Annotated in this window: 112 protein-coding genes, 1 tRNA gene, 1 pseudogene and 1 riboswitch (2 of these 115 running past the window's edge); of the genes and pseudogenes, 48 read left to right on the forward strand and 66 right to left on the reverse strand. The window is 62.1% G+C overall.

The window, feature by feature from the left end; translation table 11 throughout:
• Both NMB38_RS18950 and NMB38_RS18955 read left to right on the forward strand, forming a co-directional pair.
• Positions 1-136, forward strand: partial view of an A24 family peptidase gene (locus tag NMB38_RS18950; RefSeq protein ID WP_023535174.1) — the 3' end only. Its footprint begins 335 nt before the window's first position; 136 of the gene's 471 nt are visible here — the last part of the coding sequence; its start codon lies beyond the left edge, outside the window; its stop codon occupies positions 134-136.
• Positions 137-276: 140 nt separating this feature from the next.
• The gene (locus tag NMB38_RS18955; RefSeq protein ID WP_428834878.1) at positions 277-1,032 is read left to right on the forward strand and encodes a response regulator; all 756 of its coding nucleotides are present in this window, start codon (positions 277-279) and stop codon (positions 1,030-1,032) included.
• A gap of 36 nt (positions 1,033-1,068) precedes the next feature.
• On the opposite strand, the gene pbpC is transcribed toward NMB38_RS18955, so the two are convergent.
• Positions 1,069-3,426, reverse strand: coding sequence for a peptidoglycan glycosyltransferase PbpC (pbpC, locus tag NMB38_RS18960; protein WP_401340551.1), 2,358 nt, complete (start codon positions 3,424-3,426; stop codon positions 1,069-1,071).
• A 77-nt stretch (positions 3,427-3,503) separates the two neighbouring features.
• On the opposite strand from pbpC, the gene NMB38_RS18965 reads away from it, so the two are divergent.
• Complete coding sequence (locus tag NMB38_RS18965; RefSeq protein WP_023535173.1) at positions 3,504-3,797, forward strand: hypothetical protein; 294 nt, start codon at positions 3,504-3,506, stop codon at positions 3,795-3,797.
• Positions 3,798-3,849: 52 nt separating this feature from the next.
• Here NMB38_RS18965 and NMB38_RS18970 read toward each other — a convergent pair whose 3' ends face one another.
• Complete coding sequence (locus NMB38_RS18970; RefSeq protein ID WP_059183619.1) at positions 3,850-8,745, reverse strand: alpha-2-macroglobulin family protein; 4,896 nt, start codon at positions 8,743-8,745, stop codon at positions 3,850-3,852.
• 203 nt (positions 8,746-8,948) lie between these two features.
• On the opposite strand from NMB38_RS18970, the gene NMB38_RS18975 reads away from it, so the two are divergent.
• Positions 8,949-10,286, forward strand: a complete 1,338-nt coding sequence (locus tag NMB38_RS18975) for an MATE family efflux transporter (RefSeq protein ID WP_490806177.1) — start codon at positions 8,949-8,951, stop codon at positions 10,284-10,286.
• Positions 10,287-10,383: 97 nt separating this feature from the next.
• Here the strand turns inward: NMB38_RS18975 and speA are convergent, their stop codons facing one another.
• The 4 genes from speA to NMB38_RS18995 all read right to left on the reverse strand — a co-directional run bounded on the left by speA (position 10,384) and on the right by NMB38_RS18995 (position 14,628).
• Entirely contained in the window at positions 10,384-12,297 is a 1,914-nt protein-coding gene (gene speA / locus NMB38_RS18980; RefSeq protein WP_023535169.1) for an arginine decarboxylase, read from the reverse strand.
• A gap of 150 nt (positions 12,298-12,447) precedes the next feature.
• Positions 12,448-12,819 (reverse strand): translation initiation factor Sui1, encoded by a 372-nt coding sequence (locus NMB38_RS18985; protein ID WP_281211925.1) that lies wholly within the window; start codon positions 12,817-12,819, stop codon positions 12,448-12,450.
• A 203-nt stretch (positions 12,820-13,022) separates the two neighbouring features.
• Positions 13,023-13,559, reverse strand: a complete 537-nt coding sequence (locus NMB38_RS18990) for an NUDIX hydrolase (RefSeq protein WP_028687887.1) — start codon at positions 13,557-13,559, stop codon at positions 13,023-13,025.
• 1 nt (position 13,560) lies between these two features.
• Complete coding sequence (locus NMB38_RS18995) at positions 13,561-14,628, reverse strand: DUF2333 family protein (protein WP_490806176.1); 1,068 nt, start codon at positions 14,626-14,628, stop codon at positions 13,561-13,563.
• Between the two features lie 248 nt (positions 14,629-14,876).
• Between NMB38_RS18995 and NMB38_RS19000 the strand changes: the two genes are divergently transcribed.
• From NMB38_RS19000 to NMB38_RS19035, 8 genes are all read left to right on the forward strand, one after another.
• The gene (locus NMB38_RS19000) at positions 14,877-16,235 is read left to right on the forward strand and encodes a diguanylate cyclase (protein ID WP_027915165.1); all 1,359 of its coding nucleotides are present in this window, start codon (positions 14,877-14,879) and stop codon (positions 16,233-16,235) included.
• A 390-nt stretch (positions 16,236-16,625) separates the two neighbouring features.
• On the forward strand, positions 16,626-18,320 hold the full coding sequence (locus NMB38_RS19005; RefSeq protein WP_404691587.1) for a methyl-accepting chemotaxis protein: 1,695 nt from the start codon (positions 16,626-16,628) through the stop codon (positions 18,318-18,320).
• Positions 18,321-18,445: 125 nt separating this feature from the next.
• Positions 18,446-20,209 (forward strand): protein-disulfide reductase DsbD, encoded by a 1,764-nt coding sequence (locus NMB38_RS19010; RefSeq protein ID WP_494354855.1) that lies wholly within the window; start codon positions 18,446-18,448, stop codon positions 20,207-20,209.
• A 179-nt stretch (positions 20,210-20,388) separates the two neighbouring features.
• Positions 20,389-20,844, forward strand: coding sequence for a type II 3-dehydroquinate dehydratase (aroQ, locus tag NMB38_RS19015; protein ID WP_003255330.1), 456 nt, complete (start codon positions 20,389-20,391; stop codon positions 20,842-20,844).
• Positions 20,845-20,940: 96 nt separating this feature from the next.
• A complete protein-coding gene (gene accB, locus NMB38_RS19020; RefSeq protein WP_023535179.1) occupies positions 20,941-21,399 on the forward strand; it encodes an acetyl-CoA carboxylase biotin carboxyl carrier protein in 459 nt (152 codons plus the stop codon).
• A 17-nt stretch (positions 21,400-21,416) separates the two neighbouring features.
• Positions 21,417-22,772: an acetyl-CoA carboxylase biotin carboxylase subunit gene (gene accC, locus NMB38_RS19025; protein WP_027915162.1), complete on the forward strand. Its 1,356-nt coding sequence runs from the start codon at positions 21,417-21,419 to the stop codon at positions 22,770-22,772.
• A gap of 523 nt (positions 22,773-23,295) precedes the next feature.
• A complete protein-coding gene (locus tag NMB38_RS19030; RefSeq protein WP_404691584.1) occupies positions 23,296-25,902 on the forward strand; it encodes a T6SS effector BTH_I2691 family protein in 2,607 nt (868 codons plus the stop codon).
• Complete coding sequence (locus NMB38_RS19035; RefSeq protein WP_088523661.1) at positions 25,902-27,101, forward strand: DUF6708 domain-containing protein; 1,200 nt, start codon at positions 25,902-25,904, stop codon at positions 27,099-27,101. Before NMB38_RS19030 ends, NMB38_RS19035 begins: the two co-directional genes overlap by 1 nt.
• A 211-nt stretch (positions 27,102-27,312) precedes the next feature.
• Here NMB38_RS19035 and NMB38_RS19040 read toward each other — a convergent pair whose 3' ends face one another.
• Positions 27,313-29,166, reverse strand: coding sequence for a sigma-54-dependent Fis family transcriptional regulator (locus tag NMB38_RS19040; protein WP_088523662.1), 1,854 nt, complete (start codon positions 29,164-29,166; stop codon positions 27,313-27,315).
• Between the two features lie 282 nt (positions 29,167-29,448).
• Between NMB38_RS19040 and NMB38_RS19045 the strand changes: the two genes are divergently transcribed.
• The 7 genes from NMB38_RS19045 (at position 29,449) to NMB38_RS19075 (ending at position 37,369) form a co-directional block, all read left to right on the forward strand.
• On the forward strand, positions 29,449-30,501 hold the full coding sequence (locus NMB38_RS19045) for an NAD(+)/NADH kinase (RefSeq protein ID WP_140174990.1): 1,053 nt from the start codon (positions 29,449-29,451) through the stop codon (positions 30,499-30,501).
• 22 nt (positions 30,502-30,523) lie between these two features.
• Entirely contained in the window at positions 30,524-31,501 is a 978-nt protein-coding gene (locus tag NMB38_RS19050) for a thiamine pyrophosphate-dependent dehydrogenase E1 component subunit alpha (protein ID WP_023534974.1), read from the forward strand.
• A gap of 33 nt (positions 31,502-31,534) precedes the next feature.
• Positions 31,535-32,557 (forward strand): alpha-ketoacid dehydrogenase subunit beta, encoded by a 1,023-nt coding sequence (locus tag NMB38_RS19055; protein ID WP_059183610.1) that lies wholly within the window; start codon positions 31,535-31,537, stop codon positions 32,555-32,557.
• On the forward strand, positions 32,554-33,660 hold the full coding sequence (locus NMB38_RS19060) for an acetoin dehydrogenase dihydrolipoyllysine-residue acetyltransferase subunit (RefSeq protein ID WP_028687650.1): 1,107 nt from the start codon (positions 32,554-32,556) through the stop codon (positions 33,658-33,660). Before NMB38_RS19055 ends, NMB38_RS19060 begins: the two co-directional genes overlap by 4 nt.
• Positions 33,661-33,709: 49 nt before the next feature.
• Positions 33,710-34,777: a 2,3-butanediol dehydrogenase gene (locus NMB38_RS19065; protein WP_023534966.1), complete on the forward strand. Its 1,068-nt coding sequence runs from the start codon at positions 33,710-33,712 to the stop codon at positions 34,775-34,777.
• Positions 34,778-34,963: 186 nt separating this feature from the next.
• Positions 34,964-36,697, forward strand: a complete 1,734-nt coding sequence (locus NMB38_RS19070; RefSeq protein WP_059183609.1) for a C13 family peptidase — start codon at positions 34,964-34,966, stop codon at positions 36,695-36,697.
• Between the two features lie 27 nt (positions 36,698-36,724).
• The gene (locus tag NMB38_RS19075) at positions 36,725-37,369 is read left to right on the forward strand and encodes an oxidoreductase (RefSeq protein WP_023534952.1); all 645 of its coding nucleotides are present in this window, start codon (positions 36,725-36,727) and stop codon (positions 37,367-37,369) included.
• Between the two features lie 35 nt (positions 37,370-37,404).
• Here the strand turns inward: NMB38_RS19075 and NMB38_RS19080 are convergent, their stop codons facing one another.
• The 4 genes from NMB38_RS19080 to NMB38_RS19095 form a co-directional block, all read right to left on the reverse strand.
• Positions 37,405-37,692, reverse strand: a complete 288-nt coding sequence (locus tag NMB38_RS19080) for a YceK/YidQ family lipoprotein (RefSeq protein ID WP_027915153.1) — start codon at positions 37,690-37,692, stop codon at positions 37,405-37,407.
• Entirely contained in the window at positions 37,689-38,318 is a 630-nt protein-coding gene (gene ubiX, locus NMB38_RS19085; protein ID WP_027915152.1) for a flavin prenyltransferase UbiX, read from the reverse strand. Before ubiX ends, NMB38_RS19080 begins: the two co-directional genes overlap by 4 nt.
• Complete coding sequence (mpl, locus tag NMB38_RS19090; protein ID WP_059183607.1) at positions 38,315-39,664, reverse strand: UDP-N-acetylmuramate:L-alanyl-gamma-D-glutamyl-meso-diaminopimelate ligase; 1,350 nt, start codon at positions 39,662-39,664, stop codon at positions 38,315-38,317. Before mpl ends, ubiX begins: the two co-directional genes overlap by 4 nt.
• Before the next feature lie 65 nt (positions 39,665-39,729).
• Positions 39,730-41,676: a sigma-54-dependent Fis family transcriptional regulator gene (locus NMB38_RS19095; RefSeq protein WP_049695379.1), complete on the reverse strand. Its 1,947-nt coding sequence runs from the start codon at positions 41,674-41,676 to the stop codon at positions 39,730-39,732.
• A 254-nt stretch (positions 41,677-41,930) separates the two neighbouring features.
• Between NMB38_RS19095 and exaC the strand changes: the two genes are divergently transcribed.
• From exaC to NMB38_RS19135, 8 genes are all read left to right on the forward strand, one after another.
• Positions 41,931-43,451: an acetaldehyde dehydrogenase ExaC gene (exaC, locus tag NMB38_RS19100; RefSeq protein ID WP_140174986.1), complete on the forward strand. Its 1,521-nt coding sequence runs from the start codon at positions 41,931-41,933 to the stop codon at positions 43,449-43,451.
• A gap of 165 nt (positions 43,452-43,616) precedes the next feature.
• A complete protein-coding gene (gene eat / locus NMB38_RS19105) occupies positions 43,617-45,065 on the forward strand; it encodes an ethanolamine permease (RefSeq protein WP_027915148.1) in 1,449 nt (482 codons plus the stop codon).
• 46 nt (positions 45,066-45,111) lie between these two features.
• On the forward strand, positions 45,112-46,506 hold the full coding sequence (locus NMB38_RS19110; RefSeq protein ID WP_027915147.1) for an ethanolamine ammonia-lyase subunit EutB: 1,395 nt from the start codon (positions 45,112-45,114) through the stop codon (positions 46,504-46,506).
• 12 nt (positions 46,507-46,518) lie between these two features.
• Positions 46,519-47,337 (forward strand): ethanolamine ammonia-lyase subunit EutC, encoded by an 819-nt coding sequence (gene eutC, locus NMB38_RS19115; protein ID WP_027915146.1) that lies wholly within the window; start codon positions 46,519-46,521, stop codon positions 47,335-47,337.
• A 295-nt stretch (positions 47,338-47,632) separates the two neighbouring features.
• Positions 47,633-48,280, forward strand: a complete 648-nt coding sequence (locus tag NMB38_RS19120; RefSeq protein ID WP_023535016.1) for a DedA family protein — start codon at positions 47,633-47,635, stop codon at positions 48,278-48,280.
• A 15-nt stretch (positions 48,281-48,295) separates the two neighbouring features.
• Positions 48,296-49,111, forward strand: a complete 816-nt coding sequence (locus tag NMB38_RS19125; RefSeq protein ID WP_049695376.1) for a M90 family metallopeptidase — start codon at positions 48,296-48,298, stop codon at positions 49,109-49,111.
• Between the two features lie 92 nt (positions 49,112-49,203).
• Complete coding sequence (ppa, locus tag NMB38_RS19130; RefSeq protein ID WP_023534987.1) at positions 49,204-49,731, forward strand: inorganic diphosphatase; 528 nt, start codon at positions 49,204-49,206, stop codon at positions 49,729-49,731.
• Between the two features lie 182 nt (positions 49,732-49,913).
• Complete coding sequence (locus tag NMB38_RS19135; RefSeq protein ID WP_027915144.1) at positions 49,914-50,615, forward strand: LexA family transcriptional regulator; 702 nt, start codon at positions 49,914-49,916, stop codon at positions 50,613-50,615.
• A 298-nt stretch (positions 50,616-50,913) separates the two neighbouring features.
• Here the strand turns inward: NMB38_RS19135 and NMB38_RS19140 are convergent, their stop codons facing one another.
• Complete coding sequence (locus NMB38_RS19140; RefSeq protein ID WP_049695398.1) at positions 50,914-53,088, reverse strand: TonB-dependent siderophore receptor; 2,175 nt, start codon at positions 53,086-53,088, stop codon at positions 50,914-50,916.
• 183 nt (positions 53,089-53,271) lie between these two features.
• On the opposite strand from NMB38_RS19140, the gene NMB38_RS19145 reads away from it, so the two are divergent.
• The 8 genes from NMB38_RS19145 to NMB38_RS19180 all read left to right on the forward strand — a co-directional run bounded on the left by NMB38_RS19145 (position 53,272) and on the right by NMB38_RS19180 (position 62,557).
• Complete coding sequence (locus tag NMB38_RS19145; RefSeq protein WP_027915140.1) at positions 53,272-53,964, forward strand: response regulator transcription factor; 693 nt, start codon at positions 53,272-53,274, stop codon at positions 53,962-53,964.
• On the forward strand, positions 53,964-55,310 hold the full coding sequence (locus NMB38_RS19150; RefSeq protein ID WP_028687659.1) for a HAMP domain-containing sensor histidine kinase: 1,347 nt from the start codon (positions 53,964-53,966) through the stop codon (positions 55,308-55,310). The genes NMB38_RS19145 and NMB38_RS19150 overlap by 1 nt, the downstream gene beginning before the upstream one ends.
• Positions 55,311-55,390: 80 nt before the next feature.
• Positions 55,391-56,311, forward strand: a complete 921-nt coding sequence (locus NMB38_RS19155) for an alpha/beta hydrolase (RefSeq protein WP_049695374.1) — start codon at positions 55,391-55,393, stop codon at positions 56,309-56,311.
• Between the two features lie 58 nt (positions 56,312-56,369).
• A riboswitch (FMN riboswitch) is annotated at positions 56,370-56,511 on the forward strand.
• 80 nt (positions 56,512-56,591) lie between these two features.
• Positions 56,592-57,242 (forward strand): 3,4-dihydroxy-2-butanone-4-phosphate synthase, encoded by a 651-nt coding sequence (gene ribB / locus NMB38_RS19160; RefSeq protein ID WP_023534985.1) that lies wholly within the window; start codon positions 56,592-56,594, stop codon positions 57,240-57,242.
• Positions 57,243-57,368: 126 nt separating this feature from the next.
• Entirely contained in the window at positions 57,369-57,611 is a 243-nt protein-coding gene (locus NMB38_RS19165; RefSeq protein WP_023534977.1) for an exodeoxyribonuclease VII small subunit, read from the forward strand.
• Positions 57,608-58,495, forward strand: coding sequence for a (2E,6E)-farnesyl diphosphate synthase (ispA, locus tag NMB38_RS19170; RefSeq protein WP_049695372.1), 888 nt, complete (start codon positions 57,608-57,610; stop codon positions 58,493-58,495). Before NMB38_RS19165 ends, ispA begins: the two co-directional genes overlap by 4 nt.
• Before the next feature lie 118 nt (positions 58,496-58,613).
• Positions 58,614-60,509 carry a 1-deoxy-D-xylulose-5-phosphate synthase gene (gene dxs / locus NMB38_RS19175; protein ID WP_059183600.1) on the forward strand — a complete coding sequence of 632 codons (1,896 nt, stop codon included), beginning with the start codon at positions 58,614-58,616 and terminating at the stop codon, positions 60,507-60,509.
• A gap of 176 nt (positions 60,510-60,685) precedes the next feature.
• Positions 60,686-62,557, forward strand: coding sequence for a TonB-dependent receptor domain-containing protein (locus NMB38_RS19180; RefSeq protein ID WP_088523670.1), 1,872 nt, complete (start codon positions 60,686-60,688; stop codon positions 62,555-62,557).
• Here NMB38_RS19180 and NMB38_RS19185 read toward each other — a convergent pair.
• From NMB38_RS19185 to nrdR, 12 genes are all read right to left on the reverse strand, one after another.
• Positions 62,529-63,347, reverse strand: coding sequence for a cobalamin-binding protein (locus NMB38_RS19185; RefSeq protein WP_027915134.1), 819 nt, complete (start codon positions 63,345-63,347; stop codon positions 62,529-62,531). The genes NMB38_RS19180 and NMB38_RS19185 overlap by 29 nt on opposite strands.
• A complete protein-coding gene (locus NMB38_RS19190) occupies positions 63,347-63,766 on the reverse strand; it encodes a hypothetical protein (RefSeq protein ID WP_027915133.1) in 420 nt (139 codons plus the stop codon). The genes NMB38_RS19185 and NMB38_RS19190 overlap by 1 nt, the downstream gene beginning before the upstream one ends.
• Positions 63,763-64,380: a GTP cyclohydrolase II gene (ribA, locus tag NMB38_RS19195; RefSeq protein ID WP_023534989.1), complete on the reverse strand. Its 618-nt coding sequence runs from the start codon at positions 64,378-64,380 to the stop codon at positions 63,763-63,765. Before ribA ends, NMB38_RS19190 begins: the two co-directional genes overlap by 4 nt.
• 133 nt (positions 64,381-64,513) lie before the next feature.
• On the reverse strand, positions 64,514-65,254 hold the full coding sequence (locus NMB38_RS19200) for a substrate-binding periplasmic protein (protein WP_027915132.1): 741 nt from the start codon (positions 65,252-65,254) through the stop codon (positions 64,514-64,516).
• 13 nt (positions 65,255-65,267) lie between these two features.
• The gene (locus NMB38_RS19205; protein ID WP_023535011.1) at positions 65,268-65,771 is read right to left on the reverse strand and encodes a phosphatidylglycerophosphatase A family protein; all 504 of its coding nucleotides are present in this window, start codon (positions 65,769-65,771) and stop codon (positions 65,268-65,270) included.
• A complete protein-coding gene (gene thiL / locus NMB38_RS19210; RefSeq protein ID WP_110607349.1) occupies positions 65,768-66,742 on the reverse strand; it encodes a thiamine-phosphate kinase in 975 nt (324 codons plus the stop codon). Before thiL ends, NMB38_RS19205 begins: the two co-directional genes overlap by 4 nt.
• 18 nt (positions 66,743-66,760) lie before the next feature.
• Positions 66,761-67,261: a transcription antitermination factor NusB gene (nusB, locus tag NMB38_RS19215; RefSeq protein ID WP_027915130.1), complete on the reverse strand. Its 501-nt coding sequence runs from the start codon at positions 67,259-67,261 to the stop codon at positions 66,761-66,763.
• Positions 67,258-67,734: a 6,7-dimethyl-8-ribityllumazine synthase gene (gene ribH, locus NMB38_RS19220; RefSeq protein ID WP_023534949.1), complete on the reverse strand. Its 477-nt coding sequence runs from the start codon at positions 67,732-67,734 to the stop codon at positions 67,258-67,260. Before ribH ends, nusB begins: the two co-directional genes overlap by 4 nt.
• A gap of 92 nt (positions 67,735-67,826) precedes the next feature.
• The gene (gene ribBA / locus NMB38_RS19225; protein WP_027915129.1) at positions 67,827-68,918 is read right to left on the reverse strand and encodes a bifunctional 3,4-dihydroxy-2-butanone-4-phosphate synthase/GTP cyclohydrolase II; all 1,092 of its coding nucleotides are present in this window, start codon (positions 68,916-68,918) and stop codon (positions 67,827-67,829) included.
• An 18-nt stretch (positions 68,919-68,936) separates the two neighbouring features.
• Positions 68,937-69,602 (reverse strand): riboflavin synthase, encoded by a 666-nt coding sequence (locus NMB38_RS19230; RefSeq protein WP_023534964.1) that lies wholly within the window; start codon positions 69,600-69,602, stop codon positions 68,937-68,939.
• Positions 69,603-69,642: 40 nt separating this feature from the next.
• On the reverse strand, positions 69,643-70,773 hold the full coding sequence (ribD, locus tag NMB38_RS19235; RefSeq protein WP_023535003.1) for a bifunctional diaminohydroxyphosphoribosylaminopyrimidine deaminase/5-amino-6-(5-phosphoribosylamino)uracil reductase RibD: 1,131 nt from the start codon (positions 70,771-70,773) through the stop codon (positions 69,643-69,645).
• Between the two features lie 2 nt (positions 70,774-70,775).
• A complete protein-coding gene (nrdR, locus tag NMB38_RS19240) occupies positions 70,776-71,240 on the reverse strand; it encodes a transcriptional regulator NrdR (RefSeq protein WP_027915127.1) in 465 nt (154 codons plus the stop codon).
• 105 nt (positions 71,241-71,345) lie between these two features.
• On the opposite strand from nrdR, the gene NMB38_RS19245 reads away from it, so the two are divergent.
• From NMB38_RS19245 to NMB38_RS19260, 4 genes are read left to right on the forward strand one after another with little or no spacing between them, the layout of a single operon-like run.
• Positions 71,346-71,798 carry a YbaY family lipoprotein gene (locus NMB38_RS19245; protein WP_404691585.1) on the forward strand — a complete coding sequence of 151 codons (453 nt, stop codon included), beginning with the start codon at positions 71,346-71,348 and terminating at the stop codon, positions 71,796-71,798.
• Entirely contained in the window at positions 71,799-72,458 is a 660-nt protein-coding gene (locus NMB38_RS19250; RefSeq protein WP_027915125.1) for a class I SAM-dependent methyltransferase, read from the forward strand.
• A 31-nt stretch (positions 72,459-72,489) separates the two neighbouring features.
• Complete coding sequence (gene trxA / locus NMB38_RS19255) at positions 72,490-73,362, forward strand: thioredoxin (RefSeq protein WP_027915124.1); 873 nt, start codon at positions 72,490-72,492, stop codon at positions 73,360-73,362.
• A 21-nt stretch (positions 73,363-73,383) separates the two neighbouring features.
• Complete coding sequence (locus NMB38_RS19260; protein ID WP_157852844.1) at positions 73,384-73,557, forward strand: hypothetical protein; 174 nt, start codon at positions 73,384-73,386, stop codon at positions 73,555-73,557.
• Between the two features lie 7 nt (positions 73,558-73,564).
• On the opposite strand, the gene NMB38_RS19265 is transcribed toward NMB38_RS19260, so the two are convergent.
• Positions 73,565-73,924, reverse strand: a complete 360-nt coding sequence (locus tag NMB38_RS19265) for a hypothetical protein (protein ID WP_104926564.1) — start codon at positions 73,922-73,924, stop codon at positions 73,565-73,567.
• 127 nt (positions 73,925-74,051) lie between these two features.
• On the opposite strand from NMB38_RS19265, the gene NMB38_RS19270 reads away from it, so the two are divergent.
• The 5 genes from NMB38_RS19270 to NMB38_RS19290 all read left to right on the forward strand — a co-directional run bounded on the left by NMB38_RS19270 (position 74,052) and on the right by NMB38_RS19290 (position 78,019).
• Positions 74,052-74,630: a DUF2796 domain-containing protein gene (locus NMB38_RS19270; RefSeq protein ID WP_494354856.1), complete on the forward strand. Its 579-nt coding sequence runs from the start codon at positions 74,052-74,054 to the stop codon at positions 74,628-74,630.
• Entirely contained in the window at positions 74,631-75,341 is a 711-nt protein-coding gene (locus NMB38_RS19275; RefSeq protein ID WP_028687669.1) for an ABC transporter ATP-binding protein, read from the forward strand. It begins immediately after the preceding gene.
• Positions 75,341-76,606, forward strand: a complete 1,266-nt coding sequence (locus NMB38_RS19280; protein WP_027915120.1) for an ABC transporter permease — start codon at positions 75,341-75,343, stop codon at positions 76,604-76,606. The genes NMB38_RS19275 and NMB38_RS19280 overlap by 1 nt, the downstream gene beginning before the upstream one ends.
• A gap of 135 nt (positions 76,607-76,741) precedes the next feature.
• Positions 76,742-77,227, forward strand: coding sequence for a DUF3299 domain-containing protein (locus NMB38_RS19285; protein WP_033695077.1), 486 nt, complete (start codon positions 76,742-76,744; stop codon positions 77,225-77,227).
• Positions 77,228-77,335: 108 nt separating this feature from the next.
• On the forward strand, positions 77,336-78,019 hold the full coding sequence (locus NMB38_RS19290) for an OmpW/AlkL family protein (protein WP_049695367.1): 684 nt from the start codon (positions 77,336-77,338) through the stop codon (positions 78,017-78,019).
• Between the two features lie 88 nt (positions 78,020-78,107).
• Here NMB38_RS19290 and NMB38_RS19295 read toward each other — a convergent pair whose 3' ends face one another.
• The 3 genes from NMB38_RS19295 to NMB38_RS19305 all read right to left on the reverse strand — a co-directional run bounded on the left by NMB38_RS19295 (position 78,108) and on the right by NMB38_RS19305 (position 80,879).
• Positions 78,108-79,043 carry an NAD-dependent epimerase/dehydratase family protein gene (locus NMB38_RS19295; protein ID WP_049695366.1) on the reverse strand — a complete coding sequence of 312 codons (936 nt, stop codon included), beginning with the start codon at positions 79,041-79,043 and terminating at the stop codon, positions 78,108-78,110.
• Complete coding sequence (locus NMB38_RS19300) at positions 79,036-79,920, reverse strand: sugar nucleotide-binding protein (RefSeq protein ID WP_033695074.1); 885 nt, start codon at positions 79,918-79,920, stop codon at positions 79,036-79,038. The genes NMB38_RS19295 and NMB38_RS19300 overlap by 8 nt, the downstream gene beginning before the upstream one ends.
• A 149-nt stretch (positions 79,921-80,069) precedes the next feature.
• The gene (locus tag NMB38_RS19305) at positions 80,070-80,879 is read right to left on the reverse strand and encodes a helix-turn-helix domain-containing protein (RefSeq protein ID WP_028687672.1); all 810 of its coding nucleotides are present in this window, start codon (positions 80,877-80,879) and stop codon (positions 80,070-80,072) included.
• 178 nt (positions 80,880-81,057) lie between these two features.
• Between NMB38_RS19305 and NMB38_RS19310 the strand changes: the two genes are divergently transcribed.
• Both NMB38_RS19310 and NMB38_RS19315 read left to right on the forward strand, forming a co-directional pair.
• On the forward strand, positions 81,058-82,500 hold the full coding sequence (locus tag NMB38_RS19310; RefSeq protein WP_027915115.1) for an alanine/glycine:cation symporter family protein: 1,443 nt from the start codon (positions 81,058-81,060) through the stop codon (positions 82,498-82,500).
• A 134-nt stretch (positions 82,501-82,634) separates the two neighbouring features.
• On the forward strand, positions 82,635-83,621 hold the full coding sequence (locus tag NMB38_RS19315) for an asparaginase (RefSeq protein WP_049695364.1): 987 nt from the start codon (positions 82,635-82,637) through the stop codon (positions 83,619-83,621).
• A 3-nt stretch (positions 83,622-83,624) separates the two neighbouring features.
• Here the strand turns inward: NMB38_RS19315 and NMB38_RS19320 are convergent.
• The 7 genes from NMB38_RS19320 to fdnG form a co-directional block, all read right to left on the reverse strand.
• Positions 83,625-83,720, reverse strand: a tRNA-Sec gene (locus tag NMB38_RS19320).
• Between the two features lie 21 nt (positions 83,721-83,741).
• On the reverse strand, positions 83,742-85,649 hold the full coding sequence (selB, locus tag NMB38_RS19325; RefSeq protein WP_027915113.1) for a selenocysteine-specific translation elongation factor: 1,908 nt from the start codon (positions 85,647-85,649) through the stop codon (positions 83,742-83,744).
• On the reverse strand, positions 85,646-87,073 hold the full coding sequence (gene selA, locus NMB38_RS19330) for an L-seryl-tRNA(Sec) selenium transferase (RefSeq protein ID WP_027915112.1): 1,428 nt from the start codon (positions 87,071-87,073) through the stop codon (positions 85,646-85,648). Before selA ends, selB begins: the two co-directional genes overlap by 4 nt.
• A gap of 155 nt (positions 87,074-87,228) precedes the next feature.
• Positions 87,229-88,149: a formate dehydrogenase accessory protein FdhE gene (gene fdhE, locus NMB38_RS19335; RefSeq protein ID WP_027915111.1), complete on the reverse strand. Its 921-nt coding sequence runs from the start codon at positions 88,147-88,149 to the stop codon at positions 87,229-87,231.
• Positions 88,150-88,153: 4 nt separating this feature from the next.
• The gene (locus NMB38_RS19340; protein WP_027915110.1) at positions 88,154-88,810 is read right to left on the reverse strand and encodes a formate dehydrogenase subunit gamma; all 657 of its coding nucleotides are present in this window, start codon (positions 88,808-88,810) and stop codon (positions 88,154-88,156) included.
• On the reverse strand, positions 88,807-89,757 hold the full coding sequence (fdxH, locus tag NMB38_RS19345) for a formate dehydrogenase subunit beta (protein ID WP_028687677.1): 951 nt from the start codon (positions 89,755-89,757) through the stop codon (positions 88,807-88,809). Before fdxH ends, NMB38_RS19340 begins: the two co-directional genes overlap by 4 nt.
• Positions 89,757-92,825, reverse strand: coding sequence for a formate dehydrogenase-N subunit alpha (fdnG, locus tag NMB38_RS19350; protein WP_140174981.1), 3,069 nt, complete (start codon positions 92,823-92,825; stop codon positions 89,757-89,759). The genes fdxH and fdnG overlap by 1 nt, the downstream gene beginning before the upstream one ends.
• A gap of 165 nt (positions 92,826-92,990) precedes the next feature.
• On the opposite strand from fdnG, the pseudogene NMB38_RS19355 reads away from it, so the two are divergent.
• Positions 92,991-93,290 (forward strand): annotated as a pseudogene (locus tag NMB38_RS19355) (transposase); the annotation flags it as partial.
• A gap of 58 nt (positions 93,291-93,348) precedes the next feature.
• Here NMB38_RS19355 and NMB38_RS19360 read toward each other — a convergent pair.
• From NMB38_RS19360 to NMB38_RS19370, 3 genes are all read right to left on the reverse strand, one after another.
• Positions 93,349-93,795, reverse strand: coding sequence for a hypothetical protein (locus NMB38_RS19360; RefSeq protein ID WP_050587330.1), 447 nt, complete (start codon positions 93,793-93,795; stop codon positions 93,349-93,351).
• A 217-nt stretch (positions 93,796-94,012) separates the two neighbouring features.
• Entirely contained in the window at positions 94,013-94,564 is a 552-nt protein-coding gene (locus NMB38_RS19365; RefSeq protein ID WP_023534972.1) for a single-stranded DNA-binding protein, read from the reverse strand.
• 9 nt (positions 94,565-94,573) lie between these two features.
• On the reverse strand, positions 94,574-95,968 hold the full coding sequence (locus tag NMB38_RS19370) for an MFS transporter (protein ID WP_282478465.1): 1,395 nt from the start codon (positions 95,966-95,968) through the stop codon (positions 94,574-94,576).
• A gap of 129 nt (positions 95,969-96,097) precedes the next feature.
• Here NMB38_RS19370 and uvrA point away from each other — a divergent pair, with 129 nt between their 5' ends.
• Positions 96,098-98,932, forward strand: a complete 2,835-nt coding sequence (gene uvrA, locus NMB38_RS19375; RefSeq protein ID WP_028687678.1) for an excinuclease ABC subunit UvrA — start codon at positions 96,098-96,100, stop codon at positions 98,930-98,932.
• Between the two features lie 95 nt (positions 98,933-99,027).
• Here uvrA and bfr read toward each other — a convergent pair whose 3' ends face one another.
• The 28 genes from bfr to rplD form a co-directional block, all read right to left on the reverse strand.
• Complete coding sequence (bfr, locus tag NMB38_RS19380) at positions 99,028-99,492, reverse strand: bacterioferritin (RefSeq protein ID WP_023534970.1); 465 nt, start codon at positions 99,490-99,492, stop codon at positions 99,028-99,030.
• A 163-nt stretch (positions 99,493-99,655) separates the two neighbouring features.
• On the reverse strand, positions 99,656-101,095 hold the full coding sequence (locus tag NMB38_RS19385; protein WP_027915106.1) for a catalase: 1,440 nt from the start codon (positions 101,093-101,095) through the stop codon (positions 99,656-99,658).
• Between the two features lie 171 nt (positions 101,096-101,266).
• On the reverse strand, positions 101,267-101,653 hold the full coding sequence (rplQ, locus tag NMB38_RS19390; protein ID WP_003255451.1) for a 50S ribosomal protein L17: 387 nt from the start codon (positions 101,651-101,653) through the stop codon (positions 101,267-101,269).
• A gap of 42 nt (positions 101,654-101,695) precedes the next feature.
• Complete coding sequence (locus tag NMB38_RS19395) at positions 101,696-102,697, reverse strand: DNA-directed RNA polymerase subunit alpha (protein ID WP_003255452.1); 1,002 nt, start codon at positions 102,695-102,697, stop codon at positions 101,696-101,698.
• Positions 102,698-102,719: 22 nt separating this feature from the next.
• Complete coding sequence (gene rpsD, locus NMB38_RS19400) at positions 102,720-103,340, reverse strand: 30S ribosomal protein S4 (protein WP_003257114.1); 621 nt, start codon at positions 103,338-103,340, stop codon at positions 102,720-102,722.
• A 15-nt stretch (positions 103,341-103,355) separates the two neighbouring features.
• A complete protein-coding gene (rpsK, locus tag NMB38_RS19405) occupies positions 103,356-103,745 on the reverse strand; it encodes a 30S ribosomal protein S11 (RefSeq protein ID WP_003255454.1) in 390 nt (129 codons plus the stop codon).
• Positions 103,746-103,763: 18 nt separating this feature from the next.
• A complete protein-coding gene (gene rpsM, locus NMB38_RS19410; RefSeq protein WP_009681976.1) occupies positions 103,764-104,120 on the reverse strand; it encodes a 30S ribosomal protein S13 in 357 nt (118 codons plus the stop codon).
• A 131-nt stretch (positions 104,121-104,251) separates the two neighbouring features.
• The gene (gene rpmJ, locus NMB38_RS19415) at positions 104,252-104,368 is read right to left on the reverse strand and encodes a 50S ribosomal protein L36 (protein ID WP_002555468.1); all 117 of its coding nucleotides are present in this window, start codon (positions 104,366-104,368) and stop codon (positions 104,252-104,254) included.
• 28 nt (positions 104,369-104,396) lie between these two features.
• Positions 104,397-105,728, reverse strand: a complete 1,332-nt coding sequence (gene secY, locus NMB38_RS19420) for a preprotein translocase subunit SecY (protein ID WP_003257108.1) — start codon at positions 105,726-105,728, stop codon at positions 104,397-104,399.
• Positions 105,729-106,163, reverse strand: coding sequence for a 50S ribosomal protein L15 (gene rplO, locus NMB38_RS19425; RefSeq protein ID WP_023535012.1), 435 nt, complete (start codon positions 106,161-106,163; stop codon positions 105,729-105,731).
• A gap of 3 nt (positions 106,164-106,166) precedes the next feature.
• A complete protein-coding gene (gene rpmD / locus NMB38_RS19430; protein WP_023535007.1) occupies positions 106,167-106,343 on the reverse strand; it encodes a 50S ribosomal protein L30 in 177 nt (58 codons plus the stop codon).
• A gap of 2 nt (positions 106,344-106,345) precedes the next feature.
• The gene (rpsE, locus tag NMB38_RS19435; RefSeq protein ID WP_003255465.1) at positions 106,346-106,846 is read right to left on the reverse strand and encodes a 30S ribosomal protein S5; all 501 of its coding nucleotides are present in this window, start codon (positions 106,844-106,846) and stop codon (positions 106,346-106,348) included.
• Positions 106,847-106,849: 3 nt separating this feature from the next.
• Positions 106,850-107,200 (reverse strand): 50S ribosomal protein L18, encoded by a 351-nt coding sequence (rplR, locus tag NMB38_RS19440; protein WP_008089801.1) that lies wholly within the window; start codon positions 107,198-107,200, stop codon positions 106,850-106,852.
• Between the two features lie 10 nt (positions 107,201-107,210).
• The gene (gene rplF / locus NMB38_RS19445; RefSeq protein WP_009681972.1) at positions 107,211-107,744 is read right to left on the reverse strand and encodes a 50S ribosomal protein L6; all 534 of its coding nucleotides are present in this window, start codon (positions 107,742-107,744) and stop codon (positions 107,211-107,213) included.
• Positions 107,745-107,756: 12 nt separating this feature from the next.
• Positions 107,757-108,149, reverse strand: a complete 393-nt coding sequence (gene rpsH / locus NMB38_RS19450; RefSeq protein WP_008089805.1) for a 30S ribosomal protein S8 — start codon at positions 108,147-108,149, stop codon at positions 107,757-107,759.
• Positions 108,150-108,358: 209 nt separating this feature from the next.
• Entirely contained in the window at positions 108,359-108,664 is a 306-nt protein-coding gene (rpsN, locus tag NMB38_RS19455; protein ID WP_023534988.1) for a 30S ribosomal protein S14, read from the reverse strand.
• 13 nt (positions 108,665-108,677) lie between these two features.
• Entirely contained in the window at positions 108,678-109,217 is a 540-nt protein-coding gene (gene rplE, locus NMB38_RS19460; protein WP_023535025.1) for a 50S ribosomal protein L5, read from the reverse strand.
• 20 nt (positions 109,218-109,237) lie between these two features.
• Positions 109,238-109,552, reverse strand: coding sequence for a 50S ribosomal protein L24 (rplX, locus tag NMB38_RS19465; RefSeq protein WP_003255476.1), 315 nt, complete (start codon positions 109,550-109,552; stop codon positions 109,238-109,240).
• A gap of 11 nt (positions 109,553-109,563) precedes the next feature.
• Positions 109,564-109,932 (reverse strand): 50S ribosomal protein L14, encoded by a 369-nt coding sequence (rplN, locus tag NMB38_RS19470; RefSeq protein ID WP_002555479.1) that lies wholly within the window; start codon positions 109,930-109,932, stop codon positions 109,564-109,566.
• 23 nt (positions 109,933-109,955) lie between these two features.
• Entirely contained in the window at positions 109,956-110,222 is a 267-nt protein-coding gene (gene rpsQ, locus NMB38_RS19475; RefSeq protein WP_023534981.1) for a 30S ribosomal protein S17, read from the reverse strand.
• 2 nt (positions 110,223-110,224) lie between these two features.
• The gene (gene rpmC, locus NMB38_RS19480; protein ID WP_002555481.1) at positions 110,225-110,416 is read right to left on the reverse strand and encodes a 50S ribosomal protein L29; all 192 of its coding nucleotides are present in this window, start codon (positions 110,414-110,416) and stop codon (positions 110,225-110,227) included.
• Positions 110,416-110,829 (reverse strand): 50S ribosomal protein L16, encoded by a 414-nt coding sequence (gene rplP / locus NMB38_RS19485; protein ID WP_003255479.1) that lies wholly within the window; start codon positions 110,827-110,829, stop codon positions 110,416-110,418. Before rplP ends, rpmC begins: the two co-directional genes overlap by 1 nt.
• Positions 110,830-110,841: 12 nt before the next feature.
• The gene (gene rpsC / locus NMB38_RS19490; RefSeq protein ID WP_023535026.1) at positions 110,842-111,528 is read right to left on the reverse strand and encodes a 30S ribosomal protein S3; all 687 of its coding nucleotides are present in this window, start codon (positions 111,526-111,528) and stop codon (positions 110,842-110,844) included.
• Between the two features lie 13 nt (positions 111,529-111,541).
• Entirely contained in the window at positions 111,542-111,874 is a 333-nt protein-coding gene (gene rplV, locus NMB38_RS19495; RefSeq protein WP_003103908.1) for a 50S ribosomal protein L22, read from the reverse strand.
• 11 nt (positions 111,875-111,885) lie between these two features.
• On the reverse strand, positions 111,886-112,161 hold the full coding sequence (rpsS, locus tag NMB38_RS19500; RefSeq protein ID WP_003255482.1) for a 30S ribosomal protein S19: 276 nt from the start codon (positions 112,159-112,161) through the stop codon (positions 111,886-111,888).
• A gap of 16 nt (positions 112,162-112,177) precedes the next feature.
• Positions 112,178-113,002: a 50S ribosomal protein L2 gene (gene rplB / locus NMB38_RS19505; protein WP_027915105.1), complete on the reverse strand. Its 825-nt coding sequence runs from the start codon at positions 113,000-113,002 to the stop codon at positions 112,178-112,180.
• Between the two features lie 14 nt (positions 113,003-113,016).
• Positions 113,017-113,316, reverse strand: a complete 300-nt coding sequence (gene rplW, locus NMB38_RS19510) for a 50S ribosomal protein L23 (protein ID WP_003255484.1) — start codon at positions 113,314-113,316, stop codon at positions 113,017-113,019.
• Positions 113,313-113,619, reverse strand: the 3' portion of a protein-coding gene (gene rplD, locus NMB38_RS19515; protein ID WP_003255485.1) for a 50S ribosomal protein L4. Its footprint extends 296 nt past the window's final position; only the last 307 of its 603 coding nucleotides appear in the window; its start codon lies off the right edge, out of view; the stop codon is at positions 113,313-113,315. The genes rplW and rplD overlap by 4 nt, the downstream gene beginning before the upstream one ends.

The raw sequence follows: 113,619 nt of genomic DNA on the forward strand, positions 1-113,619 counted from the left end.
TAGACGCTTATGGACGCTGCTCAACCCCAAGGTGAAAAAACGTCTGCAGGCCCTGACCGAAGCCATGGGCGACAAGCAGGCATTCGTCCCCTATGTGCTGGCTGGCTACCTTCTGACAGCTGTATGGATCCAATGAAGAAACCAGCGGTCCCTAATCTTGTACACACCTTGTACAACTACGAGAGGTACGGCTACTTTTAATCTGCCAGAGCGTCTAGCCCGGGAGCAGGGCCGTATATTCACAGGGAGTTGATCGTGTCCAAACCTGTAAGTGAAATGAAAGTGCTGGTAGTCGATGATCAGTCGGTCATCGTCGAACAGCTGTGCGAGTTCCTGCAAGCCAAGGGATACAGTTGCGTATCGGCACTCTCCACGGATGAGGCGGTAAAACACTATAAGGCCGACCCAGCCATCGGTCTGATCATCTGCGACCTTCACATGCCCGGACGCGATGGCATCGAACTGATGCGGGCTCTAAAGCAGATCGACGGCAATCAGCGCATGTTCGAGGCGATCATGTTGACCGGCCGTGCCGAAAAGCAGGACGTCATTCGGGCGCTGCGCGAAGGCTTTGCGGACTACTACCAGAAACCGATGGACCTTGACGAGCTGCTCGAAGGGGTACGCCGCCAGGAGCAGGTGCTGCAGGAACGTCAGCGCGGTTTCCACGACCTCAGTGGGCTCAATCAGCGCCTGCAGAATCTGGCAGAGTCCGTCGACGAATTGTATCAGGACTTGGAAAAAGCCCGCGGGCAGGGGGCTCACCGGCGCGCCGGCGACACGGAGGAAGCCGAGGCCGAGCTGCCCTCGGTGTTCGAAAAGCTCTCGCCCCGTCAATTGGAGGTGGCGCGGCTAGTGGGCAAGGGCAAGACCAATTATCAGATCGCCTGTGAATTGGGTATCACCGAAAACACAGTGAAACTGTACGTGTCCCAGGTGTTGCGCCTGACCCATATGCACAACCGCACGCAACTGGCATTGGCTCTGACACCAGGCTCCTCCCCGGTGAATCAACGCTTCACGGCGCACTGACAGGTGCCGGTGCCAAGGCACCGGCACACCGCCGTACTACTCGTTGACCTGAAACACGACCCGCGCGGTCTCACCGCTTTCGTCCAGCGCACTCAATTCGGCCTGCCCTGCCTGCGGCAGGCGCACCAGCAGGCTGTCCTGCCCCTGGGTTTCCCCCAGCGGTTGCCCATTGAGGAACCACCAACGCCGCCCACCACCGCCCAGCGCCGACACTGGCACTTGCAGCGGCTCACCACTGGTGGCGGGGCGACGCAGATGGTCACCAGAACGAATACCGACGATGGCCAGCGGCGGGGCACTGACCGGGCCTTGCGGTGGGCATGTGGGGTCCATGGCCGGTAGACGGGCAGCCCGCCGTTCAGCTCGAGGCAACCAGGGTTCCAGGGGGGCGGGCCACAGGGCCACCTCGCGCGCCTGGGCGCCTGGGCAAGAGCTGTCGACGCGCAAACCGCGGTCGTTGACCCAGATGTGTTCGCGCAAACCCAGGCCCAGCGGCTGATCGGCCGCCTGCAACGTAGGGGGAACGGTGCCGTCCAGGGTCCAGGCAAAGCGCTGGCGCCTGCAGTTGTCGTCCTGGCGGTTCATAGCTTGCCCCAAAGGCCAACAGATCGCCGCCACCCCGACATTGGCAGGCGTTCGCTGCACCGGGGCTTCGAACCCGCGCTGGCTGTCCCGGTTGCTGAGCAGGTCGTGCACTTGCAGCATCAACGGGGCGGCCGAGGCCAGACCGAACTGCCCGGCCACAGGGGTGCCGTCCGGCCGGCCAATCCATACCCCGATCAGGTAGCGAGGGCCGACGCCAATCGACCAGGCATCTCGAAAGCCGTAGCTGGTGCCGGTTTTCCAGGCCAGTTGGGGGCGACGTACCAGTTCGGCATGCCGATCGCGGTCGGGCCGAGCCTGGCCACCAAGGATGCGCCGAATGATCCACGCCGCACCCGGCGACAAGAGCCGGTGCTCCACCAAGGGTGCTTGGGGCTGCAACCGCACCTGGGCGCTTTTACCCTCCCGGGCCAAGGCCGCATAGCCGCCTACCAGGTCTTCCAGGCGGCTACCGGCACCGCCCAGGATCAGCGAAAGATTCGGCTCGGCCAGCGGCGGTAGCGTCAGCGGCAAGCCGCCCATGCGCAGCTGCGCGGCGAAGCGTTTCGGGCCATAGGCCTCGAGCAACTGCACGGCGGGCAAGTTGAGCGACAGGGCCAATGCCGAACTGGCCGACACCGGCCCGCTGAAGCCGCTGGAAAAATTGCCCGGACGGTAGTCACCGTAGCGGCGTGGCACGTCCTGCAACAGCGACTCGGAATGAATGAGCCCGTCATCCATCGCCAGGCCATACAGAAACGGCTTGAGCGTGGAGCCAGGCGAGCGCAACGCCCGCACCATGTCCACGTGCCCGAAGCGCCGGGCGTCCGTGAGGTCGATCGAGCCCAAGTAAGCGCGTACAGCCATGGTCTGCGCATCGACCACCAGGATTGCGGCAGACGTGCGCTCCGGCAGGCGCGCTCGCCATCCCAGCAGCAAGTCTTCCAGCCGGCGCTGTAACCCGGCGTCCACGGTGGTACGGATCAACGGCGGGCTACCAGGGGTGTTCAGACGGCGGGCCAGCAGTGGCGCCAATGCCGGCTCCTGGCGCGGTGCCAGCACCAGCGGTTCTTCAGCTGCTTCACGCAGGCGCTGCTCGGGCCACACTCGATACTGCGCCAACCGTTGCAGCACCTTGTTGCGCGCGCGTTCGGCGCGCTCGGGGTGGCGGTCAGGGCGCAGGCGGCTGGGCGCTTGCGGCAGCACCGCCAGAAGGGCTGCCTCCGACGGCGTCAGGTGCAAGGGCGACTTGCCCAGATAAGCCCAGCTGGCAGCGGCAACACCTTGCAAGGTGCCGCCGAACGGCGCGCGGTCCAGGTAGATTTGCAGAATGTCCCGCTTGGACAGGTGCCATTCCAGCTGCAGCGTGCGCCACAGCTGCCGCAACTTGCCCGCCACGGTGCGATCATGGGGATCGAGCAGGCGCGCTACCTGCATCGACAACGTGCTGCCGCCTGACACCACGCGGCCGCCCCGCGCGTTCAACCACGCCGCCCTGACCAAAGCCATCGGGTTCACGCCCAGGTGATAGTAGAACCAGCGGTCCTCGTACGTCAGCAACGCTTGCAGGTATAGAGGCGACACCTGCTCGGGGCTGACTGGATAGCGCCACACCCCGTCGGCATCGGCGAATCGCCACAACGGCGTGCCATCTTCGGCCAGCACGACCCGGGCCAGGTCGTCGGAGGGCATGGGCAAAGGCCAGATCCGGTCGGCCAGCCACAGCAGCCCCATCAAGGCCACCGCGCCAATCACCAGGGCACGCACTGCCTTGCCGGTTCGCGATCGCCGCCAACGGGCTAAGCTTGGCATCGGGAACCGACCTGCCCCGACAAGGGCCAAAGCACTGGAAACGGCAAGAACGCCGCCATGTTGATCAGGAAGCAACTATGCATGTAGAAGGTTTTTTCGAATGGCTGGGGCAAGCACTGGGATCGCTGATCCGCATCGTCGTCGACGCGCTGAGCGGGTTGTTCAACCTGTTGGCCAATGCGGGCGGCAACTTCGTCGATGGCCTGTCGCGCACGTTGGGCATGGACACCTCGCTGGTCAGCATCCTGGCCCTGATCGTGGGCCTGATGTTGCTGTTTTCGGCGATCCGCGCCTTCATGCGTGCCTCGATCATCCTCGGCATCATCTGGCTGGTATTGGGCCTGTGGGTAATGAGCTGGGTGATCCATTGAGTGGCCGTGCGACGAACAGGTGAAAGCCCTGCTCGTCGCACAAGGCTTGCCCCTAGCGAGGCTTGACCGTCATTTCACCCTGCCCTTCCCCCACGGCCTGCAGGTTGGGGCGGTACATCGACTCGACCTGCGGTGGCGGTACCCGGTAGGTACCTGGGGTCACCGCTCGCGCCAGGTACAGCAGGTGGGTGGTTGCGTAGCTGTCCAGCTTGAGCGCTGCGACGTAACGGTCGTCGCGGTACTCCTGGTGAACCACGTTGGCATTTTGCATCGATTCGCGCCATTGCTTCACTGCGCCGCTGGCGTTATCCAGGCTGGCTGCACTTTGCGCAAGGTTCTGGTTTTCAAGCTCCAGGCCCGCTGGCAAGAGATCGACCACCAGCGCATCGGGAACGCGCTCATCGGCCTTGAGGGCAAGATGCACCAGCACCAGATCGCCGCTGCGCAGGTTCGCCAGGTCCAGCGGCTGGCCCTTCATGCCCAGGTACTCGCGGCGGATCTGCATGCCATTGCTACTGGCAGGCGGCGCCTGGCGGGGATAACCCGACAGGGTCAGTTGCTGGTAGACGGTCTGGCTGCCTTGGTTCTGCACCGTCAGCGGCGATGCCAGCAGGGGCCCTTCCAGCTTCATGCCGGCTTCGGCGTTATTGAAATCACGCAGCTCACCGGCGCTGTCCAGGCGGGCCTGCCACTTGGCTTCAGGCGTACCCAGCAGGCCACGTCCGGCCAGGAACAAGGCGTTGCGCTCTTGGGTGGACAGCCAGCGATTGGCCGCCACTTCGTCGGACAGGGCGAAGAGCCGCTGGTCCACCTGGCCACTGGCAAGTTTGTTTTCCTGCAGCAGTGCCAGGATCAACGCCTGGTCACGCAGGGGGCTGCCGTAGTCTGCCATCCAGTGCTTACCGCGGCTGACGGCGAGCCCTGCCTGCAGGGCCTGGTCGGCACGAGGTTTGTCACCCATCTTGTCCAGCGCCACGGCCAGTTGCACCAACGGCAAACCGGAACGCGCATCGGCGCGGCGCTCGAACAACCCGCGTAGCGCGCCCAAGGGCGCCTGCTGACTGCGCGACAGCACCAGCGCGGCGTAAGCCTGCACGGCGAACCGGGTGTGATCGGCGTCCTCGCTGTAGTCCACCTCGATCAGGTTGCGCTCCTGCAGGTAGCGCAACAACCGCTCGCTGGCTTTCTTCAGCGCCTCGGCGGGTACCCCGTAGCCTTGATCGCGGGCACGCAGAAGGAAGTCGGTGACATAGGCCGTCAGCCAGTATTCCTCTTCGCTGTCGGCACTCCACAAGCCAAAGCTGCCGTTGTAGCGCTGCATACCCAGCAGGTGCTCGATGCCCATCTCGATCTTGCGCTTGCGCACTGTGGCCGGTTCACCCTCGATGCCGAGCCGTTTTAGGGTATCGGCGTCCGCATACAACGATGGGTACAGCCCGCTGGTGGTCTGCTCGAGGCACCCATACGGGTAAGCCTTCAGCGCGCGGATCTGTTCGGCGAGGTTGAGCGGGGGGCGACTCGACAGGGCCAGCGTGCCCTCGAGGCCGGCAGGCTCGAAAGCAGCAAGGTCCGCCTCGGGCAACGTCCAGGGCTGATCCTTCAAGGCCACGCGGAAATGCTTGAGCATGGCGGGATAGGCCGGACGCACGCCCAGTGTCCATTCGCGCTCGAACGTGGTCTGCGCCTCGCCGGCCAACTGCAGGCCGGTCACCTGCACATGCACCTTGCCCTGCCCCAGGCCACCTTGGGCCTGCACCGGAATCATCAGGGTGGACCGCTGGCCTTCGGCCAACGCCACAGACTGCATGGCATTGCCGGTCAGGCTCACTTGCCCTTCGGTGGTCACTTGCACGGTCAGCTGTTGGGCAGCTCCCGACAAGTTGGCCAGGTCCAGCGCCAAACGCGTCTGATCGCCGCCTGCCAGGAACCGCGGGGCCGAGAGTTCGGCAATCAGCGGTGCGGCCACCACGGTCTTGCCCTCTGCCATGCCAAAGTGATCCTCGGTCCAGGCCTGGGCCATGAGCCTCAACTCACCGTTGAAATCAGGGATATCGACCGTGGCTTGCCCTTCCCCCTTCTCGTTCAGGGTCACCGGCAGGCTCTGCTGGGCCACGATGGTGACGGTGGTATTAGGGCGCTTGCCCCCCTTGGCCATCGCCGCGTCACCACCGAATGCCAGGCTGGCCAGACGCCCTTGCCCGGCTTCGATCAGTTGCCCGTAGATGTCGAGCTGATCGGCACCGTAGGCCTTGCGACCAAACAGGCTTGCAAAGGGATCCGGGGTCTTGAAGTCGGTGATATTGAGAATGCCGACGTCCACCGCCGACACCAGCACACGCACCTGTGCAGGCACGCTGCCGTCGGCGTTTGCCGCCTTGATTTTCACCGTCAGTGGCTGCTTGGGACGCATTTTTTCCGGTGCCTGCAACGTGACCGCCAGCTTGCGCTCGGCACGGTCGAGCGGCAGGTGCAACAGGCCTACCGCACGCTTGGGCGTGGCATTGGCCTTGCGTTCACCTGGGCGCACCACCAAGGTGCTGAGGTAAAGGTCGTGGCGTGCCCACGCTTTGTCCAGCGGGATATCGAAGGTCTTTCCTTCCGCAGGCACCTGGATTTCCTGCCACCACAACGGGCCGTCGCTGGACTCGATCATCAAGTAACCACTGCCGGCGGCTGGTGGCGTAACCGTGACCTTGGCCGTTGCACCGTCGGCGTAGGAGGGCTTGTCCAAGGCCAGCTTGACCTGGTCGGGGCGTACCGCTCCGCCTTCGGCATTGTCCTGGGCGCGGTAGCCTGCCCAGAAGCGCTGACTGGACACCAGGCCGGTCTGCGGGTCTTCGACCTCAACGCGATAGGGGCCCCACTCGACCGGGAAGCTCAGCTTGGCCGTGGCGTCGGCCTTGACGCTTACCGTCTCTTCCACCTGGGTCAGGAATTTTTCGTTGTAGGCGTAGCTCCAGCCATCACCTTGCGAATAATTCCAGTAGTAATCCCGTCGCTCGCGGATCAGCCTGACCTTCAGGTCGTCGGCGGCCAGTTTCTTGCCCTCGCGGTTAGCGACCAGAAACTCGAATTCCACCGGGCCTTCACTGTCGGCTTCATCACCGTCGAACAGCCCGCGCAGGCCTGGGAGGCGTTCGGCCGGCCAAACAGGTTGCTCAAGGCGACGGGTGATGGGCCTGCCACCGGACTCCTGCAGGCTCGCCTGCACGGTCAGTTGCAACGGCGAACGCGCCTCTGCCCAGCGGCTGGAAATATCCAGGACCGCCTTGCCTGCCTGGTCGAGGGTGACTTCATCAAGCTCCAGGTCCTGCTCCAGTTCGCCTTCGGTAACCGAGCCGAACTGGTAGCCCGGCAGTGCAGGTACCGCTTCACGCAGCGGGCGCACATAGGCCTGGCCACTCAGGCGATTGCCAGCGGCCGGCGCACCGTACAGGTAGCGGCCAGTCACCTCGATGCGCGCGTCCTGATCAGGGGCCAGGGGCTTGCTGCTGCCTTTGAGTTCGAGGGCCAGCCGCTCAGGCAGGAAGTCCTCGACCAGGAACTCGTAGACCTGCTTGCGTCCGCCGCCCAGGTCGAGCAGCAGTTGCCAACGGCCGGTCGGCGCCTCGGTGGCCAGTTGCAACTGGTACTGGAACAGGCCGTTATCGTCTGCTTCCCAGACGAACTTGCGGCTGACTTGTTCATCCGGCCGGCGTACTTCGACGTTCACCGGTTGCGCCTTGACGGGCTTGCCGTCCTGGTCGCGCAGCAAGCCGTTCAACAGCACCGTTTCGCCTGGGCGATACAGGTCGCGCGGGCCGAAGATGAAGAGTTGCAGCGGATTGGCCTGGGGACCGGTGATGTCGAATTCCGCCAGGTCCAGCGCCGCAGTATTGAGCCGCAACAAGGTCGTGTGCACGCCTTGGGTGGCGATGAGGGTATCGGCCTTCGTTGTGATCGGCAGTTCAGCATGGCCTTTGCCATCGGTGCTGGCTTGGGCCAGCAGCTTGCCTTTCTTGTCGTGGAGCTCGATGTTGACGCCATCCATCGCCTTGCCCCCCTCCAGGGCCTGGGCGAACACATCGATGCGATCGCGGTAGCGGTGGGCCGACACGCCAATGTCGCTCAGGGTGAACAGGGTAGCTGGCTGGGAGTAATCATAGGTACCCGAGGCGCGCATTACGGCCAGGTACACACCGGGCTCCTGCAGCGGCTTGATGCCGGCAATGGGCAACAGCACGGTTTCACGCGTGTTGCGTGCAGGGTTGAGGTCGAAGCGGCCGCTGTAGACCAGCTCGGCCATGCTCAGCGTGTCCTTGGACTGGTAGTACTCCAGGCTGCTGCTGCGCCCCCAGTTGGCCATGAACGAGGAGACCATGTCCGGTTTGACGCGAAAGAACTCCACATCCACCTTGTCCACGTTCAATGCGATGACCGGCAGTCCCTCTGCCAGCCGCGTCGGCAACAGCGAACCCCGGCTGGCGAAGCCAACGGTGGGTTGCAGGTCGCGTGTCTCAAGGCGAGTGATCGACTCTTCCTGCAAGGCCTTGCCATTGACAGCCAGCAGGCCCTTGTCCACGGTCAGCACCAGCTTGCGCTGCGGTTCCAGGTGACGCAGGCGCAGCTCCATCTGGCTGTCGGACAGCTCCCAGGCACCGTCCAGCTTGCCCTTGACCGTGTCCACCAGGTGAACCCTGTTGGCGAAATCCTGGTCGGCATCCAGCGGCGCCGAGAAACTGACCGACAGCGTGGCCGCGCCATCGAGCTGTACTTCCGACACATCCAGTACCGTCAGCTCACGACCCTCGTAGCGCTTGGCAAGCACGGCGGGGTCTTCGCGCTGCGCTGTCTTGGCGGTAGCGCTGGCGGTTGGCTTCTGGGCAGGGGCCGAGGCGTCGGGCGTTGAGGCGTCACAGGCGCTGAGCAAGGCCAGCGCGCAGGCCAGCAACAATCCTTTGTTGAACATGGAGTAGACACTCGAAGGCAGGGTGTAGATGAAGGCAGCAACTATAGCGCAAGGCCGAGTGCTGCACCCAGCGTTGTGCGCCAGATGAGACCTTGATCGCACACAATGGTTGCGTGGCCGTTACACTGTCGCCCTTGGCTTGCATTGCCGCCTGGCGCGCGTCCGTTCGAGCGTTTGCAGCCCTCGTTTTCGCCGGAATGAACATGCCCCGATTCTTCGCCGACTGGCACCACCGCCCCACCCACTTCAAGGTGTGGGGGCTGGCCGCGCCCATGATCCTGTCCAATGTCTCGGTGCCACTGGTTGCGCTGGTCGACAGCACCGTCATTGGCCACCTGCCCCATGCCCATCAACTCGGCGCAGTGGCCGTGGGCGCTACGCTGTTTACCTTCATGGTCGGCTTGATGGGCTTCTTGCGCATGGGCTCGACAGGCTTCGCCGCCCAGGCCGCCGGCCGAGGGGATGGCGCCGCCCTGCGCCAGGTGTTGGTTCAGGGCCTGATGCTGGCAGTGGGCTTCGCATGGCTCATCGGCCTGCTGGCCCTGCCCTTCAGCCAGTTGGCACTGCACGCCATGCAGCCCAGCGCGGCCCTGGGGCAGGCTACGCAAACCTTTTTCCACACCCGGTTGCTGGGCCTGCCGGCGGCACTGGCCAGCTACGCCTTGGTCGGGTGGTTTCTGGGGACACAGAATGCCCGGGCGCCGTTGGCGATCCTGCTGACCACCAACCTGCTCAATATCGTGCTGAACCTGTGGTTCGTGCTCGGCCTGGATTGGGGCGTCCTGGGCTCGGCACGCGCGTCGGTGATTGCCGAATGGTGCGCGGCCCTGCTGGGCCTGGCGCTTACCCGTCCGGCCCTGCGCGCCTATCCGGGCCACATCGCCTGGGCAGCACTCAGACGCTGGCAGGCCTGGCGCCCGCTGTTGGCGGTGAACCGCGACATCTTTTTGCGCAGCCTTGCCTTGCAGCTGGTCTTTCTACTAATCGCCGTACAGGGCGCACGCCTGGGCGAGGCCACGGTGGCGGCCAATGCACTGCTGCTCAACGGCCTGCTGCTTACGGCCTATGCCCTCGATGGCCTGGCGCACGCGGTCGAGGCGCTGTGCGGTCACGCCATTGGCGCTCGGGACCGCGACACGTTACGCCGTGCGCTGGTGGTGGCCGGTGGATGGTCGCTGATTGCGAGTTCGGTCTTTGCCGGTCTGTTCTGGGTGGGAGGACACCTGTTCATCGATCTGCAAACCGATATCGACAGTGTCAGGGCGGCGGCTTACCCGTACCTGCCCTATCTGGCGTGCCTGCCGTTGATCGCCGTGTGGAGCTATTTGCTCGATGGGCTGTTCATCGGGGCCACACGGGCTCGGGAAATGCGCAACGCCATGCTGGCATCGCTCGCGATTGCATTGCCGCTGGCCTTTGCCCTGAGCGGGGTGGGCAACCATGGCCTGTGGTTGGCGTTTCTCGTCTTCATGGGCGTGCGCGCCCTGACGTTGGCTTGGGTGGCGTGGCGCCTGCAAAGCAACGACGCCTGGGTGGCGTGAGATCAGTGGCGTGGACCCGTGAGCATTCGAAGACAGTGCTCACTGCCGCCACGCCGCGAAGGCGTGACGGCAATGAGGCCTCACGGGCTGACGCTTCTCAGGACGAGAGGTAGGACGAACGGGTCAAGCCCAGGCGCAGCGCATCCAGGTACTGGGTACGCTCGCGCGCGGTGATCTTGGCGCTGGCCACCTTGTCGCGGTAGTGAGTCATCAGCTCCTCGGGGGACAGGTGCACGTAGCGCAGCATGTCCTCGATGGTGTCGTGGGTCTCGATACCGGCGTGGTACACGCTGCCATCGGCATTCTGGTAAATGTTGACCGAGTCGGTGTCACCGAACAGGTTGTGCATGTCGCCCAGAATCTCCTGGTAGGCACCGACCAGGAACACGCCCAGCAGGTAGTCCTCGCCCTCGTTCAGGGCGTGCACCGGCATGCTGGTCTCGATGCTCTGCTCATCGACATACTGGTTGATCTTGCCGTCGGAGTCGCACGTCAGGTCTTGCAGCACGGCGCGCCGCAGGGGCTCTTCGTCCAGGCGGTGCAGCGGGATGATCGGCAGCACCTGACCGATGGCCCAGGTGTCCGGCAGGCTCTGGAACACCGAGAAGTTGCAGATGTATTTGTCCGCCAACTTGTCGTTCAGCTCGTCGAGTACCTGACGGTGCGAGCGCTGGCGAGCCTTCAGCGAGTTGTAAAGACGACGGCACACAGCGTAGTAGCACTGCTCGGCCAGGGCTTTCTCGGCCAGGCTGATCTTGCCGTCAGCATACTGCGCGGCTACATCGCCCATGTAGTGGGTGGCGCGCCAGTAGGTTTCGGTCACCATCTCGATGTCGGTGGGCCCCAGCAGATCGGCCAGCCACTGCACGGTTTCGGGCAGCGCGTCCTTGTTCTCGATGGTCGGCACCTGGTCATTGTGTCGCTCCACGTCAGTGACCTGGATGACCAGCATGGCATGGTGAGCCGTCAGCGAACGGCCGCTCTCCGAGAAGATGTGCGGGTGCGGCAAGCCCTGCGCGTCGCAGAACTCTTTGAGCATGCCTACCACCACGCCGGCATAGTCATCCATGTCGTAGTTGATCGAGCTGGCGTTGCGCGAGTGAGTGCCGTCGTAGTCAACACCCAGGCCGCCGCCCACATCGATGTGGTCCACCGGCAGGCCCAGGGCGCGCAATTCGCCGTAATAGCGGATGGCTTCCTTGAAGCCGTGCTGGTAGTCCGCCAGGTTGGCGATCTGCGAGCCCATGTGGAAGTGCAGCAGGCGGATACCCTGATCAAGGCCGGCATCGCGGAAACGCTGCACCACGGAAATCAGCTGCGCGGCAGAAAGCCCGAACTTGGACTTCTCGCCCCCGGTGTCAGCCCACTTGCTCGATGCCAGCGACGACAGGCGCACGCGCAGGCCCACCTGCGGCTTGACCTTGAGGTCGGCCGCTTCCTCGATCACCAAGGCCACTTCGGACTCTTTCTCGATGACGATGAAGACGTTGTGGCCCAGCTTCTGTCCCATCAGCGCCAGGCGGATGAACTCGCGGTCCTTGTAACCGTTGCAGACGATGGTACCGCCCTTGGGCGCCAAGGCCAGCACCGCCAGCAATTCGGGTTTGGAGCCGGCTTCCAGCCCGATGGACACGTTCTGGGTGGCGATGATGTTCTCGACCACCGCCTCCTGCTGGTTGACCTTGATCGGGTACAGGGCGGTGTACTGGCTCTGGTATTCCAGGCGCGCGATGTTGGCGTCGAAGGCGCCGGTCAACTGGCGCACGCGGTCCTGCAGAATGTCGGGAAAGCGCACCAGCAAAGGCAGCGACAGGCCGCTCTGGCGCAGCTGGTCAACCTGCTCGTACAGGTCGATCGGCGAGCTGTCCGGGCCGTTGGGGCGCACTTCGACGCGCCCGGCTTCATTGATGGCGAAATACCCAGCGCCCCAATGGCGGATGCCATAAACACTGCGGCTGTCGGCCACGGTCCATTGGCTACCATCGTCTTTGCGTGTGCGTCGTACGGACATTCAAGTCCCCTATAAATTGAGTCAAGACACTGCCGGTCAAACCGGGGAAGCAGTGTAGAAGCCAAAAATGACGGTTCGCCCGTGCTCTGGGGTAGACCCTGGGCACTGCGACGAGTTTAGAAAGCGCAGGACGAAAACCTGCCGAGCGACTCAGCCGCCCGACTTTTTCGCCTTGAAGCCCTGCTTGCTCAGCTCGTCGAGCAGCAATTGCACATGATCACCCTGGATCTCGATGACGCCGTCCTTGAGCGCGCCACCGGTACCACAGCGGCGCTTGAGGGTGGCAGCCAGTTCCTTGAGCTGATCGTGCGGCAACGGCACACCCGTGACGGTGGTCACGGTCTTGCCGCCACGGCCTTTGCTCTCGCGGCGCACGCGGGCAATACCATCACCCTCGGGAATGACCTGCTGCTTGCAGGTACAGGCATCCACGGGCTGGCCACAGTCAGGGCAATGACGACCGGCATCGGTCGAATAAACGAGACCGCCGAGGGCGGAGAGGGAAGAAGCTTTCTTGGCCACTTTTGTGCCTCGGTGCTGAGGACAAAAACTGGTCGTACCTGCACATGAGGCCGACCGCGAAGCCCCACTCTGGCAGGGGCGGCGCTACTGCCGCAACACGTGCGGCAGCCCGAAAAGGCCGCGCAGTGTAACGATAAACGGTGCAGTTGCTAAGTACTGGATTGCGCCATTTTGCGAATGTTTTGCGACCCGCTGTGCAGCGGCTAGACGAGGCTGTTCCTGTAGCGGATCAACGCAGCCATCGAGTCAGGGCAATAAGGCCTGAGCCGACTGTCCTCCAGGGCCTGGTCGATACCGATGAAACGTGCCTCGATCACTTCCTCGGGCTGCAGCCGCAGCGGCGCATCGGACACTGCCGAGTACAAGGCGCACCACAGGCGATTGTCAGGCTGATCGAAGAAAAACCGCTCGTGAAAGCGCAAGGTCACGTCGGCGACGCCCAGTTCCTCGGCCAGCTCGCGCGCAGCCGATTCGGCGTACGTTTCACCAGCGGCCACCATGCCGCCGGCGGCAACGTCCCAGTAGCCGGGGTACAGCGCCTTGCTCAGGGTACGCCGGTGCACGCACAGTTCACCGGCACCATTGAACAACAGAATGAACGTGCAGCGCCCGATCAGCCCGCGCTCGCGCAACTGCGCCCTGGGCAATGCGCCGAGCACCTGGTCGTGTTCGTCCACCCAGGTAACCTGCTCCCGGTCCGAAGCCGCCCGGTGGGCGGCTTCATCAGGGCTGAAGCTCATCTCAACCCTGCGACAGCAGCTGGCGCAGGTCGATGACCGCCGCGTTGGCGCGGGAGATGTAGTTGGCCATGACCAGCGAGTGGTTGGCCCACATGCCGAAACCACTGCCGTTGAGCACCATCGGGCTCCACAGAGGCTCTTGCGAGGTCTCCAGTTCCCGGATGATCTGACGCACACTCACGGTGGCGTTCTTCTTGGCCAACACGTCGGCAAAATCGACTTCGATCGCACGCAGCAGGTGCGACAGCGCCCAGGCCTGGCCGCGGGCTTCATAGAACACGTCGTCGATCTGCAGCCATGGGGTTTCCACCACTTCCTCATCTACCTGCGGCGCCTGGCCAGCCACCACGGACTCGGTCTTGAGGGTGGTGTTGAGCTTCACGCGGCCTACACTGGCCGAGAGTCGTTGCGACAGCGAGCCCAGGCGGGTAGCGACGTCACCCAGCCAGTTGTTCAGGTTGTCTGCACGGGTATAGAAGATCGCGCCCTTGTCGCCTGAAGCCAGGCGAGCCTGATAGCGCGCCAGCGACTTGATGCCTTCTTCGAATTCCGATTCGCTGGACGGCAGGATCCAGCTCTTGTAATCGAAGTTGAAGCGCGGCTCGGCCTTGGCCAGGTCGGCGTCTTCAGTCGATTGCGACTGGGAGCGGGCGAAGTCCTTGCGCAGCGCGCGGGAAAGGTCACGCACCTGGACCAGTACGCCGTACTCCCAGTTGGGCATGTTGTCCATCCACAGGCCTGGCGGGAGACGGTCATTGGCGATATAGCCACCTGGCTTGTTCAACAAGGTGCTCGCTACGGTCTTGAGCGTTTCGACGGTGGTGTAGCCCACTACCATCTGCTGGCCGTTACGCTCGGCTGCGCTCTGGGCGTTCTGCTGCACCGGGAACAATTCGGGTTCCTGGCTCCAGTACCAGGCAAGACCGATGCACACCAGCAGGTAGAGCCCGATCAGGGCCAACAGTGAGCGGCCCCACAGGCCACCAAAATAGCTACGGGCGGCAGCGCCGCGGCCGTCGACACGCTCGCGGGGCTCGGCTTTGGCCTCGCGGTTTTTCCAGTCCAGCATGGCTATATCCTTGATCAGTCACGACGGTTCAGGGGCTTTGACCACAGGCCTACGCCAGGGTGCCACCGCAAGCCCGCCTGACAGCACTATAAAGCAGACACCGCCTTACGCATAAGCGACCCCTGGGTCGAGAACTGAATAGTCATTCAGCCCAGTTTGTTGAAAGGGGCCACGCATACGCAGCTCAAGAGCTGCTAGCATAGAGCCATCACTGCCCCTGCATACCCCTAACGACAAGTAGCCAGGACATGAGCCAAGCAGTTGAGCCGAGCCCGCAGTGCCCCGCTGAGCATGTTGCGCGTAGTGGCCTGCGCAAGGACGATCCACACGATCAGTTGCTGCTGGCGCCCCAGCGCAGGCCGGTCTATATCCTCTTGCAGGACCACGACCGCGCCGAGCGCCTGGCCCAGCAACTGGAATTCTTCGGCCTGGGCGTACAGGCCTTGCCCACTGCCGATGCCTTTCGCGCATCGGTGGACGAATGCCCGCCTTCGGCGGTCATCATGGACGTCGACTTCAATGGGGTCGGCCAGGGCCTGACGTTGGCGGCCGAAGCCCAGGCGCGGCAGACCAAACCCCTGCCGCTGCTGTTCTTCAGCCACCACGAAACCGATACCCCGACGCGCTTGGCCGCCGTGCGGGCGGGCGGTCGCGATTTCCTCACCGGGACACTGGAGGCTTCCAGTCTGCTGGAGAAAGTCGAGTTACTGACCGATGCCGCGCCGTACGATCCCCTGCGCGTGCTGATCATCGATGACTCACGCACCCAGGCTCTGTTCACGGAACGGGTGTTGGCAGGCGCCGGGATGATCACCCGCAGCCTGACCGACCCGATCGCCACCATGGCCGAGCTGGCTGACTTCCAGCCTGACTTGATCATCCTTGACCTGTACATGCCGGCGTGCACCGGCCCTGAACTGGCCAAGGTGATTCGCCATAACGACCGCTACGTCAGTGTGCCGATCATCTACCTGTCGGCCGAGGATGACCTGGACAAGCAACTTGAGGCCATGAGCGAAGGCGGTGATGACTTTCTGACCAAGCCGTTTCGCTCGCGCCACCTGATCACCACGGTGCGCAACCGCGCGGCCCGCGCTCGGCACCTGAAGGCGCGCATGGTCCGCGACAGCCTGACCGGGCTGTACAACCACACCCATATCCTGCAATTGCTCGAGGATTGCAGCTTCCGTGCCCGGCGCGAACAGCAGCCGTTGAGCTTTGCCATGCTCGACATCGACCGCTTCAAGAAAATCAACGACCGCCACGGCCACCCCATGGGCGACCGGGTAATCAAGAGCCTGGCGCTGTTTCTCAAGCAACGCCTGCGCAAGACCGATTTCATCGGACGCTACGGCGGCGAGGAATTCGCGATCGTCATGCCCAATACCCCATTGGAGGCGGCGTACAAGGTGCTCGATGACATCCGCGGGCGTTTTGCCGAAATCCTCTACCCAGCCCAGCCCCATGACCTGCGCTGTACGTTCAGCGCGGGCGTGGTGCAACTCGATGACGGCCTCGATGCGCTGACCATGGCCAGCGCGGCCGACGAGGCGCTGTACCGGGCCAAGCATGCGGGACGCAATTGCGTGGTGCGTGTGGAGCCCTGAAAAGCCGGGCAAAGGATAAAGGCACTTTGCCATTCAACTGCGTGCCGCCGTCATCATCGCGTCACACGAACGCAATAACTTCAGGCCCCTGACTCCTCCCTCCCCCGCAGGAAGCTCGCGGCTATGCGCCTGAAGTGGCTGACCAATTTGAATACGTTGTTACTGGTGACGGTGTGCATCGCCCTGGGCGTCACGCTGTGGTGGTCGCAGCGGGCGCTGGAGCGCCCCTACCAGATGATGGAGCGCTACCTGACCCTGTCGCGCCATTTCCAGACTGAGGCGGCCGAGAACATCCAGGCCTATCTTGGCAACGGCGATGCCGTGCGCCATGCCGCGGCACTGCAGGCCACGGTGCAACTGCAAGCCTCGCTGGCCGACTGGCCCGAGACGATGGCCAGCCAACTGCGCCCCAGCCTGGACGACCTCCAGGCCTTCAGCGCGGGTGAGTTGCTGGCCGCCGGCAAGTTGGCCGGTGACCCCCAGGCGCTGTTGCTGCAAGCCGAGCGCGAGCTGGGGGCCAATCTGGAGCAACTGACCACCTATGCGCGCGACAGCACCAGCCCCGACGCTGGGCGATACCTGCTGCCGCTTGTCGAGGCGACCTTGCACCTGAGCAGGCTTGGCCTGGCGCGGGAAAAGCTGGTGGGCAGCGGCCGGCCGGAACTTGCGAACGAGCTGGAACGCGAGTTGCAATCGATTCAGGCCCAGGCGCACGTCATCGAAGGCTTGCCGCTGCTGGGCTTGACCCGTGCTGCCGAATCCGGCGCGGATGACTTTGCTGCGCTGATGGGTTTGCAGACCGATACCCGTGCCCAGCAAGAAGACGTCGCCGTAGGCCTCAAGCGCGAGTTGCAAAGCCTGGTTGGGCGCTATCCGGCCGAGCTGCAACGTACCCGTGCCCAGATCGCCCAGCGCGCCGCCCTGGCGACCCGCGCCACGCAACAACTGGAGGCAGTGCGCCAGGCCATCGCGGCCCTGGAGCCAGAGGTGCGCAGCCTGCATGGCACGATCGCGGGCGAAGTGCGCACCCTGCAAGGGGGGATGATCGTGATGATCCTGCTGATCGCCCTGCTCATCGACACCCTGCAACGTCGTCTTGCACGCACACTCACCGGCCTGGCGCCTGCGCTGTCGCGCTGGGCCGAGGGCGATTTTACCCAGCCTGTCGAAATGGGCAGGACCAACCGCGAGCTGCATGACATCCAGGCTTCGCTCAATCGCCTGCGCCAGTACCTGGTCGAACTGGTAGGCGCCCTGCGGCACAACGCCGAGCAAGTGGCCGGCAGCAGCCATGCGCTGGCCAACATGAGTGCTGCCTTGCACGATGGCGCACAACGACAGGCCGGGGATACCGGGCAGATTCGCGACGCGCTTGGAGAACTGGAAGCGACCATCCAGCAGGTGGCTGGCGACGCCAGCGCTGCAGCCCTGGCCAGCCGTGACGCAGGCCGGGCAGTGGAACAGGGCCAGGCGGTGATCGGGCAAAGCTTGTCGGGTTTACGCACGCTGGTCGACGAGGTGCAGGGCAACGCGCGCATGATCGAGCAACTGGCAGAAGAATCGGCCACGATCGGTGGCGTGCTGACAGTGATCCGGTCCATCGCGGAACAGACCAACCTGCTGGCACTCAATGCCGCCATCGAAGCCGCCCGCGCCGGTGAAATGGGTCGCGGGTTCGCCGTGGTAGCCGACGAAGTCCGCACCCTGGCCCAACGCACCACCGGCGCTACTGGGGAAATCCAGACCCTGATCGACAGATTGCAGCAGGCAGCCAAGGGCGCCGTGGACGGTACGCGGGTACAACTGGAGCATGCCGAGGCCACTGCCAACCAGGCCCAGACCGCCGACGGTGCACTGGACGAAATCGTGTGCGCGATCCGCACCATTGCCGACACTGCCCTGCGCATTGCCGAAGTGACGGCGCAACAAAGCGCAGCGGTGAGCGAGATCCGTGACCACAGCGAGCGGATTCATCAACTGGGCGGAGATAACCTGCAACGCATCGGTGAAGGACGCGAGCAAGGCGACCACCTGCTTAGCCTTGGCAGCGCACTGAACCAGGCGGTGGGTGCCTTCAGGGCCTGAACCGACCGCCCTGGCTCCACGAAATAGCTTTAGACCATCACCGGCAAGACGGGCAGGCCCACGCATGGTTCCCTGAGCGTCAACTCCGTTATGATGCGCGGCACGTTCGTTCTTGCGAGTTCACCATGCACCGCCTGTTTTTCCTGTTGTGCCTACTGCTGGCCAGCCCGGTGTTCGCCACGGGGTTGCTGGACAATCGCCCCAGCGCCACCCTCGGCGCCTACTCACTGGCCGGCAATGCCGACTTCCTCCCGGTACACGAAGCCTTCAAGCTCAGCCTGATCCAGGCCGACGCCCATGCCATCAAGCTGCGCCTGGTGGCCACCGACGGCTATTACCTGTACCGCCACCGTTTCGTGTTTCGAACCGAGCCGGCCGACATTGTTCTGGGCACGCCGGTCATCCCGAAGGGCGAGGCCAAGCATGACGAATTCTTCGGCGATGTGGAGGTGTATCACGGCATCGTCGACATCGAGCTGCCACGCAATGATTCCAGGGCTTTCACCTTGCAGGTGGGCTACCAGGGCTGCGCTGACAAAGGCTTGTGCTATCCACCTGAAACCGAACGGCTGAGCATTGACGGTGATAGCGCGCCGAGCAGCCAGGCCGCGCACGTCTGGGACTGGAAAGCGCTCCTGCTGTTCTTCATCGCCGGCGTAGGCCTCACGTTCACGCCATGCGTGCTGCCCATGCTGCCCATTCTCTCGGGTGTGGTACTGCGCGGTCAGACAGGAGGGCTGCGCGGGCTGTCGCTGTCACTGGCCTATGTGCTGTCCATGGCTGCCAGCTTCGCCGCCCTCGGGGCCTTGATGGGCCTGTTCGGCGCAGGCCTCAACCTGCAGGCGCGCCTGCAGTCGGCCTGGGTACTGGTGCCTTTTGCGCTGTTCTTCGTGGCTTTCGCCCTGGCCATGTTCGGCTTGTTCGAACTCAAGCTGCCCCAGGCCCTGAGCAACCGTCTGGACGGCGTCGCCAATCGCACCCTAGGCGGCTCGCTGCTGGGCGCCGCGGCCTTGGGCGTGTTGTCCAGCCTGTTGGTTTCACCCTGCGTTTCGGCGCCGCTGGCCGGTGCTCTGCTGTATATCAGTGCCAGTGGAGACGCCCTGGGCGGTGCGCTCAAACTGTTCGCGCTGGGCCTGGGCATGGGTGCCCCGCTGCTGCTGGTCGCAACCGGTGGCGCCGCCTGGCTGCCGAAAAGCGGCCCATGGCTCAACAGTGTCAAGAACGCCATCGGCGTCCTGTTGCTGGGGCTGGCCATCGGTTTGCTCAGCAGGGTCTTGCCAGGGCCCGTCACCTTGGGGCTTATCGGGTTGCTCGCGGCCGGGGTGGCCGTGTTCCTGGGGACACTGGAATTCGTCGTCAAGACGCCTCGCCAACGCCTGGCCCAACTGCTTGGCCTGGCGCTGCTGGTCTACGCCCTGGCCTGCGGGTATGGCGCCCTCAGCGGCCAGGGTGATCCGCTGCGGCCGTTGCCTCCGGTTGGTGAGAGCATGGCTGGTCAGGCTGCGCCCCCTGCCCAGGCGTGGCAAACACTGACCACCGCCGAGGCGCTCGATGCTGCACTGGCCGATGCCAAGGCCGCAGGCCAGCCGGTACTGCTGGACTGGTACGCAGACTGGTGCATCAGTTGCAAAGTCATCGAGCACGAGGTGTTGAATGCACCTCAGGTACTGCCGCAACTGGCGGGCTTCAAACTGTTGCGCCTGGACCTGACGCGCAGCGATGCGGCCCAGCGAGCCCTGCTGGACCGCTATCGGTTGTTCGGCCCGCCAGCGTTGATGTTCTTTGCCGCCAACGGCAGCGAACTGACCGCTGATCGGGTGATAGGCGAGATAAATGCCGAGAACTTTGCGTCCATTTTGTCCCGCGTTCGCGACACGTCAGGCCTGTAACGGCCCGCTGGCATAGGAACATATCGGCGATCAGTGACCGGATCCTGCTATTCGGTCACATACTTCGCGCGAATCTCGGTCATCGTGCTGGCTATTGCCGGGAACTGGACACTTGCCGTCGCTTTAGGCACACTCGCCGCGCTGTGTCGAATTGCCCTACAAATCCAAGGAACTCGCAGATGGCAACGCTACTGGTGCTTCACGGCCCCAATCTGAACCTGCTCGGTACGCGCGAGCCCGGCCACTATGGCGCCGTGACCCTGGCCCAGATCAACCAGGACCTGGAGCAACGTGCTCGCGCCGCGGGCCACCATTTGCAGTATTTGCAGAGCAATGCCGAATACGAGTTGATCGATCGCATTCATGCGGCACGCAACGAGGGTGTGGATTTCATCCTGATCAATCCGGCTGCATTCACCCACACAAGCGTTGCACTACGTGACGCATTGCTCGCGGTGAGCATCCCATTCATCGAAGTGCACCTGTCCAACGTGCACAAACGCGAACCGTTCCGTCATCACTCCTACTTTTCCGATGTAGCCGTAGGGGTGATCTGTGGTCTGGGCGCCAGCGGTTATCGCCTGGCCCTGGAGTCCGCGCTGGAACAGCTGGCTGCCAACGCACAGCCCAAATGATGAAAGCCCTGGCCTCGGTGGCCAGGGTCAAGAGAAGCGTGTCGACACGCTTTAACAATTTCGCCCCCTGACCGAACCTTTGGGAGTTGATGATTAATGGATATCCGTAAAGTCAAGAAACTGATCGAGCTGCTGGAAGAGTCTGGCATCGACGAGCTGGAGATCAAGGAAGGCGAAGAGTCGGTTCGCATCAGCCGTCACAGCAAGACCCCAGCTGCCCAGCAGTTCTACGCACCTGCCCCGATGGCTGCGCCTGCCGCTGCCCCGGTCGCCGCTGCCGCCCCTGCTGTCGAAGCTGCCGCCGCTGCCCCGGCCCTCAAGGGCACCGTCATCCGCTCGCCAATGGTAGGCACCTTCTACCGCAAACCTTCGCCGACCTCACCGAACTTCGCTGAAGTGGGCCAGAGCGTGAAGAAAGGCGACACCCTGTGCATCGTCGAAGCCATGAAGATGATGAACCACATCGAAGCCGATGTCGGCGGTGTCATCGACGCCATCCTGGTAGAAGACGGCCAGCCGGTTGAGTTCGACCAGCCGCTGTTCACCATCGTTTGAATCGCGGAGAGCCAACGATGTCTGGGAAGCTCGAAAAAGTCCTGATCGCCAACCGCGGGGAAATTGCCCTGCGGATCCTGCGTGCCTGCAAAGAGCTGGGTATCAAGACCGTCGCCGTGCACTCCACCGCTGACCGTGAACTGATGCACCTGGGCCTGGCAGACGAGTCGGTCTGCATCGGCCCTGCATCGTCCAAGGATTCGTACCTGCACATCCCGGCGATCATCGCCGCTGCCGAAGTCACCGGCGCGACCGCGATTCACCCCGGTTACGGCTTCCTGGCGGAAAACGCCGATTTTGCCGAGCAGGTTGAGAAGTCCGGCTTTGCCTTCATTGGCCCCAAAGCCGACACCATTCGCCTGATGGGTGACAAGGTGTCGGCCAAGGACGCTATGATCAAGTCGGGTGTACCGACCGTGCCGGGCTCCGACGGCCCGCTGCCGGAAGACGAAGAAGTCGCGCTGGCCATCGCCCGCGACGTCGGCTACCCGGTGATCATCAAGGCCGCCGGTGGCGGTGGTGGTCGCGGCATGCGCGTGGTGCACAAGGAAGAGGATTTGATCGCCTCGGCCAAGCTCACCCGTACCGAAGCCGGTGCAGCCTTCGGCAACCCGATGGTGTACTTGGAGAAGTTCCTGACCAACCCACGTCACGTGGAAGTACAGGTCTTGTCCGACGGCCAGGGCAATGCGATCCACCTCGGTGACCGTGACTGCTCGCTGCAACGCCGCCACCAGAAGGTGCTGGAAGAGGCTCCGGCCCCAGGCATCGACGAGAAAGCGCGCCAGGAAGTGTTCAAGCGCTGCGTGGACGCGTGCATCGAGATCGGCTACCGCGGTGCGGGAACGTTCGAGTTCCTGTACGAAGATGGCCGCTTCTACTTCATCGAGATGAACACCCGTGTGCAGGTTGAGCACCCGGTGTCGGAGATGGTCACAGGCATCGACATCGTCAAGGAGATGCTGAGCATCGCCGCTGGCAACAAGCTGTCGTTCCGCCAGGAGGACGTGGTGGTCCACGGCCACTCGCTGGAGTGCCGTATCAACGCCGAAGACCCGAAGAAGTTCATCCCAAGCCCCGGCAAGGTGAAGCACTTCCACGCACCAGGCGGCAACGGCGTGCGCGTCGATTCGCACCTGTACAGCGGTTATTCGGTTCCGCCGAACTATGACTCGCTGATCGGCAAGCTGATCACCTGGGGCAAGGACCGTGACGAAGCCATGGCCCGCATGCGCAATGCCCTGGACGAGATCGTCGTCGATGGCATCAAGACCAACATCCCGCTGCACCGTGATCTGGTGCGTGATGAAGGCTTCTGCAAAGGCGGCGTCAACATTCACTACCTCGAGCACAAACTGGCCAACCAGGATTGATCGCGTAGTGTGACGTACAAGAACCCCGGACTGGCTCCGGGGTTTTTTATTGCCTGTTAGGCTTCATTAATGGCTGATACGGCCCTTCAGGGTGCTTGCGGCCAAACACTGTGCAAATGGCGATCACCCAGCAAACGGTGTCTACCGACCTAGCAGAGCAATCTGCGTATTCCCGCCGCCCTCTCTAACTTGCATGACTTGATGATCTGGCTTGCCGCAAAGAGCAAGCACCGATGCCGCTTGAGTATGAAGCGTGCCCTGCAACGAAAATTCCTACTGAGCATTGGGAACTTCCTGGCAAGACGAAAACAGTACCTTCGAATATAAATTGAGTGCAGGAAAGCGACTCGATGAGTACCTGGTTAATGCGGCGTTGAGACGGCAGGCCTACTCGGTACTGCTTGCGAAAAACCGACTTGCGATTCCGTTTGGCAGGCTGCCATGAAGAATCACTCGAGCAAAGCCTGCCACTTGCCCAATGCCTTCAAACACACCTGCACCGTTTAATTCGCCAGAGGCCCTCATGTTCGATCTGAAGATGCTGATGGAAATCAATCGGCAGAACTGCGAAGCCTTGCAAGACCCTTTATCCATAGGGCCCGCCGTCTCATGCACCCGCACCTTCACCGTTCTGCCATTACGCTATGCCGCCGTGGGCGGTAATCCCCACCAGCGTCAGCAGCTCCCTACTCTGCCTCAACACCTGCGCCACCCGCATCGCACCGCCGCGCTGCATCAGGCGGACTATGCCATTCGCCCGCTGCGTGAAGGTTTCCTGTATGTCATGGAAAAGCGCAGGCTCAGTGGGCAATACAGCCTTCACCCTCCCTACCGAATCGCCGCGAACGGCGCCCTGTCGCTCTTCGACCCTGAACATCCAGAGCCAAAACCGCCTGGCATCTCCACATTCCAGGATGTCGTGCGCGCTATGACCTGGGCATTCACGGTTCATGATCTCGACGACTTGCTCGAGCTTCGCCTGTTCTACAGCCCCGATCCGTTGACCATCGCGGCGCAGCGGCAATTGCTGCGTCGACGCGACCTGCTGCCTGCAGTAGACATAGCGCCCTTCGCCAGCCCCAGCTGCCCAATGCCCAGGCCCTACACGATACGTCATGACCAGTTGAACCTTGTCGCCGACTTTGCCGCGGAATCCAACGACGTGTTGCGCACGCTGTTGGACGCTCAGGTCTTCAGTACACCAAGCATCAGCTCGCTGGCGGCGGCCCGCCAAGCCTTGGGCCCCTTGGGCAGTAAACCTGAAGCACGGGGCGTTGCCGTGGTGGTGGAGGATGCCATCGGCATTACCCAGGAACTCAATGCCTGGCGCAACGCTGGCATGGAACACCTCAAGCATTGGCTGGAAGCCAGCACTGAGAGCGGTGGCCCTAGTAACGAGCGAAAGGTGTTGGTTGCGCAAACATTCACCGAACTGCATCAGCAATTCACGGAGCGAAAGGTTGCCGCAATGGTCGATCGCCGCAGAGAGGCGATGCGCGGCTATCTCGGCAGCGACGAGGCGGTTCCACGGTACATGGCCGAGTGGTGGGCAACAGCTAAAGAGCACATTCTGGACAGCGCCGCTGAACTTGAAAGGCAGAAGCTCGAAACGCGCGCAAAAAATGGAGAATTTGCCAAGCAATTCGAAGAGCGCTATCTGTCACTCGTTAACCTAAAAGGTATGTACCAGCACCTTGATGTGTTTGAGGCGCAGAGCGCCGAAGCCCAACGTCTCGCCGAGTCCAGAGCGGCAGATCACCTCGCATGGTTGAAGTCGTCCGCACTGGTAGACGCACTTGCCCACTACGACGAAAACGACCCTGCCAATGGCCTGTGCTTTGCGCACCAGACAGGGCTGTGCGTAGCCGGCCTCGAAGGCGTGCCATCCGGCGCAGCGCTGCTTGCTCAATGGTGGCGCGCCGACGCTATCACCCCCGACAACCTGGCGCTGCGCTCGTTTGTCCATAATCAGCGCGAGATCGCAGAGGTGCTTGCGCAGACACGCACAGCGCTGGACGCACTGGCACCGGGCAGCGACCCTATTCTTCAACTGGAGGCGGCCCTCAAACAAGCCAAAGAGCTCGCCGCACACTTCAGCCGGCTGGACAGCCACCTGGACCAGCTCACGCAACACAGCCCCACCAACACTGCTGGCGCGCTGGCCTGGCTCGGGCAGCTGGGGCGCCAGAGCCTGTCAGTAGGTGCGCCCGGTAGCACTGACCGGTTGCTGTATCGACGCCTGAGCACCTACCTCATTGCCTCGCTGGGTAAGCAAGCCGTGGAACTGCGCTTGAGTGAGCAGGCGCTGGACGGTAAAACGCCCTCGCCCGGTCGCATCGCGGCCCCCATCGTGCGCCGGCTTGATCGAGCTTATGCCGAGACGTTGAACGGGGTGCACGGGAATCAGTTCTATCGCTTGCGGGTCGCCAGCGGATTGCTGCTGTTGGAGGCCGGGCTGCTGTTGTTACAAGGCAGACGGGATGACAAGGACCGACGCTTCTGGAGCGAAGTGACTGCGGCCGCATTTACCAGTGCGGCTGCGGGGATGGAGCTGCTTGCGGTGGGGACGGAACTGACGATTAGAGGCGTTGGCGGGAACAGCGCCACTGCGCGGGGCGCGCTAGTTAATCTAGGGCAGTATCGACTGTGGGGGGCTGGGTTGGCGGCGGTAGGGGGGCTCGTCAGTATAAAATGGGATATCTCCGACGCTGCGGAGGCAAGAAAAAAATCCAACACAATATTAGCCTCTACGTATATGGTCAGAGCAGGCGCTACTTTTGCATTACTTGTGGGGCAAGGAGGGATAGCGTTTTCACAGGCTGGCGCGCTTTTTCATTGGCTGTCAGTAAGTGACACAAATATCTTTAGACGCAAAATGGCCGCACTTTTTTCAAAGTTATCTACACGACTGGCGACCAATAGAATTGCTATGCTTTGGCTTAGTCGGCTGGGCTGGATTGGAGGCACCATCATGATTGTTGCCACCATCGCCATAGTGCTTTTAGATGGAGACGCACTTGAGAGTTGGTGCAAGGAATGCTGCTTCAGCCTGCAGCCACCTCGCACAGGCTATGCGAAAGATGAAGAAGAGTTGGAGGCCTTATTCAGCTCAATCAGCGAGGTCATATAATGTATTTTGCTGAATGGCTCGCATGGCTTGCATACATAGATCCTAAAGAAGAGCGCGACGCTTTTGAGAAGAATCACAAGAAGACCAATATTTCTATATATGAAAGCGATGAGCAGGATATGCTTGATGCCGCGAAGAGATCAGCCAGCAGCAACCCCCTAAGTCGCGGACCGGTATATGTTTATAATAAACACATACTGGAAATGCGTTGCGGCATGATGGAGGACAAACGGGGACTTATAACTATCCTGTCGACTGCTGTTATACTCTATTCATTAGTGAATATAGCGATGGCTTTAGAGGACCTAACTATTCTCATCGGCCTATTATTCACCTACAACGGCGAGCCTTATGCCGGAACGCTTTTAACGGGGTCTGTTTTCCTGACCTTGGGTGTAGGTACGCTGTGGCTTTATTTAAAATTTGGGCTCCGCTTCACGCGCTTTGAGATGTTCACGTCTCGCCACCTACTGATACGTTTCAATCGGACCACCCAACAAGTTTACCTGCATCGCCCACCGTATTGCGGCGGCATCGTCACGCTTCCTTGGTATGGTGTCACCTCCAGCGGTTCGGATAAAAAATATGCTGCTGCGGGTGGATTTGGCCTTCCTTTAGATCTTATATGGCCACCCTCGTTCGCCGGCGCCCTCCATCCAGAACTCATCCACGTAGGCAAGGCCGCCAACAATTTCACGGAGCTGCAATCCGAGTGGGAATTCATCCGCCGTTTCATGGACGAGGGCCCAGAGGGTTTGCCTCGCCCTTCTCTGACCTCACACTTCCCCTGGCCCTGGCAAGCCTTCACGCCTCAATTCGAAGGCCTGACCCACTACTTTCGAAGATCTTCTCGAATCACCAAACTCGGCCTGGTCTTGATCTCGCCCGCCTTCCTGATCATCGGCACCGGCCATTGGCTAAGCCTGATGCTGTGCTGGAAACCGCGCTGGCCCAGGATCATTCGTGAAGCCGGTTTGCCCGGAAAACCCGTCCCGCCGCTGACCACACTTGATGATTATCCACCCGCTATCCAAGCACGGTTGCGTGAAAACGCTTACCTATGGGCTACTCGCCCAGGCAAACGCCCGCAGAGAAAGAAACGCACCTCTACCCGTAGCCCAAAGACCGAAATTGCCACCGCGTGCCTGCAAAACGATATCTCCGGTGAAACACATCGTGCGGACGGCTCATCGGGCTGATATCAACTTGAAGTTTTTCTCTTGGCTATGATCACTCCACATGGGTTATTCACTGAACGCAGCTTCCAGCCATGTGCATTGTGCTGTTGATCTTCGCGACTTCAGCAGGCCGAACGCAGCCTGTGCGTAGGGCACGGCTCTGAAGCGGCAAGCTGCGGCGCCTGAACGATTGCGCGGTCAGCAACAACAGCAAAAAGATGCCGCCACGACGCTACCCTTTCATACGAGGCATCTCGATGCGATGCTCGTGCACGCGCCGATACAATGTCGCACGCGAAATGCCCAACGCCTGGGCAGCCTCGGCGGGCTTCCAACGATGCCGGATCAACGCATCCAGCAACCGTTGCCGCGCCGGGCAGGACGCCTCGCTCGTGACTCGGCCAACCTCCTGCCCACGGACTTCCTCAGGCAGGTCAAGCAGGCGCAGCTGCCCACCCTCGTTCACAGCGCACGCATAACGCAACACCTGCCGCAACTGGCGCAGGTTCCCCGGCCAGCGGTACTCCAGCAACGCCTGCAAGGCTTCGTCGGCTAGCGCCACGCTCACGCCACACGCGTCGGCCTCTTCGGCCAGCAACTGGTGAATGAGCCCCAGCCGGTCTTCGCGCTCGCGCAGCGCCGGCAACGCGAAGCGGGCGTTGGCCAGGCGAAAATACAAGTCCTCACGAAACTGTCCCTGCTCCACCCTCGCCGCCAGGTCGCGGTGCGTGGCGCAGATCACCTGAATGTCCACGCGCTGGCGCCGCGCAGCCCCCAAGGGGGCTACCTCACCTTCTGCCAGTACCCGCAACAGTCGGGTCTGCAGGCTCAGTGGCATGTCGCCAATCTCGTCCAGAAACAGCGTGCCGCCATCGGCCTGGTGTACAAGCCCTTGCATACCCTTGCTCGAAGCCCCGGTAAAGGCGCCCGCGACATAACCAAACAACTCGCTCTCGATCAGGTTCTCGGGGATGGCGGCGCAGTTGAGCGTGACGAACGGGCCGGTGCCGCGCTTGCTTTGCTGATGCACCTGGCGAGCAAAAACTTCCTTGCCTGTACCCGTCTCACCCTGCACCAGCACTGCAAGGTTACAGTCCTTGACCCGTGTGGCCAGGCGCAAGTGTTGTTCGATGCGCCGGTCCAAGCCTTGCAGCAAGGGCTCGACCGGCTGCTTGCGCTGGGGGGCGCTGACCCGGCCATACAGCTCGCCCAACCCTGGCAGACGTTGCGCAGACGCGTTGCTGACCCGTCGCAATTGCTCTTGGTCGAACAGCTCACCAATGTGAGCAGGCAAGCGTCCCAGGCGCTGCATCAGGCGTTGCCGTGTCAGGCTGTTCATCGCCTGCAGGCGACCGTCGGCGTCCCAGGCCAGTAGATAGTCAGGCTGGCTTTCCACGTAGCCTGGGGTGCCGTGGGCACGCATCACCCAGTGGCCTTGGGCGCTGTGCATGAAAAAGGCGTTCTCGATTTCGCGTGCGGTCTGCTCGACCAATTGCCGGATCAGGTGCTGGCTGCGGCGGTCGTCGGGCGAGCGCAGCGCAGAGACGTCCAGCACCCCCAGCAACTCGCCAAAGGGGTCGAACACAGGCGCCGCGCTACAGGTCAGACCGATGAAGGCAGCGCGAAAGTGATCGCGCTTGTGCACGGTGACCGGTGCCTTGGTGGTCAGCACCGCCGCTACCCCGCAGGTACCCTCTTCTCCTTCCGACCAGCAGGTGCCCAGGTACAGGCCGGCCTTGCGGCAGTCAGTGCGAATGGCCGACTCGACCCGGTAATCGATGGTGCGGCCCTGGGCATCGGTCAGCAGCACGCAGTAGTCGGCCTCGCGCACCTGTTCGTGCAAGCGTGCCACGGCATCCCCGGCAATGCGCAGGAACAGCTCCGAGCGCTCTCGGCATTCGTTGAGCAGGGCCTGGGAAAGGATACGCGGCCCTTGCTCGGAGGCGGGATCGAGACGGTACAGCTCCATGGAGCGACGCCAGGAATCGAGGATCAACGGCGGTACTGGCGCCTGGGGCAGACGGTCGGCGTTCTTCAGTACCCTGCTGACGCAGTCGACATGAGCGCGGGAGTTCGCGGCAAGCATTCGGGCCCTCCGGTTCTCGTTGCTGTTCTTGTGGTTGTGCAGCCATTAAGCGCCTGCGCGCAGGCATGGACAAGCACGGTGTGATCAAAGGTGTGATTGAGACGCAGCGTCTCAGCGTCTCGCCGCACAACGCCCAGAGCGGCACCTGGCGTCTCAGCACGGCGACCCGCCTGGCAGCAGGCAAGACGATCCCAGGCCTCTGCTGCGGGCCTTTGCGGGATTTCATTCAAAGCTGGCACCGCGCTTGCTCTTGTCCTTGCAAACAAGAACACGAGGTGCGCCATGCCGCTACCCGCCCCACTGGTCGGCATCATTGCCAACCCTGCTTCAGGCCGAGACCTGCGTCGCCTGACAGCCACTGCCGGCTTGTACTCCAGCACTGACAAAGCCGCTGCCATCGCGCGCCTGCTCGCCGCATTCGGCGCAACAGGTGTCGGCCACGTGCTGATGCCCAGCGACATGACTGGCATCGCCGCCGCCGTGGTCAAAGCCTGCGCCGGGCCGATGGCGTGCGATCAACACTGGCCTGCCCTCGAGATACTCGACCTGCCGCTGACCCAGACCGTCAGCGACACACGGCTTGCCACGCGCAACATGGTGGCGCGGGGGGTGTCGATGATCGCTGTGCTGGGGGGCGACGGTACGCACAAGGCCGTCGCGGCAGAAGCTGGCGACGTACCCTTGCTGACCTTGTCCACCGGCACCAACAACGCCTTCCCGGAGCTGCGCGAAGCCACCAGTGCGGGCCTTGCAGGCGGCCTGGTGGTCAGCGGCAAGGTGCCAACCTCCATCGGCCTGCGCCGCAACAAACGCTTGCTGGTCAGGGTGCCCCAACAGCAACTGAGCGAATGGGCGCTGGTGGAGGTCGCGGTATCGCCTCAACGTTTCATCGGTGCGCGGGCCCTGAGCCGCAGCGAGGACCTGAGCGAAATCTTCGCCTGCTTTGCCGAGCCCCACGCTATCGGCTTGTCGGCACTGTGCGGCCTGTGGAGCCCGGTCTCGCGGCAAGCGCCTCACGGCGCCTGGGTGCGCCTTGGCGAAAACGCCGGGCAGGCGCTGCTGGCCCCCGTGGCACCCGGCGTGCTGCAAGCCTGCGGCATTACTGCCTCGGGCTACATGGCGCCTGACGCGCCGTACCGCCCGGTCCTCGTCCAGGGCACCTTGGCGCTGGACGGCGAGCGGGAAATCGAATTCTGCGCCCATGACACCCCCACCATCACCCTCGATCACCTGGGCCCTTTGAGTGTGGACGTGCAGGCGGTGCTCACGCATGCCGCCCAGCATCGTCTGCTGGCTGTACCCCTGGGCCACCCGCTGCACCCCGCGACCCGTTGAGACAACCCCGGAGAACAACAAGATGTCCAATCAACCGAGTTCTGCACAACTGCTGCATGCCTATGAAGTGATGCGCACCATTCGTGCCTTCGAAGAACGCCTGCACGTCGAGTTCGCCACAGGCGAAATACCCGGCTTCGTCCACCTTTACGCGGGTGAAGAGGCCAGCGCGGCGGGGGTGATGGCCCACCTGCGCGACAGCGACTGCATCGCCTCCAACCATCGCGGCCATGGCCACTGCATCGCCAAAGGCGTGGATGTGTACGGCATGATGGCCGAGATCTACGGCAAGAAGACCGGAGTCTGCGGCGGCAAGGGCGGCTCGATGCACATTGCCGACCTGGGCAAGGGCATGCTCGGCGCCAACGGTATCGTCGGCGCCGGCGCACCGTTGGTGGTGGGCGCTGCGCTGGCAGCCAAGCTCAAGGGCCGCGACGATGTGTCCGTGGTCTTCTTCGGAGATGGCGCCTCCAATGAAGGCGCGGTGTTCGAAGCCATGAACATGGCCGCGATCATGAACCTGCCGTGCATCTTCGTCGCCGAGAACAATGGTTATGCCGAAGCCACGGCGTCCAACTGGTCAGTGGCCTGCGATCACATAGCCGACCGCGCCGCCGGCTTCGGCATGCCAGGGGTCACCATCGACGGTTTCGATTTCTTCGCGGTTCACGAAGCCGCCGGTGCCGCCATCGAGCGTGCACGCTCCGGCCAGGGGCCGTCGCTGATCGAGGTCAAGCTCAGCCGCTACTACGGTCACTTCGAAGGCGATGCGCAAACCTACCGCGCGCCCGATGAAGTGAAGAACTTGCGCGAAACCCGTGACTGCCTGCTGCAGTTCCGCGACAAGACCGTGCGCGCGGGGCTGCTCGAAGCAGGGCAGCTGGACAGCATCGACGCCCGCGTCGAGGACCTGATCGAGGACGCCGTGCAACGCGCCAAGTCCGACCCCAAGCCACAACCTGCCGACCTGCTCACCGACGTCTACGTCGCCTATCCCTGAGCCGCTCAGAACAAGAACAACAGGAGAACCACCATGGCAAGAAAGATCAGTTACCAGCAGGCCATCAACGAAGCCCTGGCTCAGGAGATGCGTCGTGACGATACCGTGTTCATCATTGGCGAAGATGTGGCCGGCGGTGCAGGCGCGCCAGGCGAAGACGATGCCTGGGGTGGCGTGCTGGGCGTGACCAAGGGCTTGTACCACCAGTTTCCAGGCCGCGTGCTGGATGCGCCCCTCTCGGAGATCGGCTACGTAGGCGCTGCCGTTGGTGCGGCCACCCAGGGCTTGCGCCCGGTCTGCGAACTGATGTTCGTCGACTTCGCCGGCTGCTGCCTGGACCAGATCCTCAACCAGGCGGCCAAGTTTCGCTACATGTTCGGCGGTAAGGCCGTGACGCCGCTGGTCATGCGCACCATGTACGGTGCCGGGCTGCGCGCCGCGGCCCAGCATTCGCAAATGCTCACCTCGCTGTGGACGCATATCCCAGGCCTGAAGGTGGTGTGCCCGTCCTCACCGTATGACGCCAAGGGCCTGCTGATCCAGGCCATCCGCGACAACGACCCGGTGATCTTCTGCGAGCACAAGCTGCTGTACAGCATGCAGGGCGACGTACCGGAAGAGGTGTACACGGTGCCGTTCGGCGAAGCCAACTACCTGCGCGATGGCAGCGATGTCACCTTGGTGACGTATGGCCGCATGGTGCATGTGGCCATGGAAGCCGCCAACAACCTGGCCCGCCAGGGCATCGACTGCGAAGTCCTGGACCTGCGCACCACCAGTCCACTGGATGAAGACAGCATCCTTGATAGTGTCGAGAAGACCGGGCGCCTGGTGGTGATCGACGAGGCCAACCCCCGTTGTTCGATGGCCACGGACATCAGCGCCCTGGTTGCGCAGAAGGCATTCGGCGCGCTGAAAGGGCCCATCGAAATGGTGACGGCGCCGCACACGCCCGTTCCGTTTTCCGACGCCCTGGAAGACCTGTACATCCCCGACGCTGCCAAAATCGAAGCAGCCGTGCGCACCGTCCTCGACGCTACAAGGAGCGCCGCATGAGCCAGATCCATACCCTGACCATGCCCAAATGGGGCTTGTCGATGACCGAAGGCCGGGTAGACACCTGGCTCAAACAGGAAGGCGACGTCATCACCAAGGGCGACGAAGTGCTGGACGTGGAGACGGACAAGATCAGCAGCAGCGTCGAGGCGCCGTTCAGTGGCGTGCTGCGCCGCCTGGTGGCCAGGCCGGATGAGACCCTGCCTGTAGGTGCGCTGTTGGCCGTGGTGGTTGAAGGCGAAGCCGACGACGCCGACATCGACGCTGTGGTACAGCGCTTCCAGGCCGAGTTCGTGGCCGAAGGTAGTACCGACCAGGCCCAAGGCCCGGCGCCCCAGAAAGCCGAGGTGAAGGGTCGCTTGTTGCGTTGGTTCGAACTGGGCGAAGGCGGGACGCCCTTGGTGCTGGTACATGGCTTTGGCGGCGACCTCAACAACTGGCTGTTCAACCACCCTGCCCTGGCCACCGAGCGACGCGTGATCGCCCTCGACTTGCCGGGCCATGGCGAGTCGGCGAAAGCCTTGCAGCGCGGTGACCTGGAGGAACTGAGCGAAACGGTGCTGGCCCTGCTCGATCACCTGGACCTTCCCCGGGCGCACCTGGTCGGCCACTCCATGGGCGGCGCGGTTTGCCTGGGCCTTGCGCGCCTGGCACCGCACCGGGTGGCCAGCCTCGGCCTGATCGCCAGCGCGGGTCTGGGCGAGGCGATCAATGGGCAATACCTGCAAGGGTTCGTCGCGGCAAGTAGCCGCAACGCCCTCAAGCCGCAGATGGTGCAACTGTTCGCCGATCCAGCCTTGGTCACGCGGCAGCTGCTCGAAGACATGCTCAAGTTCAAGCGTCTTGAGGGCGTAGACCAGGCGCTGCAGGTGCTGGCCTCGGCCCTGGCCGAGGGCGATCGGCAACGCCACGACCTGCGCGGCGTCCTGGGCCAGCACCCCGCCCTGGTCATCTGGGGCGGCAAGGACGCGATCATTCCGGCCAGTCACGCCCAGGGCCTGGAAGCCCAGGTGGTGGTCATGCCGGACGCTGGCCACATGGTGCAGATGGAGGCCGCCGACGCGGTCAACCAGCACCTGCTCGCTTTCCTGCGCAGCCATTGACCCTTCCTGGCTTCTGGAGATTCCTATGAACGACTTGAGCAACCCACACATGCGCGCGGCGGTCTGGCACGGGCGCAACGACATCCGCGTCGAGCAGGTGCCTCTGCCGGCCGATCCTGCACCTGGGTGGGTGCAGATCCAGGTGGACTGGTGCGGCATCTGCGGCTCGGACCTGCACGAATACGTGGCCGGGCCGGTCTTCATCCCGGTAGACGCGCCACATCCTCTTACCGGTATTCAGGGCCAGTGCATCCTTGGCCACGAGTTCTGCGGCCGGATCGCCAAGCTCGGCGCAGGGGTCGAGGGCTATGCGGTGGGCGATCCGGTGGCGGCGGACGCCTGCCAGCACTGCGGGACCTGTTATTACTGTACCCATGGGATGTACAACATCTGTGAGCGACTGGCGTTCACAGGGCTGATGAACAATGGCGCCTTCGCCGAGCGGGTCAATGTGCCGGCCAATCTGCTCTACCGGCTGCCGCCCGGTTTTCCAGCGGAGGCAGGGGCGCTGATCGAACCGCTGGCGGTCGGCATGCACGCGGTGAAAAAAGCGGGCAGCCTGCTGGGCCAGACCGTGGTGGTGGTGGGCGCCGGTACCATCGGGCTGTGCACCATCATGTGCGCCAAGGCGGCAGGCGCGGCGCGGGTGATCGCCTTGGAAATGTCTTCGGCGCGCAAGGCCAAGGCATTGGAAGTGGGCGCCAGCGTGGTCCTGGACCCTAACCAGTGCGATGTGTTGGCCGAGATTCGCGTGCTCACCGCCGGGCTGGGGGCTGACGTGAGCTTCGAGTGCATTGGCAACAAGCACACGGCCAAGCTGGCCATCGACACCCTTCGCAAGGCCGGCAAGTGTGTGATGGTGGGGATTTTCGAAGAGCCGAGCGAATTCAACTTCTTCGAACTGGTGTCCACCGAGAAGCAGGTGATCGGCGCCCTGGCCTACAACGGCGAGTTCGCCGACGTGATCGCCTTCATCGCCGATGGTCGGCTGGACATACGCCCGCTGGTGACCGGCCGCATCGGGCTGGAGCAAATCGTCGAGCTGGGGTTCGAGGAACTGGTGAACAACAAGGAGGAAAACGTGAAGATCATTGTGTCGCCGGGATTGGGTCGCTAGGCGCACGGTATCGAAGCTCCCTCTAGAGCGGCCTTGCCGGTCCGGCGCCCCGGCAAGGCCACTTCTACCCAAGGCCCCCACAGCTTGCAAACGTGGCGCAAAGCCCCCTCGCCCCGCCCGCACCACTCGCTGTTTCAGGCGCCCGATCTGAGTCATAATCGGCGCACTCACTGCCCGGTCCTCGCCATGCGTCCACTGCTTCCCCTGACCCTGCTCCTGTTGCTCGCTGCCTGTGGGGATGGCGAATCCCTGAGCCCACCCGATGCACGCCTGCCGGACGGCGGCCGCTACCGTGGCCAGGTGGTCGACGGCTTGCTGCAGGGCCAAGGCCGTATCGATTACCCCAATGGCAGCTGGTATGCCGGCGGCTTCAAGGACGGCTTGTGGCACGGTCAGGGGGAATGGCATGGGCAGAACGGCGAAGTCTACCGCGGCCAGTTCGCCGCTGGCCTGTTCGAAGGGCTTGGCGACCTGACCACTCCGGGTAGCCACTATGCGGGTACCTTCCGCCATGGCAGGCGCGATGGCGAAGGCACCCTCAAGCAGACCGGGCAAACCTACCGCGGGCAGTTCAAGGACGACCTCTACGACGGCGCAGGCGAACTGGAGCTGGCCGACGGCAGTCGCTACCGGGGCCTGTTCGCCAAGGGCAAGCCCAACGGCGCCGGCGTGCGCAGCGACGCCAGCGGTAATCAGTTCAGCGGCAGGTTCGTGGATGGCCAATTGCAAGGCACTGGCACCTACGACAGCGTCGAAGGCGAGCAGTACATCGGCGAGTTCAAGGACAACCGCCTCGAAGGCCGCGGGCGCTATGAAAACGCCGAAGGCGACGTGTGGATCGGTCAGTTCAAGGACGGTTCGCTCAGCGGCGAGGGTGAAATGCTGGGCAGCGATGGCAGCCATTACAAAGGCACCTTCCTCGACTGGCGCATGTCGGGCCAGGGCAGCCTGCAACTGGCAGATGGCAGTCAATATGTGGGCCACATGCTCGATGATGCCTACCACGGGCAGGGGCGCCTGACGCTGGCTGACGGCAAGGTACAAGCCGGTATCTGGGCCAATGGCGTTCGGGTCCGCGATGAACACGGCACCTTGCTGCCGGACCCGCTCGACATGGCACTGCTCAATCAAGGGCGCTTGCTGAAGGAAGCCTTGGCCGCCGTGCCCCGGTCCCAGCCGGCGGTCGAGCTGTACAGCCTGGTGGTGGGTGGCGACGGGCAGCAGAGCGTTTTTCTGCGCGAAGCCGATTACGTGAGCAACCTGCTGAAAGTACGCTTTGGTGCCATAGGGCAGGTGACGCTGGTCAACCATCGCGACTTCATGGCGACGCGCCCCATGGCCACGCGGCAGAGCATCACCCGCGCAGCCAGCACCCTGGCCGAGCGCAGCGGCCCGGAAGACCTGCTGTTTATCTACCTCACCAGCCACGGCAGTCAGGACCACCAACTGGTCCTCGATCAACCACGCCTGCAACTGGCCGATATTTCCGCCGACGAGTTGGCCGATGCACTGGCCCCCTTGAAAAATCGTGACAAGGTCATCGTCATTTCCGCGTGTTATTCCGGTGGTTACATCGATGCCCTGAAGGACTCGCGCACACTTCTGATGACAGCAGCCCGAGCCGACCGGGTTTCCTTCGGTTGCTCGGAAGAAGCCGACTTCACCTATTTTGGCGATGCCCTTTTCGCGCAGGCGCTGAACCAGACGGACGATCTGAAACAGGCGTTTGAACTGGCGCGCACCCGCGTTGCCGAACGTGAACGAAACGAAGGCTTCGAAGCGTCCGAGCCGCAGCTGTGGGCACCGCCAAACGTACTGGAGCACTGGCAGCGCCTACGCCGGCATCAAGCCGAAGAGGCCTTGCGCAATACGACACAGGCCGCGGTGGGGGCACAGGCGAAAACGCCGCGCACCCACTAAGCTTGTGTGTAACAAGGGAGAGACATCATGTACTTGACGCCTCAGCATGTCCTGCTTGCCGGAGCGACCGGCCTGACTGGCGAGCACCTGCTCGACCGCCTGCTCAACGAGCCCACCATCACCCGGGTGCTGGCGCCTACACGCCGGCCTTTGGCAGAACATCCACACTTGGAAAACCCCGTGGGCGATCCGGCTGTCTTTTTACCCCAGCTGGAGGGCCGCGTGGACATTGCCTACTGCTGCCTGGGCACGACATTGAAGCAGGCAGGCTCGGAGTCTGCATTCAAGGCCGTGGACCTGGACATGGTGGTGGCCTTCAGCAAGCGGGCCCGTGAGATGGGGGCCAGGCACTTGCTGGTAATCAGTGCCGTGGGTGCCGACCCGACTTCCTCGATCTTCTACAACCGCGTCAAAGGTGAGATGGAAGAAGCCCTCAAAGCCCAGGACTGGCCTCAGCTGACCATCGTCCGCCCGTCGCTGTTGCTCGGGGAACGCACCGAGCCAAGGCTCACTGAAACCCTGGCCGCTCCCTTTTCCAAGCTGATTCCTGGCAAGTACCGGGGCATAGAGGCCTGCACCCTGGCGCGAGCGCTGTGGCGCCTGGCGCTGGAGGAAGAGGACGGTATCCGGATCGTGGAGTCGGACGAGTTGCGCAAGTTGGGGAAAAACTGAGCCGCTGCCTGCTCGCAAGCGGCTAGGTGCAGCACTCAGAAGCCGCCGCTGCCGTGATAGTAGATGCCGGCTGCAGCTGGCAGGGTCAACGGCAGTAACAAGGTATCGAGCAGAAAACTCGCCGGCAGATCGAGGGAGGCGAACCGAGGCGCCTCAACGCCGAAGCGGGCCTGGGGGCAACAGCCACCGCTGATCGCATACCAATCCAGCCGGGTGCCTGCATAGACCACGGGCGCCCCTGGCTTGGTGCCATCCAGGGTGCGTACCGTGGCGCAGCCACCGAGCATCAACACAGCCAACGTCCCGGCCAGCCCTCTTTTCAATCATCCACCCCATAGTGATGTTCACCCCAACGCGGCAGCATGTCCTGAGGGATGTTCAGCAAGTTGAGGATGCGCGCCACCACGAAGTCGACCAGATCGTCGATGGTCTGTGGCTGATGATAGAAGCCAGGCGAGGCTGGTAGCATGACCGCACCCATCTGCGACAGCTTGAGCATATTCTCGAGGTGAATGGTAGAAAACGGCGCCTCACGAGGCACTAGGATCAACTGTCGACGCTCCTTGAGGGTGACATCGGCAGCCCGCTCGATCAGGTTGTTGCACGCACCGGTGGCGATCGCCGACAGCGTGCCGGTGGAACATGGCACCACGACCATGGCCGCCGGTGCGCCGGAACCCGAGGCCACGGGCGACATCCAGTCTTCCTTGCCGTACACCCGAATTTGCCCGTCGGCAGCCCCGGTGTACTCGGTCAGAAACGCCTGCATCGCCTGCGGCTTGGCAGGCAGCAGGACGTCGGTTTCGGTCGCCATGACCAGCTGTGCCGCCTTGGAAATCAGAAAGTGCACCTCCCGATCTTCGCGCACCAGGCAATCGAGCAGGCGCAGGCCGTACTGCGCACCCGACGCCCCGGTCATCGCCAGGGTAATGCGTTGCGGCCCGTTCACTTGAGCGCCTCGGCCAGCTTGCCGTGCAGGCCGCCAAAGCCGCCGTTGCTCATGATCACCACCTGGGTACCGGGTCGCGCCTGGCGCTTGACCTGCTCGATGATCGCCTCGAGGCTGTCGGCCACTACGCTGGGGACTTTGCATTGCGCGGCCGTGGCTGCCAGGTCCCAACCCAGGTTGGCCGGGGCATACCAGATCACCTGGTCAGCATCGTTGACGCTTTCAGGCAGGCCATCGCGGTGCGCGCCCAGTTTCATCGAATTGGAGCGCGGCTCGATGACGGCGATCACCGATGCATCACCCACGCGCTTGCGCAGGCCGTCCAGGGTGGTGGCGATGGCCGTGGGGTGATGGGCGAAATCATCGAAGATGGTCACGCCTTGCACTTCGGCGACCTTTTCCATGCGCCGCTTGACGCTCTTGAACGCACTGAGGCCCTCGATGCCCATCGCCGGTGCCACGCCAACGTGACGAGCGGCCGCCAGGGTCGCCAATGCGTTGGCCACGTTGTGCTGACCGGTCAGGGCCCACTCCACCACGCCTTGCACGTGCCCGTCGAACAGCACCTCGAAACGCGATCCGTCCGGGCTGAGCAGGCGTGCCTGCCACTGACCGCCGTCACCGGTGGTCTGCACGGGCGTCCAGCAGCCCATCTCGATGACCCGGGCCAGCGCGTGTTCGGACGTGGGATGGATCACCAGCCCTTCGCTGGGGATGGTGCGCACCAGGTGATGGAATTGACGCTCGATGGCAGCAAGGTCAGGGAAAATGTCGGCGTGGTCGAATTCCAGGTTGTTCAGGATTGCCGTGCGCGGATGGTAATGCACGAACTTCGAGCGCTTGTCGAAGAAGGCGCTGTCGTACTCGTCCGCTTCGACCACGAAGAACGGCGTATCACCCAGCCGCGCCGATACGGAGAAATTCTGCGGCACCCCACCGATCAGGAACCCAGGGCTCATGCCGGCATGCTCGAGCACCCAGGCCAGCATGCTGCTGGTGGTGGTTTTGCCGTGGGTACCGGCGACTGCCAACACCCAGCGGCCCTGCAGCACATGGTCGGCCAACCACTGCGGGCCCGACACATAAGGCAGGCCCTTGTTGAGCACATGCTCCACCGCCGGGTTGCCACGGGACATGGCGTTGCCAATGACGACCAGATCGGGAGCCGGCTCCAGCTGGGCAGGGTCATATCCCTGAGTCAGCTCGATGCCCTGGGCCTGGAGCTGGGTGCTCATCGGCGGATAGACGTTGGCGTCCGATCCGGTGACGCGGTGGCCAAGTTCCTTGGCCAGCACCGCCAGCGAGCCCATGAAAGTGCCGCAAATACCGAGAATGTGAATGTGCATGGTCGACCTCGCAAAACTTCGAGGCAGGGTAGCCCAGGGCGCGACAAATCGCACCCGCTGTTTCGTTACAAGGGCCGACTGATGCCATGCTTGCGCAGTTTGCGGTACAGCGTGTTACGGCTGATGCCCAGATGCTCAGCTACCCGGGTAAGCTGCCAATGCCGGGCCTCAAGAACGGCCAGCAGCGCATGGCGTTCGGCCGCCTCCAATGTGGTCTTGTTCCCAGGTACCGATGAACCCTCATTCGGCAAGCCCGACATGGCCACGGGCGCGGCGTCTTGCCCACGCGCCGTACGCACCACGGCAGGCAAGTCTGCCAGCGTGACGCGACCCTCGTCGCACAAGGCTGCCAGGGTGCGCAGCACGTTGCGCATCTGCCGCACGTTACCAGGCCAGGGGTAGTCCAGCAGTGCCTGACGCGCCTTGGGTTCGAGCTCGATCAGCTGGCCCTGGGTTTCCTGGCGCAGCAGCACGTCCAGCAACTGCGCTTTGTCGCTGCGCTCGCGCACGGCAGGCAATGCGACTTCGAGCCCATTGAGGCGGTAGTAAAGATCTTCACGGAACGTACCCTGGGCCACTCGTTGCAACAGGTCCCGGTGGGTGGCACTGATGATGCGTACATCCACAGCCTGCGGCTCGCCGCCGATTGGCACCACCTGCCGCTCTTCGAGCACGCGCAGCAGCCGCGTTTGCAGATCCAAGGGCATGTCGCCGATCTCGTCGAGCAGCAAGGTACCGCCGTCGGCCTGCAGCAGCTTGCCGCGCATGCCCTCCTTGCGCGCCCCGGTGAAGCTGCCGGCCCGATAGCCGAACAACTCGCTTTCGATCAGGCTTTCGGGGATGGATGCACAGTTGATGGCCACGAAGGGCTTGTCCCGGCGTTCGCTGGCCTGATGCACGGCCTGGGCGAAGGCTTCCTTGCCGCAGCCCGTCTCTCCACTCAGCAGCAGCGGTACATTGCGCTCGAACACCCGCACACTGCGGCGAAAATCGTGTTGCAGTGCCGGGTCCAGCAGGCAGACCTGCGCAGGCTGCCGCACGACGCGGCGCGCATGCCCGGCGGGCACGGTCCAGACCGGCGTACGTGCCTGGCCACGCAGGCTGGCGAACACCTGCCGCCCGTCCAGGGTCAGCAGCGGCCAGGCTGCGCTGCCATCGGGCATGGCACGGCTGAACAGCTCGTCATGGGTGCAGGCGAAAAACTGCTCCAGGGTCTGCCCTTCCACGCCGGCGCGCACGCGGCCCAGCAGGTTCAGCGCACTCTGGTTGGCCGCGCAGATACGGCCATCGCCGTCGACTGCCAGCAGCCCCTCGCTGAACAGCCCGACCGACTCGGCCTGCAGGTGAAAACGCAGCAGCCAGTGGTGTTCGAACTGGCGCATGAAATAGCAGCTTTCGATCATCTTGGCCGACAGGGTCACCATGGCCATGGTGTGGAATTCGCTTTGGCGCGAGACGTCGGGCCGCGCTGAAGACACATCCAGCACGGCCAGCAAGTGCCCGTGAGGGTCGAACACCGGGCTGGCCGAACAGGTCAGCCCCGTATGCCGCCCACGAAAGTGTTCGTGCTGGTGAATGGTCAACGCCTGGCGTTCGACCAGGCAGGTGCCGATGCCGTTGGTGCCCTCTCGCGCCTCGCTCCAGTCAGCGCCCAGCCACAGCCCGGCCTGCTCGAAGCTGCGCCGCTCGGTAGGAGCGGTGACGCAATTGAGGATCACACCACGGGCATCGGTGAGCAGCACCGCATGGCCGGCACCGGAAAGCTGCTGGTGCAGGCTGTTCATTTCCTGATCGGCGATTTGCAGCACCTGGCGCATGCGTTCGCGGCTTTCCAGCAGGCGGCCATGCTCGAGGACCACCGGGGCTTCGGCCAGCGCGGGATCCAGATGATAGTCCTCCAGGCAGCGCAGCCAGGAGCGGGCAATGGACGGGTCGCTGCCGCCTTCGACACCGCCGCCATGGGCGACCGTATGCACTTGCCTGGCATGCCGGGTAAATGGATTGCTCTGCATTATTGTGGTTCTCCGCAGATAGAGGCTAAAGCCAGCATCCTCCACAGCAGGCCGGTTTGCAATGCACCCGCCACAAGGCGTGTCATCGGCGGTACACAGTGTCACCCAAGCCTGTATCGAACACGGCACATCGCGGGTGGCCAGTGGGCGCTGTGCGGCGCCAACTGCTTGATTTCATTGAAGCGCAAAACGATGGCCCAACCTTTGCTCTACGCTTTGCACTCCACACAAACACAATAGCCAGGAGACACACCATGCGTTATGCACATCCCGGTACCGAAGGCGCGAAGGTTTCCTTCAAAAGCCGCTACGGCAACTACATCGGTGGTGAGTTCGTTCCTCCGGTAAAGGGTGAGTACTTCACCAACACATCGCCCGTGGACGGGCAGCCGATTGCCGAATTCCCCCGTTCCACCGCCGAAGACATCGACAAGGCCCTGGACGCTGCCCACGCCGCTGTCGATGCCTGGGGCCGCACGTCCGTCCAGGACCGCTCCAACGTGTTGCTGCGCATCGCCGACCGTATCGAGCAGAACCTCGAAGTGCTGGCCATCACCGAAACCTGGGACAACGGCAAACCCGTGCGGGAAACCCTCAATGCCGACATCCCGCTGGCCGTCGACCACTTCCGCTACTTCGCCGGATGCATCCGCGCCCAGGAAGGCGGCGCTGCGGAAATCAACGAAAGCACCGTGGCCTACCATATCCATGAGCCGCTGGGGGTGGTCGGTCAGATCATCCCGTGGAACTTCCCGATCCTGATGGCCGCCTGGAAACTCGCGCCGGCGCTGGCAGCAGGCAACTGCGTGGTGCTCAAGCCCGCCGAACAGACGCCACTGGGCATTACCGTGCTGGTGGAGCTGATCGGCGACCTGCTGCCCAAGGGCGTGCTGAACGTGGTGCAAGGCTATGGCCGTGAAGCGGGCGAGGCGCTGGCCACCAGCAAGCGCATCGCCAAGATTGCCTTCACAGGCTCCACGCCCGTGGGCTCGCACATCATGAAGTGCGCGGCCGAGAACATCATCCCGTCGACGGTGGAACTGGGCGGTAAATCGCCGAACGTGTACTTCGAAGACATCATGCAGGCCGAACCGAGCTTCATCGACAAGGCTGCCGAAGGCATGGTCCTGGCATTTTTCAACCAGGGCGAGGTGTGCACCTGCCCATCCCGAGCCCTGGTCCAGGAGTCGATCTACCCGCAGTTCATGGAAGTGGTGATGAAGAAGGTGCTGCAGATCAAGCGCGGCGACCCGCTGGACACCGACACCATGGTCGGTGCACAGGCCTCGCAACAGCAGTTCGAGAAGATCTTGTCTTACCTCGAGATCGCCCAGCAGGAAGGCGCCGAGCTGCTGACCGGGGGCAAGGTCGAGAAACTCGAAGGCGCGCTGGCCACCGGTTACTACATCCAGCCGACCCTGCTCAAGGGCAACAACAAGATGCGCGTGTTCCAGGAGGAAATCTTCGGCCCGGTGGTGAGCGTCACCACCTTCAAGGACGAGGCCGAAGCCCTGGCCATTGCCAACGATACCGAGTTCGGCCTGGGCGCCGGGGTCTGGACCCGCGACATCAACCGTGCCTACCGCATGGGCCGCGGCATCAAGGCCGGGCGTGTGTGGACCAACTGCTACCACCTGTATCCGGCGCATGCGGCCTTCGGGGGTTACAAAAAGTCCGGTGTTGGCCGTGAGACCCACAAGATGATGCTCGATCACTACCAGCAGACCAAGAACCTGCTGGTGAGCTACGACATTAACCCACTGGGCTTCTTCTAAGCCCTGCGCCGGTCTTTCCACCGGTTACGGTGCAAAGGCCGGCGTTGACTGGCCCTCTGTTCAGGGCGGTTGTCATGCACCAACCGCTCTGGCTCGCTTCCTGCAGTACAGATCACCATCGGCCCGAACCCCTTCCGGCCACCAAGAAAAAGAACAGGTGAAACCATGCCAAGCGAACAACCAGCCGGTAGCCCGGCAGGCTCTTCCGTAGATTTCGAGAAAGTCGGTTCCGACTATTTCCAACAGCGTGAACTCAAGAAAGGCGCCGCCGGCTGGGTGCTTCTGGTCGGCCTAGGCGTTGCCTACGTCATCTCCGGCGACTACGCCGGCTGGAACTTCGGCCTGGCCCAGGGCGGCTGGGGCGGCATGTTCCTCGCAACCCTGCTGATGGCCACCATGTACCTGTGCATGTGCTTCTCCCTGGCCGAACTGTCGTCGATGATCCCTACTGCCGGCGGTGGCTACGGGTTCGCCCGCAGCGCCTTCGGGCCCTGGGGCGGGTTCCTGACCGGCACCGCCATCCTGATCGAGTACGCCATCGCGCCGGCGGCCATTGCCACCTTCATCGGCGCCTATTGCCAGTCGTTGTTCGGCATCGGCGGCTGGATGATCTACCTGGCGTTCTACGTGGTGTTCATCGGCATCCACATCTTTGGCGTGGGCGAGGCGCTCAAGCTGATGTTCATCATCACCGCCATCGCCGCCGTTGCACTGGCCGTGTTCCTAGTGGCCATGGTGCCCCATTTTGATGCAGCCAACCTGTTCGACATCGCCGTCACCGATGCCGCAGGGGCCAGCAGCTTCCTGCCGTTTGGCTATGTAGGCGTGTGGGCAGCCATTCCCTACGCGATCTGGTTCTTCCTGGCGGTCGAGGGCGTGCCACTGGCTGCCGAAGAAACCAAGAACCCCAAGCGCGACCTGCCACGCGGCCTGATTGGCGCGATGCTGGTGCTGGTGGCGTTCGCCCTGCTGATCCTGATCGTCGGCCCCGGCGGCGCAGGCTCCGAAGCACTCAAGGCCTCCGGCAATCCGCTGGTCGAGGCGCTGGCCAAGGCTTACGGCGGTTCCACCTGGATGGGCAGCTTCGTCAACCTGGTGGGCCTGGCAGGCCTGATCGCCAGCTTCTTCTCGATCATCTATGCCTACTCGCGCCAGATCTTCGCGCTGTCGCGAGCCGGTTACCTGCCGCGCAAACTGTCCGAGACCAACAAGAGCAAGGCACCGGTCATGGCGTTGGTGATCCCAGGCATCATCGGTTTTGCCCTGTCGCTGACAGGTCAAGGCGACTTGCTCATCCTGGTTGCCGTGTTCGGGGCTACCTTGTCTTATGTACTGATGATGGCGGCGCACATCACCTTGCGCATCCGTCGCCCGAAAATGGAGCGCCCTTACCGCACCCCAGGCGGCATCTTCACCTCGGGCCTGGCCCTGGTGCTGGCCTGCATCGCCGTGGTCGCCGGCTTCCTGGTCGACCCGCGCGTGGTGATTGGCGCTGCCGTGATCTATGCGGTGCTGATTGCGTACTTTGCGTTCTACAGCCGTCACCACTTGGTAGCGGGCACGCCAGAAGAGGAATTCGCCGCGATCCAGAAGGCCGAAGAGGCCTTGCACTGATCGACGACACTCGCCGCGGGGCGCCCCGCGGCTTTGGAGAATCTGCATGGCAAGTTTCGTACACACCGTAGGCAACCTGGTCTATCGCTTCGACAGCCTCAGGGAAGTGATGGCCAAGGCCAGCCCGGCACGCTCCGGCGACTACCTCGCCGAGGTCGCGGCTTCAAGCGATGGCGAGCGTGTGGCTGCGCAAATGGCATTGGCCAACATTCCGCTCTCGCATTTTCTGAGCGAAGCGCTGATCCCCTACGAAGACGACGAAGTCACCCGCTTGATCATCGATACTCACGATGCACAGGCGTTCGCACCGGTCAGCCACCTGACCGTGGGCGGCTTGCGTGACTGGCTGTTGAGCGAGCAGGCCGACGAAAACAGCCTGCGCGCATTGGCGCCGGGCCTGACGCCGGAAATGGCCGCCGCCGTATCGAAGATCATGCGCGTCCAGGACCTGGTGCTGGTGGCCCAGAAGATCCGTGTCGTCACCCAGTTTCGCGGCACCATGGGCCTGCGCGGGCGCTTGTCGACGCGACTGCAGCCCAACCACCCTACCGACGAACCGGCCGGTATCGCGGCGAGCATTCTCGACGGCCTGCTGTACGGCAATGGCGATGCCATGATCGGCATCAACCCGGCCACGGACAGCACCGCCTCCATCTGCGCGCTGCTGGAAATGCTCGATGCCATCATCCAGCGCTACGACATTCCGACCCAGTCCTGCGTGCTCACCCATGTCACCACCTCGATCGAGGCGGTCAACCGGGGCGTGCCACTGGACCTGGTCTTCCAGTCCATCGCCGGCACCGAGGCGGCCAATGCAGGGTTTGGCATCAACCTGAACGTGTTGCAGGAAGGGTATGAAGCAGGGCTGTCGCTCAAGCGCGGTACTCTGGGGCAGAACCTGATGTATTTCGAAACCGGCCAAGGCAGTGCGCTGTCGGCCAATGCCCACCATGGTGTCGACCAGCAGACGTGCGAAACCCGCGCCTATGCCGTCGCCCGCCACTTCAAGCCGTTTCTGGTCAATACCGTGGTCGGTTTCATTGGCCCGGAGTACCTCTACAACGGCAAGCAGATCATTCGCGCGGGCCTTGAAGACCACTTCTGCGGCAAGTTGCTGGGCGTGCCGATGGGCTGCGACATCTGCTACACCAACCACGCCGAAGCCGATCAGGACGACATGGACACGCTGCTGACGCTGCTGGGGGTCGCCGGGATCAACTTCATCATGGGCATTCCCGGCTCGGATGACATCATGCTCAACTACCAGACCACGTCGTTCCATGACGCCCTGTATGCCCGCCAAACCCTGGGCCTCAAGCCTGGGCCTGAGTTCGAAGCATGGCTGGCACGGACCGGCATCTTCACCCAGGCCGACGGCCGGATACGCTTTGGTGACAACCTGCCGCCAGCCTTCCGGCAGGCCTTGGCACAGCTTGCATAGGAATCGCCGATCATGGACAACCGCACCCCCACCCCCGAAAACCCTTGGCTGGCCCTGCGCAACCTCACCCCCGCGCGTATCGCCTTGGGGCGCGTGGGCACCAGCCTTCCGACCAGTGCGCAACTGGATTTCCAGTTCGCCCATGCCCAGGCTCGGGACGCCGTGCACCTTCCATTCGACGTGGCTGAGCTGACCGCACAGCTCGATCAACGCGGGCGCGACAGCCTCGTGTTGCACAGCGCCGCAAGCGACCGTCATCAATACCTGCAGCGGCCCGACCTGGGCCGGCGCCTGAACGAGGATTCGGTCGCCACCTTGCGCCAGCATGCCCAGGCCAACCCCGGCGGGGTCGACTTGGCAATCGTGGTTGCCGACGGGCTGTCTGCCTTGGCGGTACACCGTCATACACTCCCGTTTCTGACGCGCCTTGAGGAGCAGGTCAATGCCGAAGGCTGGACCTGCGCGCCCATCTCCTTGGTTCAGCAAGGACGCGTGGCGGTGGCAGACGAGGTCGGCGAGCTGCTCGGGGCTCGCATGACCGTGATGCTGATCGGTGAGCGGCCAGGGCTCAGTTCACCGGACAGCCTGGGGCTTTACTTCACCTACGCCCCGAGGGTCGGGCTGACCGATGCCTACCGCAACTGCATTTCCAATGTTCGCCTGGAGGGGTTGAGCTACGGCATGGCCGCGCATCGGCTGCTGTACCTGATGCGTGAAGCCTGTCGGCGCCAGCTGTCAGGCGTGAACCTCAAGGATGAGGCTGAAGTTCACAGCCTGGAAAGTGACGAACTGGCCAGCCAGAAAGGTAATTTTCTGCTGGGCAAGGGCTGAGCACCTGCGCAGGAGGATGGCGGTGCCCCCGCTGCCCTGCTGCGCGCTACAGACGGGCGACTGAACACGCTCGTCGAAGCCTCCGTGCGTCGAACGTGGACGATGAACGATGCCCATGGCCTCAGTGTCTGTCTGCCTTACTACAACGCGGCTCACGCCTTCCTACTGCCGTAATCCCTCGCTACAAACTGTGCGGGCGTGATCCTCACTTCGCCGTATAATGGCCCACTTGTCATGTGTGAAATTTCACTCCTCCAGGTAACCGAGCCTTCGACCCAGACCACAGGTGCTGTACATGGATTTCAACCCGCTGGACCTCATCCTGCATCTCGATGCGTACCTTGATCTGTTGGTCACCAATTACGGGCCCTGGATCTATGCCATTTTGTTTGCTGTCATATTTTGCGAAACCGGCCTGGTGGTGATGCCCTTCCTGCCAGGCGATTCCTTGCTGTTCATCGCCGGTGCAGTCGCTGCCGGCGGCGGCATGGACCCTGTCCTGCTGGCCGGGTTGCTCATGATCGCTGCCATCCTGGGCGACAGCACCAACTACGTGATCGGGCGAACGGCCGGCGAGCGCCTGTTCAGCAACCCGAACTCGAAGATTTTCCGCCGCGACTACCTGCAGCGCACTCACGACTTCTACGAGCGTCACGGCGGCAAGACGGTCACCATGGCGCGTTTTCTGCCCATCCTGCGCACGTTCGCGCCGTTCGTGGCCGGTATTGCCCGCATGCACTACCCGCGCTTTCTCGGTTTCAGCATTGCCGGTACGTTGCTCTGGGTAGGTGGCCTGGTCACGCTGGGGTACTTCTTCGGCAACGTGCCGTTCATCAAGCAGCACCTGTCGCTGATGGTAGTGGGCATCATCCTGCTGTCGCTGGTCCCGATGATTCTCGGCCTGCTGCGCACCCGCCTGGGCCGCACGGCCAAAGCGCACTGAGGCGCTTGAGCGGGCATGTGGTCGTTCAGCGCCTGGCGGCGCAAGCGCACGTTGGCGCGCTTCCCGATCAGCGTCCAGCAGTGGCAAGCCGTGCGCGAGCGCTTGCCCATACTGGACGGTATCGACGAGGCCGAAGACCAATGGTTGCGCGAGGCCAGCATCCTGTTCCTGAACGAAAAGCACCTGACGTGCCTGCCAGGCGTCGAGCTCGACGATGAGCAACGCCTGGTACTGGCAGCGCAAGCTCAACTGCCGTTACTCCACCTGGGCGACCTGAACTGGTACCAGGGCTTTCACGAAATCATCCTCTACCCCGACGACTTCAAAAGCCCGCAGCGCCACCGGGACGCCAGCGGCGTGGAGCACGCCTGGGACGGCGAACACAGTGGCGAGGCCTGGCAGCAGGGCCCGATCATCCTGGCCTGCAATGGCGTATTCGGCAGCGGCGGCTGGGAAGCCTACAACCTGGTCATCCATGAGCTGGCGCACAAGCTGGACATGCTCAATGGCGATGCCAATGGCCTGCCTCCCCTGCACAGCGACATGCCTGTGCAACGCTGGGCGAATGCCATGCAACACGCCTTCGACGACCTCAACCGGCAACTCGATCGGGACCCGGAAGCCGACACGCCGATCGACCCTTATGCCGCCGAAAACCCCGCCGAGTTCTTCGCCGTAACCAGCGAGTACTTCTTCAGCGCCCCCGACCTGCTGCACCAGGCCTACCCCGAGGTCTACCAGCAACTGTCGCTGTTCTACCGGCAGAACCCGCTTGCACGCCTGACCCGGTTGCAAAGCGAGCATCCCGACTATCGCCATCCCCCCGCCTAGCGCCCGGTTCATTGGGCCAGACGTGGCATGCCCCGTCGGAATATGCCTATAATCGCCGCCACTTTTTTGGTCAAACACGGGGGCACTGCCCAATGAGCTACAGCAAGATTCCGGCGGGCAAAGACCTGCCGAACGACATCTACGTCGCCATCGAGATCCCGGCCAACCACGCGCCGATCAAATACGAGATCGACAAGGACAGCGACACGCTGTTCGTCGACCGTTTCATGGCCACCCCTATGTTCTACCCGGCCAACTACGGCTTCATCCCCAACACCCTGGCTGACGACGGTGATCCGCTGGACGTGCTGGTGGTTACCCCTTACCCAGTGGCCCCAGGTTCGGTCATCCGCGCCCGCCCGGTGGGTGTCTTGAACATGACCGACGATGGCGGCGGCGACGCCAAGGTCATCGCGGTCCCCCACGACAAGCTGTCGCAGCTGTACGTGGACGTGAAGGAGTACACCGACCTGCCTGCCCTGCTGATCCAGCAGATCGAGCATTTCTTTGCCAACTACAAAGATCTCGAGAAAGGCAAGTGGGTCAAGATCGAAGGCTGGGACGGCGCTGACGCCGCCCGCGCTGCGATCACCAAATCGGTCGAAGCCTACAAAGGCTAATCCTGATTGCACGAAAAACCCGCTTCGGCGGGTTTTTTTTGGCGCGCAATACGCTTCACAGCCAATCGCGGCGCAAGCGTCCTACAACGTCCTACACCCGCGTCTGACTGCCCTACGTTTCCCCTTTGCCCATCAACATCTTGTTCATACCCTTGGTGGCACCGTGCCGCTAAACTTTCCCCATGAACACATCTGGTGAACGTTTAAGAGCCCTTCTTCAGGAATGCGGACTGACCCCTGCCGACTTCGCCGCACAGCGCGGCGTGACGCCTCAGCACGTCAACAACTGGTTCAATCGCGGGGTACCGCTGGCTCGCCTGGACGAGCTTGCCGACCTGTTCTGCGTGCACCGTCGCTGGCTGCGCACGGGTGAAGGCGCCAAGCATCCCAATGCCATCCTGCGCACCTGTCCGCCACGCCCTGTGCCGATAGATGCTCCCATTCCGCGTGCGGTTCATCGCGGGCGCGTAGTGCACGTGCCGTTCCACGAGGTGCGCAATGGCCTGCTGTGCAAGGTGTCGGGGCGTGCCTTGCGCCTGCCGGCCAACGCCCTGCGAATGCTGGGTGTCAAACACGACACGTCCATCTGCATGGCCATGCCAGGCGGCAACATGGCCCCCTTGATCCCCGTCGAAGCGACCCTGGCCATCGACATGAGCATGACCCAGATCGTGGAGGGCGAAACCTATGCCCTGCTGATCAATGGTGCGTTGCGCGTGCACAACCTGACCATGGGTGAGCACGGCACGCTTTACCTACACAGCCATGACCGGCACAACTATGCCGTCGAGCGCTTGACCCCCAGCCAGCGCCAGGCGCAAGGGCTAGAGATCCTGGGATGGGTCTATCACTGGTCCCATTTTCGACGGCAGCGGCCTGGCTGAAACACCCTGTGCCATTTTTTGCTGGGCATCAGGTGCATGCCCTTGTATGCTACGCGCACATCAGCCCCGACCGGCCCAAGCCGCAGTCCAGAGGGCTCGGCGATACCCCATACGGGCATCAGCCATCTCTTTCAGGCCTCTTTTGGTCACACCGTTAAGGCGATTGCGGCTTACCATAAATTAGTCGGAAGCGTCCCCGAGAAGCCGGCCACAAGCCGGCTTTTTAATGCCTGTTTTTCAGCCAGGAAAATGCGGCGAGACGCTCAGGCGGCGCCGCATTACCCGTCGGTACACGCCTCTAGAAATCGTAACGCGCACCCACCAGCACGCTGCGCGACGGGCCGTAGAAGTTGAACGTGGAAGTCGAACCCACCCGCGACAGGTAATCGCGATCGAACAGGTTGTTGACGTTGACGGTGGCCGTCAGCTTGGAGGTCACCGGGTAGGAAAGCATGGCGTCCACGGTGGCATAACCCGGCGCGTCGATGCGTACCCCGCCGTTTTCCGAGTGGAAATTGCTCATTGCCGAAACGCCGCCACCGATGGCCAGCCCGGTGAGCGCGCCACGGCTGATGGTGTATTTGCTCCACAGCGACGCCTGGTGGCGCGGCATGATGAAGAACGTGGTTTCGGCATCGCCCTTCACGGTTTCGGTGTCCATCCAGGTGTAGCCGCCTAGCAGCTCCCAGTTATCGGTCAGCTTGCCGCTGACTTCCACTTCCGCGCCCTTGACCCGTGTCTTGCCCGCAGCCACCGAGTCATTGGTCGCAACGCCTTCGCTGTCGTAACGGGTGGTGGCGCGGTTTTCGTCGGTCAGGCGAAACGCCGACAGGCGCGTGTTGAGCGCGCCACCAAAGTAGCTGCTCTTGATGCCCACTTCGTACTGCTCGCCTTCGCGTGGCTTGAGTACCCGGCCGTCGCCATCGGTTGCCGATTGCGGCTTGAACACCTGGGAATAGCTGGCATACAGCGCATGGTTTTCGGAAAGGTCATAGACTGCCCCCGCATAGGGTGTGAAATGACCATCGACCTGCTTGCTGTCGTCCGCAGTGACACCGCTCTTGAGGGTCGTGGTGTAGAAATCGCCGCGGTACCAACTGAACCTCCCGCCGGCAATCAACGCCAGGCGCTCGACCGGGCGGAAGGTCACCTTGGAATACAAGCCGTACTCCTCTTCCTGCATGCCCGTCTCGGTCGTGTAGTTCGCAGCTGGTTTAGCGAACTGCTTGGGCGAGTAGGTGTTGACGTTGATGTTGCCCAGCGTCGTGGCCCCGTTCAGGTACTCGGTATCGTAGTTCTTGTAATCGCTGCCGACGACGAACTCGCTGACCTGGCCAAAGGTTTCGAAGGGCTGGCTGTAGCTGGCATCGACCGCGTAGGTGTCCTGGGTGAAATCACGTGCACTGGCGCGTTCGGAGTTTTTGCCCGTGGTAGGGTTCGTGGCCGTGAAGGCGTAGAGATAGTTGGTATCGCGGTGCGACCCGCGGGCAGCAATGCGGCCATAACCACCGTTGTTGAATCGATGAGTCAGCTCAGCGACCAGATCGGTGGTCTTGCCGTCGAACGCGTTCCAGTCTGCGCCCAGAAAGCGGGAATGGCTGAAGTCAGGGACCTTGCCGTCCAACGTTGCCGGGTAGCCGTTGTGCGGCGTGATGTTCTTGACCTCGTGGATCAGGCCGAACGACAAGGTGGTGGCCTCGTCCAGGTCGACATCGAGCGCGCCGTAGTAGCTGTTGCTGGTGTTGGCGTTGTAGTCGACTTCGCCATTGGTGTCGTCGCGCGAGGCGATGAAGCGACCGCGCACCCGTCCGTTTTCGTCCAGCGGCCCGCTCAGGTCCAGTTCCTGGTGATTGGTATCCCAGGTGCCGTAGTAACCCTCGACATGTCCCTGAAAGTCCGCCGTCGGCCGCTTGCGCACCATATTGACGATACCGCCCAGTTCGCTGGTGCTGCTGAATAGTCCGGCCGGGCCACGCATGATCTCGACACGGTCGAAGGCCACAAGCGATGGCACGGTCCCGAAGATGCTCGCCATCGGTGCTGGCAGGCCGTCGATGTTGAATTCGCTGTACTCATAGCCACGGGCGTAGATCGACGACCGACCACTGTCGTTGGTCAGGGTACGCAAGCCGGCCGTGTACTTGGCCAGGTCATCGAGGTGGACAAACTGCCGATCCTTGACGTAATCCTGGGTATAGACGGTGATCGACTGCGGGATGTCCTTCAAGGCGGCTGGCGTCTTGGTGCCCACGGTGGCGGCGTCCACGCTGTACCCGCCAGTGGTTTCGGAGGGCAGCATGTCGTATAGCCGATTGCCTTCGATGGTCAATGCAGGCAGGTCGAGGGGGTCATCGGCATTGACCACCACGGCTACGTCTTGCGCCAATGCCGAAAGTGAAAACGGCGCCACCAGCCCTGCCACCAGCCATCCCCGCACGCGCCGCGCGCGCCCTGCCCCACTGAAAACATTCATGCCGCACCCTTCGCCCATATGATAGTAATTCGCAAACGAAACATATTGCTTTTTGCGAACGATACCGGAGCAGGTACAGGGCATGCAGCAGCATTAACCTTCTTAACACATTGGGGCCATTGCCTAGGGCCGAGTCCGGTGGGATGATTTGCAACTGATATAAATTCTCATTCAAGGCTCGCCGTGCCCACCTCCTTGCTGCTGGTCGAAGACGACCCACGCTTACGCCACGACCTTTACCGCCATTTCATCGACCGTGGCTTCGAGGTACATGCATGCGCGACGGGAGAAGCGGCGCTGGCCAATGCCCGGCGATGCGCATTCGACCTAGCGCTGCTGGACATCATGCTGCCAGGTCTCGATGGCCTGAGCCTGCTCGATGCACTGCGGCGCAAGCAGGCCGTACCGGTGATCCTCATGTCGGCATTGGGTGCCGAGCAGGACCGCATCACCGGATTCACCCGCGGCGCCGACGATTACCTGCCCAAGCCCTTCAGCCTGGCGGAACTGGATGCGCGGGTAGACGCACTGTTGCGCCGGGTCGCCTTCCACAGCACGCCGCCCCTGGCAACGCGCGCTGATGAGCCCGTATTCGACCACGCGGCCCAGGACGTCATGCACAACGGCATGCCGGCGGGGTTGACTGGCTCGGAGTTCCGCCTGTTGATCACGCTGCACGCCCATGCCGGGGAGCCGCTGAGCAAGCCTTTCCTGTACCAGACCGTCCTGCACCGTGGCTACACGCGCCTGGATCGGGGCCTGGATGTGCATGTGTGCAACGTGCGCCGCAAGCTGGCGGACATTGGCATACAGCATCTGCTCATCCAGGCTGTGCGTGGTCAGGGCTATGTCCTGGTCGTGCAGAGCCCGGCCTGATGCGGCGTCATCCGCTGCTGTGGAAGCTGGCCCTGCTGCAGGTCAGCTTCTGCCTGCTGCTCACCTGGTTGATCTGGACCTGGGGCCTGACGGTGGAACGCAGCACCTATTTCCTGGCTCAGGCCGACCAGGACTACCTGGCCCGCTATGCCCGGCAGGCCGAGCTCGCCTGGGAGCAAGGAGGCGCCGTGGGGGTCGAGACCTGGCGTAAGCAGGTGCAAAGGGCCGAGGACACCTGGGCAGCCGTCGTCGGCCCTTACCTGCAAAGCCTGGGGACCACACAGCTCACAGCCGAGGAAGCGGGTCACCTGACCTTCATGCGCAAGCTGAACTGGCCCATGAGCCGCCGCCTGCAAGGCGAACTGCCTTACGTCAGCATTACCTTCCCGCGCCATCCCGAGCACGGTCGCCTGGTGATGCAACTGCCCGAGCGGCTGCTGCCCACCGGGCTGACGCCTTGGACTCACCTGGTTACCCACGGTGTGGCGCCGGCCTTGCTGGCCCTGCTGATGGGGCTGGCACTGTACCGTCACCTTGTCGCCCCGTTGAACCGCCTGCGTGACCGCGCCGATGCGCTGCGGGCCAACGACCTGGACAGCCCAGGCCTGCCCCTGCAAGACCGGCGCGATGAGCTGGGCGAACTGGCGCAGGCCTTCGATCATATGGCCAATCGCTTGCGCCAGAGCCTGGAACAGCAGCGGCTGCTGCTGCGCACACTGTCCCACGAACTGCGCACGCCGCTGGCACGCCTGCGTATTGCCCATGACAGCAACTTGCCCGCCGCCCAGTTACGCGCGCGCATGGATTATGAAACGAGCCATATGCAGAAACTGCTGGAAGACACCCTCGACCTGGCCTGGATGGATACCGAGCAGCCCGTCCTGGCCACCGAACCGGTACTGATGGCATCACTGTGGGAGGCGCTGTGCCAGGACATCTGCTTCGAAAGCGGCTGGAGCCCCGCACGCCTGCCGTGCACACTCGGGCAGGACTGCGTGGTCCAGGTGCACCTGGACAGCGTGGCCCAGGCGCTGGAGAACCTGCTGCGAAACGCCATCCGGCACTCCCCGCCCGAAGGAACCGTCTGCCTGGAGGGCTGGCGAGAGGGTACGCATTGGCACCTGTGCGTGCGCGATCAAGGCCCCGGCGTGCCTGAGGCCGCGCTTGAGCGCATTTTCCAACCGTACCAGCGGCTGACCGCCAGCGGCGCAGGCTTCGGACTGGGCCTGGCCATTGCCCGCCGCGCCGTCCAATTGCAGGGTGGCAGACTCTGGGCCTGCAATGCTCACCCAGGCTTGCGCCTGCACCTTACCCTGCCGGCCAGCGTCAACGGTTTAGAAAGTTAAGGCGCTTTACGCATGTCAAAGGCTGATTATCATCTGGCTGCTTGAGTTGCAGCGCCTGCAATGCCGTGAAGAGATGCCTGATGAACAGAATGATCCGGGGCCTGGCGCTTGTGCTGGCCTTTGTGACCGGTGCCGCCACGGCCCAGCCCGAGCATGACCAGCCGATGGATACGACGCTGCTGGCACGCCAGGACCTGGCCTATCGATTCACCCACCTGGACCTCGACTCGGCAGACGGCGCGCGTCACTACCGGCTGTGGATAGGACTGCCCAAGCGCGCCGCCCCCGCAACCGGCTACCCTGTGTTGTGGATGCTCGACGGCAATGCAGCCCTGAGCGCACTGGACCCACAACGACTCGATGCCTTGGCCGCCGGCCAGGCCCCCGTACTGGTCGCCGTGGGTTACCAGACCCGCCAGCGCATCGACAGAACCAGCCGAACCTACGACTACACGCCGGCGCTGGCCGGGCAGACAGAGCAACGCGACCCACTCACCGGGTTACCCAGCGGCGGGGTGGATGCCTTTCTTGACCTGCTGGAGACCCGCATGCGCTCGGGGCTGGCAGCACTGGTGAGCATCGACCCCCAGCAGCAGACGCTGTGGGGGCACTCGTATGGCGGCCTGGCCGTGCTCCATGCCCTCTTCACCCGGCCCAAGTCATTCGCCGTCTATGCGGCGGCCAGCCCATCGCTGTGGTGGCATGACGGCGCGATCCTGCGCGAAGCGGCAAGCCTGCCGGCGCGGTTGGGGGATGCCCAACCGCAGGTGCTGTTGATGCGCGGCTCACTGGAGCCGGCCAGCCCCCGCGAACCGGCCCAGCCCCACGCCGATCAGACGGCACGGAGCCTCGCCGCCAGCCTGACCCAGCTCAAGGGCGTGCAGGTGTCTTTCAAGCAGTTCGACGGCCTTGGGCATGGGCCGATGCTTGCGGCGTCGCTGCACTGGGTGATCGACACCTTGAGCAAAGCAGCACCGCAGGGCACCTCGCCCAGCCGCTGACAGCGGTCTAGATCATAACGGCGGGTTGCCAACCCAGGCACAGGGTGCGGTATGCTTGCCCGGTCTTCAGGGCGGGGTGAAAGTCCCCACCGGCGGTAAATCGAAAGATGAGCCCGCGAGCGCTCCGGCCATGCCGGAGGTCAGCAGACCTGGTGAGATTCCAGGGCCGACGGTCATAGTCCGGATGAAAGAAGGCGTCAGGCAGGGGCCCCACGGGCACCCTTGCGCACGCATTTTGCTCGCCCCGAGACGTTCATCGATCACTTACGAGGAGCGTTTCATGTCTACCTTGCACCCTGTGCACTTTCCCAATGTCACCGCCGCCATCGCCGCGTTCAAGGCCGGTCGCCCCGTGCTGCTGCTTGACGATGACGACCGTGAAGATGAAGCGGACATCATTGCCGCTGCCGAGAACATTTCGTTGCAGACCATGGCCATGATGATCCGCGATTGCAGCGGTATCGTCTGCCTGTGCCTGGACGAGGCAACGGTCGATGAGCTGCAACTGGCACCCATGGTCCAGAACAACCAGGCCCGCCACGGCACCGGGTTCACGGTCACCATCGAAGCTGCCGAGGGCATCAGCACTGGCGTAAGCGCCCAGGACCGGGTCACCACGATTGCCGCTGCACTGCGCTCTTCGGCCGAGCAACGGCATATCGTCAGCCCTGGGCATGTGTTTCCGCTGCGCGCGCGCAATGGCGGTGTGCTCACGCGTCGCGGTCACACCGAAGGCTCGGTTGACCTGGCCCGCCTGGCCGGACTGCGGCCGGCAGCCGTCTTGTGCGAATTGATGAACCCTGACGGCACGATGGCTCGCGGTGAGGAAGTGGCCGTCTATGCACGCCAGTACAACCTTCCCATGCTGACCATCGACGAGTTGGCGCAGTATCGACTGGCGCTGCAGGCGCAAACGGCTGCGGCGATCTGATCGACCTGGCCACGCCAGGGCCTGAACGGTAGCGCCAACCCGGCGCTGCCGTGCCAATGGCGGTTTGCTCACCCCGCCCCGCTCTGCTAGTGTCGCGGCGTTCAGACTACCGCCGAGACTGCCGCCATGGCCCGCAAAAAAGCTTCCCTTGATTTCGAGCAATCCCTTGCCGAGTTGCAGGCACTGGTCGAGCGCCTGGAGAACGGCGAGTTGTCCCTGGAGGACTCGCTTGCCGCTTTCGAACAAGGCATTGCGCTGACGCGTGATTGCCAAGGCGCACTGGCTCAGGCCGAACAGAAGGTGCAGGTTCTGCTGGAGCGCGATGGCGAGCTGACTGCCCAGCCCTTCGACGTGGAGCCCGAGGCATGATCGGTGCCTATCAGTCCGCCTGCCAGGCACGCGTCGATGGCGCACTCGAGCCGCTGTTCATCGCCCCTACGGCCGAGCTTGAACGCCTGTACGCCGCAATGCGCTACAGCGTGATGAACGGCGGCAAACGCGTACGCCCGCTGCTCGTCTACGCGGCCTGCGAGGCCTTGGGCGCTCCGGCGGAGCACGCCAACGGCGCCGCTTGCGCCGTCGAGCTCATCCACGCTTACTCGCTGGTCCACGACGACTTGCCGGCCATGGATGACGACGACCTGCGCCGCGGCCAGCCGACCACGCACAAGGCGTTCGACGAGGCCTGTGCCATTCTTGCCGGTGACGGCCTGCAAAGCCTGGCCTTCAGCGCATTGCTCGACCCCCGCCTGAGCCCCCAGACCGACGCACTTCGCCTGGCCATGGTGCAGGCCTTGGCCTCGGCCGCCGGCCCCGCTGGCATGGTGGGCGGGCAAGCCATCGACCTGGGCTCGGTGGGCATGAAGCTGGACCAGCAAGCCTTGGCGTTCATGCACCGGCACAAGACCGGTGCACTGATCGAGGCCAGCGTCCGCCTGGGCGGATTGGCCAGTGCCCGCGCCGACCAGGCGCAGCTCGATGCCTTGCAGGTGTATGCGCAGGCCATCGGCCTGGCCTTCCAGGTTCAGGACGACATCCTCGATGTGGAAAGCGATACGGCTACACTGGGTAAACGCCAGGGCGCCGACATCGCCCGCGACAAGCCGACCTACCCCGCCCTGCTGGGCATGGAGGCGGCCAAGGCCTACGCGATCGAACTGCGCGACCAGGCATTGGTCGCATTGGAAAGCTTCGACGAAAAGGCCGAGCCACTGCGAGCCCTGGCGTGCTACATCGTCGAACGCCGCAACTGACCTGGCGAGTACCGCGTGATGGCTGTTAAGCCGCCAGCGCGTCACCCGTCTGAATGGGCAGCTTTTCCTACAATGGGGTAAACTGCCGCGTCTTAATACACCTATAACGACTCGCCTGATGCCCACGACGTTTCAAGAGATCCCCCGCGAACGCCCGGTCACGCCGCTGCTCGACCGCGCTGACACGCCAGATGGCTTGCGCCGTCTGGCCGAAGCCGACCTGGAGACCCTGGCCGACGAGTTGCGCCAGGAACTTCTGTATACCGTGGGCCAGACCGGTGGGCACTTCGGTGCCGGCCTGGGCGTCATCGAGCTGACCATCGCCCTGCACTACGTCTTCGATACCCCCGATGACCGGTTGGTATGGGACGTGGGCCACCAGGCCTACCCGCACAAGATTCTGACCGGGCGCCGCAACCGCATGCTCAGCCTTCGCCAGAAGGACGGCGTAGCCGCCTTCCCGCGCCGCAGCGAAAGCGTGTACGACACCTTCGGCGTCGGACACTCCAGCACATCGATCAGCGCAGCCCTTGGCATGGCCATCGCGGCGCGCCTGCAAAACAGCGCTCGCAAGTCGATTGCGGTCATCGGCGACGGCGCACTCACCGCAGGCATGGCGTTCGAGGCGTTGAACCACGCCCAGGAAGTCAACGCCGACATGCTGGTGATCCTCAACGACAACGACATGTCGATCTCGCGCAATGTGGGAGGCTTGTCCAACTACCTGGCCAAGATCCTCTCCAGCCGCACCTACTCCAGCATGCGCGAAGGCAGCAAGAAAGTGCTGTCGCGCCTGCCAGGTGCGTGGGAAATAGCGCGGCGTACCGAAGAATATGCCAAGGGCATGCTGGTACCCGGCACGCTGTTCGAAGAGCTGGGCTGGAACTACATCGGTCCCATCGATGGTCACGACCTGCCCACGATGATCGCCACCCTGCGCAACATGCGCGACCTCAAAGGCCCGCAGTTCCTGCACGTGGTGACAAAAAAGGGCAAGGGGTTCGCCCCGGCCGAGATCGACCCGATCGGCTACCACGCCATCACCAAGCTCGAGCCTGTGGACAAGCCGGTTGCGCCGAAACAGGCCAGCGGACCGAAATATTCCGCCGTGTTCGGCCAGTGGCTCTGCGACATGGCCGCCGCCGACGATCGCCTTGTCGGCATCACGCCGGCCATGAAGGAAGGCTCCGACCTGGTGGCGTTCAGCGAACGCTACCCTGAACGCTATTTCGACGTGGCGATTGCCGAGCAGCATGCCGTCACGCTCGCGGCGGGCATGGCTTGCGAAGGTAGCAAACCGGTAGTGGCTATCTACTCGACCTTCCTGCAGAGGGCCTATGACCAGTTGATTCATGACGTGGCCGTGCAGAACCTGGACGTGCTGTTCGCCATCGACCGCGCCGGTCTGGTGGGTGAAGACGGCCCGACCCATGCCGGTAGCTATGACCTGTCCTACTTGCGCTGCATCCCTGGCATGCTGGTGATGACCCCCAGCGACGAAAGCGAGTTGCGCCAGATGCTCAGTACGGGCCACCTCTATAACGGCCCGGCTGCCGTGCGCTATCCGCGCGGTACAGGCCCTGGCGCTGCTGTCGACGAGGGCTTGGAACCGCTGGAGATTGGCAAGGGCGTGGTTCGTCGCCGGGGTGAAAAGGTCGCGCTGCTGGTCTTTGGCGTGCAGCTGGCCGAAGCCCTGCAAGTAGCCGAACAGATCAACGCCACGGTCGTCGACATGCGCTTCGTCAAGCCGTTGGATGAAGACTTGGTGCTGGAAATGGCAGGTAGCCACGAACTGCTGGTGACCCTCGAAGAAAATGCCATCATGGGCGGCGCCGGTGCTGCCGTTGGCGAGTGCCTGGCCAGGGAAGCGGTGGTCAAGCCGTTGCTGCACCTGGGCTTGCCGGACCTTTATGTGGAACACGCCAAGCCCGCGCAGATGCTGGCAGAGTGTGGGCTGGATGCAGCGGGCATCGAAGCTAGCGTCAAGGCCCGCATGGTCAAGCTGGGACTTTGATGTGCAGGGCTGCGCTGCAGCCCGGGTGCTCAGCCAAACGAGCAGGCAGTCATTTACCCAACGGGGTCTGTGATTGCCGGCTTCTTTTTCGTTCATGGCGACTCTGAGGGCAAGGGCCTTTCTGCGCTGGGCTCCGCTGTGTTGGAGTGCGCAGACTTCGCAGATATGTACCGCCCGTGAAAAACCCGACCCTTGCCACCCTGCTTTGCCTCCCTCTGCCCCTGCTGGCGTCCGAACGAGATGACGCCCTGAAACTGCCTGACGTGCTCATCAGCGCCAGCCGACAGGCCGAATCGCGCACCGCCACCAGTGCTGCGAACACCGTGTTTACCCGGGCCGATATCGACCGCCTGCAACCGAGTAGCGTCATGGACCTGCTCAGCCGCGTGCCGGGCGTGCAAGTGGCACCGACCGGCGGGCGCGGCAGCTTGCCAGGCCTTTTCATTCGCGGCACCAAGACCGCGCAAACGCTGGTGCTGGTCGATGGTGTACGCATCGCCAACGCGACCTCAGGCGACAGCGGCCTGCAGTTTCTCAACGTCGACCAGATCGAGCGTGTCGAAGTGCTTCGCGGCTCTCGGTCGGCGGTATATGGCAGCGATGCCATTGGCGGGGTCATCCAAGTGTTCACCCGACGGAGCCTCGGTGACGGCCTGCACCCGCGCGTGCGCCTGGCTGCCGGTAGCCGAAAAACCTTCCAGCGCAGCCTGGGTGTGTCGGGCGCCGATGGCTCAACGCGCTTCAACCTGGGCGCAAGCCTGGACGAAACGGCAGGCATCGATTCAACCGGACCGTCGTTCAGCAGTGACGCCGACCATGACGCTTACCGCAACAAATCGCTCAACTTCAGCCTGAGCCAGACGCTCGGCGAGCGCATCGAAGTCGGCCTGAACCTGCTGCACAGTCAGGGCCGCAGTCAATACGACAATCCATTCGGCGGCTTCGACCCTGTCACCTTCCAAAGCGTCGGCCAACAGCCGTACACCGACTTCACCGTCGCCAGCCTGGGCAGTTACCTCGACGCCCAGCTCACCGACAACTGGCACACGCGGATGGAGGTGGCGCACAGCGAAAACCGTGACGACAAGCGCGACACGTTGAGCTCAGAACGCTTTGTGTTCAACACCTACCGCGACCAGATGACCTGGCAGAACGACCTGGCCCTGAACGATCAGCACAGCCTGCTCGCCGGCGCCGACTGGTATCAGGACCGCGTGCACGCCAGTACCGACTTCGAGAAGGACAGCCGCTGGAACCGGGCGGTGTTTCTTCAGCACCGCTATCAAGGCCCGCTGTTCTCCACCGAAGCGGGCGTACGCCAGGACCGCAACGAGCAGTTCGGCACTCACACCACCTGGAGTGGCAGCGTGAGCGTTGCGCTCGATGATCGCAATGATGTGGTGCTGTCCTACAGCGAAGGCTTCCGGGCCCCGACGTTCAACGACCTGTATTACCCGCAGTTCAGCAACCCTGACCTTGACCCCGAGCACGCCAGGACCTATGAAGTGCAGTGGCGCAGCCAGCTGTCTACCGACACCCGCCTGGAGGCTTCCCTGTACCGCACCGACCTGCGCGATGCGATCGTGTTCGGTCAGGACGCCATTCCCCGCAACGTGGCCTCGGCGCGCGTCGACGGTGTAGAGCTGGCCCTGGCCCAACAGTGGGGCGAATGGAGCAGCCAGCTGGGCCTGGCGATGATCGACCCCCGTGACCGCGACAGTGGCCATACATTGGCCCGACGGGCACGCCGCACCCTGAGCCTGGACCTGGACCGCCGTGTGGGACCCTTCGGCATCGGTGCCAGCGTACAGGCTGTCAGCAGCAGCTACGATGATGAAGCCAACCGCAACCGTTTGGGTGGATATGGGTTGCTGGGCCTGCGCGGCAGTTGGGCAGCCACCGAGGCGCTGACCGTGGAGGCGAAGCTGGACAACCTGTTCGACCGTGGCTACAGCCGCGCCCTGTACAGCTACGAGGGCAGCCCCCATGCCTACCAGGAAGAAGGGCGCACGCTGTTGTTCAGCGTGACGTGGGCACCGGCGCTCTAGCGGCCAGCAGTTCGCACAGGCGAGCCGTCGCTTCGATCATCTGCCCACTGGGGCGCTCGATGCCGTTGTCCGGCACCACCAGTAACCCGTCTTGCGCCACCGCGCGCAGCGCCGGCCAGGCCTTCCAACTGGCCAACTGTTGCGCATCGGCGGCCAGGATGATGTCGGGGTCGCGCGCAATGACCGACTCTACGCTCACCTGAGGCGCTGCCGGGTTCAAATCCGCAAAGACATTACGCGCACCACAGACGGCCAGTGCATCGCTGATCACTTGCTGACCACCCAAGGTGTACAAGGGGCGATCCCAGACCTGGTAGAAGACCTGCAGGGGCCTGTCGCGACGGTACTGCTGGCGCAGTGTTTTCAATCGTGCACGCAGGGCGCGAGCGTAGCGGCGGCCTTGGTCAGCGTGGCCTACGTGTTCAGCGATTTCTTCGATCTGGCCAATCAACTGCTCGATGCTGTGGGGCTCTGCGCTGAAGGCAGGGATGCCCAGACGTTTGAGCTGGTCGCGTTGCGCGGGGGGTACGCTGCCCGGCCACAGCAGCAGCAGATCGGGGCGCAGACTGAGCAAACCCTCCATGTCCAGCTGGCCATAGCGCCCCACCGAGGGCAACGCTCGCAACGCCGGTGGCCGTTCACCCCCATCGAGCACCCCCACCAGCAGGTCGCCTGCCTGCAGTTCGAGCATGATTTCCGTCAACGACGGTGCCAGGCTGACGACGCGTAGTGGCCCAGCGCTCGCCAGGCTGCAGGCCAGTAGCGCCAGCCCCGCTATGAGCCGGCGCATCAGCCGAGCTGAGACGGCAGACGGTACAAGTAGAGCAAGACCACGGTGGACAAGGCCAGCAGCACCTGTGGGACGGTTTCCAGGCCCACCAGTACCGACACGGCGGCTACCCAGGCGGGGAAGCAGGCATAGGTCATGGCCAGGCGCCGCACGCGAGCCAGTTCGATCCACGCAGCAGGCTCGGCTTCGGTACCGAGCGCCTTGGAGGTGGCAATCAGCGCGCGCTTGTAGGCACCGAAGCGCGGCAAGGTGAGAAACAACGTGGCTGCGCCAGCAATGAACAGCGGCATGGCCAACATGGGAATCATCGCCTCGCCACCGCCAAAGGCCCAGGCCATGACCGGCAGCGGCACAAGCCCCACCGCCAGGTACTGCCACCAAGCCAGGGCGAGGCGCCGCTTGACCTCGGCGCGGGTCACGCCTGGGGCACCTCGCCCTGGTGTTCATTGCCCAGCATGTGGCCCAGCTTGCCGGCCTTGGTTGCCAGGTAATGGCTGTTGTGCGGGTTGTGCCCGGTGTGTAGCGGCACACGCTCGGCCACCACGATATCCATGTCGGTCAAGGCCTTGACCTTGCGCGGGTTGTTGGTCATCAAGCGCAACGCCTTGACACCCAGGTGCTCGAGCATCGGCAGGCAGATGGCATAGTCGCGCTGATCCGCAGCAAACCCGAGGCGCTCGTTGGCTTCGACCGTGTCCGCCCCTCCGTCCTGCAGTTCGTAGGCGCGGATCTTGTTCAGCAGGCCAATGCCACGGCCTTCCTGGCGCAGGTAAAGCAGCACGCCACGACCTTCTCGGGCGATCGCCTGGAGGGCAGCTTCGAGTTGCGACCCGCAATCACAGCGTTGACTGAACAAGGCATCGCCGGTCAAGCATTCGGAATGCAGGCGCCCCAGTACCGGCTGCCCATCGGCGATATCACCCAGGCTGAGCACCACATGCTCGCGGCCAGTGGCTTCATCCAGAAAGCCGTGCATGGTGAAAGTCGCGAAAGGCGTCGGGAGTTTAGAGGCGGCAACAAAGACAACGGGCACGTTGTGCTCCTGGGATAAGTGGGAATTTCAATGGACCGATTGTATCAGCAGCTTACAGGCAGTGCTCCCGCAGTATACCGCCGGTTATTATCGAAAACCTCGATGCGTAGCGGTTGCGGGCATGTACCACGCGCTACGGTTTGGTACTGGCATCGAAAGGATAAGGCTGTTTCCAACGTTCGAATATCGGCTTGAGTTCGCCGCTGCGCACCAGTTCGGCCATGCGTTTGTCGAACACATCACGCAGTGCCTCACCCCGCTCACTGCGGGCAAACGCCAGGTACATGGGCAGCTCGACCACATGGGTGCGCCGGAATCGATCGGGTTGCGAGCTTTGCCCGATGACGTAGTCCACTTCGGTCATGGCGTCGACATAGAAGTCCACCCGGTCATGCTCCAGCATGGGCAGAATGCCTTCGCGTCGCTGGATTTCACGGTACTCCCGCACGCGGGGCAGGTATTTGCCATAGGCATAGCCACGCACCCAGGCCAGGCGATAGTCGCCTATGGTTGCCAGTGTGGGGGCCGGCTTGCTGGCAAGCCCCAGGGCGTAGATATGGTCGACGTCGAAATGCCAGCGAGGGTAGAGGTTGTCTTCACTTTCGTCCTTGTACGAGCCAACCCAGGCGTCAGCCTCGCCACGTTTGACCAGGCCAATGGCACGGCTATACGGTGCACTCTGCGGCACGACCTCGATCCCTGCGGGCTGGAACACCTTGCGCATCACGTCCCAGGCCACACCGGTGCCATCTGCGTTGGTGTAGTCGGCCCACTCCTCGCTGACCAGGCGAATCTGGCCAGGCTGGCTGTCGCCGGCAGCCGCCCATGGGGCAGCGGCCATCAACAATGCCAGTAGCATACCTTTCAGCACCATGGCAGCCCCCGTTCTACGCGACAGCCCATACCAGAACCTGCATGCCCAACCAGGCGAAGACGCCGGCCAGCACGTCATCGAGCATGATGCCGACGCCGCCATGCACGTGACGATCGATCCAGCGAATGGGCCAAGGCTTGAGGATGTCGAAGAAACGGAACATCAAAAAACCCGCCAACAGCCACTGCCAGCCATCGGGCACCAACCACAGCGTGATCCACATGCCGACCATTTCGTCCCAGACGATGCCTTCGTGGTCATGCACGCGCAAGTCATTGGCCACCTTGCCGCACAGCCAGAAGCCGAACAGCATGGTGATCCCCAGTACCAGCCAGTACCCCCAATCGGGCAGCATCTGCCAGAGCGGAATGAAGGGTATCGCCACCAGCGAGCCCCAGGTGCCGGGCGCTTTGGGCAAGGTGCCGGAGCCGAACCCGAACGCGATGAAGTGCCAAGGGTTGCGCCAGACCGATGGCGGAACGAACTCCGCAGGCACCTGATTGGGGTGGTCGGTCACGGTATCTCCCTAAAGTGTTGATAGCCCCGCTGCCGAGGCGTGATGTCCTGACCGTGCGCATCGCGCAGGGACACGCCCTGCCCTTGCAGCACGCGGCCAATGGGGTAGACCTGGATGAAGCCAAAGTGCGCAAGGTGCGTCAAGGCGTCCGGAGGTGCCGTGAACGCCAGTATGTAGTCGTCGCCACCGGCGAGCGCTGCCTGCACGGCTGCCTCGCGGCCCAGGAACGCCTCCACTTCGGGGGACACTGGCACCTGCGCCAGGTTCACCTCGAGCGCCACGCCAGAGGCCTTGGCGATATGACCGCAATCGGCCAGCAACCCATCGGAAATATCCAGTGCCGCCGTGGCGTGCCCTCTGAGCAAGGCACCGAGGGTGAGCTGCGGCATGGGCGCCCAATAGTGGGCCAGCAGCGGCTCTGCCACGTCCGGCGGCGCCTGGCGCTCCCCGAGCACCAGAGGCAAGGCGCCAGCTGCCTTGCCCAGCACGCCACCGACATACAGCAGGTCGCCCGGCTGGGCGCCAGTGCGGCGTAATGCCTGCCCGGCCGGCACACGGCCGAACACCGTCACGGTGATGCTCAGCGGACCCCGGGTCGTGTCCCCGCCAATCAGGCTCATGCGGCAACGGTGAGCCATGCGGCTCAACCCTGCCGAGTATTCCTCCAACCACGCGTGGCTGACGTCAGGCAGGGTGAGGGCCAGCGTGAAACCGATCGCGGTAGCGCCCATGGCGGCCAGGTCACTGACGGCGACTGCCAGGCAGCGCTGACCCAGCAGCTTCGGGTCGCAGACGGCAGGGAAATGCACCCCAGCTACCAGAGTATCGGTCGAGACGGCCAACTGCTCACCGGGAGGCAGATCCAGCAGAGCACAGTCGTCACCGATGCCCAGCGCCACCCCTTCGCCCTCGCCGTGCACTGCACAGTGCGCGGAGGCGAAGTAATGGTTGATCAGCTCGAACTCACCCATGGCCAGGCTGCGCCGCAATCAGCGCTTGTTCGCCTTGACTTCGGCTTCGCGCAGCGTCGGTGCCAGTTTGTCGAGCACGCCGTTGACGAACTTGTGACCGTCGGTGGCGCCGAAGACCTTGGCCAGCTCGACGCCTTCGTTGATCACAACGCGGTAAGGCACGTCGATGCGCTTGATGAACTCCCAGGTGGACAGACGCAACACGGCCAGTTCGACCGGGTCGAGTTCGTCAAGGCTCAGGTCCAGGCAGGGCTCGAGCGCACCGTCGATTTCGCCCTTGATGGCCGGAACGCCATGCAGGATTTCACGGAAGTAGGCGCCGTCGACATCTGCAAAATCGTTATCGACCCGAAACTGCGCTTCGATCTCGTTCAACGAATGATGCGCCATGTGCCATTGATACAGTGCCTGGGTCGCGAGCTTGCGGGCTTCACGGCGTTTGGCGCTTTTCGATGGCTTGCCGGCATCCGCAGGCTTGGGATCGCGCGGGTTGAAACGATCGCTTTCGTCGCTAATCACTTGGCCTCCAACTGCGCCAGCAGGCTTACCATTTCCAGGGCAGACAGGGCAGCTTCTGCACCTTTGTTGCCGGCCTTGGTGCCGGAACGTTCGATGGCCTGTTCGATGGAGTCGACGGTCAGTACGCCGAACGCCACAGGAACACCGAACTCCATGGACACCTGAGCCAGGCCCTTGGTGCACTCGCCCGCCACGTATTCAAAGTGCGGGGTGCCGCCACGGATTACAGCGCCCAGCGCGATGATCGCGTCGTAAGCACCTTGCTGGGCGACCTTCTGGGCAACCAGCGGAATCTCGAACGCACCAGGCGCACGGATGATGGTGATGTCGTTCTCGCTGACACCATGGCGTACCAGGGCATCAACGGCACCACTTACCAGGCTTTCGACGACGAAGCTGTTGAAGCGGCCAACCACCAAAGCATAGCGACCTTTGGGGGCAATGAAGGTACCTTCGATGGTCTTCAGGGTCATTGCGATATTCTCATCTTCAAACGCAAGGCCGCTTGCTGGCGGCCTCGACAGGGGTATGGACTCGAGCTGCAGGGCGTCATTGCCGCCTCAAGTCACTCGGAGGGCACGTATTCTACAACTTCCAGGTCGAATCCGGATATCGCATTGAACTTCATCGGCGAACTCATCAGGCGCATCTTGCGCACGCCGAGGTCACGCAGGATCTGCGAACCGGCACCCACGGTGCTGTAGGTGGTCGGGGTCTTGGCCGGTGCATCGCCTGCACTTTCGCGAATATGCGCAAGCAGCACATCGCCATCGAGCGGGTGCCCCAGCAGCAGCACCACACCGCTTCCGGCTTCGGCCACGGCGGCCATGGCGGCGCGCAGGCTCCAGCGACCCGGCTGCTTGACCAGCAGCAGGTCGCGCAGCGGGTCCATGTTGTGCACGCGCACCAGGGTGGGCTCTTCGGCGCAGATGGCGCCCAGGGTCAAGGCCATGTGCACGTCACCTTCAACCGCATCGCGGTAGGTGACCAGGTTGAACTCGCCCAGCTCGCTTTCCACCGACTGCTCGGAAACCCGCTGCACGGTGCGCTCGTGGATCATGCGGTAGTGAATGAGATCGGCGATGGTGCCGATCTTCAGGCCGTGCTCGGCAGCGAACACTTCCAGTTCGGCGCGGCGCGACATGGTGCCGTCGTCGTTCATCACCTCGCAGATCACGCCGCTGGGCTCGAACCCGGCCATGCGTGCCAGGTCGCAGGCTGCCTCGGTGTGCCCGGCGCGAGCCAGCGTACCGCCTGGCTGAGCCATGAGCGGGAAGATGTGCCCAGGGCTGACGATGTCTTCGGCCTTGGCGTCCTTGGCGGCAGCCGCTTGCACGGTGCGGGCACGGTCGGCGGCGGAAATGCCGGTGGTGACACCCTCGGCCGCCTCGATCGAAACGGTGAACTTGGTGCCGAAGCCTGAACCATTGCGCGGCGCCATCAGGGGCAGCTTGAGGGTTTCGCAACGTTCGCGGGTCATCGGCATGCAGATCAGGCCACGGGCGTGCTTGGCCATGAAGTTGATGTGCTCGGGCTGGCAGCATTCGGCTGCCATGATGATATCGCCTTCGTTCTCACGGTCTTCGTCATCCATCAGGATGACCATTTTGCCCTGGCGGATGTCTTCGACCAGTTCTTCGATGCTGTTGAGCGCCACGCGGCACCCCCTTCTCAATCAGGATTTCAAGAAGCCGTTGGCGGCCAGGAAACTTTCGGTGATGCCACTGCCCTTGCTCGGCTCGGCCGCCTTGTCGCCCAGCAGCAAGCGCTCCAGGTAACGGGCCAGCAGGTCGACCTCAAGGTTTACCCGACGCCCTGCGCGGTAGTCGGCCATGATGGTTTCGGACAGGGTGTGCGGGACGATGGTCAGCTCGAATTCGGCGCCATTGACCTCGTTGACCGTCAGGCTGGTGCCATCGACGGTAATCGAACCCTTGTGGGCGATGTACTTGGCCAGTTCTCGCGGCGCACGCACGCGAAACTGGATGGCGCGGGCGTTATCGCTGCGCGAGATGATTTCGCCGACACCGTCGACGTGACCGCTGACCAGGTGTCCCCCCAGCCGGGTGGTTGGCGTCAGCGCTTTTTCAAGGTTGACCTTGCTGCCACTTTTCAAGTCGACGAAAGCCGTGCGCTTGAGGGTCTCCACGCTCACATCGGCCCAGAAGCCGTTGCCAGGCAATTCCACCGCCGTCAGGCAAACGCCATTGACGGCGATGCTGTCGCCGAGCTTGACGTCACCCAGGTCAAGCTTGCCGGTGTCGACGTGCACGCGCACGTCGCCGCCTTTGGGCGTCAGACTGCGGATGGTGCCGATGGATTCGATGATGCCGGTGAACATGGGTCTTCCTCAAAACGGTGTGCGCGGGGCAAGCCGCGCATTATACGCCGGGCGCAGGCAGCGGTACGGCTGTGACCCGCCAGTCATCGCCTACTGCGCGCATGTCGGTGATCTTCAGCCGCGGTGCCTCGCTCATGCGATTCAGTGGCCAGTCCAGCAGTGGGCGTGCGCTTGAGCCAAGGAAGGTGCCTGCCATGAACAGCTGGTACTCGTCGACAAGGCCTTGCTGGGCGAAGGCCCCGACCAGGCCGGCGCCGGCTTCCAGCAGGATTTCGTTGACGCCACGGGCGGCCAGAGCTTGAAGCAGGGCACGCAGGTCCACATGGCCATTGTCGCCCGGCAGGCTGAGCAGTTCATGGCCGGCAGCGGCATAACGTGGGTCATCTGCGACGGCGGTCACCACCAGCGCGGGGCCGGCCTGGAAGAAGGGCGCCTGCAAGGGCAAGCGCAAACGGCCATCGACCAGCACCCGCAGCGGTGCCCGGCTCAGGGCAAGCGCGGTGGTTTCGGCGTCCAGGCCCAACTCGGCGCCACGCACCGTCATGCGGGCACCGTCAGCCAGTACGCTGCTTGCACTGGTCAGCACCACGCTGGAGCGCGCGCGCAGACGCTGCACGGCAGAACGCGCCGCAGGGCCGGTGATCCACTGGCTTTCGCCGCTGGCCATGGCGGTACGACCATCCAGGCTCATGGCCAGCTTGGCGCGCACGAACGGCAACCCCTGTTCCATGCGCTTGAGGAACCCGGGGTTGAGTGCCCGCGCCTGCTCTTCGAGCACCCCGCTGGCCACGTCGATACCGGCCTGGGCAAGTCGCTGCAGGCCCCGCCCAGCCACCTGGGGATTGGGGTCCTGCATGGCGGCCACTACGCGCGCCACACCGGCCTTGACCAAGGCTTCGGCACACGGCGGCGTACGGCCATGGTGGCTGCAGGGTTCGAGGGTGACATAGGCACAGCCGCCCCGCGCACGCTCGCCTGCCTGGGCAAGCGCATGCACCTCGGCATGGGGCTCCCCGGCGCGCACATGCCAGCCCTCGCCCACCACCTCGCCATCACGGACGATGACGCAACCCACACGCGGGTTGGGGTGGGTGGTGTAGAGCCCCTTGCGCGCTAACTCAAGGGCACGGGCCATGTAATGGGCGTCAAGCACAGCTGCGGGGGTTTGCATGCTCACTCTTTGGCCGGCTCACGGGCCAGGCGGTCGATTTCTTCGCGGAATTCGTCAAGGTCCTGGAAGCGCCGATAAACCGAGGCGAAGCGGATGTAGGCGACTTCATCGAGTTTGCGCAACTCGCCCATCACCAGCTCGCCCACCACCAGCGACTTGACCTCGCGCTCGCCGGTGGCGCGCAGCCGACTCTTGATGTGGGCCAGGGCGGCCTCGAGGCGCTCGACACTGACAGGGCGTTTTTCCAGCGCACGCTGCATGCCGGCCCGCAACTTGTCTTCGTCGAAGGGCTGGCGAGTACCGTCCTGTTTGATCAGCCGGGGCAGTACCAGCTCGGCGGTCTCGAAGGTGGTGAAGCGCTCGCCGCAGGCGACGCATTCGCGACGGCGCCGCACTTGCTCGCCCTCGGCGACCAGGCGCGAGTCGATGACCTTGGTGTCGTTGGCACCGCAAAAGGGACAGTGCATGGTGGCAGGCAACAAAAAAAGGGAGGGCCATGGTAGCGCATCCCACTGGCAAGACAAGCCAAAGGGGTTAACATCCATGCAATTCTGCCCCTGAAGGACTACCCCATGCCACTTCGAGCGCTTGCCGTGCTGTGCTGCGCCGCCCTGCTCACCGCCTGCGGCAGTGACCAGCCCAAGACCGAACAACCGCCTGCTCCGGCGCCCGCCAAAGTGTCCAAAAGGGCCCAGCCGCTTGGCCCCTTGCCGGCCTATCAGCGCGAGCTGAGCGGCACGTTGCTGGGCATCCCCGCCGGCGCAGAGGTAGAACTTGCCCTGCTGGTGATCGATGACCGCGACAGGCCGCAACAGCTGCTGGCCAGTAGCACCTTGCCGGGTACCGGCCAGGCCCTGCCCTACCAGCTGCGTTTCAACCCCGAGGCATTTCCGGCCGGCGCCAGGGTAGAGCTGCGTGGACGAGCCAGCCGCTCAGGCCAGTTGATCATGCACTTGCCGCCGCTGCGCATCACCCAGGCACAGACCCAGGCCACCGGCCCGCTGCAGTTCGAAAAGGCACCGTAAGTGGCGCCAGTGGCGTTGCAACAGGCCTTGAGCGGCCTGATTGGCGAGGCACGGCTGGTGATCAGCGACCTGCCTGACTGTGCGTTGAAATTATGGCTGATCGATGATCAGAACATGGACCGCGCTTTTAGCAGCGAAGAAACCCGGCGCATTCTCGAAGATCCGCCGTACTGGAGCTTCTGCTGGGCCAGTGGGCTGGCCATGGCGCGCTACCTGGCCGAGCACCGGGAGTGGGTAGCCGGCAAGCGGGTGCTCGATTTTGGCGCCGGTTCCGGTATCGCCGGCATCGCCGCTGCCCGTGCAGGTGCGCTGGAGGTCGTGGCCTGCGACCTTGATCCGCTGGCCTTGGACGCCTGCCGTGCCAACGCCGCCTTGAACCAGGTGGAACTGGGCTACAGCAGCGACTTTTTTGCCGAGGATGACCGTTTCGACCTGATCCTGGTGGCCGATGTGCTCTACGACCGCGCCAACCTGCCGCTGCTCGATACCTTCCTCGACCGGGGCCGACAGGCACTGGTGGCCGACTCTCGCGTACGGGACTTCAGCCACCCGTTGTACCGACCACTTGGGGTGCTCGACGCCTTGACCCTGCCGGACCTGGCCGAGCCGCACGAATTCCGCCGGGTCAGCCTGTACCACGCCAGCCGCGAGCCTTTATAGTGGTGCCATTCACGGATTTGCGAGAGTCGCGATGACCCAGGACACCCCCTATATCTTCGATGCCACCGATGCCACCTTCCAGCAGCTGGTGATCGAGAATTCATTCCACAAGCCAGTGCTGGTCGATTTCTGGGCCGAATGGTGCGCGCCTTGCAAAGCGCTGATGCCGCTTCTGGCAAAAATTGCCGAGGAGTACCAGGGCGAACTGCTGCTGGCCAAGATCAACTGCGACGTCGAGCAACAGGTCGTGGCGCAATTCGGCATCCGCAGTCTGCCAACCGTGGTGCTGTTCAAGGATGGCCAGCCGGTCGACGGTTTTGCCGGTGCTCAGCCGGAATCGGCGATCCGCACCATGCTCGAGCCACATGTGCAACTGCCGGCGCCACCCACCGCCTCGCCGCTGGAACAGGCTCAGGCGCTGTTCGCCGAAAGCCGTTTTGGCGAAGCCGAAGCGGTGCTGCAGCAATTGCTTGCAGAAGACAATAGCAACGCCGAAGGCCTGATCCTGTACGCCCGCTGCCTGGCCGAGCGCGGTGAGCTGGGCGAGGCCCAGGTGGTGCTAGACGCGGTCAAGACCGAGGACCATAAGGCCGCCCTGGCCGGCGCCAAGGCGCAACTGACTTTCCTGCGCCAGGCCGCCAGCCTGCCGGAGGTTGCAGACCTGAAAAGCCGTCTGGCACAGAACCCACAAGATGACGAGGCCACGTACCAACTGTGCATCCAGCAGCTGGCACGCCAGCAGTACGAGCCCGCGCTTGAAAGCCTGCTCAAGTTGTTCCAGCGCAATCGCGGTTACGAAAATGGGCTACCGCACAAGGCATTGCTGCAGGTGTTCGAGTTGCTTGGCAGTGCCCACCCGCTGGTAGGTACGTATCGCCGTAAGCTGTTCGCTGCGATGTACTGAGGCTCATCAGGGGTGAAGGGCATGAGTGAGGCACGCGGCCTTGCTCATGCCCCTTGCTCAGGCTTTGCCGAGGGCTACGAATGGCTGGAGGCTGATCAGGGCTGCAGCTTGACGATGACTGCACAGCACCCGTTGCCTGGGCTGTTCATCCGTGACCTGCGAGCCGGCCACAGGTACACCTGTCACGTCTTTTGAAGGTCATCTACACCTTTTCGTCGGTCTGCCATACATACACCGGCGTTTCGCCCTCACTGAACACCCGTACCTGCCCATGGTGCCGCAACCGCACCAGCAACCGCTTGGCTGCGCCAAAGTCCCCCGTGACGCCCTGCAGTTGCTCAAGCAGCTCTGGCCCCTCCATACGGCCAGCCGTGCGCAACAACTCGCAGGCTACCCGCCATGGCCCGTCATCCTTCGTCGCTGCGGGAAGCATCGCGGCAGCTGGCTGGGGTGTCGAAGCGGGGAGTTGTTCGGTTGGCCGCGCCAACTGCGCCCATTCCTGGGGATCAAGCTCAATGGTCAAGTCCACCGGCCACTCACCGATCGTTCCACGAATTCTCACTGTAGGTCCTCACTCAAGTCATTGTCGCCATGCTACCGCAACATGAAACCTGAGCCACGAGGCTGGCGGCCCGCCAAACAATCGTTATAACATAACCACTCCTATTGACCTGCTCCTGGAGTCATCCATGCGTCGTCTGCTGCTAGCCCTGCCCTTCGCCTGCTTGCCCCTGGCCATGATGGCCCATGCCCACGATGAACATGAGCATGATCACGGCCATGGCACGCTTGCCGCCCATGAGCATGGTGTGGCCAAGCTCAATGCCGTGCTCGACGGCAAAACCCTGGAGCTTGAGCTGGACAGCCCGGCGATGAACCTGGTCGGCTTCGAGCACATGGCCAGCAGCGATGCCGACAAGGCCAAGGTAGCCGCCGTGCGTCAGCAATTGGAACAGCCCCTGAAGTTGTTCGCCCTGACGGCGGCCGCTGGTTGCACGCCAGACCAGCAAGAACTGCAAAGCCCACTGTTCGGGGATGCGGCCAAGGCTGACGACGATGGCGACGAGCACGAGAAAGGCCACGTCCACAGCGACATCAACGCCCATCACCAATTCACCTGCGCAGCGCCCGAAAAGCTCACCCAGATCGACCTGTCGCCGCTGTTCAAGGCCTTCCCCGCCACGCAGAAAATCAATGTGCAATTGATCGGCCCGAACGGCCAGAAGGGAGTGGAAACCGCGCCAACCAAGGCCGTGGTCACACTCTGAATGAACCAGCCGCTGATTCACCTGCAAGGCGTGGAGTTCGCCTGGCCGGGACAACCGCCATTGCTGGATATCCCGGCCTTTGACCTGCAAGCCGGTGAGGCTGTGTTTCTCAAGGGCCCCAGCGGCAGTGGCAAGACCACCCTGCTGGGCTTGCTCGGCGGGGTCAACCGGCCAGCCCGTGGGCGAATCCAACTGCTTGGGCAGGACCTGGCCTTACTCGGCCAAGGTGCCCGTGACCGTTTCCGTGTGGACCACACCGGATACATCTTCCAGCAATTCAACCTGCTGCCGTTTCTCTCGGTACGGGAAAATGTCGAGCTGCCCTGTCGTTTCTCCCGCAGCCGCGCCCAGCGTGCCATCGAGCGCCACGGTAGCGTCGACCAGGCCGCCAGCGAATTGCTCGCCCATCTGGGCCTGGGCGATAGGCAGTTGCTGGCGCGGCGAGCCGACAGCCTGTCGATCGGCCAGCAGCAACGCGTCGCCGCCGCCCGCGCTTTGATCGGCCAGCCTGAGCTGGTGATCGCCGATGAGCCCACATCAGCGCTGGATGCCGATACCCGCGAAGCGTTCATCGCCTTGCTGTTCAACGAATGCCGCGCGGCAGGCTCAAGCTTGCTGTTCGTCAGTCATGACCAAAGCCTGGCCCCGCTGTTCGACCGTCACCTGTCCCTGGCCGAGCTCAATCGCGCCGCCAAACCCCGGGAGGCATGATGTACCTGCTTCGTCTTGCCTTGGCCAGCCTGGCCAACCGCCGCTTCACCGCCTTTCTCACCGCGTTCGCCATCGCCTTGTCGGTGTGCCTGCTGCTGGCCGTCGAGCGGGTGCGCACCGAAGCCCGCGCCAGCTTTGCCAGCACCATCAGTGGTACTGACCTGATTGTCGGGGCGCGGTCAGGCTCGGTGAACCTGTTGCTGTACTCGGTGTTTCGCATCGGCAATGCCACCAACAACATCCGCTGGGACAGCTACCAGCACTACGCCCAGGACCCACGGGTGAAGTGGGCGATCCCCATCTCCTTGGGCGACTCGCACCGCGGCTACCGGGTGATGGGCACCACCGGCGCCTATTTCGACCACTATCAGTACGGGCGCAAGCAGCACCTGACGTTGCGCCAGGGTCGGGAATTTGCCGACGATCCTTTCGAGGTGGTACTGGGTGCAGAGGTTGCCGATGCCTTGCACTACAAGCTGGGCGACAAACTGGTGCTGGCCCATGGCGTGGCGGCGATCAGCCTGGTCAAGCACGACGACAAACCCTTTACCGTGGTCGGTGTACTCAAGCGCACCGGCACGCCGGTTGACCGCACCTTGCACATCAGCCTGGCCGGCATGGAGGCCATCCATATCGACTGGCACAACGGCGTGCCGGCCCGAGGTGCGGGACGCATCAGTGCAGAACAGGCGCGTGGCATGGACCTGCAACCCGCTGCGATCACGGCGTTCATGTTGGGTTTGAACAACAAGATCGCCACCTTCAGCCTGCAGCGCGAAATCAATGAGTACCGGAACGAGCCGCTGTTGGCGATTTTGCCAGGGGTGGCGTTGCAGGAGTTGTGGAGCCTGATGGGCACTGCCGAACAGGCCCTGTTCGTGGTGTCGCTGTTCGTCGTGCTCACTGGCCTGATTGGCATGCTCACGGCGATTCTCACCAGCCTGAACGAGCGCCGCCGGGAAATGGCGATCCTGCGCTCGGTCGGTGCACGGCCATGGCACATCGCCGGGCTGCTGGTGCTTGAGGCCCTGGCACTGGCAACTGCCGGGATCGTTGCCGGGCTTGGCCTGCTGTACGCCGGTATCGCCCTGGCCCAGGGTTACGTGCAGGCCAACTATGGCTTGTACCTGCCACTGGCCTGGCCCAGCACGCATGAATGGTCGTTGCTGGCTATCATCCTTGGCGCAGCGCTGTTGATGGGCAGCGTTCCGGCATGGCGAGCCTATCGACAGTCGTTGGCAGATGGCTTGTCGATCCACCTTTGAGAGCCTGTGATGATGCGATTTCTCACCGCCTGCTTCGTGGCTCGCGACGCGCTAGCAAGCGCATGGACTGGCCGTTTTGGCGCCGGCCTGTCAATCAGCAGCCCCGCCCGGCGCCTGCTTTGTTCGCTGCTCGTGATGCTCGCGGTGCCTGCGTGGGCATCGCAGCCCCGGGAGCTCGACTGGCCCGCCCTGATCCCCGAGGGCGCACCGGTCGTCGCACCGCAACTGGCACCCCTGCATGACATGTCGCAGCTCAGCGATGCGCTGTCTGCCGAGTCCGCCCCAGCCGCGCGCCAGCAGGCGCCCGGTGCACCGGTGGTGAACAGCCTCGATGGCCAGCAGATCAAGCTGCCGGGCTACATCGTGCCGCTGGAAGTCAATGAGCAAGGCCGCACCACCGAATTTCTGCTGGTGCCGTACTACGGCGCGTGCATCCATGTGCCCCCGCCCCCGTCGAACCAGATTGTGCACATCGTCAGTGAAATGGGCGTACGGGTAGAGGATCTGTACCAGCCCTACTGGATAGAGGGCACGATGCACGTCAAACCTTCGAGCAGCGAACTGGCTGAGGCGGGTTACCAGATGGAAGCCGAGAAGATCTACGCCTACGAACTCAGATGAGCCTTCCGAAGGCCGGTGCAGACGCTTCGTTGAGCTGGGTCAAACTTTCTGTTTAATCGCATCCGTACCATTGGACTACACGATTATCAACGTCCTTTGGGAGCTTCCATGAACAAGTCCTTGCTCGGTGCCTCACTCGTGGCCCTGGCACTCGCCGCCCCGGCTGCGCACGCGTATCAGCCCGGTGATTTCATCGTACGTGCTGGCGCCATCACCACTGCGCCCAACGAGAACAGCAGCGACCTGAAGTTCGACGGCAACAAGGTGGCAGGCACCAAGGCGACCCTGGACAGCGATACCCAGCTGGGTCTGGCATTCGCCTACATGCTCACCGACCACGTTGGCCTGGAACTGCTGGCAGCCACGCCGTTCAAGCACACGGTAGGCGTGAAAGGGCTGGGCGGCGGGCTGGATGGCAAGCTGGCCGACATCAAGCAGCTGCCGCCGACCCTTTCGTTGCAGTACTACCCGATGGAGGCGTCGTCGAAGTTCCAACCTTATGCGGGCGTGGGCATCAACTACACCTTGTTCTTCGATGAAGACCTGAGCAGCAACCGCAAGCAGCAAGGGTTCAGCAACCTGAAACTGCAGGATTCGGTAGGGTTCGCCGGCCAGCTGGGCATGGATTACATGATCACCGACAACCTGCTGGTCAATGCCGCCGTCTGGTACGTGGACATCGACACCAAGGCCAGCGTGAACGGCCCGAGCGCCTTGGGTTATAGCAAGACCAAGGTCGACGTGGACGTTGACCCTTGGGTCTACATGGTCGGCCTGGGCTACAAGTTCTGATCGACCGCTGCAAAACGCACGGGGCGGCCAAGGCCGCCCCTTTTTCGTTACCGTCTTGCTGAACGCCCAATAGAGCGCCCCTCGATTGCTAACGGAGCTTGCCCAGCAACCGGGCCAGCCCCTCCACCATCGAGGTGGCCCGCTGGAAGTCGAAACGAGCCAGCAACCGCCTGTTGTCCGCACGCGAATGGCGGATGTCGCCCGACCGCGGCGTGGTGTAGCTGACTGCTGGCAAGCTGCCCACCACCTGCTGGAGCGCAGCGAGCATCTGGTTCAGCGACGTGGCCTGGTTGAGACCGATGTTCACGGCCCCCTCCTCGACCTGCGCTTGTTCGAGCGCCTGCACCATGACCTGCACCAGGTCACCTACATACAGGAAATCCCGCGTCTGCTCGCCGTCACCGAACACGGTGATTGGCTGGCCTTGCACTGCACGCTCGCTGAAGATGCTGATGACGCCCGAATAAGGCGAGGAAGGATCCTGCCGCGGCCCGAAGATATTGAAGAACCGGAAGATTACAGGCTCAAGGCCATGCTGGCGCCGATAGAACTCCAGGTACTGCTCGCTGGCCAGCTTGTCCACGGCATACGGTGTCAGCGGCGCCTTGGGTGTGTCTTCGGCGATGGACTGGCCTTCACCGTTATTGCCGTAGACCGCTGCACTGGACGCGAACAACACGCGGCGCACCCCGTGAACACGCATGGCTTCGCACACGTTGAGCGTGCCGATGAAATTGCTCTGGTGCGTGCGCACCGGGTCGTCGACCGAAGCCTGCACCGAGGCCACCGCAGCCAGGTGCACCACGGCCTGGCAGCCCGCCGCAGCGCGCTGGACCAGCTCGGCGTCGGCAACGTCCCCCTCGACAAGCTCAAGCAGGGGGTGGTCCAGTTGCAGGTTGTCGCGCTTGCCCGTGGAGAGGTCGTCGACGATGCGCACGGCGTAGCCACGCGCCAGCAAGGCGTCACTCAGGTGGGAGCCGATGAAGCCGGCACCGCCGGTGATCAGGATGGGGGCATCAGCCATGGCGATAGAACCGGTCCAGAAGAGGCGGCAAGCCTGCACGCCAGGCACGGGGCTTGATACCGAAGGTATGAAGGATTTTCTTGCAGGCCAACACGGCGTTCTGCGGCTCTTCGCTGGCATCCGGGCGCGCGGCATGAGCCTGCGGCGTTGGCGTCTGTACCGCGAGCTGACGATGCTGGCCGGCCTCGGCGAGAATCGCCTGGCCTAGCGCCACGGGGGTGGTCGCTTCGTTCCCGGCGTAGTGGTAGGTCCCCCACAGCGGCGAATTGCAGTCCAGCTGCTTGAGCACCGAGAGAATGACCCTGGCCGCATCGTCGACGGGTGTCGGGTTGCCACGGCGATCATCGGCCAGCAGCAATTCCTGGGGGAGCTCGGCGCGCGTCAGGAAACGGCCAAGCAGGCCATCGATGCTTTCGTCCAGCACCCAACCGAAGCGCAACAGCACATGTTGCGGGCAGGCCGCACGCACGCTTTGTTCGATACGCCAGAGGGCCTGCCCACGCAGGCCAAGCGGCAATGGCTCGTCCTTCTCGCTGTAGGCGGTGGCACGCGAGCCATCGAACACACGGTAGCTCGAGGGCTGGACCAGTGTGATCTGGTGGTGCTGGCACAACTCTGCCAGCCGCTCCACCGCGCGCTCCTGAAGCGCCAGACGCTGCTCGCTGACCGACTCGGCCTGGAACCAGTCGAAGTAATACGCCAGGTTGACCACGGCGTCGGGGCGATGATCGTCGAGCAACTGGGTGAGGCTGGCAGGCGCCCAGCCCTCCTCTGGAGGGCGCGGCGCCATGAAAGCGATGTCCTCCTCGGCCCCAAGACGAATCAGCGCTTGCCCGAGGGCATTGCCACCACCCAACAGCATTAGGCGCATACGCATAGAGTCAGCAGATCCGGAGGTTGTAAGAGAAAGCAGCCATTTTGCGGTTTCCGGGCGGGGAAGTCCAACGTGGGGCCGTATGATCATTGCGGCGGAGAAGGTTGCGCCGTGGCCGACCTCATCCTCTACCACGCATGACGCGGCTCCCCCTACTCGACTTCAAACAACCCATTCCTGAGCGGGCCCACATCCAGCCGCTCGCGGATGTCTTCATCTATGCGTGGATCATCAGGCCGGTACAGTTTCACCTGGCGGTACGCGTTGATGCGATTGATCTCTTGCCCCAGGTACTCCCACACCACTCGGGTACAGGCAGGATTGCGCCGGTCCCCGCTGGACACGCCGGCCTTGAGGCCATTGAGGCGGGTGATACGGCTCTTGAAGCTTGGGATGAGAATGGTCTGGCTCATTTCGTTGAAGGTAAGCGATTCGTAGTCGATCAGGAACACCCGGTCCTGCAACTGGAAGGCAGCCCCCAGGTAACGACAGCGCACTTCGGCGTGCTGGTCTGTCGCGGTAGACCGCTCCTGACGCTCCTGGCGCTCGAACAGGAAGCGACCGCCCTCCTCCCACAGATGCACCAGCGACACCAGGACCGTACCCGGCACCGACATGCAGTTGGAGTACTCGAAGTAATACCCGCAGTAACGCGACAGGTTGCCCGCGTGATCATGCAGAGGCCGAAACAGCTCGCTGATCGGATCGCCGGTTTGCTCGACCGAAGACGGCACTCGCGCGCCGATCAAGCGTGAAAACTGATCGGCGGGCAGGTCGAGCTCGTATTCCTCCACCCCGAAGAAATCGCCAATGCGTTTGAGGTTGTAAGCCGTCGGGCGGCTTTGGCCGCTCAGGTATTTGTTGAACTGGGCGCGATTGATCGACAGTTGGCGGCAAACTTCGGAGATAGAGCGGTAGTGGCTGCAAGCCAGCTTGAGATTGGTAGCGAAATGCTCGCTCATGACAAAGGCCTACGTGACGCGAATGACGCCAGTTTAGCATCAAGTCGCATCAATTAAGACCAAACCGCGAAATTGTAACGACTCTTGTCATGGCCAACCATGCGCCCCAACGAATAGCGGTACGCCTGCCGGCCGCTGGTCTTTCCACACGAAGAATAAGAATCGAGGTCATTTTCCAATGCTCGAAGTACTCAACGATTTCCTCTCGGGGAAACTGCTCATCGTGCTGATCGTGGGGCTGGGTAGCTACTTCACCCTCCGTTCCCGGTTCGTCCAGTTCCGCCACTTCGTACACATGTTCGGTGTGTTCAAGGAATCGCTGCGTGGCCAGGCAGGCCAACTGAGTTCATTCCAGGCCCTGATGCTGAGCCTGGCCGGCCGCGTGGGCGCCGGTAACATTGCAGGTGTCGGCATCGCCGTGACGCTGGGCGGCCCAGGTGCAGTGTTCTGGATGTGGGTCACCGCGCTGGTGGGCATGTCGAGCAGCTTCTTCGAATGTACCCTGGCCCAGGTGTACAAGCGCGCCGACGGCGACGGCCTGTACCGTGGCGGCCCGGCCTACTACATTCAGCATGGCCTGAAGTACAAGGGCATGGCGATCGTCTTCTCGATTCTGCTGCTGGTCACCTATGGCTTCGCTTTCATCGGCCTGCAGTCGTACACCGTGACCCACTCGCTGCAAAACGCCTTCCACTTCGACCCGCGCCACACCGGCATCGTGCTGGCAGTGCTGTTGGCCATCACCTTCATTGGTGGCATCAAGCGCATCGCGGCGGTGTCCGACCTGCTCGTACCGATCAAGACCCTGGCCTACATCGGCGTGACTCTGTACGTGATCGGTACCCAGATCGAACACGTGCCGGCCATGCTCGAAACCATCTTCAAGAGCGCTTTCGGTCTTGACCCGGCGTTTGGCGGCCTGCTGGGCAGCGCCATCGTCATGGGCGTGAAGCGTGGCGTATTCGCCAACGAAGCCGGCCTTGGCAGCGCACCGAACGTGGCCGCCGTCGCAGCCGTGAAGCACCCAGGTGCCCAGGGTGTGGTACAGGCGTTCAGCGTGTTCCTGGATACGTTCGTGATCTGCACCTGCACCGCGCTGCTGATCCTGCTGTCGGGCTTCTACACCCCTGGCTTCGAGGGCGATGGCATTGTCCTGACCCAGAACTCGCTGGCTGCCGTGGTAGGTGACTGGGGCCGTATCTTCGTAAGCGTGGCCCTGTCGCTGTTCGTGTTCACCTGCATCCTCTATAATTACTACCTGGGCGAGAACAGCCTGCAGTTCCTCACCCGTAACCGGGCAGTATTGATGGGCTTCCGTGCCTTGGTGCTGGCGCTGGTTGTGTGGGGCTCCATGCAGGACCTGACCACCGTGTTCGCCTTCGCCGACATCACCATGACGTGCCTGGCCTTCGTCAACCTGATGGCCTTGGCCCTGCTGTTCAAGGTCGGCCTGCGTGTGATGCGCGACTACGATGACCAGCGCAAGGCTGGCATCAAGCAGCCTGTGTTCGATTCGGCCAAGTTCGCCGACCTGGACCTGGACCGCACTGCATGGCCTGCCAACCCGCAGGTGGAAACAGCCGCTGACAAAGCTGTCGGCCAGGCTCAGCCGCTGCGCTGATAGGCTGACATCGCCAGCCGCCCCAGCGAGGGTTGTGCCAGTCGGTTGAGTCACCAGGGGCCGCATTGCGGCCCCACTAGCCTTCCCTGCAAAGCGCGGCTCTTCTTTCCCGTTCATCGCTACGGACGCTTTCCATGCGCGCAGTAAAGAACCTCCTCGTGCTCTACACCGGTGGCACCATCGGTATGCTCGAAACGCCGGAAGGCCTGGCCCCATCCGGCGGCTTCGAGTCCCGCATGCGCGATCACTTCGCCATGATGGCAGACGCCCCCGAAGTCACCTGGACACTCCAGGAACTGGACCCACTGCTCGACAGTGCCAACATGCAGCAGCACAACTGGCTGGCGATGCGTGATGCGATCGTCGATGCCGTGCGTGTCCGTGGCCATGATGCGGTACTGGTGCTGCATGGCACCGACACCCTGGCCTACAGTGCAGCGGCACTGTCGTTCCTGTTGCTGGGGCTGCCGGTTCCCATCCTGCTGACCGGCTCGATGCTGCCGGCAGGGGCACCTGGCAGCGACGCCTGGGACAACCTGTGCGGCGCACTGCGCCAGTTCGATCATCCCCTCGAAGCGGGTGTGCAACTGTACTTCGCGGGCAAGCTGCTGCACGGTTGCCGCGCCTCCAAGCTGCGCAGCGAAGCGTTCGATGCCTTTGCGGCCTTGCCGCGCCATCGCCAGAGTGAGCACGTAGCCCCCTTGCCGGCGCGCTTGGGTTACCAGCAGCCCCGTGAGCGCGTGAACCTTGCGGTAGTGCCGGTGTTCCCTGGTTTGCAGGCAGGTCATCTGGAGGCTTTGCTCGGCAGCGGCGTGCAGGGCTTGTTGCTGGAATGCTATGGCAGCGGCACTGGGCCGTCCGATGATCAGGCGCTGCTCGACACCTTGCGTGCAGCACGCCAGCGTGGCGTCATGTTGGTGGCCATTTCCCAGTGCCCGGAAGGCGATGTGGTCTTCGATACCTATGCTGCCGGTAGCCGCCTGCGGGCAGCAGGCCTGGTCAGCGGGGGCGGCATGACGCGGGAGGCGGCCCTTGGCAAGATGTTCGCGCTGCTGGGTGCCGGGCTGGACGTGAAAGAGGCCGAGCACTGGTTTGCCCTGGACTTGTGCGGCGAACGCTAGAAGTGGCGGAAGGCAGCGGGAGTCGAACCTGCCCGGGAACGGATGCCGTCCCCAACCGGGTTTGAAGCCCGGCCGCGCCACCGGGCGCGATTGCCTTCCTTGAAATCGGTGCCTGGCCTGCTAGCGGGCCAGGGCACTGTCACTGCGAATGTACCGCTGATCGCCGACCCTGCGGGTCAGACCGATGCGGTCGAAATATTCCAGAATCTGCACACTGCGCTTGCGACCGATGCCCAACATATCGCGAAATGCAGCAACCTGCACTACCGGCGTGTCACCTATGTGATGCTGTAGCAGCTCTGCCATGCGGCGTAGGGTCGACTCTGGGTAGAACAGGTCCCGCACCACCTGATGCACCAACCCCAGTCGCGCCAGCTTGCGCAGCAGCAGGCGTACATCGGCCTCGGCGCATTTTTCCTCGCTCGCCAATGTCCTTACCCAAGGCGGATCGTAAGCGCCAGCCTGCAACCTTGGCTGCAGGCGCGCCCAGAGCGCCTCATCCGCGGCACTGAGCTGAACCTGATGATCAGGCAAATGCAGCCAGGGGCCGCTGCCGGCTACGGCGCCTTCGGCCAGCAACTGCTCGAGCAAACTGACGAACCCCGGCCTGTCCAGTGGCAACGCCGCGAAACGGCGCAGCCTGTCACGGTCCGGGCCCAATTGATCGGGCTCCTGCTCGTGAAAGGCCGCCAGCTGGGCCAGCACACGTTGCTTGAGCGCCTGCCACTGGCTTGCAGCGAACAACAACTGGCCTTGGCGGGTGGCGATCACGCGTACGTCGTCGGGTAACTGCCAGCTGTCACGCAGGCGATTGAACTGCCGCTCCAGGCGCTGTGGATCTAGCCCACCCGGTGCGCTGGCCAGCAAACCCGGCAAGGCCTGCTCAAGACCTGTACAGTCGCGCAGCACCTGCAACTGTTGCAGCCTTTCGACGCTGCGGCGTTGACGACTGGGGGCGAACGGGTCCAGGACCGTGCCGCCGCCCAGCGTGTACTGAGCGCGCTGATCGCGCAGCACCAGACGGTCGCCATGCACCGCTTGCAACGGCGCGTTGAGCAGCAACTGTGCGAACATGCGCTGCCCCGCCGCCAAGCTCTGCCCCTCGAGCAAAGCCACCCTGGCTGTCACGTCCTGAGTACCCAGGTGCACGTGCACTGCACTGAAGTGCTCTAAGGCACGGGCTTGGCCAGGCAGCAGGCTCAAGGTGATATCGATGCGTGTGCTAGGCGCGTGCAACCACTGCGGCACCAGCCAATCGCCGCGGCGTATCTGGTCCACCGCCAGGCGCTCGGCGACGATGTTGAGCGCCACACGTTGCCCTGCCTCAGCCACCAGCGCGGGCTGATTCTGAGCATGCAACCCGCGCACCCTCACCGGTTTGCCAGCCTTGCCCAGCAGCAACGTGTCGCCAGCAGTCACCCGCCCCGCAAGCGCCGTGCCGGTCACCACTACCCCCGCGCCCGTAACGGCGAACGCCCGGTCCACGGCAAGACGAAAGCCTCCGGCCACACTGCGACGGCGGGCATGGGGCGCTGCCGCCAGCAGGGCCTGGCGCAAGGCGTCGATGCCGGTACCAACGGTACTGGATACGGGAAAGTGCAGCGCATCGGCATACGGGCCAGGCGCCAGCAGTTGGCTGACTTGCTGCTTCACCGCTTCCACGCGTGCGGGCTCGACCCGGTCGCACTTGCTGATGGCCACCAGCGCCTGGGGAATGCCCAACAGTTCGATGATCGCCAGGTGCTCGCGGGTCTGCGGCATGACGCCATCGTCTGCCGCCACCACCAGCAATACCAGGTCGATGCCGTGGGCACCGGCCAGCATGTTGTGGACAAACCGCTCGTGGCCCGGCACGTCGATGAAGCCAGTCAGTGGCGCCTCCTCGGCCAGCGACGCGTAGCGATAACCCAGGTCGATGGTCATGCCACGGGCCTGTTCCTCCTGACGCTGGTCCCCGGCTTGGCCGGTGAGCGCCTGCAGCAGCGCCGTCTTGCCGTGATCGATGTGCCCGGCGGTACCGACGATCACTGCAAGGCCCCCAACTGCAGGCTTGGCAGCTGCGCCAGCCATTGGGGTTCATCGTCCAGCTGGCGCAAGTCCAGCCACAACGCATCGTCGTCGATGCGCCCAAGCACAGGCACCGGTAATTCACGCAGCGCTCGCTCCAAAGCATGCAAGCTGCGCCCGCGCAGCCGCTTGGACACCTGTGGACGCAGGCACAAGGCGGCGCTGGGCAAGCGGGCGACAGGCTGGCTGCCGCTGCCGATCATGCCCAGCGTCGGCTCTACGCTGACGCGCCACTGCTCGCCCAGGCAGGCTTGCATCGCGGGCGCCACGCGCAGGGCCTGGGTGTGAATCTCCGCCTGGGCACGCGTGAGCAGGCGCAGGCTGGGCAGGCGCTCGGCCAGGCGATCAGGGTTGCGGTACAGCGCCAATACGGCCTCCAGGGCGGCCAAGGTGATCTTGTCCACGCGCAGGGCGCGCTTGAGCGGGTTCTTCTTGATCCTGGCGATCAAGTCCTTACGCCCGACGATGATCCCTGCCTGCGGACCGCCCAGCAGTTTGTCGCCACTGAAGGTGACAATGTCGGCGCCATCGCTCAGTGCCTGGCGCACCGTCGGTTCGGCGGGTAGCCCCCAGCGCGTGAGGTCCAGCAGGCTGCCACTGCCCAGGTCCTCGAGGAGCGGCAGGTTGTGCTGGCGGGCAATGCGGGCCAGCTCCGGGGTGGGTACCTGGGTGGTAAAGCCCTGGATGCTGTAATTACTGCAGTGCACGCGCATCAGCAACCCAGTGCGCGGGCTGATGGCCGCCTCGTAGTCGCGGGCGTGGGTGCGGTTGGTGGTGCCGATCTCGTGCAGCCTGACGCCGGCCCGGGCCATGATGTCGGGTATGCGGAAGGCGCCCCCGATCTCGATCAGCTCGCCACGGGAGATGATGCCTTCCTTGCGGGCGCCCAAGCTGTTGAGCGCCAGCAACACAGCGGCTGCATTGTTGTTCACCACGGTGACGGCCTCGGCGCCGGTCAGTTCGCGAATCAACCCTTCGATCAGGTCATCGCGATCACCGCGCTTGCCCGTGCTCAGGTCGAACTCGAGGTTCAGCGGGTAGCGCGCTGCGCATTCCATGGCCTCGATGGCTTCTTCGGGGAGCAAGGCGCGGCCCAGATTGGTGTGCAACACCGTGCCGGTGAGGTTGAACACGCGGCGAACCTGGCTGCGTTGCTGGACGTCGAGTCGTTCGCCGGCGCGGCCCAGCAGTAACTCCGGCGCCACCTCGGCAGCATTCAGCTGGCCATTGCGGACAAGGTCGCGCAGATCATTCAGCAAGTGGCGCAAGGTCGACAGAACAGCTTCACGGCCGTAACGCTCGATGAGCGCAAGACAGGCGGTGTGGCGCAGGAGTGTATCGATGGAAGGCAGGCGAGGCGTGACGCTGGCTAAGCTGGAGGGCATGCGGTACTACCTTGGACGGGTCCATTGTCTGCTGGCCTTGTGGCAGGCAAGCGACGGTAACGCAGGCATCCGCAGGTCCGGGAACCTTCGAAACCCGTGTCAAGGACGCTTGCCTGGGCAAGGCAACTCGGTCTCACAGTGTAGACAATCAACCGCTAGCCGGGCGAGACCATCAGGTTGGGTGCCAGACGATGGTACCCCTCCTCGTCCAGGCGCATGTCCAGGGCCAGGCTGGCCAAGTCGTCGGCCAACGCTTCGGCTGCTGCGTCGTTTTCCAGGTAGTGCTGCTTGAGGTAGCTGTTGCACCCTGGGCAACACTCGGCACGCAGCGGTGCCTTGCCGGGTCCGTGACGGTCATCGTCGAGCGCGCTGTAGCGCAGGTCTTTGCTGGAGTCGCAGTACACGCACTTGACCCGCACCACGTGCCACTCACAGGCGCACAACGAACAGGCAAGGTAACGCAAGCCGTTGTGCTTGCCACGGTTGCGTACCACGCCCGCCATGGCCGGCGAGCCGCATGCCGGGCATTGGGCAAGGCTGGCAGCGGGCTTGAGTTCGGTGCTTGGCAGCGCCAGCAACCAGCTTGACCAGGCCGCCTGCAAGGCTGCGCCCACGAACGGCACCAGTGCAGGGGGCACGGCATCGTACTGGCCGCTGAGCAGGGCAATTGCCCAACCTTTGCGCTGGGTATCGTCACTGATGCGCAGCCTGTGCAGTGCATCTTGCAGGGGCCCTTGGCCCGACTCATCGAAATGATCGAGCAGCGCCTGCAACCACGCCAGCCATGCGCCTTCGCGCACAAGGCTGTCAGCAGCCAGGGGCGGCAGCCCGTGACTTATGCACAGACGCTGACGGTCCTCGGCAACAGGCAGCGCACTCGGCGGGTTATCCACAAGCTGCTGTTGGATGCGGCAAAGCCGCGCGATCAACAGCAGGTAGTCGCCCATGGCGTGGCCCTGGGCCAAGCGCTCCAGGCGAGCCGCTCGCACGTCGAAGAGGTTGCCTGGTGGCAGGTGCAGAAACGGCGGCATGACGGCCGACGCTTCGATCTGCCCAGGTTCAAGTACGGTACTCAAGCGTTCATCCTTCTTTTCGTCGGTGCTCGGTCGGCGTTTTGTCACCGGTCACGTCGCGATACCACAGTTCATGGTGCTTGCGCGCCCAGGCCCGGCTGACCCAGCCATGCAGCATGGCGCCTACCGACCCCTTGATCCAGATGCCGGCGTAGATGTGCACGATGATGCTGAGCACCAGCACGAACGCCGCGAAGGCGTGTAGCAAGGTGGCCAGGCGTATGGCGCCGATGTCGAAGTAGTGACTGAAGTAAGCACGCCAGATCACCACGCCACTGACCATCAGGATCAGCATGCACACTAGCAGCGTCCAGAACAGCAGTTTCTGGCCGGCATTGTACTTGCCGATGGCAGGCACACCGTCCTCCTGGTTGCGCATGACCCGATCGATTCTGCGCAACCACAGGCGGTCGTTGGCGGTAATGAAGTTGGCACGCCAGAAACGCACCACTAGGCCCAGGAAGAAAACGAACATCGCCACACCCAGGAACGGGTGCAGGATGCGTGTCCATGGACCGCCGCCGAACAGATTGCTTAGCCAGAACAAGGCGGGATGAAACAGCGCCAGCCCCGACAGGCCCGCCAGAAAGAACAGGATCGCCACTACCCAGTGGTTGCTGCGCTCGTTGGCGGTGTAACGCAGGATAGGCTTGTTGTCGTTCATGGCCGCTGCTCCCCTTGCCCATCAGGCTTGTTCGGATCGAACACATGCACTGCCGGGTCGACTTGGTGCACGCTGGTGTCGGACGCTACAGGCTGCTCGTCCTCCTCGACACGTTGCGGCCCGACCCGTACGTAGTGGAAGAAGCCGGCCAGCACCGCCGCCCCCATGGCCAGCAAGGCCAGCGGCTTGGTGAAGCCCTTCCACAGCCCCACCAGCGGGCTGATCACCGGCTGGTCCGGGAGCCCGGCATACAGCTTAGGTGTGTCGGCATGGTGCAATACGTACATCACATGGGTGCCCCCTACCCCGTCGGGGTCATACAGCCCAGCGTTCTCGTAGCCTCGGGACTTGAGGTCGACGATGCGTTCATCGGCATGCACCTTCATCTCGTCCTTGCTGCCGAAAACGATGGCGCCGGTCGGGCAGGTTTTAACGCAAGCTGGCTCCAGCCCTACGCTGACACGGTCGGAACACAGCGTGCACTTGTAGGCCTTGTGATCCTTCTGGGAAATGCGCGGGATATTGAACGGGCAGCCGGTGATGCAGTAGCCGCAGCCTATGCAATGGTCCTGGTTGAAGTCGACGATGCCGTTGGCGTGCTTGATGATCGCACCTGGGCTTGGACACGCCTTCAGGCAACCGGGATCTGCGCAGTGCATGCAGCCATCCTTGCGGATGAGCCACTCCAGGTTGCCGTCGTCGCGCTCGTGCTCGGTGAAGCGCATCAATGTCCAGGTTTCGGCGCTCAGGTCCTGAGGGTTGTCGTAAGTCCCGTGGTTGTGCCCAACCTCGTCACGCAACTCGTTCCATTCCGAACACGCCACCTGGCAGGCCTTGCAGCCGATGCACTTGGTGGTGTCGATCAGCTTGGCCACCTGCTCCTGCTCGCGTACCGAAGGCGGCACTGTGGTGGTGGCCGACCGGGCGATGATGTCTTGGCTGGCCATCAGAGTTTCTCCACTTTGACGAGGAAGGACTTGGACTCCGGTGTCTGGGTATTGCCATCACCCAGGAACGGAACCAGGGTGTTGGTCAGGTACCCGTGCCGCGTGGACCCGGTAAAGCCCCAGTGCAGCGGGATGCCGATCTGATGCACCGTCTGGTTGTTGACCTGCAGCGGACGTATCCGCTTGGTCACCACCGCAACCGCATCGATATGCCCGCGCTTGCTCGATACACGCACCCTGTCGCCTGCCTTGATGCCTTTTTCATTGGCCAGGACTTCACCAATCTCGACGAACTGCTCAGGCTGGGCAATGGCGTTGAGCCGGCAATGCTTGCTCCAGAAGTGGAAATGCTCGGTCAGGCGATAGGTGGTGGCCGCGTAGGGGAATTCATCATGTGTGCCCAAGGTTTCCCACACCGAATCGAAGATGCGGCCTGCCGGGTTGCTGACGACCTTCTTGTTGTTCGGGTGCAGGGGGTTGATGCCAATCGGTGTTTCGAAAGGCTCGTAATGCTCGGGGAACGGCCCTTCGGCCATCTTGTCGATGGCGAAGAAACGCGCCACACCCTCGGGGTTCATGATGAATGGGTTCATGCCCGCTTCCGGCGGCGAATCGACCTTGAAATCAGGCACGTCGGTCCCGCCCCACGCCTTGCCGTTCCACCAGACCAGACGCTTCTTCTCCGGATCCCAAGGCTTGCCCTGCGGGTCGCTGGAAGCACGGTTATAGAGAATGCGTCGGTTGGCCGGCCAGGCCCACGCCCAGTTCTGGACCTGGTGCATGCCGTAGGGGTCGCTGTTGTCGCGGCGCGCCATCTGGTTGCCCTGCTCGGTCCAGCAGCCGGCGAAGATCCAGCAGCCCGAAGCCGTGCTGCCGTCATCCTTGAGCTGGCCGAAGCCCGACAGTTGCTGACCGGACTTGACGGTCGCACCGGTCGGGTCGGTGAAGTCCGTCACGGCCCAGCCGTTCATCTCCTTCGCCAGCTCCTCAGGTGACGGCTCTTCGGCGATCTTGTAGGGCCAGTGAATGTTCAGCAGAGGATCGGGGTAGGTACCCCCTTCCTTCTGGTAACGCTGACGCAAGCGCAGGAACAACTCGCTCATGATCTGCACGTCAGTGCGGGTTTCACCCGGGCCGTCGGCGCCTTTCCAGTGCCATTGCAGCCAGCGGCTGCTGTTGACCAGCGAGCCATCCTCTTCAGCGAAGCAGGTGGTGGGCAGGCGGATCACCTCGGTCTGGATACCGGCCGTGTCCACATCGTTGAACGGCCCCACGTTGCGCCAGAACTCGGACGTCTCGGTGGCCAGCGGGTCCATGACTACCAACCACTTGAGCTTGGCCAGTGCCGCGGTCACGCGGTTCTTGTCAGGGAGGGCGGCAATCGGGTTGAAACCTTGGCACATGTAGCCGTTGACCTTGCCTTGGCTCATCATCTCGAACATGCGCAGCACGTCGTAGGCAGGCACGTCGAGCTTGGGCAGCCAATCGTAGCCCCAGTTGTTGTCGGCAGTGGCGTTGGGGCCGTACCAGGCTTTCATGAGGCTGACGTGGAACTTGCCGTAGTTCTGCCAGTAGGACAGCTGCCCCGGGCGCAGCGGCTTGGACGCACGCTTGTCGATGAACGCGGCGTAGTCCTGCTCGGCGTCGCCGGCAAGTGTCAGGTAACCCGGCAGCGAGTTGGACAGCAACCCCAGGTCGGTCAGGCCCTGAATGTTGGAGTGACCCCGCAAGGCATTCACGCCCCCACCTGGCATGCCCACGTTGCCCAACAACAGCTGCACCATCGCCGCGCTGCGGATGATCTGCGCGCCGATCGAATGTTGCGTCCACCCCAGCGCATACAGGATCGTCATGGTCTTGCCCGGCGCCGAGCAGGTGGCGATCTCTTCCCAAACCTTCATCATGGCGTCCTGCGGCATGCCACAGGTCATGCTCGCCAATTCTGGGGTGTAGCGGCTGTAGTGCTGCTTCATCAGCTGGAACACACAGCGTGGGTGCTGAAGTGTCGGGTCTACCTTGGCAAAACCGTCCTCGCCCAGCTCGTAACCCCAGCCCGACTTGTCGGCATAAATGCGCTTGCTCTCGTCATAGCCGCTGAACAGGCCATCCTCGAAGCCATAGGTGTCCTTGACGATGAAGGATACGTCGGTGTAATTGCGCACATATTCGTGCTGGATCTTGTCATTGCTCAGCAGGTAATTGATCAACCCGCCCATGAACGCGATGTCGGTACCGGTGCGGATGGGCGCGTAGTAATCGGCCACCGAAGCGGTACGGGTAAACCTTGGGTCGACCACGATCAGCCGCGCCTTGTTGTGCGCCTTGGCCTCGGTCACCCATTTGAAGCCGCACGGATGCGCTTCTGCTGCGTTGCCACCCATCACAAGGACCAGATTCGCGTTGGCGATATCGGACCAGTGGTTGGTCATGGCGCCACGGCCGTACGTCGGGGCAAGACTTGCCACCGTCGGGCCATGTCAGACACGTGCTTGGTTATCGAACCCCAGCATGCCTGTTGCGCGAACAACCTTGTGAGTCAGGTAGCCGGCCTCGCTGGAGGCGGCGGAAGCGGCAAGAAAACCGGTGGTGAGCCAGCGGTTGACCGTCTGCCCCTGGGCATTTTTCTCGATGAAGTTCGCGTCGCGATCTTCCTTCATCAAGGCGGCCACGCGATCGAGCGCTTCGTCCCAGCTGACGCGTACCCACTCGTTGCTACCCGGCTTGCGCACCTCGGGGTACTTGAGACGGCTTGGACTGTGGATGAAGTCGAGCAAACCTGCGCCTTTGGGGCAAAGGGTGCCGCGGTTCACCGGATGGTCGGCGTCACCTTCGATGTGGATGATGTTCTGCTTGACGTTCTTGCCTGCATCACCCTGGCTGTACAGGATCAAGCCGCAGCCGACCGAGCAGTAGGGGCAGGTGTTACGGGTTTCTTTGGTATGCGCCAGCTTGAAGTGGCGCACTTGCTCGGCGAACGCAGGCGTTGGGGCCATGCCCAGCGCCGCAAGGCTCGAGCCTCCAAGGCCGACGGCGGCGACCTTGAAGAATTGCCGACGGTTGAGATCCATCGTGCACTCCTGATCAGATGTGGACGCACAGAACATGGCCGGCGCCTCTTGGTAGTCACGGTGACGGCGGTTTGATGACCGCCAACAGGTAAGACTAGCAAGGAATCGAAAAGGTGCGATGACGTGGGTCAGGTAGGCTGAAGATAGATCATACATCTCAGCACGTGGCTGCTCGCCGACAAAGGCTATGACGCACAAGCGTTGCGTCAGTACTTCGACCGGTGCCGCATACAGCCCGTCATTCCGAAGCGCTCGATGAAGCGCAAGCCTAAGCCGGGTTTGCCCAGGTTGTTCGACCGGCGCAAATACCTACAACACCATGTCCATCGAGCGCATGTTCGGCTGGCTGAAAAAAGATCGCCCCCTTGGAACGGGTCTCGACAAGCTCGCAGAAGTCATGCCGTGATGGTCTCACTGACTTGCTCCATGCGGTGTTTACGTTGCCTTTCTCCGTACCCTACCTAGCGCTCAGATATTGAGACGGACAGTAGCCCCCGCAGTGGCCGCGTGGTCAGTTGAAAGATCATTGAGTAGTTATAGAAAAATTGTCATCTCCCAAGTAACTAAGTTTAACGTCGTCATTGACGTATGTGCCGTCCGGAGCAATGAACTTGTAACGTGACAGTAGAAACGCTTCCTGGCTGACCTCGCTGCTGGCGTGAAGTCGGGTACCAATTGCAAACAGGACGCCACCCACACTGAATATTGGCCCAGGGTACATCTGTATGTACTGCAGCAAGGTAGGGCCTGCCACTCTGTTGTACGTAATCGTTTCAGGGCCTAGAACGAGCGTACCGAAGCCCACCAAGGCGATGATGATACCTACCGCCATCACGAACCAGCCAGAATATTCAGCACCTCTATCGCGACCCTTGAGATATGCCGCGTAGTCTTCGCTGAACCCCGAAACGTGATAGTCCCCAGTCGACGCTGTCAGTTTTATCTCCCGCTGTTCAGTTCCTGATTGCATGAGCCTCTCCTTGTCAAAGCTGAGATACTAAGCAATATTGGCACTGCATAGTCGGTGTCATGCAAACTTGGGAAAGACCCTACGGCAGAAGGAGAAAGTTCATTGAGTACTGTTCTTACTCGCCAACAAACTTAATAGTTGACCCTGCCCCAAGTATAAAAAAACCCGGAGCAATTGCCCCGGGTTTTTACTGTAGCGCGATGCCCTACCGTTCAAATCAGAACGGAATATCATCATCAAAGCTGTCGAAGTCAGCCGCCGGTTGCGGCGCTGGCTGCTGCGGCGCCGGGCGCTGTTGCTGTTGCGGGCGCGGGGCCTGCTGGCGCGCAGGTTGCTGGTTGTACTGTTGCTGCTGACCGCCACCTTGGTTGTAGTTGTTACCGCCACCCTGGTTGTACGGGTCGCCGCCGCCTTGCTGGTTCTGCGGACGGCCGCCCAGCAGCTGCATGGTGCCGTTGATGTCAACGATGATTTCAGTGGTGTAGCGCTTGATGCCGTCTTTTTCCCACTCACGGGTCTGCAGCTTGCCTTCGATGTAGCACTGCGAACCTTTGCGCAGGTACTCGCCGGCAATCTCAGCAACCTTGCCGAACAGCGACACACGGTGCCATTCGGTACGCTCGACCTTCTGGCCCGACTGCTTGTCGGTCCATTGCTCGCTGGTTGCCAGGCTCAGGTTGGTCACGGCATTACCGTTGGGCAGGTAGCGGACTTCGGGATCCTGGCCACAGGTACCGACCAGAATGACTTTGTTAACCCCACGGGCCATAACGTTCTCCTAGGCTTCGCACGCCGCTGAGGCCGGATTGATCAGGCGCTCCAGGGTCGTACGGTCCAAAATTTTCGTATCCAGTTTGATATAGACGGCTGATTCTTCCGAGACCACAACGGCGTCGGTCACGCCGGGCACGGCCATCAACCGTGCAGCCAGGCCAGTATCCTTGGCGGCCTCCGGCGACAAAGGCATGCGCAAGCTGGTCACATACGGTGGCTCGTTCATGCTCAAGGCAACGGCCAACCAGATGGCACACAGTATCGCGCAGCCAAGGAACACGGTGTTCAGCCCACCATGCTGGAACAGCCAGCCACCCAGGATGCCCCCTAGCGCAGCACCGAGAAACTGGCTGGTGGAGTACACCCCCATCGCCGTTCCCTTGCCACCTGCTGGCGACACCTTGCTGACCAGCGAAGGCAACGAAGCCTCCAGCAGGTTGAATGCGGTGAAGAATACCACGGTGCCGATCACCAGTCCGCGCAAACCGTCAGCCCACTGCCAGAAGAATAGCTCGACCAACAGCAGTACGCTGACGGCCCCGGCCAGCACACGTTTCATCTTGCGCTTTTTTTCGCCGTAGATGATGAACGGTACCATTGCAAAAAATGAGACGAACAGCGCGGTCAGGTAGACCCACCAGTGTTGTTCCTTGGGCAGTCCGCCGCGCTCGACGAAGGCCAGAGGCAGCGCGACGAAGCTGGCCATGAGAATGGCATGCAGGATGAAGATGCTCACATCCAGCCGTAGAAGGTCCGGGTGACGCAGGGTCGGGCCGATGGCCTGACGCGCAACGCCCGATTCGCGATGCTGCAGAATGTTGTGCGTGGCAGGTACCACGAAGGCAATCAACGCGATGCCAACCAAGGCCAAGCCGGCCGTTGCAAGGAACAATCCTGACAAGCCAAAGGCACTTGTCAGCAAAGGCCCGACGACCATTGCCACTGCAAAGGAAAGACCAATGCTCATCCCGATCATGGCCATGGCCTTGGTGCGGTGCTGTTCCCGGGTCAGGTCCGACAGCAGCGCCATCACCGCCGCCGAAATGGCGCCGGCCCCTTGCAGGATGCGCCCTGCGATGATGCCCCAGATGGAATCGGCCTGGGCTGCCAGGACGCTGCCCAGGGCAAACACGATCAAGCCCAGGTAGATGACGGGTCGACGGCCGATGCGGTCTGAAATCATCCCGAAGGGAATCTGCAACACGGCCTGGGTGAGGCCATAGGCGCCAATGGCCAGGCCAATCAGCGCGGGCGTGGCGCCGGCCAGGTCCATGCCATAGGTGGCCAGGACCGGCAAGACCATGAACATGCCCAGCATACGAAAAGCGAAGACCAGAGCCAGACCGCCGGCGGCGCGGGTTTCATTGCCGCTCATGCGCTCGTTGTGGGTGTCGTGCATGGATTAATCTCGTGTGAACCGGCGGCGATTCTATCAGTCCGACAGCTTGACGGCATCTACGCGACGCTTTGCCGCGTACTGGCAGGGCGCCGTATAATTCTTCGTTTATGCCCGCCGAGCGAGGCCGCAGTGGACAAGATCCTGATTCGTGGGGCACGTACCCACAACCTGAAGAACATCGACCTGACCCTGCCCCGGGACAAGCTCATCGTCATTACCGGCCTGTCGGGCTCGGGCAAGTCATCCCTGGCCTTCGATACGCTGTACGCCGAGGGCCAGCGTCGTTATGTGGAATCGCTGTCGGCGTATGCCCGCCAGTTCCTCTCGATGATGGAAAAGCCTGACGTCGATACCATCGAAGGGCTGTCACCGGCCATTTCCATCGAACAGAAATCCACCTCACACAACCCCCGCTCCACCGTCGGCACCATCACCGAGATCTACGACTACTTGCGCCTGCTGTACGCCAGGGTCGGGACACCCCGCTGCCCAGACCATGACATACCCCTGGAAGCGCAAACGGTCAGCCAGATGGTCGACCTGGTACTGGAGCGCCCGGAAGGCAGCAAGTTGATGCTCCTGGCCCCGGTCATCCGTGAGCGCAAGGGTGAGCACCTGGCGGTGTTCGACGAGCTGCGCGCCCAAGGCTTCGTCCGCGCCCGCGTCAACGGCAAACTCTACGAACTGGACGAGTTGCCCAAGCTGGACAAGCAGAAAAAGCACAGTATCGATGTGGTGGTCGATCGTTTCAAAGTGCGTGCCGATCTTCAGCAGCGATTGGCCGAGTCGTTCGAGACCGCGTTGAAGCTGGCGGATGGTATCGCGCTGATCGCTCCCATGGACGACGAGAAAGGCGAAGAGACCATTTTTTCGGCGCGCTTTGCCTGCCCCATTTGCGGTCATGCGATCAGCGAACTGGAACCCAAGCTGTTCTCGTTCAACAACCCGGCCGGTGCCTGCCCGACCTGTGACGGCCTGGGCGTGAAGCAGTATTTCGATACCAAGCGCCTGGTCAATGCGGAACTGACCTTGGCCGAAGGCGCCATTCGCGGGTGGGATCGCCGTAACGTCTACTACTTCCAGATGCTGGGGTCGCTGGCTGCGCATTACGACTTCAGCCTGGACGAAGCATTCGGCGAGCTTGCGCCGGAGCATCAGAAGGTGATCCTGCAAGGCAGCGGCAAGCACAGCGTGGACTTCAAGTACCTCAACGACCGGGGTGACATCGTCAAGCGCTCGCACCCGTTCGAAGGGATCATCCCCAACCTGGAACGCCGCTACCGCGAAACCGAGTCCAATACCGTACGCGAGGAACTGGCCAAGTACCTGGGCACCCAGCCGTGCCCGGACTGCCGTGGCACGCGGCTGCGGCGCGAGGCGCGTCATGTGTGGGTCGGTGAGAAGACGCTGCCGGCGGTCGCCAACATGCCGATCGGTGACGCCAGTGGCTACTTCAGCACGCTGACCCTGACCGGTCGCCGTGGCGAAATCGCGGCCAAGATTCTCAAGGAAATCTGCGAACGGTTGCAGTTCCTGGTGAACGTGGGCCTGGATTACCTCACCCTTGACCGTAGCGCAGAAACCCTGTCCGGTGGTGAGGCTCAGCGCATCCGCCTCGCCAGCCAGATCGGGGCAGGCTTGGTGGGGGTGATGTATATCCTGGACGAGCCGTCAATTGGCCTTCATCAGCGCGACAACGATCGCTTGCTCGCCACCCTCAATCACCTGCGTGATCTGGGCAACACCGTAATCGTCGTCGAGCATGACGAGGATGCGATCCGCCTGGCGGACTACGTGGTGGACATTGGGCCAGGGGCCGGCGTGCATGGCGGCAAGATCGTCGCTGAGGGTACGCCTCAGGAAGTCATGGACCACCCGGACTCCGTAACCGGCCAGTACCTGTCCGGCCGTAGAAAGATCGTGGTCCCTGCCAAGCGCACACCGCGCGACAAAAAGCTGCAGCTCAAGCTCAAGGGCGCACGTGGCAACAACCTTCAGAACGTCGATCTGGAAATCCCCATCGGGCTGCTGACCTGCGTGACCGGCGTCTCAGGCTCCGGCAAGTCCACGCTCATCAACAACACCCTGTTCCCGCTCGCAGCCACCGCCCTGAACGGCGCGAGCAGCCTGGAAGCGGCGCCCCATGCCAGCATGGACGGGTTGCAGCACCTGGACAAGGTGGTGGATATCGACCAGAGCCCCATCGGCCGCACCCCCCGGTCCAACCCTGCCACCTACACAGGGATCTTCACGCCGATCCGCGAGCTGTTCTCTGGGGTGCCTGAATCACGCTCGCGCGGGTATGGCCCAGGCCGGTTCTCGTTCAACGTGAAAGGCGGGCGCTGCGAAGCGTGCCAGGGCGACGGCCTGATCAAGGTGGAAATGCATTTCCTCCCGGACATCTACGTGCCTTGCGATGTGTGCAAGAGCAAGCGCTACAACCGCGAAACGCTGGAGATCAAGTACAAGGGCAAGAACATCCACGAGGTGCTGGAAATGACCATCGAGGATGCGCGTGAGTTCTTCGATGCGGTGCCTGCATTGGCGCGCAAGCTCCAGACCCTGATGGACGTAGGGCTTTCCTACATCAAGCTAGGTCAATCGGCGACGACGCTTTCGGGGGGCGAAGCCCAGCGCGTGAAGCTGTCACGGGAGCTGTCCAAGCGCGATACCGGTAAGACCTTGTATATCCTGGACGAGCCTACTACGGGCCTGCACTTCGCCGATATCCAGCAGCTGCTGGACGTTCTACACCGGCTTCGTGACCATGGCAACACCGTGGTGGTCATCGAGCACAACCTGGACGTCATCAAGACAGCCGATTGGCTGGTGGACCTCGGGCCGGAGGGCGGCTCAAAGGGTGGGCAGATCATCGCATGCGGTACGCCCGAGGAACTGAGCAAGATGAAACAATCCTACACCGGGCACTACCTCAAGCCTCTGCTGGAGCGAGACCGAGCGTGATGAACGTGAAGGGGCGCCTAGGCGCCCCTTTCTTATCGGCTCATCGCTTTCATGCTAGAGCCACTACAAGGCCCAAGCACAATGCAATCGAAGCATTACATCTGTGATTGCAGGTAATTCTGCAGACCGATCGCCTTGATCAAGCCTTGCTGCTTCTCGAGCCAATAGGTGTGATCTTCCTCGGTATCGGCCAATTGCGCGCGCAGAATGTCACGGCTCACATAATCCTTGTGCAGTTCGCACAACTCGATCCCCTTGCAAAGCGCCGCTCGCACTTTGTATTCGAGCTTCAAATCCGCTTCGATCATTTCAGGGACAGTGGTTCCCACTTCGAGATCGTCCGCACGCATGTCCGGGGTGCCCTCGAGCATGAGAATGCGGCGCATCAAAGCGTCAGCGTGCTGCGCCTCTTCTTCCATCTCATGGTTGATGCGCTCGTAGAGCTTGGTCAGGCCCCAGTCTTCGTACATGCGCGAGTGAATGAAGTACTGGTCACGTGCAGCCAGTTCGCCCTTCAGCAGCATGACGAGGTAATTGATGACGTCTGGGTGGCCTTGCATCGCCGGGGTTCTCCATGTGAAAGCGTGTATGCCGCATAGTGTGAACCACGTTGTGCGCCTGGTCACTGAAAACCGCGCGACTCACTGGAAAAAATCGGGCAAACGGTAGTGATATTCATTGAAAAACCGCCCAAATGAGGGCGGTTATTCTTATCACTTCGACTTAGGCGATATTCATCCCAAGCGCCTTTGCGACACCTGCCCCGTAAGCGGGATCGGCTTTGAAGAAGTATTGCAATTGACGCTGGATGACATCGTCGGTAACTCCGGACATGGCCCCCGCAATGTTGTTGACCAGTAGCTCCTGCTGCGCCTGGCTCATCAGCCGGAACAGGGCGCCCGCGTGGCTGAAGTAATCGGTGTCCTCGCGATGATCATACCGGTCGGCCAAACCATTCAGCGCAAGCCCAGGCTCACCATGACGCGGCGATTGCTTGGGAGCATCCGCGTAGCTGTTGGGCTCATAATTGGGTGCCCCACCGTAGGTACCCAGCGCCATCGAGCCATCACGCTGGTAGCTGTTGACAGCACACCGGGGGGCATTCACCGGCAATTGCTGATGGTTGGTGCCTACCCGATAGCGGTGCGCATCGGCATAGGCGAACACGCGGCCTTGCAGCATGCGATCAGGTGACAGCCCCACCCCAGGCACCATGTTGCTCGGACCGAATGCAGCCTGCTCGACTTCGGCGAAGTAGTTCAGTGGGTTGCGGTTGAGCTCCAGTACACCCACTTCGATCAGCGGGTAATCTTTCTGCGACCAGGTCTTGGTCACGTCGAACGGATTTTCGGAACGGTTCGCGGCCTCTGCTTCAGCCATGACCTGAATGCACACCGTCCAGCGCGGGTGGTCGCCACGCTCGATGGCCTCGTACAGGTCGCGCTGGGCGTAATCCGGATCGGTGCCGGCCAGACGCGCAGCTTCAGCAGGCGCCAGGTTCTTGATGCCCTGCTGGGTCTTGAAGTGCCATTTGACCCACGTACGCTGACCGTCGGCGCTGATCAAGCTGTAGGTATGGCTGCCGAAGCCGTGCATATGCCGATAACCGTCGGGGATACCGCGGTCCGAAAACAAGATCGTGACCTGGTGCAGCGCTTCCGGCGAATGAGACCAGAAGTCCCACATCATTTGGGCATTCTTCAGATTGGTCTGAGGATGGCGTTTTTGCGTGTGAATGAAGTCTGGAAACTTCAGTGGATCACGGATGAAGAACACCGGCGTGTTATTGCCGACGATGTCCCAGTTGCCTTCTTCCGTATAGAACTTGACCGCAAACCCTCGTGGGTCACGCTCTGTGTCGGCCGAGCCACGCTCCCCACCTACCGTGGAAAATCGCAGAAACGTTTCGGTCTGCTTGCCAATTTGCTCAAACAGTTTCGCACTGGTGAGGTGAGTAATGTCGCGCGTCACCGTGAACGTACCGTAGGCACCAGAGCCTTTGGCATGCACACGTCGCTCAGGGATGTTTTCGCGGTTGAAATGCGCCAGCTTCTCGATCAGGTGGAAGTCATCGAGCAGCAGTGGACCGCGTTGACCTGCGGTACGGGAATTCTGGTTATCCGCTACAGGTGCACCGCTGGCGGTAGTAAGCGTTTTGCTCATGGGCTCTCCTCGATCAGTCTCAAATGCCTGTTTATCGGCTTGAGAGGATTATCAGCAGAATTAGCCCCACCTGGAAATTTATTGAATTACTGAATGTGATAGATAGTTTTAATAACCTGAAATACAAAAAACCGGGCACTAGGCCCGGTTCTTTGTAGCAGACAAAACGTCTTACTCGGCAGCTTCTACAGCACCACCGACTGGACGATCAACCAGCTCGACGTACGCCATTGGCGCGTTGTCGCCAGCGCGGAAACCGCACTTCAGGATGCGCAGGTAACCGCCCTGACGGGTGGCGTAGCGCTTGCCCAGATCGTTGAACAGTTTACCAACAGCGGACTTCGAACGGGTACGGTCGAAGGCCAGACGACGGTTGGCAACGCTGTCTTCCTTGGCCAGGGTGATCAGCGGCTCGGCAACGCGACGCAGTTCCTTGGCTTTCGGCAGGGTGGTTTTGATCAGCTCGTGCTCGATCAACGACACTGCCATGTTCTGGAACATAGCCTTGCGGTGAGAGCTGGTGCGGCTCAGGTGACGTCCACTTTTACGATGACGCATGATTCATTCCTTACCAAACACTACGTTCGGTGATTACGACGATCAGGCGGTCGCCTTGTCGTCTTTCTTAAGACTTGCAGGCGGCCAGTTGTCGAGGCGCATGCCGAGAGACAGACCACGAGAGGCCAGGACGTCCTTGATTTCAGTCAGGGACTTCTTGCCAAGGTTAGGAGTCTTCAACAGCTCTACTTCGGTACGCTGAATCAGGTCGCCGATGTAGTAGATGTTCTCCGCCTTCAGGCAGTTGGCCGAACGTACAGTCAGTTCCAGGTCGTCAACCGGACGTAGCAGGATCGGATCGATCTCGTCTTCCTGCTCGACTACGACAGGCTCACTGTCACCTTTGAGGTCGACGAACGCGGCCAACTGCTGTTGCAGGATGGTCGCGGCGCGGCGGATAGCCTCTTCAGGATCCAGGGTGCCGTTGGTTTCCAGATCAATGACCAGCTTGTCCAAGTTGGTACGCTGTTCAACACGTGCGTTCTCGACCACATAGGCGATACGACGCACAGGGCTGAACGAAGCGTCCAACTGCAGACGGCCAATGCTACGGCTTTCGTCTTCGTCGGTCTGACGGGAGTCGGCCGGCTCGTAACCGCGACCACGAGCTACAGTGAGCTTCATGTTCAGGGCGCCATTCGACGCCAGGTTCGCGATTACGTGATCGGGGTTGACGATCTCGACATCGTGATCCAGCTGAATATCGGCAGCGGTAACCACCCCCGAACCCTTTTTCGACAAGGTCAGCGTAACTTCGTCACGACCGTGCAGTTTGATAGCCAGGCCTTTCAGGTTCAACAGGATTTCAATGACATCTTCCTGTACACCTTCGATCGCGGAGTACTCGTGGAGTACGCCATCGATCTCGGCCTCGACTACTGCACAGCCAGGCATGGAGGACAACAGGATGCGGCGCAGCGCGTTGCCCAGGGTATGGCCGAAGCCACGCTCGAGAGGCTCGAGCGTGATCTTGGCGCGGGTCGGACTGACTACCTGCACATCAATGTGGCGGGGAGTCAGGAACTCATTTACCGAAATCTGCATGGATGCACCTATTTTCTAGCCCTTACTTGGAGTAGAGCTCGACAATCAGGTTTTCGTTGATGTCGGCAGACAGGTCGCTGCGAGCAGGAACGTTCTTGAAAACGCCCGACTTTTTGGCAGCATCCACGTCAACCCACTCAACGCGGCCACGCTGGGCACACAGTTCAAGGGCTTGAACAATGCGCAGCTGGTTCAGCGACTTCTCACGAACCGCGACCACGTCACCCGGACGAACTTGGTAGGATGGAATGTTTACAGTCTTACCGTTGACGCTGATCGCTTTGTGCGAAACCAGCTGACGGGACTCGGAACGAGTCGAGCCGAAGCCCATACGGTAAACGACGTTATCCAGACGGCACTCGAGCAGTTGCAGCAGGTTCTCACCGGTTGCGCCTTTTTTCGAGGCAGCAGCTTGGTAGTAACCGCGGAACTGACGCTCCAGAACACCGTAGATACGACGGACTTTTTGTTTCTCGCGCAGCTGGGTACCGTAGTCGGACTGACGGCCACGGCGCTGGCCGTGGATACCTGGGGCTGCTTCGATGTTGCACTTCGATTCCAGAGCGCGAACGCCGCTCTTCAGGAACAGATCGGTGCCTTCACGACGAGACAGTTTGCATTTTGGACCAATGTAACGTGCCATTTATCTGTCTCCTGATTACACGCGACGCTTCTTCGGCGGACGGCACCCGTTATGCGGGATTGGCGTCACGTCGGTGATGCTGGCGATCTTGTAGCCGCAGCTGTTCAATGCACGAACGGCGGACTCACGACCTGGACCTGGACCCTTGACGTTTACGTCGAGGTTCTTCAGACCGTATTCCAGCGCAGCTTGACCAGCACGCTCAGCAGCGATCTGGGCTGCGAACGGGGTGGATTTGCGCGAACCACGGAAACCCGAACCACCGGAGGTCGCCCAGGACAAAGCATTGCCCTGACGGTCGGTGATGGTCACGATGGTGTTGTTAAAAGAGGCGTGGATGTGGGCGATGCCATCAACCACTGTCTTTTTGACTTTTTTACGAGGACGAGCAGCAGGTTTTGCCATGTCTATATTCCTGGGCGATTACTTGCGGATCGGCTTACGCGGGCCCTTACGGGTGCGTGCGTTGGTCTTGGTGCGCTGACCGCGAACCGGCAGACCTTTACGATGACGCAGGCCGCGGTAGCAACCCAGGTCCATCAAGCGCTTGATCTTCATGTTTACGTCACGGCGCAGGTCACCTTCGGTGGTGAACTTCGCGACTTCGCCACGCAGGGTTTCGATTTGCTCGTCGCTCAGATCCTTGATCTTAGCGGCTGGATTTACACCAGCATCTACACAGATTTTCTGTGCAGTAGTGCGACCGACACCATAGATGTAGGTCAGCGAGATAACAGTATGCTTGTTATCTGGAATGTTAACGCCTGCAATACGGGCCATTCAGTGGGACTCCAATTGACAGCTACCTACGCCCCGGAAGCCAAGAAATAGGGCGCGAGATAATATCGCTGTAGAAACAAATAATCAACCCAGCAGCACACTAGCTGCTGGGTTTGAAGCGCGAATCACACTCAGCCTTGGCGCTGTTTGTGACGCGGTTCCGCGCTGCAGATCACTCGTACGACGCCTTCGCGACGGATGATCTTGCAGTTGCGGCACAGCTTTTTCACCGATGCACGAACTTTCATTACCGACTCCTCGAACCTTAGGGGCTTATCAGCGCAGCAAACCGCTGCCACCGTAGCCTTTCAGGTTGGCTTTCTTCATCAGGGATTCGTACTGGTGCGAAACGAGGTGCGATTGTACTTGGGACATGAAGTCCATCACAACCACTACCACAATCAGCAACGAGGTCCCGCCAAGGTAGAACGGCACATTTGCTGCCACCACCAGGAACTGGGGCAGAAGGCAGACGGCCATCATGTAAAGAGCACCGAACATGGTCAGACGAGTCAGAACGCCATCAATGTAGCGCGCCGACTGCTCACCAGGACGGATACCCGGAATAAAGGCACCGGACTTCTTCAGGTTTTCCGCTACGTCTTTCGGATTGAACATCAATGCTGTGTAGAAGAAGCAGAAGAAAATGATCCCTGCACTAAACAGCAGAATGTTCAACGGCTGACCAGGAGCGATCGACTGCGAGATGTCCTGCAGCCAGCCCATACCTTCGGACTGACCGAACCAGGCACCCAGCGAAGCCGGGAACAGCAAGATGCTGCTCGCGAAGATGGCCGGGATAACCCCCGCCATGTTCACCTTCAGCGGCAAGTGGCTGGTCTGCGCAGCGAAGACCTTGCGGCCCTGCTGGCGCTTGGCGTAATGAACGGCAATACGCCGCTGACCACGCTCGATGAACACCACGAAACCGATGATCGCTACTGCCAGCAAACCGATAGCGACCAGGGCGAAAATGTTGATATCACCCGTGCGTGCAGACTCGAAAGACTGCCCGATTGCTCTCGGAAGACCGGCAACGATACCTGCGAAAATCAACATCGAGATACCGTTGCCCACACCGCGCTCGGTGATCTGCTCGCCCAGCCACATCATGAACATTGCGCCTGCCACAAAGGTGGAGACGGCAACGACATGGAAGCCGAGGCCTACAGAAAACGCCACGCCCTGGTTGGCCAGGCCAATGGACATGCCAATGGCTTGGACCAGCGCCAGGATAACGGTGCCGTAGCGGGTGTACTGGCTGATCTTGCGACGGCCAGCTTCACCTTCCTTCTTCAACTGCTCCAGTTGCGGACTGACCGCGGTCATCAGCTGCATGATGATCGATGCCGAAATGTACGGCATGATCCCCAATGCAAAGATGCTCATGCGCTCAAGCGCGCCACCGGAAAACATGTTGAACAAGCTAAGAATGGTCCCCTCATTCTGCCGAAACAGATCCGCCAGACGGTCCGGATTGATGCCGGGAACCGGGATATGCGCACCTATCCGATAGACGATGATCGCCATGAACAGAAAGCGCAGACGAGCCCAGAGTTCCGACATCCCGCCCTTACCGAGCGAAGAGAGAGCACCTTGCTTAGCCATTTATTCCTCGAACTTGCCGCCAGCTGCTTCGATAGCCGCACGCGCACCCTTGGTGGCTGCGATACCCTTGATGGTGACTGCGCGAGTGACTTCGCCAGACAGCATGATTTTCACACGCTGTACGTTCTGGCCGATCACGTTGGCATCCTTCAGGGATTGCACGGAGATCACGTCGCCGTCCACTTTGGCCAACTCGGACAGACGCACTTCTGCGCGGTCCATGGCTTTCAGGGAAACGAAGCCGAACTTCGGCAGACGACGGTGCAGCGGCTGTTGACCGCCTTCGAAGCCCGGAGCGATGGTGCCACCGGAACGGGAGGTCTGACCTTTGTGACCACGGCCACCAGTCTTACCCAAACCGCTACCGATACCACGGCCCGGACGATGCTTCTCGCGACGGGAACCCGGCGCTGGACTCAGATCATTGAGTTTCATTGATTAACCCTCGACCTTCAGCATGTAGTAAGCCTTGTTGATCATCCCGCGGTTCTCGGGAGTATCTTGGACTTCTACAGTGTGACCGATGCGACGCAGACCCAGGCCTTTAACGCACAGAATGTGGTTAGGCAGACGGCCGGCGGTGCTTTTGATCAGCGTTACTTTAACGGTTGCCATGATCAGAAGATCTCCTCGACGCTCTTGCCGCGCTTGGCAGCAATGGATTCAGGAGATTGCATGGCTTTCAGACCCTTGAAGGTGGCGTAAACCACGTTCACTGGGTTGGTCGAACCGTAGCACTTGGCCAGAACGTTCTGAACACCAGCAACTTCCAGGACAGCACGCATTGCGCCACCGGCGATGATACCGGTACCTTCCGAGGCAGGCTGCATGTAAACCTTCGAGGCGCCGTGGGCGGCCTTGGTGGCGTACTGCAGAGTGGTGCCCTTCAGGTCTACCTGAATCATGTTGCGACGAGCAGCTTCCATGGCTTTCTGGATCGCGGCAGGTACTTCGCGCGACTTGCCACGGCCGAAGCCAACACGACCCTTGCCATCACCCACCACGGTCAGCGCGGTGAAGGTGAAGATACGGCCGCCTTTTACGGTTTTGGCAACGCGGTTAACTTGAACCAGCTTCTCGATGTAGCCTTCGTCGCGCTTTTGATCGTTATTTGCCATAACTTAGAACTCCAGCCCGCCTTCACGAGCAGCATCAGCCAGCGCTTTGACGCGGCCATGGTACTTGAAGCCGGAACGGTCAAAGGCAACTTGAGATACACCGGCGGCTTTCGCGCGCTCAGCTACCAGCTTGCCAACCTTAGTGGCCGCGTCGATGTTGCCAGTGGCGCCATCACGCAGGTCTTTGTCCAAGGTCGAGGCGCTTGCCAGAACCTTGCTGCCGTCGGCCGAAATGACCTGGGCGTAGATATGCTGCGAGGAGCGGAACACGCACAGGCGCACGACTTCGAGTTCGTGCATCTTGAGACGTGCTTTGCGAGCGCGACGCAGTCGAGTAACTTTTTTGTCGGTCATTTGCTAGGCCCTACTTCTTCTTGGCTTCTTTACGACGGACTACTTCGTCCGCGTAACGCACACCCTTGCCTTTGTAAGGCTCTGGCGGACGGAAATCGCGGATTTCAGCGGCCACCTGACCCACCAGCTGCTTATCGATACCCTTGATCAGGATGTCGGTTTGGCTTGGGGTTTCTGCGGTGATACCGGCTGGCAGTTCGTAGTCCACTGGATGCGAGAAGCCCAGAGCCAGGTTCAGGACGGTGCCTTTTGCCTGTGCCTTGTAACCAACACCGACCAGCTGGAGCTTGCGCTCGAAGCCTTGGCTTACGCCTTGGACCATGTTGTTCACCAGAGCGCGGGTAGTACCGGCCATGGCGCGAGCTTGCTGATCACCGTTGCGAGCGACGAAGCGCAGTTCGCCGGACTCTTCGGTAACTTCAACAGACGAGTGAACGTTCAGTTCGAGAGTGCCCTTGGCACCCTTCACCGAAAGCTGCTGGCCGGCGAATTTTACTTCGACGCCTGCTGGCAGCTTAACGGGGTTCTTAGCGACGCGAGACATGCCTATCTCCCCTTAGAACACTGTGCACAGAACTTCGCCGCCGACACCGGCAGCGCGCGCAGCGCGGTCAGTCATCACACCTTTGTTGGTGGAGACGATAGACACGCCCAGGCCGCCACGTACTTTCGGCAGATCTGTGACGGACTTGTACTGGCGCAGGCCTGGACGGCTGGAGCGCTTCAGTTCCTCGATGACCGGACGGCCTTCGAAGTACTTGAGTTCGATCGACAGGGAAGGCTTGGCTTCACCAGTTACCTGGTAACCAGCGATGTAACCTTCATCTTTCAGAACTTTGGCAACCGCGACCTTCAGGGTGGAGGAAGGCATGCTTACGACGGACTTTTCAGCCATCTGGGCATTACGGATGCGAGTTAGCATGTCCGCTAACGGGTCCTGCATACTCATGGGCTAGATGCTCCTGATACAAGAATTATTAGCCTTGCGGCTATCACAACCACCTGAACAGGCAGGGCACGAAGCCCAGGCTCAGGTGAGCCGGTCATTCTAGACACAAGCCAGAAACGAAACAAGCCCCATGTAGGGGCTTGTTCGTGGGAAGCGTCACCGGCGGTCGGAAGATTAACCTCCTACGCCGACGACTCAACCTGCAGCGATTACCAGGAGGCCTTGACCAAACCTGGTACGTCGCCACGCATTGCCGCTTGACGCAGCATGTTACGGCCCAGGCCGAACTTACGGTATACACCGTGAGGACGACCGGTCAGGCGGCAACGGTTGCGCAGGCGTGCAGCGCTAGCATCGCGAGGCTGCTTCTGCAGAGCGACAACGGCAGCGAAACGCTCTTCAGGAGAGGCGTTCAGATTGACGATGGTCGCTTTCAGCTCAGCGCGCTTTTTAGCGTACTTGGCTACCGTTTGCTGACGCTTCAGCTCACGGTTTTTCATGCTCTTCTTGGCCATTTTCCTACTCCAATCAGTTGCGGAACGGGAACTTGAAAGCACGCAGCAGAGCGCGGCCTTCGTCGTCCGAACGAGCAGTGGTGGTCAGGGTGATGTCCAAACCGCGCAGAGCATCGATCTTGTCGTAGTCGATTTCCGGGAAGATGATCTGCTCTTTCACGCCCATGCTGTAGTTGCCACGACCGTCGAAGGACTTGGCATTCAGGCCGCGGAAGTCGCGAACCCGAGGCAGGGAGATCGCCAGCAGGCGGTCCAGGAATTCGTACATCTTGTCGCTACGCAGGGTCACCTTGACGCCGATCGGCCAGCCTTCGCGGACTTTGAAGCCAGCGATGGATTTGCGAGCGAATGTCACGACCGGCTTTTGACCGGTGATCTTTTCCAGGTCGGCAACAGCGTGCTCGATGACCTTCTTGTCACCGATCGCTTCGCCCAGACCCATGTTCAGGGTGATTTTGGTAACGCGCGGAACTTCCATCACGTTCGACAGCTTAAGTTCATCCTTAAGCTTAGGAGCGATCTCGTTCCGGTAAATCTCTTTCAGTCGTGCCATGGTCTTCTACCTAGCAGTGTTCAAGCATCAACCGCTTTTTGGGTCGACTTGAAGACACGAATTTTCTTACCGTCTTCTACTTTGAAACCAACGCGGTCAGCCTTGTTGGTTTCACCGTTGAAGATGGCAACGTTGGAAGCGTGCAGAGGCGCTTCTTTTTCGACGATACCGCCCTGAACGCCCGCCATCGGGTTAGGCTTGGTATGACGCTTGACCAGGTTCACACCACCGATGACCAGACGGTCGTCAGCGAGAACCTTCAGCACCTTACCGCGCTTACCTTTGTCTTTGCCGGCGATCACGATGATCTCGTCGTCACGACGAATCTTTTGCATGTCGGATCTCCTTACAGCACTTCAGGGGCGAGCGAGACGATCTTCATGAACTTCTCAGTACGAAGTTCACGGGTCACTGGCCCGAAGATGCGAGTGCCGATCGGCTCTTGCTTGTTGTTCAGCAGAACAGCAGCGTTGCCGTCGAAACGAATGATGGAACCGTCAGCGCGACGAACACCGTGACGGGTGCGCACGACAACAGCAGTCATCACTTGGCCTTTTTTGACCTTACCGCGCGGAATTGCTTCCTTGACGGTAACTTTGATGATGTCACCGATGCCGGCGTAACGGCGGTGAGAACCGCCGAGCACCTTGATGCACATGACGCGACGAGCGCCGCTGTTATCGGCCACATCGAGCATGGATTGAGTCTGAATCATAAAATTTCTCCGACCCCTAGCCCTTAGACTTCAACAGCGCGTTCGAGGACTTCAACCAGTGCCCAGGACTTGGTCTTGGCCAGCGGACGGGTTTCGGTAATGGAAACCTTGTCGCCGATCTTGCACTGATTGGTTTCGTCGTGCGCGTGCAGCTTAGTCGAACGCTTAACGTATTTACCGTAGATCGGGTGCTTAACGCGACGCTCGATCAGAACGGTGATGGTCTTGTCCATTTTGTCGCTGACGACACGGCCAGTCAGCGTACGGACGGTTTTTTCAGCTTCAGCCATGATCACTTACCTGCCTGCTGGTTGAGCACAGTCTTCACGCGAGCGATGTCACGCTTGACTTGCGAGAGCAGGTGCGACTGCCCCAACTGGCCAGTTGCTTTCTGCATACGCAGATTGAACTGGTCGCGCAGCAAGCCGAGCAGTTGCTCGTTCAGTTGCTGTGCGGATTTTTCACGAAGTTCATTCGCTTTCATCACATCACCGTCCGCTTAACAAAGGAGGTGGCGAGAGGCAGCTTCGCAGCGGCCAGAGCGAAAGCTTCGCGCGCCAGCTCTTCAGAAACACCCTCGATCTCGTACAGGACTTTGCCTGGCTGGATCTGGGCAACCCAGTACTCAACGGAACCCTTACCTTTACCCATACGAACCTCGAGAGGTTTCTTGGAGATCGGCTTGTCCGGGAATACACGGATCCAGATCTTGCCGCCACGTTTTACGTGACGGGTCAGCGCACGACGTGCGGACTCGATCTGGCGGGCGGTGAGGCGACCGCGAGCAACAGCTTTCAGGGCGAATTCGCCGAAGCTGACTTTGCTACCGCGCAGTGCCAGACCACGGTTGTGGCCAGTCATCTGCTTGCGGAATTTTGTACGCTTAGGTTGCAACATTTGGCGTACCCCTTACTTAGCAGCTTTTTTACGAGGCGCTGGTGCTTGTGGTTTCAGTTCTTCTTGGCGACCACCAATAACTTCGCCTTTGAAAATCCAAACCTTCACACCGATCACACCGTAAGTGGTGTGAGCTTCGTAGGTGTTGTAGTCGATATCGGCACGCAGGGTGTGCAGAGGCACACGACCTTCGCGATACCACTCGGTACGAGCAATCTCAGCGCCGCCGAGACGACCGCTCACCTGGATCTTGATGCCCTTGGCACCAATACGCATGGCGTTCTGTACGGCGCGCTTCATGGCGCGACGGAACATAACGCGGCGTTCCAGCTGCTGAGCTACGCTTTGCGCAACCAGCATGGCGTCGAGTTCCGGCTTGCGGATCTCTTCGATGTTGATGTGCACAGGCACACCCATCTGCTTGGTCAGGTCCTGGCGCAGCTTCTCGACATCCTCACCTTTCTTCCCGATAACGATACCTGGACGAGCGGTGTGGATGGTGATGCGTGCAGTTTGAGCCGGACGATGAATATCGATACGGCTTACGGACGCGCTTTTTAGTTTGTCGTGGAGGTACTCACGCGTTTTCAGATCCTTCAACAGGTAATCTGCGTAAGTAGCACCGTCTGCGTACCAGACGGAGGTGTGCTCCTTGACGATTCCCAGGCGAATGCCAGTGGGATGTACTTTCTGACCCATCTGATCGACTCCGTTACTTGTCCGCAACCTTGACAGTGATATGGCAAGACCGCTTGACGATGCGATCAGCACGGCCTTTGGCACGTGGCATGATGCGCTTCAGCGAACGCCCTTCGTTGACGAAGACGGTGGAGACCTTCAGGTCATCAACGTCTGCGCCTTCGTTGTGTTCGGCGTTGGCTACGGCCGACTCGAGGACTTTCTTCATGATTTCAGCGGCTTTTTTGCTGCTGAAGGCCAACAGGTTGAGCGCTTCGCCCACCTTCTTCCCGCGGATCTGGTCGGCGACCAAGCGGGCTTTCTGGGCGGAGATTCGAGCGCCCGACAACTTAGCGGCTACTTCCATTTCCTTACCCCTTAACGCTTGGCTTTCTTGTCAGCCACGTGCCCGCGATAGGTGCGGGTACCGGCGAACTCGCCCAGTTTGTGGCCGACCATGTCTTCGTTCACGAGAACTGGAACATGCTGGCGACCGTTGTGAACCGCGATGGTCAGACCGACCATTTGTGGCAGGATCATCGAGCGACGCGACCAGGTTTTAACTGGTTTGCGATCGTTCTTCTCCACCGCCACTTCGACCTTCTTCAAGAGGTGAAGATCGATAAAAGGACCTTTTTTCAGAGAACGTGGCACTGTCGTATCCCTCTAGTTACTTGCGACGACGGACGATCATGTTGTCGGTACGCTTATTACCACGGGTTTTAGCACCCTTGGTTGGGAAGCCCCATGGCGATACCGGATGACGACCACCGGAGGTACGACCTTCACCACCACCATGTGGGTGGTCAACCGGGTTCATGGCAACACCACGAACGGTTGGGCGAACGCCGCGCCAGCGTTTGGCACCAGCTTTACCCAGCGAACGCAGGCTGTGCTCGGAGTTCGAGACTTCGCCCAGGGTCGCACGGCACTCAGCCAGGACTTTACGCATTTCACCAGAGCGCAGACGCAGGGTCACGTAGACACCTTCACGAGCGATCAGCTGAGCCGAAGCACCAGCGGAACGAGCGATCTGTGCACCTTTACCCGGCTTCAGTTCGATGCCGTGAATGGTGCTACCTACTGGAATGTTGCGCAGCTGCAGGGAGTTACCGGCCTTGATTGGGGCCAGGGCACCTGCGATCAGCTGGTCGCCAGCGCTCACGCCTTTAGGGGCGATGATGTAGCGACGCTCACCGTCTGCGTAGCACAGCAGGGCGATGTGAGCAGTACGGTTTGGATCGTATTCGATACGCTCGACAGTGGCTGGGATGCCATCTTTGTCGTTGCGACGGAAGTCGACCAGACGGTAATGCTGCTTATGACCACCACCTACGTGACGCGTAGTGATGCGGCCATTGTTGTTACGACCACCAGACTTCGATTTTTTCTCGAGCAGCGGTGCGTGAGGAGCGCCTTTATGCAGCTCCTTGTTGACCACCTTGACCACGAAACGGCGGCCAGGGGAAGTCGGTTTGCATTTAACGATTGCCATGATGCACCCCTTCCTTACTCAGCACTGCTGCTGAAATCGAGATCTTGGCCTGGCTGAAGGGAGACGATCGCCTTCTTCCAGTCATTACGCTTGCCCAGACCACGTGCGGTACGCTTGGTTTTACCCAGAACGTTAACGGTCGACACGTTTTCAACTTTTACGTTGAACAGGCCTTCGACAGCTTTCTTGATTTCCAGCTTGGTTGCGTCAGTAGCAACCTTGAATACGAACTGGCCTTTCTTCTCAGCCAGAACGGTAGCCTTCTCGGAAACGTGCGGGCCAAGGAGGACTTTGAATACGCGTTCCTGGTTCATCCCAGCAGCTCCTCGAATTTCTTCACGGCCGAGACAGTGATCAACACTTTCTCGTATGCGATCAGACTGACCGGGTCGGAACCTTGTACGTCACGAACGTCGACGTGCGGCAGGTTACGAGCAGCCAGGTACAGGTTCTGATCAACAGCGTCGGAAACGATCAACACATCGCTCAGACCCATGCCGTTCAGCTTGTTCAGCAGATCTTTGGTTTTCGGTGCTTCAACAGCGAAGTCCTGAACCACGACCAGACGGTCGCTACGCACCAGCTCAGCGAGGATGGAGCGCAGAGCTGCGCGATAC

The organism is Pseudomonas sp. FBCC-B35 (assembly GCF_059133755.1).

Bases quoted from the DNA above. Each gene is read 5' to 3' on its own strand.
- NMB38_RS18955 (WP_428834878.1), top strand. From the start codon at position 277: ATGAAAGTGCTGGTAGTCGATGATCAGTCGGTCATCGTCGAACAGCTG.
- pbpC (WP_401340551.1), bottom strand. From the start codon at position 3,426: ATGCCAAGCTTAGCCCGTTGGCGGCGATCGCGAACCGGCAAGGCAGTG.
- NMB38_RS18965 (WP_023535173.1), top strand. From the start codon at position 3,504: ATGCATGTAGAAGGTTTTTTCGAATGGCTGGGGCAAGCACTGGGATCG.
- NMB38_RS18970 (WP_059183619.1), bottom strand. From the start codon at position 8,745: ATGTTCAACAAAGGATTGTTGCTGGCCTGCGCGCTGGCCTTGCTCAGC.
- NMB38_RS18975 (WP_490806177.1), top strand. From the start codon at position 8,949: ATGCCCCGATTCTTCGCCGACTGGCACCACCGCCCCACCCACTTCAAG.
- speA (WP_023535169.1), bottom strand. From the start codon at position 12,297: ATGTCCGTACGACGCACACGCAAAGACGATGGTAGCCAATGGACCGTG.
- NMB38_RS18990 (WP_028687887.1), bottom strand. From the start codon at position 13,559: ATGAGCTTCAGCCCTGATGAAGCCGCCCACCGGGCGGCTTCGGACCGG.
- NMB38_RS18995 (WP_490806176.1), bottom strand. From the start codon at position 14,628: ATGCTGGACTGGAAAAACCGCGAGGCCAAAGCCGAGCCCCGCGAGCGT.
- NMB38_RS19000 (WP_027915165.1), top strand. From the start codon at position 14,877: ATGAGCCAAGCAGTTGAGCCGAGCCCGCAGTGCCCCGCTGAGCATGTT.
- NMB38_RS19005 (WP_404691587.1), top strand. From the start codon at position 16,626: ATGGCCAGCCAACTGCGCCCCAGCCTGGACGACCTCCAGGCCTTCAGC.
- NMB38_RS19010 (WP_494354855.1), top strand. From the start codon at position 18,446: ATGCACCGCCTGTTTTTCCTGTTGTGCCTACTGCTGGCCAGCCCGGTG.
- aroQ (WP_003255330.1), top strand. From the start codon at position 20,389: ATGGCAACGCTACTGGTGCTTCACGGCCCCAATCTGAACCTGCTCGGT.
- accB (WP_023535179.1), top strand. From the start codon at position 20,941: ATGGATATCCGTAAAGTCAAGAAACTGATCGAGCTGCTGGAAGAGTCT.
- accC (WP_027915162.1), top strand. From the start codon at position 21,417: ATGTCTGGGAAGCTCGAAAAAGTCCTGATCGCCAACCGCGGGGAAATT.
- NMB38_RS19030 (WP_404691584.1), top strand. From the start codon at position 23,296: ATGTTCGATCTGAAGATGCTGATGGAAATCAATCGGCAGAACTGCGAA.
- NMB38_RS19035 (WP_088523661.1), top strand. From the start codon at position 25,902: ATGTATTTTGCTGAATGGCTCGCATGGCTTGCATACATAGATCCTAAA.
- NMB38_RS19040 (WP_088523662.1), bottom strand. From the start codon at position 29,166: ATGCTTGCCGCGAACTCCCGCGCTCATGTCGACTGCGTCAGCAGGGTA.
- NMB38_RS19045 (WP_140174990.1), top strand. From the start codon at position 29,449: ATGCCGCTACCCGCCCCACTGGTCGGCATCATTGCCAACCCTGCTTCA.
- NMB38_RS19050 (WP_023534974.1), top strand. From the start codon at position 30,524: ATGTCCAATCAACCGAGTTCTGCACAACTGCTGCATGCCTATGAAGTG.
- NMB38_RS19055 (WP_059183610.1), top strand. From the start codon at position 31,535: ATGGCAAGAAAGATCAGTTACCAGCAGGCCATCAACGAAGCCCTGGCT.
- NMB38_RS19060 (WP_028687650.1), top strand. From the start codon at position 32,554: ATGAGCCAGATCCATACCCTGACCATGCCCAAATGGGGCTTGTCGATG.
- NMB38_RS19065 (WP_023534966.1), top strand. From the start codon at position 33,710: ATGCGCGCGGCGGTCTGGCACGGGCGCAACGACATCCGCGTCGAGCAG.
- NMB38_RS19070 (WP_059183609.1), top strand. From the start codon at position 34,964: ATGCGTCCACTGCTTCCCCTGACCCTGCTCCTGTTGCTCGCTGCCTGT.
- NMB38_RS19075 (WP_023534952.1), top strand. From the start codon at position 36,725: ATGTACTTGACGCCTCAGCATGTCCTGCTTGCCGGAGCGACCGGCCTG.
- mpl (WP_059183607.1), bottom strand. From the start codon at position 39,664: ATGCACATTCACATTCTCGGTATTTGCGGCACTTTCATGGGCTCGCTG.
- NMB38_RS19095 (WP_049695379.1), bottom strand. From the start codon at position 41,676: ATGCAGAGCAATCCATTTACCCGGCATGCCAGGCAAGTGCATACGGTC.
- exaC (WP_140174986.1), top strand. From the start codon at position 41,931: ATGCGTTATGCACATCCCGGTACCGAAGGCGCGAAGGTTTCCTTCAAA.
- eat (WP_027915148.1), top strand. From the start codon at position 43,617: ATGCCAAGCGAACAACCAGCCGGTAGCCCGGCAGGCTCTTCCGTAGAT.
- NMB38_RS19110 (WP_027915147.1), top strand. From the start codon at position 45,112: ATGGCAAGTTTCGTACACACCGTAGGCAACCTGGTCTATCGCTTCGAC.
- eutC (WP_027915146.1), top strand. From the start codon at position 46,519: ATGGACAACCGCACCCCCACCCCCGAAAACCCTTGGCTGGCCCTGCGC.
- NMB38_RS19120 (WP_023535016.1), top strand. From the start codon at position 47,633: ATGGATTTCAACCCGCTGGACCTCATCCTGCATCTCGATGCGTACCTT.
- NMB38_RS19125 (WP_049695376.1), top strand. From the start codon at position 48,296: ATGTGGTCGTTCAGCGCCTGGCGGCGCAAGCGCACGTTGGCGCGCTTC.
- ppa (WP_023534987.1), top strand. From the start codon at position 49,204: ATGAGCTACAGCAAGATTCCGGCGGGCAAAGACCTGCCGAACGACATC.
- NMB38_RS19135 (WP_027915144.1), top strand. From the start codon at position 49,914: ATGAACACATCTGGTGAACGTTTAAGAGCCCTTCTTCAGGAATGCGGA.
- NMB38_RS19140 (WP_049695398.1), bottom strand. From the start codon at position 53,088: ATGAATGTTTTCAGTGGGGCAGGGCGCGCGCGGCGCGTGCGGGGATGG.
- NMB38_RS19150 (WP_028687659.1), top strand. From the start codon at position 53,964: ATGCGGCGTCATCCGCTGCTGTGGAAGCTGGCCCTGCTGCAGGTCAGC.
- NMB38_RS19155 (WP_049695374.1), top strand. From the start codon at position 55,391: ATGAACAGAATGATCCGGGGCCTGGCGCTTGTGCTGGCCTTTGTGACC.
- ribB (WP_023534985.1), top strand. From the start codon at position 56,592: ATGTCTACCTTGCACCCTGTGCACTTTCCCAATGTCACCGCCGCCATC.
- NMB38_RS19165 (WP_023534977.1), top strand. From the start codon at position 57,369: ATGGCCCGCAAAAAAGCTTCCCTTGATTTCGAGCAATCCCTTGCCGAG.
- ispA (WP_049695372.1), top strand. From the start codon at position 57,608: ATGATCGGTGCCTATCAGTCCGCCTGCCAGGCACGCGTCGATGGCGCA.
- dxs (WP_059183600.1), top strand. From the start codon at position 58,614: ATGCCCACGACGTTTCAAGAGATCCCCCGCGAACGCCCGGTCACGCCG.
- NMB38_RS19185 (WP_027915134.1), bottom strand. From the start codon at position 63,347: ATGCGCCGGCTCATAGCGGGGCTGGCGCTACTGGCCTGCAGCCTGGCG.
- NMB38_RS19200 (WP_027915132.1), bottom strand. From the start codon at position 65,254: ATGGTGCTGAAAGGTATGCTACTGGCATTGTTGATGGCCGCTGCCCCA.
- thiL (WP_110607349.1), bottom strand. From the start codon at position 66,742: ATGGGTGAGTTCGAGCTGATCAACCATTACTTCGCCTCCGCGCACTGT.
- ribH (WP_023534949.1), bottom strand. From the start codon at position 67,734: ATGACCCTGAAGACCATCGAAGGTACCTTCATTGCCCCCAAAGGTCGC.
- NMB38_RS19230 (WP_023534964.1), bottom strand. From the start codon at position 69,602: ATGTTCACCGGCATCATCGAATCCATCGGCACCATCCGCAGTCTGACG.
- ribD (WP_023535003.1), bottom strand. From the start codon at position 70,773: ATGCAAACCCCCGCAGCTGTGCTTGACGCCCATTACATGGCCCGTGCC.
- nrdR (WP_027915127.1), bottom strand. From the start codon at position 71,240: ATGCACTGTCCCTTTTGCGGTGCCAACGACACCAAGGTCATCGACTCG.
- NMB38_RS19245 (WP_404691585.1), top strand. From the start codon at position 71,346: ATGCCACTTCGAGCGCTTGCCGTGCTGTGCTGCGCCGCCCTGCTCACC.
- trxA (WP_027915124.1), top strand. From the start codon at position 72,490: ATGACCCAGGACACCCCCTATATCTTCGATGCCACCGATGCCACCTTC.
- NMB38_RS19260 (WP_157852844.1), top strand. From the start codon at position 73,384: ATGAGTGAGGCACGCGGCCTTGCTCATGCCCCTTGCTCAGGCTTTGCC.
- NMB38_RS19270 (WP_494354856.1), top strand. From the start codon at position 74,052: ATGCGTCGTCTGCTGCTAGCCCTGCCCTTCGCCTGCTTGCCCCTGGCC.
- NMB38_RS19275 (WP_028687669.1), top strand. From the start codon at position 74,631: ATGAACCAGCCGCTGATTCACCTGCAAGGCGTGGAGTTCGCCTGGCCG.
- NMB38_RS19280 (WP_027915120.1), top strand. From the start codon at position 75,341: ATGTACCTGCTTCGTCTTGCCTTGGCCAGCCTGGCCAACCGCCGCTTC.
- NMB38_RS19285 (WP_033695077.1), top strand. From the start codon at position 76,742: ATGCTCGCGGTGCCTGCGTGGGCATCGCAGCCCCGGGAGCTCGACTGG.
- NMB38_RS19290 (WP_049695367.1), top strand. From the start codon at position 77,336: ATGAACAAGTCCTTGCTCGGTGCCTCACTCGTGGCCCTGGCACTCGCC.
- NMB38_RS19295 (WP_049695366.1), bottom strand. From the start codon at position 79,043: ATGGCTGATGCCCCCATCCTGATCACCGGCGGTGCCGGCTTCATCGGC.
- NMB38_RS19300 (WP_033695074.1), bottom strand. From the start codon at position 79,920: ATGCGTATGCGCCTAATGCTGTTGGGTGGTGGCAATGCCCTCGGGCAA.
- NMB38_RS19305 (WP_028687672.1), bottom strand. From the start codon at position 80,879: ATGAGCGAGCATTTCGCTACCAATCTCAAGCTGGCTTGCAGCCACTAC.
- NMB38_RS19310 (WP_027915115.1), top strand. From the start codon at position 81,058: ATGCTCGAAGTACTCAACGATTTCCTCTCGGGGAAACTGCTCATCGTG.
- NMB38_RS19315 (WP_049695364.1), top strand. From the start codon at position 82,635: ATGCGCGCAGTAAAGAACCTCCTCGTGCTCTACACCGGTGGCACCATC.
- selA (WP_027915112.1), bottom strand. From the start codon at position 87,073: ATGCCCTCCAGCTTAGCCAGCGTCACGCCTCGCCTGCCTTCCATCGAT.
- NMB38_RS19340 (WP_027915110.1), bottom strand. From the start codon at position 88,810: ATGAACGACAACAAGCCTATCCTGCGTTACACCGCCAACGAGCGCAGC.
- fdxH (WP_028687677.1), bottom strand. From the start codon at position 89,757: ATGGCCAGCCAAGACATCATCGCCCGGTCGGCCACCACCACAGTGCCG.
- NMB38_RS19360 (WP_050587330.1), bottom strand. From the start codon at position 93,795: ATGCAATCAGGAACTGAACAGCGGGAGATAAAACTGACAGCGTCGACT.
- NMB38_RS19365 (WP_023534972.1), bottom strand. From the start codon at position 94,564: ATGGCCCGTGGGGTTAACAAAGTCATTCTGGTCGGTACCTGTGGCCAG.
- NMB38_RS19370 (WP_282478465.1), bottom strand. From the start codon at position 95,968: ATGCACGACACCCACAACGAGCGCATGAGCGGCAATGAAACCCGCGCC.
- bfr (WP_023534970.1), bottom strand. From the start codon at position 99,492: ATGCAAGGCCACCCAGACGTCATCAATTACCTCGTCATGCTGCTGAAG.
- NMB38_RS19385 (WP_027915106.1), bottom strand. From the start codon at position 101,095: ATGAGCAAAACGCTTACTACCGCCAGCGGTGCACCTGTAGCGGATAAC.
- rplQ (WP_003255451.1), bottom strand. From the start codon at position 101,653: ATGCGTCATCGTAAAAGTGGACGTCACCTGAGCCGCACCAGCTCTCAC.
- NMB38_RS19395 (WP_003255452.1), bottom strand. From the start codon at position 102,697: ATGCAGATTTCGGTAAATGAGTTCCTGACTCCCCGCCACATTGATGTG.
- rpsD (WP_003257114.1), bottom strand. From the start codon at position 103,340: ATGGCACGTTACATTGGTCCAAAATGCAAACTGTCTCGTCGTGAAGGC.
- rpsK (WP_003255454.1), bottom strand. From the start codon at position 103,745: ATGGCAAAACCTGCTGCTCGTCCTCGTAAAAAAGTCAAAAAGACAGTG.
- rpsM (WP_009681976.1), bottom strand. From the start codon at position 104,120: ATGGCCCGTATTGCAGGCGTTAACATTCCAGATAACAAGCATACTGTT.
- rpmJ (WP_002555468.1), bottom strand. From the start codon at position 104,368: ATGAAAGTTCGTGCATCGGTGAAAAAGCTGTGCCGCAACTGCAAGATC.
- secY (WP_003257108.1), bottom strand. From the start codon at position 105,728: ATGGCTAAGCAAGGTGCTCTCTCTTCGCTCGGTAAGGGCGGGATGTCG.
- rplO (WP_023535012.1), bottom strand. From the start codon at position 106,163: ATGAAACTCAATGATCTGAGTCCAGCGCCGGGTTCCCGTCGCGAGAAG.
- rpmD (WP_023535007.1), bottom strand. From the start codon at position 106,343: ATGGCAACCGTTAAAGTAACGCTGATCAAAAGCACCGCCGGCCGTCTG.
- rpsE (WP_003255465.1), bottom strand. From the start codon at position 106,846: ATGGCAAATAACGATCAAAAGCGCGACGAAGGCTACATCGAGAAGCTG.
- rplR (WP_008089801.1), bottom strand. From the start codon at position 107,200: ATGACCGACAAAAAAGTTACTCGACTGCGTCGCGCTCGCAAAGCACGT.
- rplF (WP_009681972.1), bottom strand. From the start codon at position 107,744: ATGTCTCGCGTCGCTAAGAACCCCGTTAAGCTGCCAGCAGGCGTCGAA.
- rpsH (WP_008089805.1), bottom strand. From the start codon at position 108,149: ATGAGTATGCAGGACCCGTTAGCGGACATGCTAACTCGCATCCGTAAT.
- rpsN (WP_023534988.1), bottom strand. From the start codon at position 108,664: ATGGCCAAGAAGAGCATGAAAAACCGTGAGCTGAAGCGTCAGCAAACG.
- rplE (WP_023535025.1), bottom strand. From the start codon at position 109,217: ATGGCACGACTGAAAGAGATTTACCGGAACGAGATCGCTCCTAAGCTT.
- rplX (WP_003255476.1), bottom strand. From the start codon at position 109,552: ATGCAAAAGATTCGTCGTGACGACGAGATCATCGTGATCGCCGGCAAA.
- rplN (WP_002555479.1), bottom strand. From the start codon at position 109,932: ATGATTCAGACTCAATCCATGCTCGATGTGGCCGATAACAGCGGCGCT.
- rpsQ (WP_023534981.1), bottom strand. From the start codon at position 110,222: ATGGCTGAAGCTGAAAAAACCGTCCGTACGCTGACTGGCCGTGTCGTC.
- rpmC (WP_002555481.1), bottom strand. From the start codon at position 110,416: ATGAAAGCGAATGAACTTCGTGAAAAATCCGCACAGCAACTGAACGAG.
- rplP (WP_003255479.1), bottom strand. From the start codon at position 110,829: ATGTTGCAACCTAAGCGTACAAAATTCCGCAAGCAGATGACTGGCCAC.
- rpsC (WP_023535026.1), bottom strand. From the start codon at position 111,528: ATGGGTCAGAAAGTACATCCCACTGGCATTCGCCTGGGAATCGTCAAG.
- rplV (WP_003103908.1), bottom strand. From the start codon at position 111,874: ATGGAAGTAGCCGCTAAGTTGTCGGGCGCTCGAATCTCCGCCCAGAAA.
- rplB (WP_027915105.1), bottom strand. From the start codon at position 113,002: ATGGCAATCGTTAAATGCAAACCGACTTCCCCTGGCCGCCGTTTCGTG.
- rplW (WP_003255484.1), bottom strand. From the start codon at position 113,316: ATGAACCAGGAACGCGTATTCAAAGTCCTCCTTGGCCCGCACGTTTCC.